The 112,769-nt window shown below is 65.8% G+C and carries 106 protein-coding genes, 4 tRNA genes and 1 pseudogene (2 of these 111 only partly in view); 50 read left to right on the top strand and 61 right to left on the bottom strand.

The features are described from left to right. Positions 1–1,335: the 3' portion of an amidase gene (locus WFI54_RS06770; protein WP_336652029.1), read on the top strand. It extends 69 nt beyond the left edge of the window; the window shows 1,335 of its 1,404 coding nt (coding positions 70–1,404); its start codon lies off the left edge, out of view; it ends in the stop codon at positions 1,333–1,335. 107 nt (positions 1,336–1,442) lie between these two features. On the opposite strand, the gene WFI54_RS06775 is transcribed toward WFI54_RS06770, so the two are convergent. After that, the gene (locus WFI54_RS06775) at positions 1,443–2,234 is read right to left on the bottom strand and encodes an SDR family NAD(P)-dependent oxidoreductase (RefSeq protein WP_442918507.1); all 792 of its coding nucleotides are present in this window, start codon (positions 2,232–2,234) and stop codon (positions 1,443–1,445) included. Between the two features lie 83 nt (positions 2,235–2,317). Then, the gene (locus WFI54_RS06780) at positions 2,318–3,811 is read right to left on the bottom strand and encodes an aldehyde dehydrogenase family protein (protein ID WP_336652030.1); all 1,494 of its coding nucleotides are present in this window, start codon (positions 3,809–3,811) and stop codon (positions 2,318–2,320) included. A gap of 175 nt (positions 3,812–3,986) precedes the next feature. Between WFI54_RS06780 and WFI54_RS06785 the strand changes: the two genes are divergently transcribed. Further along, entirely contained in the window at positions 3,987–5,117 is a 1,131-nt protein-coding gene (locus WFI54_RS06785) for a 3-isopropylmalate dehydrogenase (protein WP_336652031.1), read from the top strand. 59 nt (positions 5,118–5,176) lie between these two features. Here WFI54_RS06785 and WFI54_RS06790 read toward each other — a convergent pair whose 3' ends face one another. The 5 genes from WFI54_RS06790 to WFI54_RS06810 all read right to left on the bottom strand — a co-directional run bounded on the left by WFI54_RS06790 (position 5,177) and on the right by WFI54_RS06810 (position 9,123). Continuing rightward, positions 5,177–6,121, bottom strand: a complete 945-nt coding sequence (locus tag WFI54_RS06790) for a DUF808 domain-containing protein (protein WP_336652032.1) — start codon at positions 6,119–6,121, stop codon at positions 5,177–5,179. Between the two features lie 93 nt (positions 6,122–6,214). Further along, entirely contained in the window at positions 6,215–6,457 is a 243-nt protein-coding gene (locus tag WFI54_RS06795) for a hypothetical protein (protein ID WP_336652033.1), read from the bottom strand. A 129-nt stretch (positions 6,458–6,586) separates the two neighbouring features. Continuing rightward, a complete protein-coding gene (locus tag WFI54_RS06800; protein WP_336652034.1) occupies positions 6,587–7,705 on the bottom strand; it encodes a fatty acid desaturase family protein in 1,119 nt (372 codons plus the stop codon). 145 nt (positions 7,706–7,850) lie between these two features. Further along, complete coding sequence (locus WFI54_RS06805) at positions 7,851–8,393, bottom strand: YaeQ family protein (protein WP_336652035.1); 543 nt, start codon at positions 8,391–8,393, stop codon at positions 7,851–7,853. A gap of 61 nt (positions 8,394–8,454) precedes the next feature. Next, positions 8,455–9,123 carry a fasciclin domain-containing protein gene (locus WFI54_RS06810; RefSeq protein WP_336652036.1) on the bottom strand — a complete coding sequence of 223 codons (669 nt, stop codon included), beginning with the start codon at positions 9,121–9,123 and terminating at the stop codon, positions 8,455–8,457. 181 nt (positions 9,124–9,304) lie between these two features. Here WFI54_RS06810 and WFI54_RS06815 point away from each other — a divergent pair, with 181 nt between their 5' ends. The 5 genes from WFI54_RS06815 (at position 9,305) to WFI54_RS06835 (ending at position 13,525) form a co-directional block, all read left to right on the top strand. Further along, positions 9,305–11,044, top strand: coding sequence for a cytochrome c biogenesis protein DipZ (locus tag WFI54_RS06815; protein ID WP_336652037.1), 1,740 nt, complete (start codon positions 9,305–9,307; stop codon positions 11,042–11,044). Positions 11,045–11,101: 57 nt separating this feature from the next. After that, positions 11,102–11,701 carry an ECF RNA polymerase sigma factor SigK gene (gene sigK, locus WFI54_RS06820; protein WP_336652038.1) on the top strand — a complete coding sequence of 200 codons (600 nt, stop codon included), beginning with the start codon at positions 11,102–11,104 and terminating at the stop codon, positions 11,699–11,701. Then, positions 11,698–12,462: an anti-sigma factor gene (locus WFI54_RS06825; RefSeq protein WP_336652039.1), complete on the top strand. Its 765-nt coding sequence runs from the start codon at positions 11,698–11,700 to the stop codon at positions 12,460–12,462. The genes sigK and WFI54_RS06825 overlap by 4 nt, the downstream gene beginning before the upstream one ends. Before the next feature lie 146 nt (positions 12,463–12,608). After that, a complete protein-coding gene (locus tag WFI54_RS06830; protein ID WP_336652040.1) occupies positions 12,609–13,022 on the top strand; it encodes a DUF4383 domain-containing protein in 414 nt (137 codons plus the stop codon). Continuing rightward, positions 13,022–13,525, top strand: coding sequence for a hypothetical protein (locus WFI54_RS06835; RefSeq protein WP_336652041.1), 504 nt, complete (start codon positions 13,022–13,024; stop codon positions 13,523–13,525). Before WFI54_RS06830 ends, WFI54_RS06835 begins: the two co-directional genes overlap by 1 nt. Positions 13,526–13,555: 30 nt before the next feature. Here WFI54_RS06835 and WFI54_RS06840 read toward each other — a convergent pair whose 3' ends face one another. Beyond that, complete coding sequence (locus WFI54_RS06840; protein ID WP_336652042.1) at positions 13,556–13,786, bottom strand: hypothetical protein; 231 nt, start codon at positions 13,784–13,786, stop codon at positions 13,556–13,558. A 99-nt stretch (positions 13,787–13,885) separates the two neighbouring features. On the opposite strand from WFI54_RS06840, the gene WFI54_RS06845 reads away from it, so the two are divergent. From WFI54_RS06845 to WFI54_RS06855, 3 genes are all read left to right on the top strand, one after another. Next, positions 13,886–14,626, top strand: coding sequence for an SDR family oxidoreductase (locus tag WFI54_RS06845; protein ID WP_336652043.1), 741 nt, complete (start codon positions 13,886–13,888; stop codon positions 14,624–14,626). A gap of 87 nt (positions 14,627–14,713) precedes the next feature. Next, positions 14,714–15,247, top strand: a complete 534-nt coding sequence (locus WFI54_RS06850; RefSeq protein WP_336652044.1) for a cysteine hydrolase family protein — start codon at positions 14,714–14,716, stop codon at positions 15,245–15,247. Beyond that, the gene (locus WFI54_RS06855) at positions 15,244–15,672 is read left to right on the top strand and encodes a GNAT family N-acetyltransferase (protein WP_336652045.1); all 429 of its coding nucleotides are present in this window, start codon (positions 15,244–15,246) and stop codon (positions 15,670–15,672) included. Before WFI54_RS06850 ends, WFI54_RS06855 begins: the two co-directional genes overlap by 4 nt. Before the next feature lie 59 nt (positions 15,673–15,731). Here the strand turns inward: WFI54_RS06855 and WFI54_RS06860 are convergent, their stop codons facing one another. Together WFI54_RS06860 and WFI54_RS06865 are read right to left on the bottom strand one after the other, a co-directional pair. Beyond that, positions 15,732–16,247: a potassium channel family protein gene (locus WFI54_RS06860; RefSeq protein ID WP_336652046.1), complete on the bottom strand. Its 516-nt coding sequence runs from the start codon at positions 16,245–16,247 to the stop codon at positions 15,732–15,734. 130 nt (positions 16,248–16,377) lie between these two features. Continuing rightward, entirely contained in the window at positions 16,378–16,674 is a 297-nt protein-coding gene (locus WFI54_RS06865; protein ID WP_336652047.1) for a hypothetical protein, read from the bottom strand. Positions 16,675–16,889: 215 nt separating this feature from the next. On the opposite strand from WFI54_RS06865, the gene WFI54_RS06870 reads away from it, so the two are divergent. Then, on the top strand, positions 16,890–17,762 hold the full coding sequence (locus tag WFI54_RS06870) for an oxygenase MpaB family protein (RefSeq protein ID WP_336652048.1): 873 nt from the start codon (positions 16,890–16,892) through the stop codon (positions 17,760–17,762). Between the two features lie 171 nt (positions 17,763–17,933). Further along, positions 17,934–19,826, top strand: a complete 1,893-nt coding sequence (locus WFI54_RS06875) for a heavy metal translocating P-type ATPase (protein ID WP_336652049.1) — start codon at positions 17,934–17,936, stop codon at positions 19,824–19,826. 160 nt (positions 19,827–19,986) lie between these two features. On the opposite strand, the gene WFI54_RS06880 is transcribed toward WFI54_RS06875, so the two are convergent. The 9 genes from WFI54_RS06880 to WFI54_RS06920 all read right to left on the bottom strand — a co-directional run bounded on the left by WFI54_RS06880 (position 19,987) and on the right by WFI54_RS06920 (position 27,771). Further along, positions 19,987–21,645 (bottom strand): hypothetical protein, encoded by a 1,659-nt coding sequence (locus WFI54_RS06880; protein ID WP_336652050.1) that lies wholly within the window; start codon positions 21,643–21,645, stop codon positions 19,987–19,989. Positions 21,646–21,873: 228 nt separating this feature from the next. Next, positions 21,874–21,946, bottom strand: a tRNA-Phe gene (locus WFI54_RS06885). A gap of 64 nt (positions 21,947–22,010) precedes the next feature. After that, positions 22,011–22,087: transfer RNA gene (locus WFI54_RS06890), tRNA-Asp, on the bottom strand. Positions 22,088–22,117: 30 nt separating this feature from the next. Then, a tRNA-Glu gene (locus tag WFI54_RS06895) sits at positions 22,118–22,190 on the bottom strand. A 117-nt stretch (positions 22,191–22,307) separates the two neighbouring features. Beyond that, positions 22,308–22,592, bottom strand: a complete 285-nt coding sequence (locus WFI54_RS06900) for a hypothetical protein (RefSeq protein ID WP_336652051.1) — start codon at positions 22,590–22,592, stop codon at positions 22,308–22,310. A gap of 28 nt (positions 22,593–22,620) precedes the next feature. After that, entirely contained in the window at positions 22,621–23,991 is a 1,371-nt protein-coding gene (locus tag WFI54_RS06905; RefSeq protein WP_336652052.1) for a M18 family aminopeptidase, read from the bottom strand. Then, entirely contained in the window at positions 23,984–25,549 is a 1,566-nt protein-coding gene (locus tag WFI54_RS06910) for a leucyl aminopeptidase family protein (RefSeq protein WP_336652053.1), read from the bottom strand. Before WFI54_RS06910 ends, WFI54_RS06905 begins: the two co-directional genes overlap by 8 nt. A 60-nt stretch (positions 25,550–25,609) precedes the next feature. Continuing rightward, on the bottom strand, positions 25,610–26,989 hold the full coding sequence (locus tag WFI54_RS06915) for an ABC transporter permease (protein WP_336652205.1): 1,380 nt from the start codon (positions 26,987–26,989) through the stop codon (positions 25,610–25,612). 5 nt (positions 26,990–26,994) lie between these two features. Then, positions 26,995–27,771: an ABC transporter ATP-binding protein gene (locus tag WFI54_RS06920; RefSeq protein ID WP_336652054.1), complete on the bottom strand. Its 777-nt coding sequence runs from the start codon at positions 27,769–27,771 to the stop codon at positions 26,995–26,997. Between the two features lie 131 nt (positions 27,772–27,902). On the opposite strand from WFI54_RS06920, the gene WFI54_RS06925 reads away from it, so the two are divergent. Then, entirely contained in the window at positions 27,903–28,952 is a 1,050-nt protein-coding gene (locus WFI54_RS06925) for an LLM class flavin-dependent oxidoreductase (RefSeq protein ID WP_336652055.1), read from the top strand. Positions 28,953–29,158: 206 nt separating this feature from the next. Here WFI54_RS06925 and WFI54_RS06930 read toward each other — a convergent pair whose 3' ends face one another. After that, entirely contained in the window at positions 29,159–29,653 is a 495-nt protein-coding gene (locus tag WFI54_RS06930; protein ID WP_336652056.1) for an SRPBCC family protein, read from the bottom strand. 518 nt (positions 29,654–30,171) lie between these two features. On the opposite strand from WFI54_RS06930, the gene WFI54_RS06935 reads away from it, so the two are divergent. The 4 genes from WFI54_RS06935 to WFI54_RS06950 all read left to right on the top strand — a co-directional run bounded on the left by WFI54_RS06935 (position 30,172) and on the right by WFI54_RS06950 (position 34,506). Then, positions 30,172–32,247 (top strand): ATP-binding cassette domain-containing protein, encoded by a 2,076-nt coding sequence (locus WFI54_RS06935; protein ID WP_336652057.1) that lies wholly within the window; start codon positions 30,172–30,174, stop codon positions 32,245–32,247. A gap of 182 nt (positions 32,248–32,429) precedes the next feature. Continuing rightward, positions 32,430–33,161, top strand: a complete 732-nt coding sequence (locus WFI54_RS06940) for a VIT1/CCC1 transporter family protein (protein WP_336652058.1) — start codon at positions 32,430–32,432, stop codon at positions 33,159–33,161. Between the two features lie 116 nt (positions 33,162–33,277). Beyond that, positions 33,278–33,667: an MGMT family protein gene (locus WFI54_RS06945; RefSeq protein WP_336652059.1), complete on the top strand. Its 390-nt coding sequence runs from the start codon at positions 33,278–33,280 to the stop codon at positions 33,665–33,667. Then, positions 33,664–34,506 carry a LysR substrate-binding domain-containing protein gene (locus WFI54_RS06950; RefSeq protein WP_336652060.1) on the top strand — a complete coding sequence of 281 codons (843 nt, stop codon included), beginning with the start codon at positions 33,664–33,666 and terminating at the stop codon, positions 34,504–34,506. Before WFI54_RS06945 ends, WFI54_RS06950 begins: the two co-directional genes overlap by 4 nt. Before the next feature lie 171 nt (positions 34,507–34,677). On the opposite strand, the gene ypfJ is transcribed toward WFI54_RS06950, so the two are convergent. The 4 genes from ypfJ to WFI54_RS06970 all read right to left on the bottom strand — a co-directional run bounded on the left by ypfJ (position 34,678) and on the right by WFI54_RS06970 (position 43,635). After that, positions 34,678–35,568: a KPN_02809 family neutral zinc metallopeptidase gene (ypfJ, locus tag WFI54_RS06955; protein WP_336652061.1), complete on the bottom strand. Its 891-nt coding sequence runs from the start codon at positions 35,566–35,568 to the stop codon at positions 34,678–34,680. A gap of 82 nt (positions 35,569–35,650) precedes the next feature. Continuing rightward, positions 35,651–37,714, bottom strand: coding sequence for an acyl-CoA dehydrogenase family protein (locus tag WFI54_RS06960; RefSeq protein ID WP_336652062.1), 2,064 nt, complete (start codon positions 37,712–37,714; stop codon positions 35,651–35,653). 300 nt (positions 37,715–38,014) lie between these two features. Next, on the bottom strand, positions 38,015–39,670 hold the full coding sequence (locus WFI54_RS06965; protein ID WP_336652063.1) for a DEAD/DEAH box helicase: 1,656 nt from the start codon (positions 39,668–39,670) through the stop codon (positions 38,015–38,017). A gap of 2 nt (positions 39,671–39,672) precedes the next feature. Next, complete coding sequence (locus tag WFI54_RS06970) at positions 39,673–43,635, bottom strand: efflux RND transporter permease subunit (protein WP_336652064.1); 3,963 nt, start codon at positions 43,633–43,635, stop codon at positions 39,673–39,675. Positions 43,636–43,690: 55 nt separating this feature from the next. On the opposite strand from WFI54_RS06970, the gene WFI54_RS06975 reads away from it, so the two are divergent. Then, entirely contained in the window at positions 43,691–44,986 is a 1,296-nt protein-coding gene (locus tag WFI54_RS06975) for a DUF445 domain-containing protein (RefSeq protein WP_336652065.1), read from the top strand. Positions 44,987–44,992: 6 nt separating this feature from the next. Here the strand turns inward: WFI54_RS06975 and WFI54_RS06980 are convergent, their stop codons facing one another. Next, the gene (locus WFI54_RS06980; RefSeq protein WP_336652066.1) at positions 44,993–45,628 is read right to left on the bottom strand and encodes a hypothetical protein; all 636 of its coding nucleotides are present in this window, start codon (positions 45,626–45,628) and stop codon (positions 44,993–44,995) included. Positions 45,629–45,757: 129 nt separating this feature from the next. Here WFI54_RS06980 and WFI54_RS06985 point away from each other — a divergent pair, with 129 nt between their 5' ends. Beyond that, positions 45,758–45,964 carry a DUF3073 domain-containing protein gene (locus WFI54_RS06985; protein WP_336652067.1) on the top strand — a complete coding sequence of 69 codons (207 nt, stop codon included), beginning with the start codon at positions 45,758–45,760 and terminating at the stop codon, positions 45,962–45,964. A gap of 75 nt (positions 45,965–46,039) precedes the next feature. Here the strand turns inward: WFI54_RS06985 and WFI54_RS06990 are convergent, their stop codons facing one another. From WFI54_RS06990 to WFI54_RS07000, 3 genes are all read right to left on the bottom strand, one after another. Then, on the bottom strand, positions 46,040–46,783 hold the full coding sequence (locus WFI54_RS06990; RefSeq protein WP_336652068.1) for a phosphoglyceromutase: 744 nt from the start codon (positions 46,781–46,783) through the stop codon (positions 46,040–46,042). A 44-nt stretch (positions 46,784–46,827) separates the two neighbouring features. Continuing rightward, positions 46,828–47,949: a CAF17-like 4Fe-4S cluster assembly/insertion protein YgfZ gene (gene ygfZ, locus WFI54_RS06995; RefSeq protein WP_336652069.1), complete on the bottom strand. Its 1,122-nt coding sequence runs from the start codon at positions 47,947–47,949 to the stop codon at positions 46,828–46,830. A 207-nt stretch (positions 47,950–48,156) separates the two neighbouring features. Beyond that, a complete protein-coding gene (locus tag WFI54_RS07000; RefSeq protein WP_336652070.1) occupies positions 48,157–48,459 on the bottom strand; it encodes a hypothetical protein in 303 nt (100 codons plus the stop codon). Between the two features lie 148 nt (positions 48,460–48,607). Here WFI54_RS07000 and WFI54_RS07005 point away from each other — a divergent pair, with 148 nt between their 5' ends. Genes WFI54_RS07005 through WFI54_RS07020 form a run of 4 tightly spaced genes read left to right on the top strand, consistent with a single transcriptional unit; the run spans position 48,608 to position 53,381 of the window. After that, a complete protein-coding gene (locus WFI54_RS07005) occupies positions 48,608–49,282 on the top strand; it encodes a winged helix-turn-helix domain-containing protein (protein ID WP_336652071.1) in 675 nt (224 codons plus the stop codon). Continuing rightward, entirely contained in the window at positions 49,283–50,245 is a 963-nt protein-coding gene (mshD, locus tag WFI54_RS07010) for a mycothiol synthase (RefSeq protein ID WP_336652072.1), read from the top strand. Continuing rightward, positions 50,242–52,368 carry an RNA degradosome polyphosphate kinase gene (locus WFI54_RS07015; RefSeq protein WP_336652073.1) on the top strand — a complete coding sequence of 709 codons (2,127 nt, stop codon included), beginning with the start codon at positions 50,242–50,244 and terminating at the stop codon, positions 52,366–52,368. Before mshD ends, WFI54_RS07015 begins: the two co-directional genes overlap by 4 nt. Next, positions 52,365–53,381: an NUDIX hydrolase gene (locus WFI54_RS07020; RefSeq protein WP_336652074.1), complete on the top strand. Its 1,017-nt coding sequence runs from the start codon at positions 52,365–52,367 to the stop codon at positions 53,379–53,381. The genes WFI54_RS07015 and WFI54_RS07020 overlap by 4 nt, the downstream gene beginning before the upstream one ends. A gap of 7 nt (positions 53,382–53,388) precedes the next feature. Here the strand turns inward: WFI54_RS07020 and WFI54_RS07025 are convergent, their stop codons facing one another. Continuing rightward, the gene (locus tag WFI54_RS07025) at positions 53,389–54,375 is read right to left on the bottom strand and encodes a LacI family DNA-binding transcriptional regulator (RefSeq protein ID WP_336652075.1); all 987 of its coding nucleotides are present in this window, start codon (positions 54,373–54,375) and stop codon (positions 53,389–53,391) included. Between the two features lie 155 nt (positions 54,376–54,530). Between WFI54_RS07025 and WFI54_RS07030 the strand changes: the two genes are divergently transcribed. Genes WFI54_RS07030 through WFI54_RS07055 form a run of 6 tightly spaced genes read left to right on the top strand, consistent with a single transcriptional unit; the run spans position 54,531 to position 60,161 of the window. Beyond that, positions 54,531–55,403: an ABC transporter substrate-binding protein gene (locus WFI54_RS07030; RefSeq protein WP_336652076.1), complete on the top strand. Its 873-nt coding sequence runs from the start codon at positions 54,531–54,533 to the stop codon at positions 55,401–55,403. Beyond that, positions 55,400–56,503 (top strand): amino acid ABC transporter permease, encoded by a 1,104-nt coding sequence (locus WFI54_RS07035; protein WP_336652077.1) that lies wholly within the window; start codon positions 55,400–55,402, stop codon positions 56,501–56,503. The genes WFI54_RS07030 and WFI54_RS07035 overlap by 4 nt, the downstream gene beginning before the upstream one ends. A gap of 4 nt (positions 56,504–56,507) precedes the next feature. Further along, entirely contained in the window at positions 56,508–57,251 is a 744-nt protein-coding gene (locus WFI54_RS07040; protein ID WP_336652078.1) for an amino acid ABC transporter ATP-binding protein, read from the top strand. 35 nt (positions 57,252–57,286) lie between these two features. Next, on the top strand, positions 57,287–58,063 hold the full coding sequence (locus tag WFI54_RS07045) for a type 1 glutamine amidotransferase (protein ID WP_336652079.1): 777 nt from the start codon (positions 57,287–57,289) through the stop codon (positions 58,061–58,063). Beyond that, positions 58,060–59,442 (top strand): diaminopimelate decarboxylase, encoded by a 1,383-nt coding sequence (locus WFI54_RS07050; protein ID WP_336652080.1) that lies wholly within the window; start codon positions 58,060–58,062, stop codon positions 59,440–59,442. The genes WFI54_RS07045 and WFI54_RS07050 overlap by 4 nt, the downstream gene beginning before the upstream one ends. Beyond that, on the top strand, positions 59,439–60,161 hold the full coding sequence (locus tag WFI54_RS07055) for a type 1 glutamine amidotransferase (RefSeq protein ID WP_336652081.1): 723 nt from the start codon (positions 59,439–59,441) through the stop codon (positions 60,159–60,161). Before WFI54_RS07050 ends, WFI54_RS07055 begins: the two co-directional genes overlap by 4 nt. On the opposite strand, the gene WFI54_RS07060 is transcribed toward WFI54_RS07055, so the two are convergent. Beyond that, on the bottom strand, positions 60,148–61,392 hold the full coding sequence (locus tag WFI54_RS07060) for a CapA family protein (protein WP_442918649.1): 1,245 nt from the start codon (positions 61,390–61,392) through the stop codon (positions 60,148–60,150). The genes WFI54_RS07055 and WFI54_RS07060 overlap by 14 nt on opposite strands. A gap of 153 nt (positions 61,393–61,545) precedes the next feature. Between WFI54_RS07060 and pstS the strand changes: the two genes are divergently transcribed. From pstS to WFI54_RS07085, 5 genes are all read left to right on the top strand, one after another. Next, a complete protein-coding gene (gene pstS / locus WFI54_RS07065) occupies positions 61,546–62,640 on the top strand; it encodes a phosphate ABC transporter substrate-binding protein PstS (RefSeq protein ID WP_336652083.1) in 1,095 nt (364 codons plus the stop codon). A gap of 149 nt (positions 62,641–62,789) precedes the next feature. Beyond that, positions 62,790–63,728, top strand: a complete 939-nt coding sequence (gene pstC, locus WFI54_RS07070) for a phosphate ABC transporter permease subunit PstC (protein WP_336652084.1) — start codon at positions 62,790–62,792, stop codon at positions 63,726–63,728. A 2-nt stretch (positions 63,729–63,730) separates the two neighbouring features. Beyond that, a complete protein-coding gene (pstA, locus tag WFI54_RS07075) occupies positions 63,731–64,810 on the top strand; it encodes a phosphate ABC transporter permease PstA (protein WP_336652085.1) in 1,080 nt (359 codons plus the stop codon). A 51-nt stretch (positions 64,811–64,861) separates the two neighbouring features. Continuing rightward, positions 64,862–65,641, top strand: a complete 780-nt coding sequence (gene pstB, locus WFI54_RS07080; protein WP_336652086.1) for a phosphate ABC transporter ATP-binding protein PstB — start codon at positions 64,862–64,864, stop codon at positions 65,639–65,641. A gap of 187 nt (positions 65,642–65,828) precedes the next feature. Next, positions 65,829–65,903, top strand: a tRNA-Lys gene (locus WFI54_RS07085). A gap of 5 nt (positions 65,904–65,908) precedes the next feature. On the opposite strand, the gene WFI54_RS07090 is transcribed toward WFI54_RS07085, so the two are convergent. Further along, complete coding sequence (locus WFI54_RS07090) at positions 65,909–67,987, bottom strand: Ig-like domain-containing protein (protein WP_336652087.1); 2,079 nt, start codon at positions 67,985–67,987, stop codon at positions 65,909–65,911. Positions 67,988–68,214: 227 nt separating this feature from the next. On the opposite strand from WFI54_RS07090, the gene WFI54_RS07095 reads away from it, so the two are divergent. Both WFI54_RS07095 and WFI54_RS07100 read left to right on the top strand, forming a co-directional pair. Continuing rightward, entirely contained in the window at positions 68,215–68,847 is a 633-nt protein-coding gene (locus WFI54_RS07095; protein ID WP_336652088.1) for a hypothetical protein, read from the top strand. A gap of 332 nt (positions 68,848–69,179) precedes the next feature. Continuing rightward, positions 69,180–70,019: an SDR family oxidoreductase gene (locus WFI54_RS07100; protein WP_336652089.1), complete on the top strand. Its 840-nt coding sequence runs from the start codon at positions 69,180–69,182 to the stop codon at positions 70,017–70,019. A gap of 32 nt (positions 70,020–70,051) precedes the next feature. On the opposite strand, the gene WFI54_RS07105 is transcribed toward WFI54_RS07100, so the two are convergent. Beyond that, the gene (locus tag WFI54_RS07105) at positions 70,052–71,113 is read right to left on the bottom strand and encodes an NYN domain-containing protein (protein ID WP_336652090.1); all 1,062 of its coding nucleotides are present in this window, start codon (positions 71,111–71,113) and stop codon (positions 70,052–70,054) included. A 188-nt stretch (positions 71,114–71,301) separates the two neighbouring features. Here WFI54_RS07105 and WFI54_RS07110 point away from each other — a divergent pair, with 188 nt between their 5' ends. From WFI54_RS07110 to WFI54_RS07120, 3 genes are read left to right on the top strand one after another with little or no spacing between them, the layout of a single operon-like run. Next, positions 71,302–72,738: a ferredoxin reductase family protein gene (locus tag WFI54_RS07110; RefSeq protein WP_336652091.1), complete on the top strand. Its 1,437-nt coding sequence runs from the start codon at positions 71,302–71,304 to the stop codon at positions 72,736–72,738. Continuing rightward, positions 72,735–73,253, top strand: a complete 519-nt coding sequence (locus WFI54_RS07115) for an FMN-binding protein (protein ID WP_336652092.1) — start codon at positions 72,735–72,737, stop codon at positions 73,251–73,253. Before WFI54_RS07110 ends, WFI54_RS07115 begins: the two co-directional genes overlap by 4 nt. Next, the gene (locus WFI54_RS07120) at positions 73,250–74,110 is read left to right on the top strand and encodes an FAD:protein FMN transferase (protein WP_336652093.1); all 861 of its coding nucleotides are present in this window, start codon (positions 73,250–73,252) and stop codon (positions 74,108–74,110) included. The genes WFI54_RS07115 and WFI54_RS07120 overlap by 4 nt, the downstream gene beginning before the upstream one ends. Positions 74,111–74,122: 12 nt before the next feature. On the opposite strand, the gene WFI54_RS07125 is transcribed toward WFI54_RS07120, so the two are convergent. The 5 genes from WFI54_RS07125 to WFI54_RS07145 all read right to left on the bottom strand — a co-directional run bounded on the left by WFI54_RS07125 (position 74,123) and on the right by WFI54_RS07145 (position 79,173). Continuing rightward, positions 74,123–75,115 (bottom strand): sensor histidine kinase, encoded by a 993-nt coding sequence (locus WFI54_RS07125; RefSeq protein ID WP_336652094.1) that lies wholly within the window; start codon positions 75,113–75,115, stop codon positions 74,123–74,125. Further along, positions 75,112–75,783 (bottom strand): response regulator transcription factor, encoded by a 672-nt coding sequence (locus WFI54_RS07130; protein WP_336652095.1) that lies wholly within the window; start codon positions 75,781–75,783, stop codon positions 75,112–75,114. Before WFI54_RS07130 ends, WFI54_RS07125 begins: the two co-directional genes overlap by 4 nt. Positions 75,784–75,812: 29 nt before the next feature. Beyond that, on the bottom strand, positions 75,813–76,709 hold the full coding sequence (locus WFI54_RS07135) for a hypothetical protein (protein WP_442918646.1): 897 nt from the start codon (positions 76,707–76,709) through the stop codon (positions 75,813–75,815). 89 nt (positions 76,710–76,798) lie between these two features. Continuing rightward, entirely contained in the window at positions 76,799–78,406 is a 1,608-nt protein-coding gene (locus WFI54_RS07140) for an ABC transporter permease (protein ID WP_336652096.1), read from the bottom strand. Further along, positions 78,403–79,173, bottom strand: coding sequence for an ABC transporter ATP-binding protein (locus WFI54_RS07145; protein ID WP_336652097.1), 771 nt, complete (start codon positions 79,171–79,173; stop codon positions 78,403–78,405). Before WFI54_RS07145 ends, WFI54_RS07140 begins: the two co-directional genes overlap by 4 nt. Before the next feature lie 295 nt (positions 79,174–79,468). Here WFI54_RS07145 and WFI54_RS07150 point away from each other — a divergent pair, with 295 nt between their 5' ends. The 5 genes from WFI54_RS07150 to WFI54_RS07170 all read left to right on the top strand — a co-directional run bounded on the left by WFI54_RS07150 (position 79,469) and on the right by WFI54_RS07170 (position 83,131). Beyond that, on the top strand, positions 79,469–79,696 hold the full coding sequence (locus WFI54_RS07150) for a hypothetical protein (protein WP_336652098.1): 228 nt from the start codon (positions 79,469–79,471) through the stop codon (positions 79,694–79,696). Between the two features lie 79 nt (positions 79,697–79,775). Beyond that, complete coding sequence (locus tag WFI54_RS07155) at positions 79,776–80,204, top strand: hypothetical protein (RefSeq protein WP_336652099.1); 429 nt, start codon at positions 79,776–79,778, stop codon at positions 80,202–80,204. A 1-nt stretch (position 80,205) separates the two neighbouring features. Then, entirely contained in the window at positions 80,206–80,439 is a 234-nt protein-coding gene (locus WFI54_RS07160) for a helix-turn-helix transcriptional regulator (RefSeq protein WP_336652100.1), read from the top strand. A 5-nt stretch (positions 80,440–80,444) separates the two neighbouring features. Next, a complete protein-coding gene (locus WFI54_RS07165) occupies positions 80,445–81,392 on the top strand; it encodes an NAD(P)-dependent alcohol dehydrogenase (RefSeq protein ID WP_336652101.1) in 948 nt (315 codons plus the stop codon). A 119-nt stretch (positions 81,393–81,511) separates the two neighbouring features. After that, positions 81,512–83,131, top strand: a complete 1,620-nt coding sequence (locus tag WFI54_RS07170) for an MFS transporter (RefSeq protein WP_336652102.1) — start codon at positions 81,512–81,514, stop codon at positions 83,129–83,131. A gap of 52 nt (positions 83,132–83,183) precedes the next feature. Here WFI54_RS07170 and WFI54_RS07175 read toward each other — a convergent pair whose 3' ends face one another. The 6 genes from WFI54_RS07175 to WFI54_RS07200 form a co-directional block, all read right to left on the bottom strand. After that, a complete protein-coding gene (locus WFI54_RS07175; protein WP_336652103.1) occupies positions 83,184–83,564 on the bottom strand; it encodes a rhodanese-like domain-containing protein in 381 nt (126 codons plus the stop codon). A gap of 11 nt (positions 83,565–83,575) precedes the next feature. Then, positions 83,576–84,172, bottom strand: a complete 597-nt coding sequence (locus WFI54_RS07180; protein WP_336652104.1) for a DUF4395 domain-containing protein — start codon at positions 84,170–84,172, stop codon at positions 83,576–83,578. 169 nt (positions 84,173–84,341) lie between these two features. Next, positions 84,342–85,772, bottom strand: a complete 1,431-nt coding sequence (locus WFI54_RS07185) for an MBL fold metallo-hydrolase (protein ID WP_336652105.1) — start codon at positions 85,770–85,772, stop codon at positions 84,342–84,344. 164 nt (positions 85,773–85,936) lie between these two features. Beyond that, complete coding sequence (gene trxA / locus WFI54_RS07190) at positions 85,937–86,338, bottom strand: thioredoxin (protein WP_336652106.1); 402 nt, start codon at positions 86,336–86,338, stop codon at positions 85,937–85,939. Between the two features lie 21 nt (positions 86,339–86,359). Further along, positions 86,360–86,545: a hypothetical protein gene (locus WFI54_RS07195; RefSeq protein ID WP_336652107.1), complete on the bottom strand. Its 186-nt coding sequence runs from the start codon at positions 86,543–86,545 to the stop codon at positions 86,360–86,362. Positions 86,546–86,755: 210 nt separating this feature from the next. Beyond that, positions 86,756–87,379, bottom strand: coding sequence for a metal ABC transporter ATP-binding protein (locus WFI54_RS07200; protein WP_336652108.1), 624 nt, complete (start codon positions 87,377–87,379; stop codon positions 86,756–86,758). A gap of 55 nt (positions 87,380–87,434) precedes the next feature. Here WFI54_RS07200 and aztB point away from each other — a divergent pair, with 55 nt between their 5' ends. Genes aztB through aztD form a run of 4 tightly spaced genes read left to right on the top strand, consistent with a single transcriptional unit; the run spans position 87,435 to position 91,698 of the window. Beyond that, positions 87,435–88,346: a zinc ABC transporter permease AztB gene (gene aztB / locus WFI54_RS07205; protein ID WP_336652109.1), complete on the top strand. Its 912-nt coding sequence runs from the start codon at positions 87,435–87,437 to the stop codon at positions 88,344–88,346. Next, positions 88,343–89,542, top strand: a complete 1,200-nt coding sequence (locus WFI54_RS07210; protein ID WP_336652110.1) for an ABC transporter — start codon at positions 88,343–88,345, stop codon at positions 89,540–89,542. Before aztB ends, WFI54_RS07210 begins: the two co-directional genes overlap by 4 nt. A 5-nt stretch (positions 89,543–89,547) precedes the next feature. Continuing rightward, entirely contained in the window at positions 89,548–90,459 is a 912-nt protein-coding gene (gene aztC, locus WFI54_RS07215) for a zinc ABC transporter substrate-binding protein AztC (protein ID WP_442918650.1), read from the top strand. Positions 90,460–90,498: 39 nt separating this feature from the next. Further along, positions 90,499–91,698: a zinc metallochaperone AztD gene (gene aztD / locus WFI54_RS07220; RefSeq protein WP_336652112.1), complete on the top strand. Its 1,200-nt coding sequence runs from the start codon at positions 90,499–90,501 to the stop codon at positions 91,696–91,698. Positions 91,699–91,782: 84 nt separating this feature from the next. Here aztD and WFI54_RS07225 read toward each other — a convergent pair whose 3' ends face one another. The 11 genes from WFI54_RS07225 to WFI54_RS07275 form a co-directional block, all read right to left on the bottom strand. Then, a complete protein-coding gene (locus WFI54_RS07225; protein WP_336652113.1) occupies positions 91,783–91,983 on the bottom strand; it encodes a hypothetical protein in 201 nt (66 codons plus the stop codon). Between the two features lie 614 nt (positions 91,984–92,597). Continuing rightward, positions 92,598–93,263, bottom strand: a complete 666-nt coding sequence (locus WFI54_RS07230) for a hypothetical protein (RefSeq protein WP_336652114.1) — start codon at positions 93,261–93,263, stop codon at positions 92,598–92,600. A gap of 219 nt (positions 93,264–93,482) precedes the next feature. Then, the gene (locus WFI54_RS07235) at positions 93,483–94,925 is read right to left on the bottom strand and encodes a hypothetical protein (protein ID WP_336652115.1); all 1,443 of its coding nucleotides are present in this window, start codon (positions 94,923–94,925) and stop codon (positions 93,483–93,485) included. Positions 94,926–95,107: 182 nt separating this feature from the next. Next, positions 95,108–96,787, bottom strand: coding sequence for an ADP-ribosylglycohydrolase family protein (locus WFI54_RS07240; RefSeq protein ID WP_336652116.1), 1,680 nt, complete (start codon positions 96,785–96,787; stop codon positions 95,108–95,110). After that, positions 96,784–97,491 carry a DarT ssDNA thymidine ADP-ribosyltransferase family protein gene (locus WFI54_RS07245; RefSeq protein ID WP_336652117.1) on the bottom strand — a complete coding sequence of 236 codons (708 nt, stop codon included), beginning with the start codon at positions 97,489–97,491 and terminating at the stop codon, positions 96,784–96,786. The genes WFI54_RS07240 and WFI54_RS07245 overlap by 4 nt, the downstream gene beginning before the upstream one ends. After that, the gene (locus WFI54_RS07250; RefSeq protein ID WP_336652118.1) at positions 97,488–98,849 is read right to left on the bottom strand and encodes a 3'-5' exonuclease; all 1,362 of its coding nucleotides are present in this window, start codon (positions 98,847–98,849) and stop codon (positions 97,488–97,490) included. The genes WFI54_RS07245 and WFI54_RS07250 overlap by 4 nt, the downstream gene beginning before the upstream one ends. 117 nt (positions 98,850–98,966) lie before the next feature. Next, a complete protein-coding gene (locus tag WFI54_RS07255; protein ID WP_336652119.1) occupies positions 98,967–99,239 on the bottom strand; it encodes a hypothetical protein in 273 nt (90 codons plus the stop codon). Between the two features lie 87 nt (positions 99,240–99,326). After that, positions 99,327–99,482: a hypothetical protein gene (locus WFI54_RS07260; protein WP_336652120.1), complete on the bottom strand. Its 156-nt coding sequence runs from the start codon at positions 99,480–99,482 to the stop codon at positions 99,327–99,329. An 88-nt stretch (positions 99,483–99,570) separates the two neighbouring features. Then, a complete protein-coding gene (locus WFI54_RS07265) occupies positions 99,571–100,599 on the bottom strand; it encodes an ImmA/IrrE family metallo-endopeptidase (protein WP_336652121.1) in 1,029 nt (342 codons plus the stop codon). Next, on the bottom strand, positions 100,592–101,257 hold the full coding sequence (locus WFI54_RS07270) for a hypothetical protein (protein WP_336652122.1): 666 nt from the start codon (positions 101,255–101,257) through the stop codon (positions 100,592–100,594). Before WFI54_RS07270 ends, WFI54_RS07265 begins: the two co-directional genes overlap by 8 nt. Continuing rightward, complete coding sequence (locus WFI54_RS07275) at positions 101,254–101,802, bottom strand: sigma-70 family RNA polymerase sigma factor (RefSeq protein ID WP_336652123.1); 549 nt, start codon at positions 101,800–101,802, stop codon at positions 101,254–101,256. Before WFI54_RS07275 ends, WFI54_RS07270 begins: the two co-directional genes overlap by 4 nt. 192 nt (positions 101,803–101,994) lie before the next feature. On the opposite strand from WFI54_RS07275, the pseudogene WFI54_RS12745 reads away from it, so the two are divergent. Next, a pseudogene (locus WFI54_RS12745) lies at positions 101,995–102,429 on the top strand (very short patch repair endonuclease). Positions 102,430–102,519: 90 nt separating this feature from the next. Here the strand turns inward: WFI54_RS12745 and WFI54_RS07280 are convergent. The 7 genes from WFI54_RS07280 to mobF form a co-directional block, all read right to left on the bottom strand. Further along, positions 102,520–103,869: a hypothetical protein gene (locus WFI54_RS07280; protein ID WP_336652124.1), complete on the bottom strand. Its 1,350-nt coding sequence runs from the start codon at positions 103,867–103,869 to the stop codon at positions 102,520–102,522. After that, a complete protein-coding gene (locus WFI54_RS07285; protein WP_336652125.1) occupies positions 103,866–104,927 on the bottom strand; it encodes a DNA cytosine methyltransferase in 1,062 nt (353 codons plus the stop codon). Before WFI54_RS07285 ends, WFI54_RS07280 begins: the two co-directional genes overlap by 4 nt. Before the next feature lie 94 nt (positions 104,928–105,021). Further along, the gene (locus tag WFI54_RS07290; protein WP_336652126.1) at positions 105,022–105,225 is read right to left on the bottom strand and encodes a hypothetical protein; all 204 of its coding nucleotides are present in this window, start codon (positions 105,223–105,225) and stop codon (positions 105,022–105,024) included. 83 nt (positions 105,226–105,308) lie between these two features. Further along, entirely contained in the window at positions 105,309–106,484 is a 1,176-nt protein-coding gene (locus WFI54_RS07295) for a tyrosine-type recombinase/integrase (RefSeq protein ID WP_336652127.1), read from the bottom strand. A gap of 212 nt (positions 106,485–106,696) precedes the next feature. Further along, positions 106,697–108,376, bottom strand: coding sequence for a hypothetical protein (locus WFI54_RS07300; protein ID WP_336652128.1), 1,680 nt, complete (start codon positions 108,374–108,376; stop codon positions 106,697–106,699). A gap of 12 nt (positions 108,377–108,388) precedes the next feature. Further along, positions 108,389–108,766 carry a hypothetical protein gene (locus WFI54_RS07305; protein WP_336652129.1) on the bottom strand — a complete coding sequence of 126 codons (378 nt, stop codon included), beginning with the start codon at positions 108,764–108,766 and terminating at the stop codon, positions 108,389–108,391. Between the two features lie 149 nt (positions 108,767–108,915). Then, entirely contained in the window at positions 108,916–112,476 is a 3,561-nt protein-coding gene (gene mobF / locus WFI54_RS07310; protein WP_336652130.1) for a MobF family relaxase, read from the bottom strand. A 232-nt stretch (positions 112,477–112,708) separates the two neighbouring features. Between mobF and chrA the strand changes: the two genes are divergently transcribed. After that, positions 112,709–112,769: the 5' portion of a chromate efflux transporter gene (gene chrA, locus WFI54_RS07315; RefSeq protein WP_442918647.1), read on the top strand. 1,154 nt of this gene lie beyond the right edge of the window; the window shows 61 of its 1,215 coding nt (coding positions 1–61); its start codon is at positions 112,709–112,711; its stop codon lies off the right edge, out of view.

Here is a 112,769-nt window from a genome sequence, read left to right on the forward strand (position 1 = left end):
CTCACCCCCGACGAGGTCGCTGAGGCGGTCATTGCCCGCGTCGAGGCGCGCGAGCCCGAGCTGGGAGCCCTCTATCTGTTCGATCCCGAGCAGTTGCGCACCGATGCCGCGGCATCGGCGGCTCGTTGGCGTGCCGGCGAGCAGCGAAGCCCCTTCGACGGCGTGCCCGTGACGGTCAAGGAGAACATCGCTCGGGCCGGGCAGCCGAAGCCCTCCGGCACCGCGATTCCGAACCCGCCGATCGCCGAGCGCAACGCCCCCACCACCGACCGGTTGCTCGAAGCCGGTGCCGTGATCGTGGGCTCGACCACGATGCCCGACTGGGGCATGCTGTCATCCGGCGTCTCCAGCCTGCACGGCATCACCCGCAACGGCCTCGATCCGGCGCTCACCGCGGGCGGCTCCAGCTCGGGCGCGGGCACCGCGGCTGCCGCAGGCTACGGTCCCCTGCACGTCGGCACCGACATCGGAGGCTCCATCCGCCTGCCTGGCTCCTGGCAGGGCCTCACCGCGCTCAAACCGAGCGAGGGCCTCATCCCCCTTGACGTGCCCTACACCGGCCGCGCGGCCGGCCCCCTTACGCGCACGAGCGCCGACGCGATCCGCCTCATGTCGATCATTGCGCGGCCCGACCCCCGCGACTATCTCACGCGCCCGTACCCGCCGATGGACTGGTCGACCGAGCCGCTCTCCCCCGCCGGCATGCGCGTCGCACTGCAGCTCGACGCCGGTTCCGGCCTACCGGTAGAGGCCGAGACTCGCGCCGCAGTTGAGCGCGCCGCGCAGCTCTTCGCCGACGCAGGCGCCACCGTTGTGCCGCTCGACCCCTTCGTGCCCGCGGACGTGCTCGACGGGCTCGTTGATTTCTGGCGCAGCCGCTCCTACGCAGACTACGAGGCGCTGAGCGAGACGGATCGCACTCATGTGCTCCCGTTCATCGCCGAGTGGTGCGGTGCCGGCGCCGGCTTCAGCGCGGCCCAGACGGTGCGCAACCGCGGCTGCGCCGACACCATGGCGCAGCTCACGCGCGCCGCGACCGAGCCGTTCGACCTGGTGCTCTCACCCGTGACCCCGGTGGCCGCATTCGCCGCCGAGGATCCGATGCCGGTCACCGACCCGCTGCAGACCATGGGTCACATTTCGTTCACTGTGCCCTACAACATGTCGGGTCAGCCCGCCGTCTCGGTGAATGCGGCGGTGCAGGCCGACGGTCGCACCGTGGGCTTGCAGATTGCGTCGCGGATCGGCAGCGACGATCGTCTGCTGCGCGTCGCCCGCTGGTTCGAGACCGTGCGCGGCGACGCGGCCGCTGTCGATTGGGACTCGATCATGTAGTGCCGGGTTCCATCCCCAGGATGCGTCCGAGCCCCGTATGTCAGCTTTCCGAGGGAAGCTGACATACGGGGCTCGGCTACTGCGGTGCGGGCTGCGCCGGCGCTGCGTTACGCCGTGGGCGGCGTGAAGCGGCCGTCAATCGCTGTCCAGCCGCCGTCGACGAACAACGTGGATCCGGTGACGAAGCTCGACGCGTCGGAGGCCAGGTAGACGACGGCGCCGGCGAGCTCGTCGGGGCGCGACCAGCGACCCAGCGCGCTCTTCGTGGCGTAGGCGCGGTCCCACGCCTCGTCCTGCTTGATCTGCACGGTGAGCGGGGTTTCCACGATGCCGGGGGCGACGACGTTGACGCGCACGCCCTGCGCGCCGAACTCGGCCGCCGCGGTCTTCGCGAGCTGCACGAGGCCGGCCTTGGTGGCGGCGTAGACGCCCTGCCCGGGCTCGACGACCTGGGCGCGGATCGATGCGAAGCCCACGATCGATCCGCCGCCGTTCGCGGCGAAGGCCTTGCCGAAGTGGCGGATCAGCTGGAACGACGAACGCAGGTTGAGATTCACGACGCGGTCGTACTCGTCCATGGTGTAGTCCGCCATGCGCTTGCGCACGTTCATGGCGGCGGTGAACACGAGCGCCGAGGCCGTGCCGAAGCGCTCGGCGGCGGCTTCCACCTCGGCGTCGTCGAGCACATTGAGGCGGAAGGCCTCGGCCGCACCGCCGCGCTCGGCGATCGCGGCGGCGGTGGCCTGGGCCGCATCGAGCGAGAGGTCGGCGACGACCACGTGCGCCCCGTGGGCGGCGAGCGCCAGGGCGGCTTCGCGGCCGATGCCCCCGGCGCCCACGACCACGGCGGTGCGGCCGTCGAGGCGGAAGAGCTGAGAGTAGTCGGGGGTGCTGGTCATGCGGTGCTGCTTTCTGTCGGTGGGGGCGGCGCGGCGGGACAGGCCTGAGCCGCGGGCGGCCGTGGCTGCGCGCGGCGGGGTGGTCAGCGGCGGGCGACGGGCCGGATCATCGCCATGCGTGTCACGGTGAACTCCTCGATGGCATAGCGGGGGCCTTCCCGGCCCACCCCCGAGTCCTTGACGCCGCCGTAGGGCATGATGTCGGATCGGAAGCCGGGGATCTCGTTGACGACCACACCGCCCACTTCGAGCCGGTCGAGCGCCGCGAAGGCGCTCTCGAGCGAAGTGGTGAAGATCGCGGCCTGCAGGCCGTAGCGGGAGTCGTTGACGACGTCGATCGCCTCGTCGACCGAGTCGACCACGGTGAGGCAGACGACGGGACCAAAGATCTCCTCGCGCCACACCTCGACGTCGCGGGGTACGGAGCCGAGCACGATGGGCGGCACCGCCGCAGCGCGGTCGGCCTGCGCGAGGGCCTCGGCCGAGGGGGCGAGCAGTTCGGCGCCGGCGTCGAGGGCTCGCGCGACTGTGGCGCGGATCCGGTCGCCGGATGCGTCGTTGATGACGGGGGCGACGTTGGTCTCGGGATCGCGGGGGTCGCCGACCACCAGTTCGCCAAGCCGCTCGGTGAGCCGCGCAGCGAAGCGGTCGGCGATGCGGCGCTGCAGCACGATGCGCTGTACCGAGATGCAGGCCTGCCCGTTAGCGTAGAAGCCGCCCGCCAGCACGGCGCTGACGGCCGCTTCGACATCGGCATCGTCGGCGACGATGAAGCCCGTGTTCGAGCCAAGTTCGAGCAGCGCCTTGCGGGGGGCCGCTTGCTGGGCGATGAGGTGGCCGATCTTCGCGGATCCGGTGAACGAGACCACCTGGGCGCGGGGGTCGCGCACCAGCAGTTCGCCCACTTCGGGGCCGCCGTTGACGAGCTGAGCCGCGGCACCGGTCACGCCGTGCGCGGTGAGCACGTCGCGCACGATCACGAATAGCTCGATGGTGGCGAGGGGCGTGTTGGGGGCGGGCTTCACGATGATCGGGCAGCCCGCGGCGATCGCGGGGGCTAGCTTGTGGGTGGCGAGCAGCACGGGGTAGTTGAAGCCGGCGATGCCGACGACCACGCCGGCGGGCTTGCGGGTGTAGTAGCCGACCATGCCGCGGCCGAGCTCCTGCAGATCGAGGGGCACGGTTTCGCCGGTGACGTGGGAGGTCTCTTCGGCGGTGGCCTCGAAGGTGACGATGGTGCGGGCCATCTCGACGCGGCAGTCGCGCAGCGGCTTGCCGGTCTCCAGCACGAGCAGCTGCTCGAAGCGCTCGCGGTCGGCGCGCAGGCGGGCACCGATGTCGGTGAGGATCGCCTTGCGCTGAGCGGTGGTCAAGGCGGCGACTTCGGCCCGCGCGGCCTCGGCGGCGTCGAGGGCGTCTGCGGAGTCGGCGGTCGTGCTCTGCGGCGCCTCGGCGACGAGGCTGCCGTCGAAGGGGAACACGATCCGGGCGCGGTCCGCGACCTCGCGCCAGGCAGTGCCGATGGGCAGACTGCCGGCGGGCGCGCGCAGCTCGATGGGGTGCGGGGAGGGGTGCATGGGGGATCCTTCACAGCCGGAGAGCCGCACGGGTCGCGTCATCGCGAGCGCCCCCTGCGACGGGGATCGGTGCCGCCGCTCTTGGCGAGGGCACCCGGGAGGGCATCCTCGCCATCGAGTGGCCTTACCATTAATATAGGTGAAAAGATCCGCTGCAACAAGGAACGAGACCCCGATGACGCGCTCCCACTCCATTGCTGTCCTCCCCGGCGACGGGATCGGCCCCGAGGTCATCGCCTGCGCACTCGAGGTGCTCGACGCCGCCGAGCAGCGCTTCGACTTCACCACCGAGCGCAACGAATTCGCCGCCGGCGCCAATCACTACCTCGCCACCGGTGAACTTTTCGATGCGATCGAACCGCTGCTGCGCGACAAGGATGCGATTCTCTTCGGCTCCATGGGCGACCCTCGCGTCACCCCCGGCATCCTCGAGCGCGGGTTCATCCTCGAGATGCGCCAGCGCTTCCAGCAAGCCGCGAACGTGCGCCCCGTGCGCCTCTACCCCGGGGTCCCCACGCCTATCGCGGGCCTCACCCCCGAGCGCTGCGAGATGGTGATCGTGCGAGAGAACACCGAGGGCGCCTACGTCGGCCGCGGCTCCACCGTGCACGCCGGCACCCCCCACGCAGTCGCGATGCAGGAGTCGCTCAACACCCGCGCCGGCATCGAGCGCGTCGTCGACTTCTCGTTCAGGCTTGCCCTCGGACGCCGCCGCCGCCTCACGCTCTGCCACAAGACGAATATCCTCGTCGCCGCCGGTCAGCTCTGGCAGCAGGTCGTCGCCGAAGTTGGCGAGCGCTACCCCGAGGTCGAGGTCGACTACGTGCACGTCGACGCAATGTGCTTCCACCTCCCGCTCACTCCCGAGCGTTTCGACGTGGTGGTCACCGACAACCTCTTCGGCGACATCATCACCGACCTCGGCGCGGTGATCCAGGGCGGCCTCGGCGTGGCTACGAGCGCCAACCTCAACCTCGACGGCAGCGCCCCCAGCATGTTCGAGGCGATCCACGGCTCCGCACCCGACATCGCGGGCACCGGCTGGGCCAACCCTGCCGGCGCGATCCTCTCGCTCGCCCTCATGCTGGGACACCTGGGCGAGGGCGAAGCGGCGCGCGCCGTCGAGGCCGCCACGGTCGAGGTGCTCGGCGGGCTGCCCGCACTGGCCGGTGCCGAGATGGGCCTCAGCACGCCGCAGATCGGGTCGCGGATCGCGGAGATCGTACGTGAGGGGCGAGCCGACGCCGCGCTCGTGCCAAACTCTCTGCTCGGCGTGCTCGCCGCCGTCGCACCGTCACGACTCTAAAACGTTCGCGGATCCTCACCCGCGCTCACCCATTCGAAGAGCCGCGGCGCGGATCCGCGCTACCGCAGCTCGGGCTTCGAGAAACGCAGCCGGGCTACCAGCGCGAGCACCGCCACCACAACCGCACCCCACACAAGACCGAAGACCGCAGACAGCCCGCTCTCGATCAGCCAGACCACAATGCCTGGACCGTGCACGGCGTGCATGATGTCGTGCACCATGCCGTAGAGCGCTGCCACACCCACCTCCGCGAGGTTGACCAGCAGAATATGGCCGCCCACCCAGAGCATCGCGACCACACCCACAATGCTCAGCAGGCGGAACACCACCGGCATCGCTTTCACGAGCCAGCTGCCGAGCACTTTCAGCGCCCGCGGGCGGCGACGACGCAGCCAGAACCCGGCATCGTCCATTTTCACCAACAGCGCTACGCTTCCGTAGACGATCACCGTCATGAGCAGACCGACCACGATAAGGATCGCGAGCCGCATCAGCCACGATTCGGAGTCGATGTTGGCGAGCGAGATCAGCATGATCTCGATGGAGAGCACGAGGTCGGTGCGCACTGCGCTGCCCACAATCTGCTTCTCGTCGGTCTCGGTGCGCTCCACCACTTCGTCGACGGTGTGCTCGTCGCCGTGCCCGCGCAGCGCTCCGATCCAGTGCCACACCTTCTCGGCACCCTCGTACGCGAGGTAGGTGCCGCCCACGAGCAGCAGCCAGGGAAACACCCACGGCGCCCAGATGCTGAGCAGCATGATGCCGACGATGATGCCCGCCTTGTTGAGCAGCGAGCCGCGCGCGATCCGCCACACCACGGGCAGCTCCCGGCTGGGGCTGATGCCGCGCACGTACTGCGGGGTGACCGCGGCGTCGTCGATCACCACACCCGCAGACTTCGCCGAGGCTTTCGCAGCGCCTGCCACGACGTCGTCGATCGAGGCGGCCGCCGCTCGCGCCAGCACGGCGATGTCGTCGAGAAGGGCAAAGAAGCTACCGCTCACTGGGATTCCTTAACGGGTCGGGCCTGCGCAGGCGAGGGGCGGATCACCTCACGCGATCCGCCCCTCAACTCTACGGTGTGTGCCGCCGCGAGCTCAGCTCTCCTCGTCGGGAGTGGGGGTCTTCTCACCCGTTTCGGGGTGACGCACCAGCCCCGGATCGTGCATCCCGTAGCGCGGGTTGTCGATTCGGCCCTCACGGCCGTAATCGACTGTGGATCCGTCAAGGATCGGGCGGTTCTGCGTGCCACCCTTCGGCGGTGACGACGCGGTACCTTCGCCGTTGGCGGCCTCGGTCGCGGTCGCCTGGTGCACTTCGTTCTTATCTGACTCGGACATCTCTTCCTCCGTCTCTCCGGCTTCAGCTGCGATGCCAACGCTACGCGCGGCATCGCACACCAAAACACCCCGTTGACTCCGAGAGTTGAAAGCGTTAGAGCACCCGATTCAGGCGGATCGGCACTTTGCCTACGCGCGGCGATACTGCGCCGTGATGGGGCAGTCGAAGGGGTCGCGGGCGGCGAGGCCCACACGGTTGAGATAGTCGATGACGATCGCGTATGAGCGCCACAGCGACGTCTCCGTGTAGGGCACGTCGAGTGTGCGGCAATGCTCGCGCACAATCTCGCGCGCCTTCGCGAGGTGCGGCCTGGACATGCTCGGGAAGAGGTGGTGCTCGACCTGGTAGTTGAGGCCGCCCATGAGAATCGTCGCCCACCAGCCGCCGCGAATATTGCGGGAGGTGCGCACCTGCTTCGTGAAGAAGTCGAGCTTCGCGTCGTGGGCGATCACGGGCATGCCCTTGTGGTTCGGGGCGAAGGAGGCACCCATGTACACCCCGAAGACGGCGAGCTGCACACCCATAAACGCGAACGCCATCCCCAGCGGCAGCAGCAAGAACACCGGCACCAGCAAGATCGCGAAGCGAGCCGCGATGATCCCGATCTCGATCCAGCGACCCTTCACCGGGCCCCGACCGAACAGATGCTTGAAGCTGTGGAAGTGCAGATTGAGGCCCTCGAGCGTGAGCAGCGGGAAGAAGAACCAACCCTGGCGCTTCGTGATCGCGCGACGCAGGCCGCGCGCTTCCACAGCATCCTCTTCGATGAACGAGATCGTGTCGACCTCGATGTCTGGATCTTTGCCCACGCGGTTGGGGTTGGAGTGGTGGCGGGTGTGCTTTGAATCCCACCAGGAGTAGCTCATGCCGATAGCCCCAGCGAGAATACGCGCGAGACGATCGTTCGCCGGGCCGAGCGAGAGGATTTGCCGATGCGCGGCCTCGTGCGCAAGAAACGCGATCTGCGTGAAGATAATGCCGAGCGCGGCGGCGATGAGCAGCTGGAACCAGCTGTCGCCCAGCAGAATGAAGCCGGTGACGGCGCCTCCGAATGCGAGCGCGACTGCGGCACCTACCGAGCCGTAGAACCAGGGCGCGCGGCGCAGTAGCCCGGACTCGCGCACCACCTCGGAAACCCTGGTGTAGGCCTTCGCGATCGGAGGAAAGTCTTCACGGCGAGCCCTCGTGGGGCGCAACGGCCCGAGGCCGTCGAGCCCGGAGACTTGCTGGGTACTGGCAGACGACATACGCGGCACCTTGTTTCTGTCAGAACCGCGCGGGAGGCGATTCGGGAAAGCCAAGGGCGGGCGCCGATCGCTGTCCTCACGCTATCGGCAACACCATACGGCAGGCTGCATAGGAGGCGAAGACGCGCAAACGCTCAGATGATGCTCAGGCGATGCGGTGCTCGTGAATGGCGGTATTCAGGGACACCACACCCAGTTCGAGGTAGAGCTGCTGCTCGGTCACCGACACCGTCATCGTGTTGCGTCGCGCGAGCCCCGCGACCGCCGCGTCGATGAACCCAGGGTCGAACGAGCGCAACGGAATGTGCTCGGCGCGATGGATCGTCTTGCCCTCCCACGACGCAAGCAGCTTTGCTGGGTCGCGGTGCGTGTAGACGGCTGCCCGGTCGGCGAGCTTGCTGCCGAAGTGCAGCCGCTGCGCGTCAGGCGCACCGATCTCGATCCACCCCGTGATCCGCCCGGTGAGATCACGCACCAGCACCGCAGGCTCCTCCGTCGACGACACCCCACCGGCGCCGAAGGCGATGCCCTCCTCGTATTCGAGGCAGTATGCGAGCACTCGGGTCATCATGAATGCGTCCGTCTCCGACGGGTGCCTCGCAACGCGCAGCGACCATTCCTCGTACACGCCGCTGTCAACATTCGCCAGCTGCACCTCGAAGGTGTGAATCGTCGCGCCAATCGCCATGACTCCCGAGCCTAGCGGTGCAACAGTGGCCGCCCCACTCGCGGGGCGGCCACTGAGTGTGTCACTGCTGAGGTTCGGCGGGCGGCATCAGCACGCCGTCGACCAGGTACACCACCGCGTTGGCGGTCTGCACGCCGCCGCAGATCACGTTGACCCCGTTCACCTGCAGTGCGTCGCCCGAACCCGTCACCGTGAGATCGTCGCCCTCGACGGTGGTGTGGTCGCCCGCGATATCGGCCGGCTCGATCTGGCCGGGCACCACATGGTAGGTGAGGATGCTGGTGAGCAACGCGCTGTCGGTCTTCAAAATGTCGATCGTTGCGGGGTCGATCTTGCCGAAGGCGTCATCGACGGGGGCGAAGACCGTGAACTCGCCGCCGTTGAGCGTGTCGACGAGGTCGACTGCGGGGTTGAGCTGACCGCTCACCGCCGACACGAGCGTGGTGAGCATCGGGTTGTTCGACGCCGCGACCGCAACCGGATCCTGCGACATGCCCTGGATCGAGCCTGCCCCATCAGGCACTGCCTCGGCGTAGGCGGCGCAGCCGGGCCCCACGAGGTTCGCTGCCGGATCCATCGTCTCCATCGACGGCGATTCGGTCTGGCTCGACTCCTGCTTCGTATCCGACGACATGTCGTTGGATGCTCCCATCGAACATCCGGTCAGCGTCGCAGCTCCGACGAGCGTGAGCGCGAACGCGGTGCCGAGGGTCTTCTTCGTGGTGAACATGATTCCTCCTCAGATTGCCAACCGCGGAAACTCGCGGATTGTTGAGGTGTTCGGAGCCGAACGGCACCCGGATGGGAAATTCGTGAAAAAAATTCGAACACCGTCGCGAGGTGGCGTTCTCGGCCGCGAACCCATCCGATTCGCCGCCCGCACCGAACTACTCGGCAACGAAGGGAATCTCATGGATATCGTGCTCATCGGTCTGCTCGGCGGACTCATCACCGGCATCTCGCCGTGCATTCTGCCGGTGCTGCCCGTTATCTTTCTCACCGCTGGGGCTCGGCCCGCAGCGCCAGGCCGCGCCCCCGAGGTGATTCCCGCGAAGCGCAGCCGACCGTTCTGGATCATTGCGGGCCTGGTACTCAGCTTCTCGGTGGTCACGCTCATCGGATCGCTACTGCTCGGACTGCTGTCGATTCCGCAGAGCGCAATCAGGTGGGCTGGCGTGGGCGTGCTACTCATCATCGGTGTCGGGATGCTATTTCCCGGCTTCGAGCAGCTGCTCGAAAAGCCATTCCAGCGACTACCTCGACGCCGCGTGGGCGACGGCGGCAACGGCTTCGGGATGGGGCTCGCGCTCGGCACGGTGTTCGTGCCCTGCGCAGGCCCCGTGCTCGCCGCCATCATCGTCGCAGGTGCCACGGGATCCCTCGGCCCGGAAACGGTGCTGCTGACGCTATCGTTCGCCATCGGTGTGGCTCTTCCACTACTGCTCTTCGCGCTCGCCGGCAACGGGGTCGCGCAGCGGATCCGCGGCTTCCGCAAACGGGAACGGGCGATCAGGATCACCGGCGGCGTCGCGCTCATTGCGCTCGCGATCGGGCTCGCATTCAATGTGCCGCAAGCCCTGCAGCGGCTGCTCCCCGACTACACCTCCGGCCTGCAGCGCGAACTCGCCGACAGTGACGCGGCGCAGAGCGCACTAAACCTCGGCGGCCTCGTCACCGATGAAAACCGCGACCTCGACCGCTGCGCCAATAACGACCCCGAACTCCGCTCCTGCGGCACCGCCCCCTCGATCCGCGGTATCGAAGCCTGGCTGAACACTCCCGACGGCCAAGCCCTCGACCTCGAGCAGTTGCGCGGCAGGGTGGTGCTCATCGACTTCTGGGCGTACTCGTGCATCAACTGCCAGCGCTCGATCCCCCACGTCGTCGCGTGGGATCGCGCCTATCGCGACAGCGGGCTCACCGTGATCGGTGTGCACTCCCCCGAGTACGCCTTCGAAAAGGATCGGGCCAACGTTGAGGCCGGGGTGCGCGACTTCGGCATCGAATACCCGGTGGCGCTCGACAACTCCCTGTCGACCTGGACGAACTACCGCAACCGCTACTGGCCCGCGCACTATCTCATCGACGCCGAGGGCACCGTACGACATATCTCCTTCGGTGAAGGCGACTACGCGACCACCGAGCGATTGATGCGCCAGCTGCTCGCCGACGCGAATCCGCAGCTGCAGCTGCCCCCAAAGACCGCCACCGACGACCGCACCCCGGATATCGGCAGCACCACCCCTGAAACCTTCCTGGGCTCATCCAAGGAACGCAACTTCGCGGGGCCCGGCGACTACCGCGCCGGCACGCGCACCTTCGAGTTCCCGAAGCAGCTTCCAGCAGACACCTTCGCCCTTGAAGGCGACTGGCGGGCCGAAACGCAGTACGCAACGCCCGCCGGCAGCGAAGAGGGGCGGATCCGCCTCGCCTATCGCGGGCAGGAGGTGCGGGCCGTCGTCTCGGGTGAGGGGGCTATCGGGGTCTCCTTCGACGGAGCCACGGCCGGCAAGGCCGCGACTGGTCGCGAGATCGAGGTCGGAGGCACCCCGAAATCGGTGCGGATTGTGCGACCAGAGGATCCAGCCTCTGGCACGCTCGAACTGCGTGTGCCCCCGGGTGTGCAGATCTACTCATTCACCTTCGGATGAGCGCCCCGCAGAACCGAACACGACGAGCACAGGAAGCGAAAGCGGGGTGTATGCGCCATGATGGAGGAAATGGTCATCGACGGCATCGACATTCCGGAGGACGGCGCCACCGCCGATCCTGCCGACGCGGCCCTCGCCCGGGCAGCGAGCGGTGACAGGCGCGCCTTCGCAGAACTCTACGATTTGCTGTCGGCGCGGGTGTTCGGACTCATCACCCGCGTGCTCGTCGACCACGCCCAGAGCGAGGAGGTGCTGCAGGAGGTGTTTCTCGAAGCCTGGCAATCGGCGAACGCCTTCGACGCCCGCCGGGGCACGGCACGCACGTGGCTCCTCACCATCGCTCACCGCCGTGCAGTCGACAGGGTGCGCGCGTCTCAGGCCGCTCACCGCCGCGACCTCACCGCCGGCGCTCGCGAGCTCGCGGTGCAGTCTCCCGGCGTCGACGATGAGGTCGCCGTGCTCATCGATGGCGGTCGCGCGGTGCGTGGCCTCGATCTCCTGCCAGAACCTCAGCGTCGCGCCATCGTGCTGGCCTACTTCGGCGGCTACAGCCACCGAGAGATCGCCGTGCTGCTCGATACGCCCCTCGGCACTGTCAAAACGAGAATCCGAGATGGGCTCACCAGACTCCGCACCGTAGTGGAGGGGACACGATGAACGAGCAAGATTTCCGGGCGCTGTCTGCGCTCCACGCGCTCCACGCGCTCTCCCCCGATGAAGAGCGCGACTTCTCAGCGGCCCTCGCCGCCCACCCGCAGTGGCAGGCCATCGTCGATGAGGATCTGGCCACCGCGGCTGCGCTCGGCACCGGTATTCCGGCGGTGGCACCGCCGGCCACGGCGCGCCGCTCGATCCTGGATGCGATCGAGCAGCTGCCCCAGTTTGACGCCCCAGCATTCGGTGCGAGTGCGGTGCCAGCGGAATTGGATCAGAACGACGACGACTCCACGCCCGCGATCGCCGGACGGCGGCGGGGGTGGCTGGCGCTCGCAGCCTCGGTTGCAGTGCTGCTCGCCGTCTCGCTGTCGTTCCCCCTGGCAAGCCTGCTCACCCCGCAAGACCCGGTGACCGTTGCGCTCGCCCAGCTCGAATCAGCGCCGGACGCACACTCGTCGACAGCCGACATCGTCGGCGCCGGGGAGGCCACACTGCACTGGTCGCCGTCGCTGGGACAGGCCGTGCTCGTCGCAGACGGCCTGCCGGAGATCCACCAGGATCAGGACTACGAACTCTGGGTGATTCGCAACGGAGAGCCGTCGTCTCTCGGCGTGCTGCACGCCGACAGCAATAGAAACGCCCAGACACTCACCGAAATGCCGGGTGCGGGCGAGGCACTCGCCGTCACGATTGAACAGCACGGCGGCTCCCCGAGCGGGGCTCCCACGAGCGACCCCATTCTCGTGGTGTCAGCAGCCTGACGGGCGAGCAAACAGATAGCACACGCGAAAGCGACACACAAGTACCTGTTGCGGTTGACTACCGCGTTGAAGACTGGACGGGAAGAGACGACCGAAGCCCACCCGGCGATCACGGTCGTTACGAGCGATCCCAAAGGAGCAGTATCGTGAACAACTCAGCCAACCGACTTGTCGGTGTCATCTTTGGAGCGGTCTACGTGCTTGTGGGCCTGCTCGGCTTCACGGCGACGAGCGGCGTCGGTTTCGTCGCCTCCGAGGGCGGTCTGCTGCTCGGCATCTTCGAGGTGAACCCGCTGCACAATGTGGCCCACCTGCTCATCGGCGCAGCCCTACTCATCGGCGGCCTCGCGGGAGTGCGCGCGGCGAAGGGCGTGAACGGGATTGTAGGTGCCGCCTATCTGCTGCTCGGCATTGTCGGCTTCTTCATCGCCGACACTGGTGCGAACATCCTCGCACTGAACACCGCCGATCACATCCTGCACCTGGGCAGCGCGCTCATCCTGCTGGGTGTGAGCCTCGGAGCAGAGCGGGCGGGGGTCACCGCCCGGCCAGCAGTGTGATGATCGGGCAGCTCTGGTCCGCTCTCGCCGCGCTCGGCTCGGGGCTCATCCTCCTGGCCGTCGCGGCGGGGGCGAGCCCGTGGCTCGCACTCCCCCTCATCACTGTTGCTGCAGGAGAGATCATCTGGGCGGTTGTCACGATGCGGGCGGGGCGGATCATCGCTCCCCGCACCACGGCGATCTTCTGCACCGCCATGATTGGTGTCGCCGCCACGCTGCTCTTCACCCGCAGCATCGGGATTCTCCCATTTCTCGCCCTCGTGTCGCTGCACTGGGTCACCGCTGTGTGCGCGGCCCTCCAACTGCGGCTCGCACGGCGCCGCGATCCGCCATCGACACCCGCTCAGGCCGCGGATGCCTCCGCGCCGGGAGCCGCGAAGTTTCTCATCGTACTGACCGCGCAGGCGATGCTCGTCGCCGCGATCACGACACCCGCACTCGCCGACACCGAAGCCGGTGCGGCCGCCGTTCCGCACGGCACCTCGATCCACGGGCACCATTAACGGGCAGGCTTCGAGCTGCCGGGGTGCGGATCAGATGATCAGCAGCAGCCCCACGATACTCAGCACCAGCCCCGCCACGGCGAGGCCGGAACCTGCCGCGATCCGCCCCGCGCGCACCAGACCGCCGATGGACAGCCCCAGACCAACGCCGGCCATCACGAAGCCGATCACCAGCGGCATGAACACCGACACCAATCCCACCACAAAACCAGCGACCGCAAGGCCGTTACTCTGGGGGCGGTGGGGCACCTGGGCATACATCGGTGCCGCATACACCGGCTGCGCTCAACCTTATCCGCGAGCCGGCCGCACGTTCACCCCAGATCGCGGGGAGCACCACAACCTGGAATGATGATCGCTATGAGAATCGCGATCGCAGGCGGCACCGGCACGGTAGGCCGCCACACCGTCACCGCGGCGCAGGAGGCCGGCCACGAAACAGTCGTGCTGAGTCGCTCGCACGGGGTGAATCTTGTGGCCGGGGAGGGCCTGGAGGCGGCGCTGCGGGGCGTCGACGCTGTGATCGACGTGACGAGCATCGCCACGCTCAACGAGGCGAAGGCAGTCGAGTTCTTCACCGCCACCACAAAACAACTGCTCGCGACCGCGGAGTCCGCGGGAGTGGGGCACGTCGTGGTGCTCTCGATCGTGGGCATCGACCGGGTGCCGCACGACTACTACGCAGGCAAGCTCGCTCAGGAGCGCATCGTGGCCGCTTCGTCCGCGCCGTGGACGATCCTCCGGGCGACGCAGTTCCACGAGTTCGCGGCACAGATGTTCGAGCAGGCGAAGATGGGGCCGCTGCACCTGGCGCCGATCGCGCGGGTGCAGCCCGTCGCGGCGCAGGAGGTCGCCGAGCGGCTGGTTGCCCTCGCGGCGGGGTCCCCGCAGGGTCGCGCCCGGGACCTGGCCGGGCCGCGGGAGGAACGACTCTCCGAGATGGTGCGGGCCTTTGCGCGGGCGAGCGGGCATCGCGGGTGGATCCCCGCGATGCGCGTGCCCACCCGGCAGATGCGAGGAATGCAGGCCGGCGGGGTGTTGCCCGGCCCGGATGCGGATCGCGGCCGCCAGACCTTCTCGGAGTGGATCGCGCAGCTCTGAGCGGGGCTGCGGCGCTCGCGGTCACGGTCACGAGCACGAGCACGAGCACGAGCACGAGCACGAGCACGAGCACGAAAGAATAGAGCCATGTCTACGAACACCGCTCTGCTGATCATCGACCTCCAAGTGGGCGTGGTCTCCGACTGCGTCGACGTGCCCGGCGTCTTGGCACGCACCGCTGCACTCGTTGATCGAGCCCGAAGTGAGAACGTCCCGGTGATCTGGGTGCACGATCACGGCGGCCTCGAAATCGGCAGCGACGGATGGCAGCTCGCCGCTCCCCTGGTGCGCCGCAGCGACGAGCCGATCGTGCAGAAGACCTACCGCGACTCGTTCGCAGAGACCGACCTCGCCGAGGTGCTTGCTGCCTGGGACACCACCCGTCTAGTCGTCGCAGGAGCACAGAGCGACTACTGCATTCGCACCACCACGCAGGCCGCTGCCGTGCGCGGATTCGACGTCACTTTGGTCTCCGACGCGCACACCACAACCGATGCCGAATTCTCTGGGTCTCGTATGACCGGCGAGCAGATCGTGGCACACACCAACATGTATTTCAGGGGTCTGCGCTATCCCGGCTTGCGGTTAGGTATCGCCACGCACACCGAGGTCGAACTGTGACGAGGACCCTCGCCGCTGGATACACGCTCCGCGGCGACGCACCTCCTCTCACCGACTATCTCGAACTCCGACGGGTGAGCGGTCTCTCCGAGAAAACCCCCGAGCAAGGGGTTGCAGCGCTAGAGGGGTCCTGGGCGTTCCGCCACGTCGTCGACCCGAACGGAACGGTGGTGGGCATGGGCCGAATCATCGGCGACGGAGGATGGTACTTCCTCATCGCCGACATGGCCACGCTGCCCGAGCATCAAGGACGCGGTATCGCCTCGGCAATCCTTGACGCCCTGCTCAACCACATCCGCGCCTCGGCACCCGCGGGCGCCTACGTCACACTCACCGCAGACCCCCCAGGACGCAGACTCTATGAATCCCGGGGATTCACCGATGTCGCACCGGCCGCCACCGGCATGCACCTCCGACTCAGCTAGCGACCCCTGGACCAGACCCCCTCCTGTGCGGAGCGCCAGCGCTCCGATAGTGCAGCGGCCTACTTTCGGGTGCGACGCCCCTGAGCGACGGCTGACGTGATCACCCGGATCGTGACGGCCACCAGCACCAGATTCGCGAGCATCTGGGCCGTAACCGCGATCCGCGCAATGCTCGACACCGGAACAATGTCGCCAAAACCTACCGTTGTGAGCACTGTCGCAGAGAGATACACCGAATCGACCTTGTTCAGCGGCTCACTGAACGCCGTCGGATCCACCGCCGAAAAGATGAGGTACACCCCAGCCGACACGAAAACGGCCATCGGCACCAGCAGCGCAATCGCCTCTATCGCTTGAAACACGGGAGTGGGCGACTTCACAATGGCCCGCGACTGCCACGCCACACAGACCAAGAACGCGCACATGCCGACCACGAAGAACACCAGCGGCGCGAAGCCACGAGGACCAACAGGCAGCAGCACATAGACCAAAAGCAGCGTGGCAACTGTGCCGGCGCTGCGAGCAAGTGCGTGCAAGAGCGCTTTGCGCCCGGGAGGCGAAGCCGCTGCGCTCATGGAGTCCTCTCACACATTCGTGGTCATCTCACGATATGCGAAAAGGGTACCCTGCCGACCCCGGCCTGCCACAGCGCGGCCTCGCGGGCCAGTGCGACCAGGCACGCCGGGCGCCGCGGGCCGCCCAGGCTCAGACCCCGATGGCGCCGATGAACAGCAGGGCGAAGACGATGATCGCTGCAGAGAAGAGGAAGCCGATCCCTCCAGTCACCATGCCCGCGATAGCAGCACCCTTCGAAACGCGAGCCTTCACAGCCACAATTCCAAAGACGACAGCGAGCACCCCGGCGATCATGCTCACCACGAGCACCGCCATACCCGACAACGCAACAAAGTTCAGGATCAGCAGCAGCACACTGGCAATTCCCGCGACAAGAGCGGCAGGCGCAGCCCAGGTGGGCGCTGCGGTTTCGGACGACTGCGACACGGATGTTCCTCCAAGTTGCGAACAGGCAATGAGCCACCAAGCTACAGCGTACGAGGCACGCGCAACAGAGCTCTGCCCACTTTCCCGCGCACGGCTCGCAACTTGCATCAAATTTGCGCGATCTGAACCCAAAAGCACCCGATGGCCGGTCTTATTCACCAATAGGCTGCCAACAGCACCACGAAGCGTCATCGCTTACCACGGGAGGGAACACTGTGACAGAAGAACATCTGAGCCGGAAGCTCGCAGACGCGCCGAGGGCCGACGAGGGGTACTACGGCCCGGACAGCGTCTCCTGGAGGGTCTTCTCCGACCCCGGCTCGATGCTCGGCGCAAAGAACGCCGTCTTCCTGCAGATGCTCGAACCCGGCATGATGACCCACTTCGAGCGCGTGTCGCTCACCACCGAAGGGCCCGAGCAACTCGCGGCGCGCTTCGACCGCACCTCGGCCTACCTGCGCGACGCGATCTTCGCCGACCGCGCCCACGCCGACGCGGCGGCCGCCCACGTCGACCGCCTGCACGAGCGGGCTTCATGGACAAACCCCGAGACCGGTGAGGTCGTCAGCGCCAAGCAGCCCGACTGGCAGCGTTGGACCTGGTGGACGTACATTTGGTCGGCGGTGCGCGGATACCAGGAGTTTGGCCCCGGACTGTCGCCCGCCGACTCCAACAAACTCGTGCAGGAATCCCGCCACGGTGCCGAGAGCCTGCACGTGCCCGGGCCGTACTTCCAGACCTTCGACGAACTCGACGCCTACATCCGCAAAGAGCTCGAAACGAAAGCGCTCACCCTGTTCGCCGCTCTCGCCGGACACACGCTGCGCCACCCCGACGTCAAAGGCCCCATCGCCAAGTTCGTCACGCGCCGGGTGCTCGACGGCGTGCTCTCACTGCTGCCCGAAACCGCGCTCTACTTCTACGCCGTGGAGGACCGCGGCCCCAAGGCGTTTGCACGGGGCGCGCGATTCACCAAGTGGATCGCAAAGCTCGCCCGCAAGAACCGCTCCGCGGAGCAACTCATCGCCGAGGCAATCGGCGACTCCATCGCCAAGCCCTACCAGCGAGTGCGCCCCGCACGGGCATAGTCCTCGCACCGGCCGGTGATGGGCCGGTGCCGCACACGCCTGCGATCCGCCGTCCTGCACGAGCACACGCTCAGCAGGGCGGCGGTGTGCGTGTTCAGGCGCGCTCTCGTCGATATGGCATCGCATTGAGAAACCTGCACGCGCGATCCACCCAGCTGAGATGATGTACAGGTGAGTCGTATCGCGAACCTCCTCAGGTCCTATCCGCTCGTATTCGGCACGCTCCTCGTCGCAGCGGTCGGGCTGATCATGCTCGCCACGCCCGCCGCCAGGATCGCACCCTGGATTGTGGGCGCATACGCTCTAGGGATCGCCGCATGGTCGGCCATCGACATGATCCGCCAACTGCTCCGCGGGCACGCCGGACTGGACATTCTCGCCGTCACAGCGATCACCGCAGCAGTCGCCGTCGGAGAGGTGTGGGCAGCACTCATCGTGGTGTTGATGCTCACCGGCGGCGCAGCGCTCGAAGACTACGCCGAGCACCGCTCCAAGCGCGAACTGACCGCACTCCTGCGCAAAGCACCGCAGCTGGCCACCCGCATTGTCGAACACGCCCAGAACGCTCCTGAGAACGCCGTCACAGAAGACGTGCCCGTAGACGAGATCGCAGTCGGTGAACTGCTGCTCGTGCGGCCCGGTGCGCTGGTGCCCGTGGACGCCATCCTCGTTTCTGAGCACGCCGTCTTCGACGAGTCTTCTTTGACGGGCGAAAGCCTCCCCGTCGAACGCACTGCCGGCGAACGTGTCGCGAGCGGTGCCGTGAACGGCCAGGCCGCCGTGACGATGCGGGCAACAGCGCTCGCCTCCGATAGCGAGTACCAGCAGATCGTTCGGCTCGTTGAACAGGCCACGAAGAGCAAAGCCTCAGTCGTGCGACTGGCCGACCGATATGCGCTGCCCTTCACGCTGCTCGCGTTGATCATCGCCGGTGCCGCCTGGGCACTGAGCGGCGATGCCGTCAGGTTCGCCGAGGTGCTGGTCGTGGCAACGCCATGCCCGCTGCTGATCGCCGCCCCAGTCGCCTTCCTCGGAGGCATGAGCCGTGCCGCGAGGTTCGGCTTGATCGTGAAGGGCGGAGGGACTCTCGAACAGCTCTCACGCGCGCGCTCCGCAGCATTCGACAAGACCGGCACCATCACCAAGGGAAAGCCCGCGCTGGAACGTCTGCTACCCGCAGCCGGCTTCGACGCAGACGAACTGCTCCGGCTTGCCGCATCCGCAGAGGTCTACTCATCGCATGTGCTCGCAGGGTCTGTGATCGACGTAGCAAAACACCGTGAGCTGCGCCTCCTCGATGCGGAGAGGGCCGAAGAGATCGCAACACACGGGGTGGCCGCAACCCTTCGGCTGCCCCACGCCACCGACCCGGTGGTCGTGCGTGTCGGCAAGCCTGCATGGATTGGCGAGCACGCGGCAGACCTGAGCCGTGCGGAGCTGGCTCCCGGCGAGCTCGCGATCTATGTGGCTGCCGACGACCGCTTCGCTGGCGCGATCGTCATGCGCGACCAGGTGCGGCAGGAGGCTGCTCAGGCTCTGAGCGAACTCGACGCCCTCGGAGTCTCGCGCACACTCATGGTGACCGGAGATGTCGCCGCCACCGCGAACCCGATCGCCGAACGCCTCGGCATCGACGAAGTGCATGCCGAGTGCCGGCCAAGTGACAAGGTGCGGATCGTGCAGGAGGTGCAACCGCGACCGCTGATCATGGTCGGCGATGGCCTCAACGATGCGCCCGTGCTCGCCGCGGCAGACATCGGCTTCGCGATGGGCGCGCGCGGAGCCACCGCCGCCAGCGAATCCGCAGACGTCGTGAACCGATATGACACCCTCGCATCGCTGCCGCGCGCGGTGATGATCGGGAAGGACACGGTGAGGATCGCACTGCAGAGCATCTGGTTGGGCATCATCATCAGCATCGGGCTCATGCTCATCGCCGCCTTCGGCTTCCTGCCCGCCATCCTCGGAGCTTGGCTGCAGGAGCTTGTGGATCTCATCGCGATCCTCGGAGCGCTGCGCGCCGTCGGCCCCCGATCTGAACGTACCGCGCGTCGGCTAGGCTGACTGCGACCGAGCCGGCATCACGCGCCGGCCAGGCACGACTGTGCGGAGGAAGGGCGGTCAACCACCGACCAGAACGCCTGCGATCACAGGCCGCATCCTGGCCTCAGAAAGAGTTCGGGGAGGGGCGGCAGGTGCCACCCCTCCCCGAAGCTCTGAGCAGCTACGCTGCGGTGTTCGCGCGACGACGTGACCGGGAGAGCACCAGGACACCCCCGACGGCCATGAGCGACACCACACCAAGTGCGGGGAGCACCGTCTCGTCGGCACCGGTGCGAGCGAGTGCGGGCTCGGATTGCTGCCCCGTCTCACGCACAACCTCGATCTTGACCGAACCGACTTCCTGACCGTTCAGGAGCATCACGAGACGGTGCGTGCCGCTGGGCACGCTCGCGGGAATCGCAAACGTCGTATCGAGCGTGCCTGCTGCGCTCGATGTGCGCGCACCGAGCGCGATCGGCTGCGAGTGCAACTCGAAGGTGTACTCGGTATCGAAGAGCAGGCCCCAGGCTTTGAAGGGAACCGACGATCCCGCAGTCACGCTCTTCACACCCGAGACCGACAGCGTGGGTGCGGCAATTCGGCCGCTCGGCGGCGTGGCAATGACGTAGTCGACAGTGTTGGCCGCGCGGAGGGTGGCGACAGCATAGACAGATTTCCCGACGAGGTCCGCCGTCATGGCGAGGCTCGCCTGATCCGCACCCGCAATCGGGGTGCCGTCAGAGAGATACCAAGCCCAGCTCACCGAGGTTGGCGTAGGCGCCCACGTCGTCGTGTCGATGTCTGCGGTCAATTGGCCGAAGAGACTGTGAAGACCGTGCAGGGTCGGCGCATCGCCAGGCGTGAACCCGCCTTTGTGCACGGTGTTCGAGAACGGAGAGTTCGGGGTCACATAGTTCTGCGTATTTGGCGCTTCGAGCGTGGCGATCACATAGACGCCGGTGCCCTCCAGGCTGCTGCTCGCGGCGAGGGTGGTCGCGGTGCCGGACTGCAACAGCGCATGCGTATCCGCGCGATACCACGCGTACGTCACCGTGGCCGGCACCGGAGTCGTGCCCGTGAGATCGAGGGAGGCGGTGAAGTTGGTGCCGATCACACCGGACCCGCTCACCACCGGGGTGTTCACGTTCTCAAACCCACCCTCATGGACAGTGTTCGAAAACGGAGAGTTGAGCGTCACGTAGTTGTGCGTATTTGGCGCTTCAAGCGTCGCGATCACATAGACGCCGGTGCCCTCCAGGCTGCTGCTCGCGGCGAGGGTGGTCGCGGTGCCGGACTGCAACAGCGCATGCGTATCCGCGCGATACCACGCGTACGTCACCGTGGCCGGCACCGGAGACGTGCCCGTGAGATCGAGGGAGGCCGTGAAGTCAGTGCCGATCACACCCGACCCGCTCACCAACGGGGTGTTCACGTTCTCGAACCCACCCTTGTGGACAGTGTTCGAAAACGGAGAGTTCAAGGTCACGTAGCTCGGCGTCCCCGGAGCATCCAGCTGCGCGATCACATAGACACCTGTGCCTTCCAGGCTACTGCTCGCAGGAAGCGTCGCGCTCGGGCCGGACTGCAACTGCGCTCCGGTATCCACGCGGTGCCAGGAGTATGTCACGCTCGTCGGCACCGGAGTCGTGCCGGTGAGATCGAGAGACGCGGTGAAGTCGGTGCCGATGACGCCGGATCCGCTCACCACAGGGGCGTTCACATTCTCGAAACCTGGGGCCGCTGAAGCGGCTGCCGGAACGAGGTTGAAGGACAGCAGGCCGAGCAGGGCTGCGAGCAAGAATGACCATCGACGAAAACGGCGAGAAGCAGGAGGTTGCATGTGTGGACCCGGATTCTATAGAGGCTGCCATAGCCACTCAACGGAGAAAGAAATACCGCATGCAAGAATAGCCCGAAGTTGGCCACTATCCAAGATTGTTCTTGAGTCACCGGAGCCGAAACTGCCGCGCAGGGAGCCACCAGCCGGGAAAACTGGAGAGAAAACATAAAAGAACCCCCGCAAGTAGAAGCCTTGCGAGGGTTCAGCAACGGTGTAATAGCCGTTACGTGGCTCCGACCGGCATCGATCCGGTGACCTTTCGATTTTCAGTCGAACGCTCTACCAACTGAGCTACAGAGCCGGGCAATCACTTTCATGGCGACCGCCAGAGACGAAGAAACCCTTCCGGAGAAGGGTTCTTCGTCTGGCGACCCTGACGGGACTTGAACCCGCGACCTCCGCCGTGACAGGGCGGCGCGCTAACCAACTGCGCCACAGGGCCATGATGTATTCAATTGTATTCGGTAAACGGTGACCCCAACGGGATTCGAACCCGTGCTGCCGCCGTGAAAGGGCGGTGTCCTAGGCCGCTAAACGATGGGGCCGTTGCGATTTATTTCTAACTCGCTGGCTACCGAGATATGATCATATGCGGCTTATCCAATGGAGCGCAAATCGGGGGCCAAGAAACGTGCATCCCTGGCGTGTCGCGAGGCAGGGCCTCAGCCGCCGAGCGCCCGCTGTACCCGATTCAGCGAGATGTTTTCGTGCAGCATGACGCCCGAGCTGGTGCGCTGCTCGAAGTGGTAGCCCATCTTGCCGCGGGACAGCATCCCGATCAGATAGGGCTCGCTCGCGTTCCACATGATCCACGTCGGTTGCCCGAGCGCATTCGTTCCTAGGTAGGTGATCTCGATGTCGCGCTCCCCGATACGCTGCACGCTCGGCGTCAGCGCGTTGTGCGAGAGGGCGACTCCGGTGTGTCCCGTCTGCTGCATCTCACTCATGGCACGATCCTAGCGAACGGGACACCGTTTAAGACAGGCCCGAGAAAAAGGCGCCCGTGGCGCGCGCAAGGCCGTGGAGGTCATCGACGTGGGCAAGTTCGCGCGCCGAGTGCATCGATAGCAGCGGCACACCGACATCGACAGTGCGAATACCGAGGCGCGTTGCGGTGAGCGGGCCGATCGTAGATCCGCAGGGGGAAGTGTTGTTCGACACGAACTCCTGAGTCTGTACCTCGGCGGCATCGCACACTCGCTGCCACAGCGCCGCACCGTGCGCGTCGCTGGCGTAGCGCTGGTTGGCGTTCACCTTCAGCATCGGCCCCCGGCCCGCGAGCGGCTGCACCCGCGGGTCGTGCCGCTCGGGATAGTTGGGGTGCACCGAGTGCCCCGCATCGGCCGAGAGGCACCATGAGCGGGCCAGCGCACGCGCGGAATCTTCCACAGAGGCTTTGAGACCAGCCCGGAGACGGCCCAGCACCTCTTCAAGGAACGGCCCACACGCACCTGAGCGGGTCTCCGAACCGAGCTCCTCGTGATCGAAGGCGGCAAGCACAGCAATCGTGCCGGGGGCCGGCTCGCTGGCGAGCAGCGCCGCGAGACCCGCAACAGTCGAGCTGAGATTGTCGAGCCTCGGCGAAGCGTAAAGCTCGCCGTGCACGCCGATGCGCGCGGGCGGCTGCGTATCGTGCAAGCGAACGTCGGTGCCGGCGATCTCATCGGTGGTGACGCCTGCGGCATCGGCGAGCAAGCCGAGCACCGACGGGGCGGCGGAGGCATCTCCAGCAGCGGGCATAAGCCCGATCACCGGCTGGGTGTGACGCTGCCTGTCGAGGGTGAGGCCAGAGTTCACCTCACGGTCGAGGTGGATCGCGAGCTGCGGGATGCGGGCCACAGCGCCAGTGCGCACGAGATACTCGACCCCGTCACGGGTGACAACACGCCCGGCGAACTCAAGATCGCGGTCGAGCCACGAGTTGAGCAGCGGGCCGCCGTACACCTCGACGCCAACCTGGCTCCAGCCGTGCGCCGAAAAATCGGGCTGCGGCTTGACTGCGAAACCGGGCGAATCAGTGTGGCAGCCCAGCACTCGCACAGGGCTGTCTGGCGCAACCTTCTTGCCTGCACGCCAGGCGATCAGCGCACCGTCGCGGCGCACGAAGCCCCGCGAGCCGTCGGTGATCGGCTGCCACGCCTCGGTCTCGTCGTGGGCGACGAAGTCGGCCGCGTCGAGCGCCTTCTCAAGGGCAACCGCCGCGTGGTACGACGACGGCGCCTCGGCGATGAACTCCGAGAGGAAGTCGATGTAGGCGTCGCGATCTTTCAGCAGGTGCTGCGGCGCACGAGCGGAGCGGCCGCCGCGCCTGGCGCGGCGGGACGCCGGGGAGACCGCATCACTCATGGTCGGCAACCGTCTCAGCGGTATCGGTCTCATCCGCGGGTGCCTCGAACGCAGTTGCGAACTCAGCGAGGAGACGCGCGCCGAACCCTGTCGAACCGACCGAGCGCCACAGCTCGTCGCTCTCGGCCTGCATCGTGCCGGCGATGTCGAGGTGCCCCCAGGGCAGACCATCGACGAACTCGTTGAGGAACAGTGCCGCGAGGATCACACCGGCGTACTGGCCGCCGATATTGGAGAGATCTGCCACGTTCGACTTCAGCTGATCGCGGTAGCGGTGATCCAGCGGGAAGCGCCAGATGTTCTCGTCGGTGGCGTCAGCCGCTGCCTGCAGCTGCTCGGCGACCGAATCGTTGTTGGCGAGCATTGCGGCGGTGCGCGTGCCGAGCGCCATCATCGCCGCGCCGGTGAGCGTGGCGATATCGACGATCGCGTCAGGTCGGCGCTGCTCTTCGGTGGCGAGCACCAGGCCATCGGCCATCACGAGACGCCCCTCGGCGTCGGTGTTTTTCACCTCGACGGTCTTGCCGCCGCGGATCGTGAGCACGTCACCCAGCTTGGTGGCGCTACCCGAGGGCATGTTGTCGGTGCACATGAGCCAACCGGTGACCGCGGTCGTTGCCCCGAGATCGCGCAGAGCCGTCATCGACGCGAACACCGCGGCCGCACCCATCATGTCGAACTTCATGGCCGCGTGCATCGCATTCGACGGCTTCAGGCTGATGCCGCCCGAGTCGTACATGATGCCCTTGCCGATGAGAGCGAGGTACGCCTCGGCATCTGCGAGCGCGGTGCCCTCGGGGCGGTACGAGACCTTGATCATGCGGGGCTCTTCGATACTGCCGGCGTTGACGCCGAGCAGGCCGCCCGCGCCGAGCTGCATCAGCGCCTCACGGTCGAACACCTCGACCTCAAGCCCGAAGTCGGGCGCAAGTCGTTCGATAACCTCAGCGAATTTGACAGCGCTGAGGTGGCGGGGCGGAGTGTTCGCGAGATCGCGCGAGATGGCCGCGGTGCGGGCGAGCACGAGGCCGCGCTCTACACCGTACTCGGCATCTGCAGCATGCTCTTCGCCGATCTGCAACATGAGCTCTTCGAGGGCGACGGTTTTAGGGTCGCTCTTCAGTGCCTCATAGCGGTAGCGCGCAAGCACTGCGCCCTCGATCGCGGCCTGCACGGCCACCTCGGCGTCCCACTCGCCCGTGGCCAGCAGCCCGGTCAGGTCTACCGCGATCCGCGATTCTTCCCGCGCAGCACGCGTGAATGCGGCGACAGCGTCGCGCAGGCGCGCATCGCTGTCGATGCCTGCCTTGCCGGTGCCCACGAGCACCCGCAGCGGAGTGCCGGGCAGCAGCAGAGTCTGGTTCTCACCGGCGGTGAAACCGGCTGCGGCGAGCGCGTCACGGCCGATCTCGGCGATGCCATCGGGCAGCTCGCCCTCGGCAGACACGAACACCGCCAGCGCACCGGGGTTGGCAGGCGGCTGCGAAGAAACGCTCACGCTTGTGGCGTGTGCGAGAGAAGGGACAGGATCGAAGGCAGGATCAATCACAACGGTCATGGCTTCAGCCTACTCGCGCCCTCTGACATTCCCGCGGGGCGTTCGCTCCCAGCCGTGCCATCACTGCGCCGCGAGTGCGGCCACAGGAGAGACCCTGATCGCGCGCCGCGCCGGCGCCGCAGCGGCGACGAGCGCCAGCACCAGGCCGAACACTGCGACCCCGCCGATGATGGGCCACGGCACCGTGGGCACCATGAGCCCGGCCTGCGACCCGAGCAGGGATTGCGCTGCGGCCCACCCGTAGAACACCCCGAGCAGCAGCCCGAAGCCGAGGGCGGTGAGCGTCATCTGCGCGCTCTCCACGAGCACCATGCGGCGCACCTGCGCCCCTGTGAAGCCGAGCACCCGCAGCAGGCCGAGCTCGCGGGTGCGCTGCAGCACGCTCAGCGAGAGGGTATTCACGAGGCCGACCGCGGCGATCACCGCCGAGAAGCCGACCAGGCCGGTGAACACTGCGGTGGTGACCGCGAGCGTCTCGCTGAGGCCGGCCCTGAGCGCAGGGGAATGTGCGAAAGCCTGCAGCGTCATTGTCTCGTAGCTCGCGAGCGCCACCGCGAACATCGTGACGAGGGTGACCCCAATCACCAGCCCGATTGTGGAGCGCGCACTGCGCTCCGGAAAGCGCCCAGCGTTCGCCACCGCCAACCGCCCCGACGGCCCACGCCCGAACGCACGCCCAGAGAGCCGCAGCAGCGGCGGCATGATGAGATGCGCCCCGAGCGCGATCCCCGTGAACGAGAGGATGCCGCCAACGAACGAAATCAGTAGCGCGAGCGGCGTCGCGAGGCCGAGCACGATCCCGATTGCGAGCAGTGCGGCACCCGAGACGAGCAGAATCGTCGCCCACACCGTGCGGGCGGGGCGGCGGCGCGACTGCTCGGCGGGCAGCTCGACGGCGGCACCCGTCGCCGCGATCGGCGAAACGCGGCCGACGCGCCGCGATCCCGTCCACGCAGCCGCCCACGTCGTAAGCGCCACGATCCCCACCGCCACCAGGGCAAGTGGATCGAACAGCGGGTAGTCGCGACCTTCGGGGAGCCAACCGAGCTGCGGCCCCCACACGGTGACTGCCGCACACAGCGCCACGGCGATCCCGAACCCCGCGACCCCGCCGAGGAGACCCGCGACGAGCCCCTCCCCCGCAACCCGCGACCGCACGCGCGCCGAGCTCGCCCCGACCAGACGCAGCAGCGCGATGGTGCGCGTGCGGCCCGCAATGATGGTCGAGAAGGTGTTGGCGGTGACGATCGCGCCCACATAGAGCGCGATCACAATGAAGATGAGCGCGACCATCATCAGCACGGCACGGAAGGTGCCGCTCTCTTCAATGACGGCGGGGTCGATCGCGGCAGTGAGGATGCCCGTGAACAGGATCAATGTCACCGCGAACAGCGCCGACAGCGCCGACACGATCAGCGTGGAGGCGTGCTCGCGCAGCATGGCGATCACGCGGCGGCCCCGGCAGCGACCGATTCAAGGTTCAGCATCGTCTCGGAGATTTCCTCCGCGGTCATCGCCTCGCGATCCGAGACAATGCGGCCGTCTGCGAGGAACAAGATGCGGTCGGCGTGGCTCGCCGCACCAGGATCATGGGTGACCATCGCGATGGTCTGGCCGCCGGTGCGGGTGGCGGATCGCAGCAGGCCGAGCACTTCACGCCCGGTGCGGGAGTCAAGCGCACCCGTCGGCTCGTCTGCGAAGATCACATCGGGTTGCGTGGCCAGAGCGCGCGCGATCGCAACCCGCTGCTGCTGGCCGCCCGACAGCTCGTGCGGGCGATGCTTCAGGCGGTTCGCGAGGCCGAGCGATTCGACGAGTGCCCCGATGCGGTGCTGCTCCTCGGGGTTGGGGCGGCGCCCATCGAGCTCGAACGGCAGCCGCAGATTGCCCATCACATCGAGGGTGGGCACCAGGTTGAACGACTGGAACACGAAGCCGATACGGCGCCTGCGCAGCTTCGTGAGCGCCGCATCACCAAGGTGGGTGATCTCGTCATCACCCAACCAAACCCGCCCTTCGCTGGGGGTGTCAAGGCCCGCCATCACGTGCATGAGGGTCGACTTGCCCGATCCAGAAGGCCCCATGATCGCGGTGAACTGGCCGCGCCGAATCCCGATCGAAACGTCGTCGAGGGCGGTGACCCGCTGCGGCCCCGTTCCGTAGTGCTTGCCAAGGTGGGCGACACGCGCCACCAATCCCATATCGCTCGAGTGAATCTCCATACTCACGAAGCTACGGTTGAGGTGGCGGATCGGGGATCGCCCCGCAGTACCGCCTGCATGGTCCCCGGGTACCGTTCGCCAGCCTGCAGCGCAGTGGGGAATAGTGCGGCGATGCGCACGTTGCATCACCCATGAGAGCTTTCGGATTCCTGTCCTTCGGGCACTACGGGCCGGTACCGGGGTCGCGCGTGCGCACCGCGGGCGACATGCTGCGGCAGACGATCGAGCTGGCGGAGGGCGCCGACGAGATCGGCGTGAACGGCGCTTATGTGCGCGTGCACCACTTCGCGAGGCAGGCGGCATCGCCGATGCCGCTGCTCACCGCGATGGCGGCCCGCACGAAGCGCATCGAGGTGGGCACCGGTGTGATCGACATGCGCTACGAGAACCCGCTGTATCTCGCCGAGGAGGCGGCCGCGCTCGATCTCATCGCCGACGGGCGGATCGCGCTAGGCGTGAGTCGGGGATCCCCCGAGACCGCGCTGCGCGGCTACGAGGCCTTCGGCTACACGGGCTCGGCGGATCCGCGCGGAGCCGACCTGGCACGCGACAAATTCGATCGCTTCATCCAGGCGATCGACGGGGAAGCGCTCGTCGACAGCGATCCGCAAATGGCGCCTCCCGGCCGCCTCGCCATCGAACCGCGCTCACCCGGGCTGCGCGACCGCATCTGGTGGGGCGCCGGCTCACGCGACACCGCCGAATGGGTGGGCCGGCAAGGCCTCAACCTGATGAGCTCCACCCTGCTCACCGAGGCGACTGGCCAGCCGTTCCACGAGTTGCAGCGCGAGCAAATCGAACGGTTCCGCGACGCCTACCGTGAGGCCGGGCACACGGGCGCACCGCGCGTCTCGGTGAGCCGAAGCGTGTTCCCGCTCGTGAGCGAGCAAGACGAAATGTTTTTCGGTGCGCGCGGCCGCGACGGGCAAGACCAGGTGGGGATCATCGACGGCCTGCGCTCGACGTTCGGCAAGACCTACGCCGACACCCCCGACCGCCTCATCGACCAGCTGCGTGCCGACGAAGCGGTGATGGCGGCCGACACCCTCATGCTCACCATCCCCAACCAGCTCGGCCCCGAATACAACCTGCACGTGCTGCAGGCCTTCGCCGAGCACGTCGCCCCCGCGCTCGGCTGGAAGCCCAACACGGAGGGACCGGTGGTGGGCGACGCGGCGTGAGCTGAGGCCGTAGTGCCGAGTGGCGGATTTCGCGGGATCTGAGCAGGTTCGGGGCGCGAAATTCGCCTTTACCCGCTGCTGTGCCTGAGCCGGTCGCTCGCCTGATCCACCCAGGTTTGACCGCCGCGCCCGCGCCCGCGCAGGTTCTCTGGCGGTGCCCGCTTCGGGAGGGCGGGGCGGATCGCGGGGCCTAGCCGCGGGGCCCGCTACGGGCGCATGTCGAGGTATGCCTCGCGCATCGACGGGTAGTAGCTGTCGAAGCTGGGGCGTTCGGTGCCCTCCGTGGCGGCGACGAGCAGATCGAGGTAGTACTCCCAACCCGGGCCGATCTCGCCGACCTCATCGACACTGTCGAGGTGGTGCACGAGGGTGAGCAGCGAGTCGTCGCCGTCGCGCTCCACGAGCAGTTCCAGATGCCACCCGCCAACCTCATCCTCGGCTTTGAGCACCAGGCGCTCGAAGGCATCGCACGCGATGATGCGGATGCTGATCGCCGGCTCGTGATCCTCGAAGCGCATCCGCACCCGCACCGCACCGCCGGCTCGCCCGTCGCCTTCCCACGGCCCGAACCACTGCTCGGTGAGCTCCGATTCGGTGAGGTACGCCCACGTCTCCTCCGGCGGCAGGGCGAGGGAACGCACGAGCGAGAGATCCGCACCCCGCGTCGTTGCCACGATCCGTCCGCTGGTATCCATCGTCATGCTGCTCTCCTGTCTCCGGGTCTCCAGAGTACGCCGCCCACAAGTCAGCTGCCCGCCCGCCGCTGCCCCCACTGCCTGCCTGCCAACCGCTACCCCGCCAGCCGCTACCCGCCCACCGCCCGCGCACCGATCCAGGTTCACGCACCAGATCCGCTCGGATCGAGGTGCATACAGCTCGATCGGTGCGTTTGCGTGCACTGGGCGGAGGCGGAGAGCGAAGGCGGGCGGGCGAGCGGGCGGGAAGTCGCACTTGCGCTGGGGGCCCGGGTCTGGCGTACACTCGTGGGCGTGAAGAACTAACGCAGCCTCAAATCCCCGTTCCGGTTCCGCCGCGCTGATCGCGCCAGGGTCGATGCCACGGGATGCTGCGTGATCACTTCGGGCCCGCCTCGCGCGGTTGACGCCTGATTCTCGTGCTCCGAGCCGCCGCATACGCGCCTCGCGACACGGGCTCGGCACCCCGTTTCACGCCCACCTCGGCCGCCCCGCGGAACACCAGATTCCGAGAGGCGGCCATCATGCCCGCATCGAACACCACCCCACATCTCAGCGCCGCGGCCCGTGCGGCCGCGGACCCCGCAGCAGCAGGCATCGGATCCGCATCCGGCCCGACCCACCTCATCGTCGACGGCGTCTCACACGCCTACGGTGACCGCCGGGTGCTCAGCGACATCTCGTTCACCGCCAGGCCGGGCGACCGCATCGGTCTGATCGGCGAGAACGGCACCGGCAAGTCGACGCTGCTCGGCATTATTGCCGCGGCGGGCGCAGATGCGAGATCGGCGGATCCGGCAGCGGATCCGCGCCACGCCGCCGCTCGCAACGCCGGGAGCGATGCGGAGCGCAACGCAGGGCGCGCCGCCGCTCGCGACGCCGGGTGCCCCACAAGACGCGGCACCGCCCTGCACCCAGACGCCGGCGCGGTCGCACTGCCCGGTTCGGTCGGCCTGCTCGCCCAGCAGCTCCCCTACCCGGATACGACACCCCTTGCTGTCGTGCTCGACGACGCCCAGCGCGGTGCGCTCGACGCTCTCTCCCTGCTGGAGCACTGCGGCAAGCGCATGGCGGCGCAGCCGAACGACCCCGGCACGGCGGAGGCTTTCGCTCGCGCTCTCGAGGATGCCGAGCGCTCCCAGGCATGGTCGGCGGCGGCGCGGCGGGGTGAGATGCTCGCGGGGCTCGGCCTGGGTGGGATCCCTGAACAGCGGCCGATCGGGGAGCTGTCGGGCGGGCAGCGCCTGCGGCTCTCGCTCGCGGCGCTGCTGCTGGAGGCCCCGCAGACGCTGCTGCTTGACGAGCCATCGAACCACCTCGACGATGCCTCGGCGGCCTACCTCGAACGGGTGCTCATCGACTGGCCGGGCATCGTGATCGTGGCGAGTCATGACCGTGCGCTGCTGGACGCCGTGAGCACGCGGATCCTCGATCTCGACGCGCTGCCGTTGCCCGCCCGCGTGCTCGCCGACGCGAAGGACGCAAACACCGAGCATGCAGCGGGACCGACAGCCGGGGGCAGCCGAACGGACCCACGCCGCGATCCCGGGTCGCTTCCGACCGACCCTGCGACCGATGATCCAGGCGCAGGTTTCGGGGTGCGACTGTGGGGGGTCGGCTATTCGGCGGCGCGTGCCGCTCGAGGGGCCGAGATGGAGCGGTGGCGGGCGCGGTACGCTGCCGAGACCGCCGAGCGGGAGGCGCTGGTCCACGAGATCGAGGTGGGGTCGCGCGAGGTCAATCGCAAGCACGAGTCGAAGTCGGAGGCGAAGATCACGCGCAAGTTCTACGCCGATAAAGACGCACGGGTCACCGCCCGCCGCGCTCGCAACGCTCGGGTGCGGCTCGACGCGCTCGAACGCGAGCGGGTGCGGCGGCCGCCTGCCCCGCTGCGCTTCGAGGGGTTCGGGGCGCCTCGCGATACGGGGCCGCTCGAGCCCGGTCGCAGGGGCGCGCTCACCGGCAGGGGCGCTCCGGCCGGCGCGAGCGCACCCGGGGAAGCCACGGCCGCTCCGCCGTCGCTCATCCGGGCTGAGCGGCTCTCGCTGGCGGGGCGGCTCCGGGCGACTTCGCTCGAACTCGCGCCGGGCGGGCGCCTCATGCTCTCTGGCCCGAACGGCTCGGGCAAGTCGACGCTGCTGGCGATCCTCGCCCGCCGTCTCACTCCCGACCGCGGCGAGCTCGAGATCGCGCCCCGCGCCCGCGTCGGGTACCTGCCGCAGGAGGTGGAGTTCGCGGATCCGGATCGCCCGGCCGAGCGCGCGTACCGCGACGCCGTCGGCGCCGAGATCGCCGAGGCGGTGCCGCTGCCCGACACGGGTCTGCTGGCTCGGCGAGACCTGCGCCGCCCGGTGGGGGCGCTCAGCGTGGGACAACGGCGCCGGCTCGCCCTCGCCGCGCTGGTCGCCGATCCGCCAGAGGTACTGCTACTGGACGAGCCCACCAATCACCTCTCGCTCACGCTCGTGGAGGAGCTGGAGACGGCGCTGCGCGATTTCACAGCCGCGCCGGAAGCCTGCACCGGGCTGGTGATCGCGACGCACGATCGCTGGCTGCGCTCGCGGTGGGAGGGGGCGGTTCTGGAGCTCGATGCGGTGTGATCCGGTGCCGCCCGGGTGCGCGCGCCGGGGAGGCCGCACCGGTGCACGAGTTCGCCCCGTCGAACTCGTTCCCTCGCCGAATCGACCTTGGATCAGGGCTTCTCCCTCGCCCGAGAAACTTGTTACGGTTGCTGCCGGCGCGCCGCACCCGGCGCGGCACCACACTCCGAACCGGGGAGATCATGAACGACGGGCCCATCAACATCGCGAACCCGCACGAGTACGATCACACGCACTCGTCATCAGCAGGGTCGGGTTGGCTGCGCGCCTCGGTGTTCGGGGCGATGGACGGCCTGGTATCGAACATCGGCCTCATCTCGGGTATCGCCGCCGCTGGTGCGAGCCCGGGCATCATCGCAATCACTGGCGTCTCAGGCCTGATCTCTGGCGCGATCTCGATGGCGCTCGGCGAGTACACCTCGGTGCGCACGCAGAACGAGCAGCTCGCCGTTGAGGTGCAGACCGAGCGGGATGCCCTCGACCGTAACCCCGTCGGCGAGCAGGCCGAGCTGACCGTGATGTTCGAGCACCTGGGCATGTCGCCGCAGACCGCGCACGACGCGGCCACGCAGGTGCACGCGAACACCGAGCAGGCCCTGAAGGTGCACCTGGCGCACGAGCTGGGGCTGAGCCCCGATGATCGGCCCTCGCCGATGGTGGCCGCGGGGTCGTCATTCGTGGCCTTCAGCGTGGGTGCGATCATCCCGGTGCTGCCCTTCCTGCTGGGCTTCGGCACCCTCTGGTGGGGGCTCATCTTCGGCGGGGTGGGGCTGCTCGCAGCGGGATACGCTGCGGCACGCTTCACCGACCGCAACCCGTTCTCTGGCGCGGCACGGCAGCTGCTGTTCGGCGGCGTGGCCGTGGCCGCGACCTACCTGATCGGCTTGCTGCTGGGGGTCTCCGCGCTCGGATAGCTCGAGCCTTCATTCGGGCGCCCCAACCCCGAGCACATATTTCGGTGAGGCACATGACCGGACGCGCCCGTTCTCGCCGCAGCCACCGAATTAGCCCGCCGCCCTATGCTTATGGGATGGTGTCGGATGAGTTCGCCGAGCGAGTGCTCGCGGTCGTCGCGCGCATCCCCGCCGGACGAGTGATGACCTACGGCGACATCGCCACAGCGCTCGCTTCGTCTGCGCCTCGCGCCGTCGGCCGCGTGCTGGCCCACTACGGCCACGCCGTTCCCTGGTGGCGGGTGGTACCGTCGAGCGGCCGACCCCCGCAGGGGCACTCACGAGAAGCACTGCCCCACTACCTCGCTGAAGGCACACCACTGCGCGCCCTCGCGCCCGACGGCCACGCGCAACGCCACCACTCTCACCAGACCGCTTCGGAGTTCCGTCCCGACGAGTACCGCATCGCGCTCTCCGCCGCCCGACTCCCCTACACCCACGAGATCTACGCGGAGGTCGCCCTGTGACGCACACGCCTCAGACAGAAACCGGCAGCGACTCGCGGCCCGCACCCGACAAGCCCCCGATGCGCCTCGGTTTCGCCCGCGGCATCGCGCCGAGCAAGTGGGAACGTCGCTGGCAGGAAGCCGTGGGACGCCCCCTCGAACTGCACCCCGTCGAGGTCGCCTTCGGCCGCACACCGGGCGCAGCGGTCGACGTAATGCTCGAACGTGCGGCACCGGGAGCCCACCCAGAGGGGATCGAAGGATCGGCGCCCTCGCGTCACGCCCTGCGCCTCTACACCGAGGCGATCGCACTCGTGGTGCCCATCGACCACGAGCTCGCGCAGTCGGAAGGCCTCGACCCGGCAGAGCTCGCACTCGTGCGCCTGCTCGACCACCCCGACCACGCACCCGAGTGGCCCGCAGCAGAACCGTGGGCCGACCCCGCGTGGCGCCCCGCCGATGCCTATGCCGCGCTCGATCTCGTAGCGACCGGCGCCGGCGCGATCCTGCTGCCGCGCCCCCTCGCCCGCCACCTCGCCCGCAAACGCGAGCACGCGGTAATCACCCTCACGGGCGCACCGCTCGCCGGCACCACGGTGTGGGCGAGCTGGGAGCGCGACCGCGATGCCCCCGATGTGCAACAGCTCATCGGCATTTTGCGCGGGCGCACCGCCCGCAGCTCGCGCCCAGGCGCCGACGGCCCGAGCAGCGAAGCCAAGGCCCAGCCCGCCCGTGCCCGCAAACCCAAGCCCGCTGCGAAGCAGGGCCTCAAGCCGAACTCGCGCGGTGCTCAGCTCGCCGCCGCGAAGGAGAAGGCCGAGCGCGAGAAGGCGGCTCGGCGACGCGCCAAGCGTCGCTGACCGCCCCTCGATGCGCTGCTCGGCTGCGACTCCCCAGCAGCTTCGGCAGCCGTCACGAAAATCGCCGCGCAAGCGCGCAACCGTGCCTCGGAGTGCACCGCCGATAGCGGCACGCGAATCGTCGTCGTCAGCGCCGATATGGAGACCGGTGCTGGACCTAGTGGCTGTCTCCTAGAGATCCGAGGCCGGCACGTCAAAGGTGCCGCAAGCACCGGGCCCGCCGCGGTAGCCTTCCTGGAACCAGCGCTGCCGCTGCTTCGAGGTGCCGTGCGTGAAACGCTCGGGGTTTACCTGCGCACCCGCAGACTCCATGATGTGGTCGTCGCCGACCGCTGCCGCGGCGCTCATGGCATCGGCGATCTGCTCGGAGGTGACCGGCTTCAGAAAGGGCACCCCCGCACTGTCGGTCACCGTGGAAGCGTTCTGCACCCAGGCACCGGCAAAGCAGTCGGCCTGCAGTTCGAGCCGCACCGAGCCCGAAGCCGGCCCCGATTCGCGGCCGGTCTGCTCCAGCGTGCCGATGAGGTTCGAGATGTGGTGGCCCCACTCGTGGGCGAGCACGTACATCTGCGCGAGTGATCCTTCGGATGCCCCGTAGTCGCGGCTCAGAGTGTCGAAGAAGGCAACATCGAGGTAGATCTTTTCGTCTGGCGGGCAGTAGAACGGCCCCGTTGCCGCGGTGGCAAGGCCGCAGCCCGACTGCGTCTGCGCATCGAAGAGCACCACTTCGGCAGGTGCCCGGTACCCGTCGACCTCGCCCGCCCAGTACTTGTCGAGGGAATCGGCGGTGGCCGCCATGCGGCACTCCGCATCGGCATTCGCGTCGGCCCCGGTCTCGCAGCCGGGCAGCGCCTCAGAGCGCTCGCCAGACAGCGAGCTGCCACCGATGAGTTCTTCGACCACGGGAGCGAATGGCAGCAGGTTCACACCAAACAGCTGGGATCCGAGCGCGAGCAGCAGCGCGATACCCACGCCGCCTCCGGCGATCATCCCGCCCCGCTTGGCACCGCTGCGCTTCGACACGCGCCCCGTGTCGATTCGTGCGTTGTCGTTGAAGGTCATGTCCCCACCTGCCCCTGCGTCGGGCCGATCCGCCGCGCTTGCAACTCTACGCCGCGAACCGGCCCCGAACGAGCCTCAGCCGCTACCGCGCCTGCTTCTTCGCCTTGTACAGGTCTTTCTCGTGGGTGGGCCAGGTGCCCGCGGCACGCTGCGCCTCGACGTAGGCGTGCGCTTCTTCCTGGCGCTCAGCCTCGATGCCCGTGGCGATCTCGGCCCGCAGCAGCTCGGGGCCGAGCCCGAAGGCCGCGACGAGATCGAGCGCGTGCGGCCGCAACCGAGCGATGAGACGGTCGATGTAGGCCGTCACTGCTTCGGCGCGCTGCCCGGAGATGCGACCGTTCACGAGATACCAGGCGGCGTTGCTCTCGATGAGCCCGAAACCGAAGAGGTCGCGCAGCCAGGTGAGCACCTGGCGCGACCCCTCGTCGTCGATCTGAGCGAGCGCCTCGGTGAAGGCCTCCCACTGCAGCAGCTCGGCGTGCGCACGGGCTGCGGAGATGAGCTTGTGCTGCTGCGTGTTGAAGGCGTCTTCTGCTGCGATCGCCTTGGCCCGCTTGTCGCTCTTCGGCACGTCCTTGGTGGCCTCGCGCAGCGCCAGCGCGATCTCCGAGATCATGGTCTGCACGCGATCGGCAAGCAGCTCGCGCTGCGCCTCGGGGCTGCGCAGACTCTCGACCGAGCGGGCGACTTGGCCCAGATCGGCGATGCTCTGGCCCACCTGGCGCAGGCCGAAGCGGCTCACCCGGCCGCCCAGCTGGCTCGCCGCCGCCTTGATGAGGGCGGCGCGATCGGCGCCCTTGAACTGCTCGGCGTAGTCGGTGAGCAGTCGCTTGCCCACGAGCTGCAGCAGCACGTTGTTGTCGCCTTCGAAGGTGACGTAGATATCGAGGTCAGCGCGCAGCCCGGTCACCCGATTCTTCGCCATGAAACCGGCGCCGCCGCATGCTTCGCGTGCTTCTTGGAGCGTGTCGAGCGCCGCCCAGGTCGAGAGCGGCTTCAGGGCCGCAGCGAGGGTTTCGAGGTCTTCTCGGTTTTCGGGGGTGTCGCCCGCACCCGAGAACACCTCGTCGAAGATGGTGAGCAGGCGCTCGTCGGCAAAGGCCATTGCATAGCTCTGCGCAATTCGGGGAATGAGCCGGCGCTGGTGCAGGCCGTAGTCGAGCAGCACCGTCTCACGCCCTGAGGCGCCCGGGAACTGGCGCCGCTCACTGCCGTAGCGCACGGCGATGGTGAGCGCGGCCTGCATGGCGCGCACCGCAGAGCCGTCGAGCGATACGCGACCTTGCACGAGGGTGCCGATCATGGTGAAGAAGCGACGGCCGGGGCTCTCGATCGGCGAGGTGTAGCTGCCGTCGGGGGCGACATCGCCGTAGCGGTTGAGCAGATTGGTGCGGGGCACCCGCACGTGGGTGAAGTGGAGGCGGCCGTTGTCGATGCCGTTGAGGCCACCCTTCACGCCGTCGTCTTCGCTGCCAACGCCAGGCAGCAGATCACCCTCGGGGGTGCGGATGGGCACGAAGAAGGCGTGCACGCCGTGGTTGACGCCGCCGGTGATGAGCTGCGCGAACACCACAGCGGCGCGGCCGTGCAGGGCCGCATTGCCGAGGTAATCTTTCCAGGCGCCGGTGAAGGGGGTGTGGATCTCGAACTCTTCGGTCTCGGGATCGTAGGTGGCGGTGGTGCCGATCGAGGCAACATCGGAACCGTGGCCGATCTCGGTCATAGCGAAGGCACCGGGCAGCGCGAGGCTGATCACGTCGGGCAGCCACTTCTCGTGGTGTTCGCGAGTGCCGAGGTGCAAGATCGCTGCGCCGAAGAGGCCCCACTGTACGCCGCTCTTGATCTGCATCGAGGGATCGGCGAGCACGAGTTCTTGGAACGCGGCGATGTTGCCGCCGTGGTTGTCGCCGCCGCCGAGATCGCTGGGGAAGGCGCGCTGGATCGCCCCTTCTTCGACCAGAATGCCGAGCTGTTCGAGCACGCGGGCGCGGTGCTCGGGCATCGACTGCCCAGGAATGGTGTGCAGGCGGGGATCGGCCGCGAGACGGCGTGATTCGAGGCGTTCTTGCTTCCAGCGGCCGAGCAGGGCGTCGCCCACTCGGTCAATGTCAATGCGTGCGGTTGACTGCGCGTTGGTGTCGCTCATCGATGCTCCTTCGACGTGATGCGCGGATCCGCCGCGCTGCGCGCCGGCGATCCACTGACCTGCTCACAGGCTAGGGGGCACCACTGACACCGACAACCGCGCGCCGCGCTCCCCACAATCAAGGCCGCAGTCGCCCCCGGATCGCATTGTGCAAGATCTCCAAATCGAGACCCAAGAAGCTAGAGAACACCTCCACCGCATTCGCCCCAGCCTGCTCCGCAGCCGACCTCTCGCTTCGCCCCGAAGCCCCTCCCCCCGCGTCTCACCGAGGCCCCTCCCCCGCGCCCGACGACGACCCGTCTACGCGGCGGTCGGGTCGTCGCCGGGTGCGTGGTCGCCGAACGATGCTGGCACGATCTCGGCCTGCTCGAGGAGTTCGCGGGTGCGCTGCTGCCTCGTGCGCGGGATCACGGTGAGCACGAGCCCGCCTCGGCCCGCGCGGGCGGTGCGGCCGGCGCGGTGCAGGTAGGTCTTGTACTCGTCGGGCGGATCGGCCTGCACGACGAGGTCGACATCGTCGATGTGGAGTCCGCGCGCGGCCACATCGGTCGCCACGAGCACTGAGGCTTTGCCCGAGGCGAAGCGTTCGAGGTTGCGCTCGCGCCGGGCCTGGCTGAGGTTGCCGTGCAGCGCGGTCACCCGGAGCCCGGCTTCTTCGAACAGCTCGGCGAGTCGTTCGGCGTAGGCGCGGGTGCGGGTGAACACCATGGTGCGGCCCGAACGTGATGCAAGTTCGACAAGCACGCGATCCTTGTGCTCGCGCAGCACCACGAGCACCCGATGCTCGGCTTCGCTGACGGCCTCACCCGCCACCTCGTGCACGGCGGGGTTGCGCAGAAACTCGGCAACGAGATCGGAGACTCCGCTGTCGAGGGTTGCCGAGAACAGCAGCCGCTGCCCGCCGCGCACCGTGTCGCGCAGCACCCGCTGCACGGGTTCGAGGAAGCCGAGTTCGCACATGTGGTCGGCCTCGTCGATCACTGAGACGAGCACCTCGCGCAGGTCGAGTTTGCGGCGGTTGATGAGGTCGCGCACGCGGCCGGGGGTGCCGATCACGATGTCAACGCCGCGTTCGAGCGCGTGCACCTGCGGGTCGAGTGGCACGCCGCCCACGAGCTGTGCGGTGAAGAATCCGACGGAGCGCGCGATCGGCTGCACGGTGCGGTCGATCTGCAGGGCGAGTTCGCGGGTGGGGGCGAGGATCAGCGCCTTCGGGTTGCGTGCCGCCCGCTTCGGGGCGCGCTCACCTCGCCGGGGCCTGTCGCGGGCGGGCTTGGCGTCGCCTGCGAAGGCTCCTTCGGCTTTCAACTGCAGCAGGCGTTCGACGAGCGCGGCACCGAAGGCGATGGTTTTCCCTGATCCGGTGCGGGCCCTGCCGAGCACGTCGCGGCCGGCGATCGCGTCCGGGATCGTCGCGGCTTGGATGGGGAACGGCTGATCTGCTCCGAGCTCGCTGAGCACTCGCACAATGTTCGCACCAAGCCCGAGGTCGCTGAAGGCGACGCCCTGCACCTCGGCGGCGGTGGTGATGCGGGCGTCGAGGCGCTGCAGCACGACAGGTTCGGAGGGGGCGGATCGGGCCGTGACCGGCGTCTGCTCGGCGCGCGCCGGTGCAGGCCGACGCTGCGAACGGACCGCCCCGGCGGATCGCTGCGGCCTGGCAGCCTCAGCCGAGCGCTCAGCACCGGCAGAACGATTCGAAGGTGTTGAGCGGCCGGAGCGATCTGCGCGATCCTGCCGCGCCGGGCGCCCCTCCGCCTGCCGCTTCCCGTCGTGGGCGCTGCGCGGGTGACCGGCTCCGCTGTCGCGGCCGGTACCACGGGCGCCTCGCGTCGGCTTGCCGTCTTCGGCAGCCGAATCGCGGCCCCCGGCCCAGCGTTTGCCAGCCCGCGCGGGTTTGCGCCCCGGCTCGTAGTTCGAAGGCGGTTTGAATCCGCGACGACCCTTCTGCGCCACGGCTATCGCCCGCTCTCGTCTTCGGGTCGTTCCTCAGCAGTGTCGGCCTGATCCGCGATCTCGGCTTCGGCGCGTGCAGCATCAGCATCGGCGCCAGCCCCTTGCGCAGCTGCTTCGACTTCTTGGGTGGCCTCCCACATGAGCTGCTCCCAGTTCAGCTCGCCGGTCACCGGAGGTGCCGCGGCGGGTGCACCAGCACCCGTCTCGTCCTCGCGAGAGGCATCGTCAACGGAGCCCCCTGCGGAGTCATCCGCCACACCACCCTCGGAGTCGAGCGTGGGGTCGTCGTCGGCGAAGCCAAGCTCGGAGAGCGCCAGCGACATCTGCGCGGTCGCGGGGCTCCCCGCCTCGTCGGTGTCGGTCGCAAGATCCACGCCCGTCGCGTCTGCAGCCGGGAGTGCGTCGGCTGCGCCGACGGCGTCGGCACCAGGCTCGACGCTCGCGTGCTCGGCCTCTTCTAATCCGCCGCGCTCAGCCACCTCGGGTGCTGACAGCCCCACCCGCATCAGTTCGCTGAGAATCGCGCGCTGCGTGTCTGCGTCGGCAGGGGTCGGTACCGGGGCCGGCACCGGCGCAGGCGTCTCGAGCTCGTCACCCTCAACTGGGCTCTCGGCAGCCTCCCCACCGGGATGCTCCGGTTCGGGTGCCGCTTCAGCAGCGTCGCCCTCGGCGAACAGCTCGATCAGCTCCTCAGGCGACTCGGCGGGGTAGCCCGTCGTGGCCTCGCGCGTGGCCTCGGCTCCGAGCACGCCCACGGTTCCCACCGATCCGACAGCCCCGGCGAACGCGAGCGCATCAGCTCCCCCGGCCGCAGCTGCCCCAGGGGTGCGCTGCGGGCCACGCCGCTTCGGGCCGCGACCTGAACCGCGGCGAGGCCCACCGCGACCCTCCCGCCGCCGCTCCACCGCGTAGTACAGCGTGGGCAGCACGATGAGCGTGAGCACCGTCGACGACAGCAGGCCACCGATCACCACAACCGCGAGCGGCTGCGAGATGAACCCGCCCTTACCGGTGATGCCGAGCGCCATGGGGGTGAGCGCCAGAATCGTCGCGAGCGCGGTCATCACAATGGGGCGCAGACGCTGCAGAGCGCCGTGTTCAACGGCGTCGAGCAGGGCATCCCCGCGGGCCCGATACTGGTTGACGAGGTCGATCAGCACGATCGCGTTCGTCACCACGATGCCGATCAGCATGAGCACGCCGATCAGCGAGGCGACGCCGAGCGGGATGCCCGTCGCGATGAGCAGCAGGATCGCGCCGGTAGCTGCGAACGGCACCGAGATGAGCAGCAGCAGGGGCTGCAGCAGGCTGCGGAAGGTCGCGACCATCACCACGTACACGATGAGGATCGCGGCGAGCAGGGCCAAGCCGAGCTGTTTGAAGGCCTCAGATTGCTGCGCCATCACACCGCCGATGGAGGCGGTGGCCCCCGCAGGCAGCTCCACGGTGTCGAGGGCGGTGTTCACCGCGGCACTTGCCACGCTCAGGTTGTCGCCCTCGGGCAGCGCCGACACGGTGACCATGCGCACACCGTCTTCGGTGCGAACGGTCACGGGGCCGTCGGCGATCTCGATGGTGGCGAGGGAGTCGAGTTGTGCTGGCCCGACTGCCGTCATGATCGGCAGGGCGGCGACGCCAGCCTGATCGGTGGGGGCGGTGCCCTCAGCAAGGTAGATCGACACACTGTCGGCGTCCATCGTGATCTGGCCGACGGGGCGCGGCTGCATCTGCTGCGCAACCTGGCCAGCGACCGCGGCCTCGGTGAGGCCCGCAGCGGCAGCGGCATCGCGATCCACGGCGACGCGCAGGAAGGGGCGCGAGGCACCCAGATCGCTCTCGACCTGGCGCAGGCCGGACTGCTTCTTGAGCTCGGCGAGCACGACGTCGCTCGCCTGGGCGAGGGTCTGCTGGTCTGGCGCTGAGACGTTGACCTCGATAGCGCTCGACGTGGTCGCCCCGCCGCCCGACTGCCCCAGTGAGAACTCACCCGCGTCATCGAGGCCGTCGACAGCCGTGAGGATATCGTCCTGGGCCTTCGACTGATTGGCGTCGGGGTCGGTGGTGATCGAGTAGCTCACCGAACCGTCGCCGCCGCCTCCAAAGAGCGCGCTCATCCCGCTGCCGCCGCCGATGGTCACCTGCACGGTCTGCACGGCGTCGACATCTGCGAGCGCACCCTCGACGCGTTCTGCCTGCGCGAGCTGCGCGTCGAGGCTGGTGCCGGGGGCGAGGGTCTGCACGAGCCCGATCGAGTTCTGCTCATCTTCGCCCATGAAGTTCGTCTTCATCAATGGGCTCAGCGCGACGGTCAACCCGAACACTAGTACCGCGGTGAGCAGGGTGACCGCCGGGCGCTTCAGCGTCCAGTCGATCACGGGGCGGTACCAGCGTTGCAGCGCGGTGAGGGGCGCAGTGGCAGGCTGCGGATCGCGGCTCGTCGAGAGCTCGGCACTGCGAGGCCGCCGATCCGCTCGCAAGAACCAGTACGCGAGCACCGGCACGATCGTGAGCGAGACGAGCAGCGAGGCGACAAGCGCGATGGTCACCGTGAACGCGAAGGGGCGGAACAGTTCGCCCACCATGCCGTCGACGAACGCCATCGGCAAGAACACGGCAACTGTGGTGACTGTCGACGCGGTGATCGCCCCAGCAACCTCCCGCACGGCCTCGATGATCGACTTCGCCTTGTCGGCGCCGGGCACGAGGTGCCGCTTGATGTTCTCGATCACCACGATCGAATCGTCGACCACGCGACCGATCGAGATGGTGAGCGCACCCAGCGTGAGCATGTTGAGCGTGTACTCGGCGAAGTTAAGGCCCACGAAAGTGAGCAGCACCGAGGTGGGGATGGAGATCGCGGTCACCAGGGTCGCTCGCACCGACATCAAGAAGACGAGGATGACGAGCACCGCGAACACGAGACCGAGCAGACCCTCGGTGGTGAGGGTGTGGATCGACTGCTCCACGTAGGGCGCCTGGTCGAACACGACGGTGAGCTGCGCTCCGCCGAGCTGATCCTGCAGCTCATCGAGCTTCTGCTGCACCGCGTGCGAGACGTCGACGGTGTTCGCGGCCGACATCTTGGTGACGGCGATGGTGAGGGCCGGCTCCCCGTTGATGCGGGAAATGCTCTGCTCGGGGCCAGGTTCGAGGCGCACCTCTGCGACGTCGCCGATAGTGAGGGGCGCCCGCTGATCGGTGTCGGGGTCGTAGCTGCTCGTGCCGGGAAGCGGGATCGCGGCGATGTCTTCGACAGAGCCGAGTGCCGTGCCCGCCTGCACGGCGAGCGTGCGATCACCCTCGGTGATAGTGCCGGCCGCCATGAGCACGCCGCTCTGCTGCAGCGTGTCGGCGATGGCCTGCGAGCTGAGGCCGTTCTCGGCGAGTGCTCCCGCGTAAGGGGCAATCGTGATCCGCTCCTCGCGGGCACCGGTGAGCTGCGCGTCGCGCACTCCGTCGAGATCACTGATCTCGGGGATCGCCACGCGGTCGATCAGCTGCGCGGCTTCTTCCGGCGTCTGCCCTGCCGCCGGCGTGACCGCGATCTGGATCACGGGGAAGTCGTCGATACTGCCCGACATCACCTGCGTGTCGGCGGTTTCGGGAAGGATCTTCGAGATGCGGCTGATGGCACGCTCGACCTTTTGCTCCGTCACGGTGAGGTCGACGCCGTAGGTGAACTGGGCGACGACCATCGACGAACCCGTGCTCGATGTCGCCGTCGAGCTTTCAAGCTGCGGCACCGCGCGCAGCGCCGTTTCGATGGGGCCGGAGACGTCGTTGTTGACGACCTCTGGCGACGCCCCGGGGTAGCTGGTGACCACCGCAATCGCCGGGAACTGCACGGACGGCATCAGCTCCTGTTTGAGGGAGCCAACGCCGATGAGCCCGAAAACCGCGGCGACAATAGTGACAAGCGCGATCAACGCGCGGTTCTTCAGGCTGAGCGCCGTGAGAAGGTGCATGAAGTCTATTCTTTCATGCGGCGTCGCAGTTCCCACCGTGGAGGATAATACTGAGATGCCGTCGTCTCGCACCCGCCGCACCCTGGGGGCCGTCTCCCCCGCAGACTTCGAACGGCTCGCCGAGCTGCGTCGCATGCAGCGCCTCGCCGTCGCACTGCTCATCGGCATGGCTGTCGTGTTCGTCATCTCGTTCGCGCTGCAGACCCACTACCCGTGGCTCGGTTACGTTCGGGCGGCGAGCGAGGGCGGTATGGTCGGTGCGCTCGCCGACTGGTTTGCCGTTACCGCGCTCTTCAGGCATCCGCTCGGGCTGAAAATTCCGCACACCAACCTCATTTCAAGCAAGAAAGACGACATCGGCGCTGGGCTGGGTGCGTTCGTCGAAGAGAATTTCCTCGCCGATGACGTCGTGCACGACAAGCTCGCGGGCATCAGCGGTGCACGGCACGCCGGCGAGTGGCTGTCGCAACGCCCCAACGCCGAGCGCGTGGGCGACATGGTGACGAGCGCCAGCCTCGGCGCTTTGACGGTGCTCGACGACAACGATGTGCGAGAACTCATCGAACTGCTCGTGCGACGGCACGTCGTCGAGCCGGAGTGGGGGCCGCTGCTCGGGCGCACAGCGGAGTCGTTCGTGGCCGGCGGGCACCAGCAGGCGCTCATCGACATCGCAGCCTCGCGGGTCGAGGAGTGGCTGGTCTCGCACCCGGAGGCCTTCGACCGTGTGATCTCCTCGCGGCTTCCCTCCTGGGTGCCGAGCATCGTCGATCGCTTCGTCGATGACCGCCTGCACGCCGAAACGGTGAAGTTCGCGCAGCGGGTCGGTGCCGATCCTGAGCATCCGTTCCGTCTCGCAATTGCGCGGTTCCTGGCGGATCTCGCACGCGATCTGCAGCAGCAACCGCGTCTGCAGCAGCAGTTGGAGGCCTTCAAGCACGAAATTTTCGACAGCCCGCGCATCAGGGCTGTCGCGGCGAGCACTTGGGATACCGCTCGCGCAGCGCTCGTGTCGATGCTGGAAGACCCGCAGAGCGAACTGCGCACGCGGATCATTTCAGCGTTGCAGGATTTCGGCAACAAGCTGCTCGACGATCCGACACTGCAGTACAAGATCGACGTGTGGGTGATGGGCGTCGTCGAGCACCTGGTGCGCAATTACCGCGGAGATATTGCGGGCGTCATCACCGAGACCGTGCAGCGCTGGGATGCCCAGGAAGCTGCCGAGAAGATCGAGCTACAGGTGGGCAAGGATCTGCAGTTCATCCGCATCAACGGAACCGTCGTGGGCGCGCTCGCCGGTCTTGCGATCTACACGGTGGCGACGCTGGTGATCGCGCCGCTCGCGCACTGAGGCGGGCTACTTCGCGAAGGCCACCGGCAGCAGCATGTCCTGCACCCGGTCTCTTGCAGCGGTGTGGTCGGCTCGGGTGGCGATCGCGCAGCGCGTCTCGCGGCAGTCGAGGCCGTCGACCGACGCCTCAGGAACGGTGAGCTTCGTGGTGAAGGCACCCTTCTGGGGGTCATTGTAGCGCTGAGTAGCGAAGGCCTGCCACGCCCAGTCGTCAGTGATCCACACGCTCGACAGCGCTGAAGTATCGGCAGTGCCCTCCTTCGCGCCCTCGGGAATACCGCCGAGGCACGGCCCGGGCTTGCCGCCTTCCTGCTGCGGAATCGCGCAGATCCCCACGTATATGCCGATTCCGGTATCAAAGCCGCTGCCGCGCACCACGAGTTGTTTGCCCGGGCGCAGCTCATCGAGAGCGACGGGAGTTCCGTCTGCCGCTTCGACACTCAGTTCGCGCAGGCGCCCATCCGCACCTTCCGCGGTCGTCTGCGAGACGAAGGTGTCGGGCACCTGCTGTCCCGATCCGCCTGCGCTCTGATGGGTAAGAATCGGCAGCAGCACGGCGAGCGCACCTGCCAGAACGAGCACTGCAATCACCAAAATGATGATGAGCAGAATCCTGGTGGCACGGGGGCGACGGGAGGTCATGCCTTCATCGTAATGGGCGCGCTTCGAAGCGCGTGCAATCTGCTAGAATCTGCTCCATACGTCTATTTGTATAAGTACCTGCCTCGCGGAAGATTGCCCGCGAGGCCTGAATGTGTAAGGGGGTCACGCATGGGGCGCGGCCGTCAGAAGGCAAAGCACACCAAGGTCGCCAGGGAGCTGAAGTATTTCAGCCCCAACACCGACCTTTCACAGCTTCAACGTGAACTCGCTCAGAGTTCGCACCACGGCTCCGATGAGGATGCCTGGGAAGAGTACGCCAGCAAGTACAACGCTGACGACGAGGACGACTCCTCCGACGAGCGCACCGAACGCTGATCCGACTCGCACTCGGAATACACGAAAGGGCCCCTCTCGCGAGGGGCCCTTTCGTGTACGAGCCGAGTCTCTCCGTCAGTGCTTGCCCTGCGCGGCTACCGCAGCAGCACCGGCCGCAGCGGCCTCGGGATCAAGGTAGCGACCAGCGCCGGCGGGCGTGCCATCCTCGGCGATGTCGTAGACGAGCGGCATCCCCGTGGGAATGTTGAGGCCCGCAATATCGGCGTCCGAGATGCCCTCGAGATGCTTCACGAGGGCGCGCAGCGAGTTGCCGTGAGCGGTCACCAGCACGGTCTTACCCGCGTTGAGATCGGGCAGGATCTCACCCTCCCAGTAGGGCACCAGACGCTCGACCACATCTTTCAGGCACTCCGTGCGCGGCTGCTCACCGTCGATGCCGGCGTAGCGCGGATCGTTCGCCTGCGACCACTCGCTCGAATCATCGAGCGCGGGCGGCGGCGTATCGAAGGAGCGACGCCACTCCATGAACTGCTGCTCACCGTACTTCTGCAGCGTTTCGCTCTTGTCGAGCCCCTGAAGCGCACCGTAGTGACGTTCGTTCAGGCGCCATGAGCGACGCACCGGAATCCACAGCCGATCGGCGCTGTCGAGCGCCAGGTTGGCCGTCTGGATAGCCCGGCTCAGCACCGAGGTGTGCAACACGTCGGGCAGCACGCCCGACTCGGCGAGCAGCTCACCAGCGCGAGCAGCCTCGCCGCGCCCCTGCTCAGTCAGTCGCACATCCACCCAACCGGTGAACAGGTTCTTCTGGTTCCAGTCGCTCTGCCCGTGACGGAGCAGGATCAGCTTGTTCGTCATGCTTCCAGTCTATGAGGTAACCGGTGGCCGCCGTGGCGGCCGCATCAGAGCCGCTTGAGCCTTGGAATTTCGCGCGTGGCCCCGGCATCGGATGGCACGATCGCCTCCTGGGCTGCGGCGATCCGCTCCTCAGAATCAGCAAGTGCCACCTCAAGGGCGGCATCCTCCGGCAGCGCGCGCTTCAGCAGGGCGAGTGCGATGCCGCCCCACTCGTGGTGCAGCGCTGCCCGAGTGACCCGCCCCACCGGGCGTGCTTCAGGATCGCGCGCTTCGCCGGGCTCGGGCGCACGGTAGACGTGCGCGCCCGCGATAGGCAGCTCACCGCCGGAGCCGTCGAGATGCAGCATTGCGAGACGCCGGGGCGGATGCCCCAGGTTGTGCACCTTCGCCACGGTCTCCTGCCCGCGATAGCAGCCCTTCGTGAGGTGCACTGCCGTGCGCAGCCAGTCGAACTCGTGCGGAATCGCACGCTCGTCAACATCGGCGTGCTGCGCCGGGCGCCAGGCCCGCACTTCCAGCGCTTCAAGTGCGAGCAGGCCCGCGGGGCGCAGCGCACCCTCGCGCAACAGCGCGGCAACGGCGGGCAGATCCTCGCGAGCGAACACGAACTGCGACACCGCCCAGCCCTCGGCCGCGTGCCCCGCAGCCCTCGCATACTGCACACCGCCCGCGGTCACAGCTGCCCACGGATCCTGCCACTCGGCCGAGGGAGACAGTGCGCGCAGCGCAGCCGCCGCCGGCCCGCCACCGGTGAAGGCGAGCACCGTCGCATACTCGGCAGAGACGTCGTGCACCTCGACGCGCAGCGCGAAGCGCATGCGCTGCAAGAACGCCGCGAGCGGCTCAGCTGACCCCTCATCGACGAGCAGCCAGCTGCGCTCTCCATCATCGACGATGCGGATCGCGCGCTCGATGCGCCCGTTCGGGTCGAGCAGCAGGGTTTCAGTGCTCTCGCCAGGGCGCAGACCCAGCAACTGCTGACTCGTCATCGAGTTCAGCCAGCTCAGGCGATCGGGGCCCGAAACCGTGATGACTCCGCGGTGCGACACATCTACGACAGCGGTGCCCGCTTCGAGGGCGCGCTGCTCGGGCAGCGGCTCGCCGTAGTGGGCCGCCACGCCAGCCGGATCCGCAACGGCACCCGGAAGATCCAAGAACGACGACATCAGCACCTCCTGCTCACGCATCGAGCAGCGAGCAGGTGATTAGCGCTGCCCCTTGAAGAGCTTGTAGACGACAGTGCCCGAGATCCACGCGATCGCGACACCTGCGAGACCGAGGAGACCGAGAAAGAAGAGTTCGAGAGCAAGAAGCATGCCGCCAGTCTATTACACCCTGCCGGCATGCCCGCCTCCGCGACAACAACCGGGGCGTTAGGCGAGCAGCAGCCCGATCACATCGATCACCGCGATCAGTACCACTGAGCCAGCCACACTGAACGAGACGCGAGTGATGAACCCCTCGCGCTGCGCCGTGCCCAGTTGCAGTGCGAAAGTGACGAGCGTGCTCGCCCCCACAGCGAATGCGAGCCACGCGAAGCGATCATCGTGCGGCACCAGCAGCGTCACGAGCGCGCCGATGAGCGCCGCCACAGCCCACGCGATGATCATGCGCGGAAAGTGCCACGACTGCACATCGGGCATCTCCGGGGCGTCAGACTGCACGGGCTCACTCACGCCCCCTATTCTTTCACAGCGCCCGCCACCACGGGCCGATGCGAGGCCACGCCGGCATAGGACAGCCGAAATCACCCCGAAACTGCGACGAAACAGTGCCCGCAGTACTATGGCCTCGGGTCGAACGAACAGCGGAGGGAGGCGGTCCATGCAGCTGCTCTGCCTCGCCGATCGCGATCCCGCCGATTCCCTGCCGGCCCTCGACCTGCTGCCCCACGAGGTGCGCACCTCGCCGCTGTCGCTGCGGGTGCCCGAGACGATGGCGGCCCGCTTTGACGCGATCCTCGTCGACGGCACGCTCGATGCGCGCCGCGCCCGCGCGGCCTGCCTGGCACTCGCGGAGGGCGTGGAGACGCCGCGCGTGGTGATCCTCCCCGAACTCGCGCTCACCGCGCTCACCCCCGAGTGGGGCGTGAGCGAACTGCTGCTGCCCACAGCCAGCCCCGCCGAGACCGAGTTGCGCCTGCGACTCCTCGGCCGTCCGGCTTCGGCCGCTGCCGCTCCCCCGCCCGCGGTCCAGGCCGCGGGCGTTGTCATTGACGAGTTCAACTTCACTGCGCGGCTGTTCGGCCGCCCGCTCGATCTGACCTACAAGGAGTTCGAGCTGCTGCACTTCCTCGCGGGGCACCCCGGGCGGGTGTTCACCCGTGAGCAGTTGCTCGGCGAAGTGTGGGGAACCGACTACTTCGGCGGCACGCGCACCGTCGACGTGCACGTGCGGCGCCTGCGGGCGAAGCTGGGCGAGCACGAGGGGCTCATCAGCACGGTGCGGGGTGTGGGGTACGGCTTTGCGCGAGCCCGTGTCTCAGCAGAGGAGGAGTAGATGTCTGCACGTCTCACAGTTGCGGAGGGTGCCTCCGATGCGGCACTCGCCGAGGCTCGTGCGCTGATCGCCGAGGCTGAGGCCCACGACGGCGCATCGCCGGTATCGGATCAGGCAATGCTGGCAGCGGCGCAGGGCCAGCGCGTGCTGCTGCGGTTCTCGGAGGCTGCAGGTGAGGCGGGCGAAGCTGTCGCAGCTGTCGCGCCTGTGGCGGTTGGGATCGTCGGGCAGGGCGAGGTCGATCTCGCGGTGCGGCCCGACGCGCGGGGGCGCGGCGTCGGATCGGCCGCGCTCGCGCAGACGCTCGCGCGCACGAACGGCGAACTGCGCGCCTGGGCTCACGGCGAGAATCCTGCTGCGGAAGCGCTGCTCGCGCGAGCAGGCTTCGCGCCGGTGCGCACGCTGCTGCGCATGGCGCTCGATCCGGCGCTGCTGCCCTCCGATGGGCGCGATCCGCTCGCCCTGCAGGCGCCAGCCGGTCTGCGGTTGCGCGCTTTCGATCCCGAGCAGCCAGCCGATGCCGCGGCGTGGGTGCGAAGCAATGCGGCCGCATTCGCATCGCATCCCGAGCAGGGGCGGATCACGGAGGCTGATTTCGCGCTCATGCGTCAGGAGCCGTGGTTCGAGCCGGACGACCTGATCCTGCTCGCCGAGGAGCCGGGGCCTGAGCTTGCTGGATCCGTCTGGATCAAGACGGTGCGCGGTGAAGAGGGCGTCGAATGCGAGCTCTACGCCGTGGGGGTGCGGCCTGAGCAGGCCGGCCGCGGGCTCGGGCGGCTGCTGCTCGATGTGGCGCTCGTCCGTATGGCGCAGCACGCGCCCACACGGGTCACGCTGTACGTCGATGGCGAGAACGAGCGCGCGGTGCGCCTCTATGAGCACGCTTCGTTCACCGTCGATTCACGCAGCCGTCAGTGGGCGAGAGCGGCTTCGTCAGGGGTCGATGACACAATGGACGCATGACCGAAGACACCCGAGAGATCACCGTCGATCGAGCAGAGCTGCCCGCCGACAGGTACATCGATCGCGAGCTGAGCTGGCTCGCCTTCAACCAGCGCGTGCTCGAACTCGCTGAAGATCCCGGGGTGCCGCTGCTGGAGCGCGCCAATTTCCTCGCCATCTTCGCTTCCAACCTCGACGAGTTCTTCATGGTGCGCGTCGCGGGCCTCAAGCGACGCATCGTGACGGGGCTCGCGCTGCCCACCAACGTGGGCCGCTCCCCCAACGATGTGCTCTCCGACATCAACCGCACCGCCTACGAGCTGCAGCTGCGCCACGCCCGCTGCTTCCGCGATCAGGTGCAGCCGGCGCTCGCCGAGGCCGGCGTGCGCGTGGTCGACTGGGAACAGCTCGACGCCGCAGACCGCGCCCACCTCACCGACTACTACGAGCAGCGCATCTACCCGATCCTCATGCCGCTCGCGGTCGATCCCGCGCACCCGTTCCCGTACATTTCGGGCCGCGCCCTCAACCTCTCGATCCGGGTGCGCAACCCGCGCACCGAAAAGGTCGAGTTCGCGAGGCTCAAGGTGCCGCAGATGATTCCCCGCTATGTGCGGGTGGATCAGCGCGAAAGCATCGACGATGTGCGTTTCATCGCGCTCGAAGAGCTGATCGCTAACCAGCTCGACGGCCTGTTCCCGGGCATGGAGGTGCTCGACCACCACGTCTTCCGCGTCACCCGCAACGAAGACATGGAGATCGAGGAAGATGAGACCGAGAACCTCATCCAAGCGCTCGAGAAGGAGCTGCTGCGCCGTCGCTTCGGCCCGCCGATCCGCCTCGAGATCTCCGACGACATGGACGAAGCCACCCTGGGGCTGCTCGTCACCGAGTTCGACATCGACGAAGAGCAGGTCTACACGCTGCCCGCACCGCTCGACCTCAGCGGGCTCTTCGCACTGTCAGGCATCCGCCGCCCCGATCTCAAGTTCAAGCCGCACATTCCGGTGACGCATCCGCAGTTCCGCACGAACTCGCCCAGCGAGAAGCCTGACGTGTTCGGCGCGATCGCCCGCCGCGAGGTGCTGGTGCACCACCCCTACGAGTCGTTCTCCACGAGCGTGCAGGCCTTCGTCGAGCAGGCCGCAACCGACCCTGATGTGCTCGCCATCAAGCAGACCCTCTACCGCACCTCCGGCGACAGCCCCATCGTCGCCTCGCTCATCAAAGCGGCCGAGGCCGGCAAGCAGGTGCTCGCGCTCGTCGAGGTGAAGGCTCGCTTCGACGAAGAAGCCAACATCACGTGGGCCCGCAAGCTCGAGCAGGCGGGCGTGCACGTCGTTTACGGCCTCGTAGGTTTCAAGACCCACTGCAAGCTCGTGCACGTGATCCGCCAGGAGCAGGACCGTCTCGCCCACTACTGCCATATCGGCACCGGCAACTACAACCCGAAGACCAGCCGCATCTACGAAGACTTCGGCCTGTTCACCTCGTCGCCCGAGGTAGGCCGCGACGTCACCAAGCTGTTCAACGTGCTGTCGGGGTATGCCATCGAAACCGACTACGACAGGCTGCTCGTCGCACCACTGCAGCTGCGCAGCGGTCTGCTCGAACGCATCGAACGCGAGGCTGAGCACGCGCGCGCCGGCCGCCCCAGCGGTATCAAGCTGAAAGCCAACTCGATGGTCGATGAGGCCATCATCGACGCGCTCTATCGCGCTGGCCAGGATGGCGTGCCCATCGAGATCTGGGTGCGCGGCATCTGCTCGATCCGCGCCGGTGTGCCGGGGCTCTCCGAAAACATCAGGGTGCGCTCGGTGCTGGGCCGTTACCTCGAGCACTCCCGCATCTACGCCTTCGAGAACGCCGGCGAGCGCGAAGTGTTCATCGGCAGTGCCGACCTTATGCACCGCAACCTCGACCGTCGCATCGAGGTGCTCGTGCGCATCGAAGATCGCGAGCACCTGGCCCGCATCGACCGTTTCTTCGCCTTCGCGTTCAGCGACGATGTATCCTCCTGGCGCATGCTGCCAGACGGCAGCTGGCAGCGCCGTGTCGTGAGCGAGGAAGGCGAGCCGCTGCCCGATCTGCAAGACCTCGTCATGCTCGACCGCACGGAGGCCCGCTCCCGGAGAAGCCGTTGAGCCCCACCGCCACGAAGAAGCGCCCCAAGAAACGCGAGGCGCCCGTCAGCACAGTTGCCAAGCCGAGCGAGGTGCTGGCAGCGGGCACCGTCTGTTGGCGGCGGGTGTACGACGAGCACGGCGATCCGCGCGTCCTGGTGCTGCTCATCCACCGCGCCAAGCAACGCGACGTGTCCTTCCCGAAGGGCAAGCTCGACCCCGGCGAGAGCATGCCGCAGGCGGCAGTGCGCGAGACCTGGGAAGAAACCGGCTATCTGGTGCGTCTCGGCGTCAACCTCGGCACGATCCACTACGCGCTCAGCGGCGGCCGCTCGAAGACGGTGCAGTACTGGGCGGCGAAGGTCACCGCAAAGGCCGAGGCGAGCGCCAAGTTCGTGCCCGGCGACGAGGTGCAGGCCATCGAGTGGGTGCCCGCAGAAGAGGCGCGCGAGCGCCTCAGCTACGCAGCCGACCGCGAGCTGTACGACGTGTTCCTGCAGCTCGCCGAGCACGACCTGGTCGACACCTTTTCGGTGACGCTGCTGCGGCACGCGAAGGCCGAACCCCGCAGTGCAGCCTTCCCCGTCGATCACCTGCGCCCGCTCGCCGATGACGGCGAAGCGCAGGCCGAGACCCTGGTGCCCATGCTGCAAGCCTTCGGCCCGCGCCGTATCTACTCCTCAACGGCGACGCGCTGCCTGTCGACAGTGGCACCGCTCGCCGAACGCCTCGGAAAGCGAGTGCGGGCGAAGCGCTCGCTCAGCCAAGACAACTGGGACGAAGGCGACCTCAGCTCGCTGCGCAAACTCGTCGCGAAGGTTGTGGGGCGCGGTCGCAACACGATCCTCTGCAGCCACCGACCCGTGCTGCCTGATCTCGCGCGCGAACTGGCACTCGCCACCGGCAGCCCGCAGGGCCGCTACCTCGCTGAGGCGGCCGCGCTGCCCCCCGCCGGATTCTCAGTGCTGCACTTCTCGCGCAGCCGCCCCGAGGCTGGCATCGTGGCAGTCGAGACCTACCCCATCAAGCACTGAATAGAGTTCAGCCTCGCAACGACATGGGGAGGAGGACGTCCTCCGCGTCGCGGCCTTCGAGCATTTGTACGAGGGTGCGCACGCACTGTCGACCCGATTCGAGCGGATCGAGCGCGAGTGAGATCAGGCGGGGGTCGACTGCGGCATCGAGTTCCTCGCTCGCTACGGCGATGGCCAGCTCATCGGGCACCGTGATACGCAACTCTGAGGCAGCTGCCAGCGCCGCTCTTGAATACGTACCGTTGACGCAGTAGAGACTGTCGAAGCTCTCTCCCGCCCCGTTCAAGAGAACACGAGCGCCGTGAATCGGCGATTCTCCCTCCCCGAGCACATACTGCACTGGGGTATGTCCATGTGCCGCGCACCATTCCTGATACACCTGCTCGGAGAGATCCGTATACAGGTCGCGCGAACACCCGCGAAAGAACGCTGGGCGTCCCGCACCACGGCGCTTGAGCTCATCAAGGGCCAACGGGAGCCCCGTCACTATGTCGGTACGCACCGAGCGCAGGCGACCCGGCGGTGGCGTTCCGAGATAGCCTCCCTCGGCGATCACCGCGATGCCTTCGGCAAGCGCCTGAGCGACTGTGGGATCGCCAGGTTGCGGGTCCACCACGATAATCCCGTCGAGGGAGAGCCTGTCAACAAATGATCCATCAGCTTCGACTTTCAACGCCGTGACGGTGTAACCGTGCTCGAGCCCTTCCATCGCTGCACCAGCAATGATGCCGTGATAGTAGGGCAGGTAGGTACGCTCCCAGATCGGCGTATCTCCGTGCAACACTGCTACCCCAATAATGTTGGTTCTGCCAGATCGAAATACTTTGCTGATCCATCCGGGCTTATAGCCGAGCCGCTCCCCTTCCCGTAGCACTCTTTCTCGGGTGGCCTGAGCAACCTCTCCCTTGTCGTTGTAGACCAGGGATACCGTCGCTGGGGATACGCCAGCAGCCAGTGCCACCTCTCGGATAGTGACTTTCCGGGGTGCGCTCATGTGATCGATACTCCGGGGTCGTGGGACAACTTTCCGATGGCCGGTCGGCAGTCGGCATCCGATGTAGCTCAGCGAATTGACAACGCGGCGATGACCTGAATACTATCAGGGCGAACCTAAACCGGTTTAAGTACCGTACATCTGAGAGGTATTCAATGAAGAATCACGTCCTGACGAGCCTTGCCCTCACCGCGACCGCCGCCGCACTCCTTACCGGTTGCAGCGCCGCATCCGACACCGCCGAAAGTGAAGCCAAGCCTTACGGTGACTGCGAAGTCACGGGAACCGCAGGCGAGTTCAGCCTCGACACGCTCACCGAAGGCACGCTGACCGTGAAGGCTGATCTGCCGAGCAAAGGTTGGTACAACGGCGACACTGTAGAGTCCATCACCGACGGTGTCGACTACTGCATCCTCGCGAACATCGCTTACCGTTCAGGCATCAAGAACATCGATCTGAAGAACGCATCTTTCGATGGCCTGATCGCGGGCAAGGCCGGCGACATGGATCTCACCCTCAACCAAATCACCATCACTGACGAACGACGGAAGATCTTCGACTTCTCCGAACCATACTTCTCGTCGACCGCTGGCATCGTCGTCCCCCAGGGCTCAACCATCACTGAAGACACCATCGCCGAAGCGAAAATCGGAGTCAAGCAGGGCACGACCGAGCAGATTTTCGTGGACGAAGTACTCAAGCCGACACAGCAGGTTTCAGTCTTCCCCGGCGACGCTGAGCTCGATGCGGCCGTCGCGGCCGGTCAGATCGATGCCGCAGTGCAGGATCTCAGTGTCGCTCTCGGTGCAGCCAATGCTTCAAACGGACGGATCGAAGTAATCGGACAGTTCGATAGTGGCCAGCAAATGGGGGTACTCCTCCCGAAGGACTCACCCAACACGGCAGTCATCAGCGACATCATCATGCAGATGCGCGAGGACGGCACCATCGACGCACTCGCCTCGAAATATCTCAGCGCCGCATACGGCACCGATCCGACCGACATCCCCGTGTGGAGCACCAAGTGACTCTAAGCTCGGCAACCCGCCCAATCCGCATCCGCGAACGGATCACCTCCGATCGCGACTCCTCTGGCACTGCGCTTCTCGTCGGCGCACTCTGCTGCCTCCTCGCCACGGCGTCCGCAATTCTCTCTGCCCTCACTCTTCCCGGCGCAGCCGAGGGAATCTGGCGCGTCACCATTGGCCTCGCACTGTGGGGACTCGTCGGCCTGGCCGTGCTCGCTGGGCTCCCGGTGCTCCGCGGCCTCGCGCATCGGCGCGCGGCCAGCGAGGCCGCATCAGCAGGCCGGAGCACCCAGGCACGTGCGTTCCGCTTCCGCGCGACTCAGTCTGGTTGGATCGCGGCCGGTTATGCTCTGCCACTCCTCGTGATCGTCGGATTCGCCCAGTTCCTCGGAGCGAATAACCATGCTGTGCAGACGACCTTTTTCGACGTGCCGTTCATGCTCCAGAGCATCGGTGACGTTGCCGTTGGATTCTGGCAGAACGTGCAGATCGCCGTGCTCGCTGAGATCCTCGTGCTCATCTGGGCAATGGTCATTGCCCTCGCCCGTATCATGCCGGGGCGCGCCGGGCGCCCGATCCGCTGGCTCGCGACCGCGTATATCGACGCGTTCCGTGCAGTACCGTCGATCATCGTTATCTACCTCGTCGGTTTCGGTTTGCCGCTCGCCGGTATCCCATTCTTCAGCGAACTCGGCCCGCTCTGGTCTTCTGTGCTCGCGCTCACACTCACCTACGGTGCCTACGTCGCCGAGGTGTACCGCTCAGGCATCGACGGGGTGCATTGGTCACAGGTCGCTGCGGCTCGTTCGCTCGGCCTGAGCTACGGGAAGACCATGCGCTTTGTCGTAGTCCCCCAGGCCGTGCGAAGAGTGATGCCGCCACTACTTAACGATTTCATCGGGCTTCAGAAGGACACAGCGCTCGTCACCATCATCGGTACGGTCGATGCCTTCACACAAGCAAAGATCCTCGCAAACAACTACTTCAATCTCTCGTCCGTGACGGTCGTAGCCATCCTGTTCATCATCATCACCATTCCGCAGACCCGGTTCGTCGACCGGCTGATCGAGCGCGACAACCGCGCCAAGACGAGGGGATAAGCGCATGGCGTTTCTCGAACTCAATGACGTCCAGAAGTCCTACGGCGAGCATGCAGTGCTCCGCGGCATTGATCTCCACGTCGAGGAGCACGAAGTGGTCTGCCTCATCGGAGCCTCTGGCTGCGGCAAATCCACTCTGCTCCGCACCATCAATGGCCTCGAAGAGATTCAAGGAGGGGACATCGTACTCGACGGGGAGTGCATCTCCGGCGAAGGCGTTGACCTGGACCGACTCCGCACCCGCATCGGCATCGTGTTCCAGAGCTTTAACCTGTTTCCACACATGACCGTACTCGAAAATGTCACGCTCGGCCCTCGGCGCGTACTGGGCGTAAAGCCAGTGGAAGCCGACGAGTACGCACGGAAGCTCCTCGACCGTGTCGGACTCGCGCACAAGGCGGACGCCTATCCAGATCAGCTCTCCGGCGGGCAGCAGCAGCGCGTCGCTATTGTGCGAGCCGTGGCAATGAACACCGATGTCCTCCTGCTTGATGAAATCACCTCTGCCCTCGACCCCGAGCTCGTCGCCGAGGTGCTGAGCATCGTGAAGTCACTCGCCGCCGACGGCCTCACCATCCTCATGGCGACCCACGAGATGAACTTCGCCCGCGAAGTCGCCGACTCGATCGCGTTCCTTCATGAGGGCCGTGTGCTCGAACAGGGCCCTCCCGAGCAAATCTTCGGCGAACCCCAGGAAGCCCGCACCCGCGAATTCCTCGGCCAGATCATTGCGGCAGGACGGCTGTGAGCGCCCCGCAAGACACAGCGACGAGGTCTCCGAATATGTTCGCGTCCGCTGCCCGATCATCATCATCATCATCAGCTGCAAAGGTACTCGTCGTGGAGCATGAGCACGATGCCGGGGCCCAACGTCTTGGCGCCGTACTCATTGAATCGGGTGCCGAACTCACTGTGGTTGGACCGGACGCGGGGGCCGCCATACCGGAAACACTCGACGACTTCGATGCTCTTGTCGTACTCGGCGGAACCCCTGGCCCGAATGACGATGCGGTCGCTCCCTGGCTGCCAGCGACCCGCGCACTCGTATCCGAGGCGCTTCGGCATGAAATCCCTTACCTTGGCGTGTGTCTCGGCGCACAAATCCTCGCTGTCGTGGCCGGTGGAACAGTGTCTACGGCAGCGCAACCGGAGGTCGGCCTTGCTGCATTCGCCCTCACTGATGCCGCGGCGGGCGACCCTCTCCTCGACGGACTCGATCGACTCGAATGTGCCAACACCGCCTCGCCCCTTCGTGCGCTCCAGTGGCATTTTCTCGAAGTAACCCAGCTCCCCACGGGGAGTACCGCCCTAGCGAGCAACCAGGCCTGCCGTAACCAGGCCTTCCGCGTAGGGTCATGCGCGTGGGGCGTTCAGTTCCATCTCGAGGCAAACTCGGAAACCGCGAGCGCCTGGGCCACTCCCGAGCGTTCACGCCCTGAGCTCGCGGCGCATGGGCTCACTGCAGACGGCATCATCTCCGAGATGCTCGCGCATGAAAGCCACCTTTCGAGGACCTGGGGCACGCTCACTCGACGTTGGCTGGCACTGGTGCAGAAATGAACGAAACTGAAACCGGGCCGACCTTTAGAGGACGCGCCATATCTGCCGCGATCCGCACCGGACGGCTCTCATCGGAGAGCGCACCGCTCGCAGCATTCGTGGACCTCGATGGGCTCGAAGCGAACGTGCAAGCACTTGGCAGAGCCTTTTCCCGCGCACTTCCTCCTGGCACCCCAGTGCTCCATGCCTTCGCCGTAAAGGCACACAGCGAAATACCAATGCTCAGGGAGCTCCACGACATGGGCATGGGTTGCGAGGTGGCGAGTGAAGGCGAGTTGGCTCAGGCGCTCGCCGCCGGGGTGCCTCCGCACATGATCGTCTTCGACTCGCCGGCGAAATCACGGAGCGAGCTGGTGTGGGCGATCTCTACCGGGGTATCCGTGAACGCCGATAGCTTCCAGGAGCTCGACAGGATAACCGAGATTCTCAGCTCCGCCGAGGAGCGAACCTCGGACAGCTGCAATCCAGCGGTCCCCGGCGAAGCGCGCGGATCGGTGTTCGGAGTGCGTATCAACCCGCAAAGCGGGCTCGGAGCGATCGCCGCGATGAGCACCGCAGGCACACACTCGAAGTTTGGTATCCCGTTGCGCGACTCAGGCAACCGCGAACGCCTCGTCAGTGCATTCCTCAACCGACCGTGGCTCAGTCGGGTTCACGCTCACGTAGGATCACAGGGGGTGCCCGTCGCTCTGGCGGCAGACGGCATCGCAGCGATCGTTGAGTTCGCGGATGAGGTGAACCGGCGCGCCAAGCGGTCTCAGGTCACTTCGATAGACATCGGCGGCGGCATCTCTGTCGATTTTTCGCGAGAGGACCCGTTCACCGACTGGGACGGCTATGTGAAAGAACTTCGCGAACGAGTGCCACGGCTTTTCAGCGGAGAATTCGGGATCATCACAGAGTTCGGCCGCGGTGTACTAGCGAAGTTCGGCTGGATCGCCGCGTTCGTGGAGTACACGAAGGTAGCGGACGGCCGCGCTATTGCGATTACACACGCCGGCGCCCAAGTCGCTACACGGACCACGTTCATGCCAGAAGCCTGGCCGATTCGCGTGGAAGCACGAGACCCTCAAGGGGCACTCCTCACTGGAGCACCGGTAATGAGCGACATCGCCGGACCGTGCTGCTTCGCTGGCGACCTCGTGGCGAGCGAGCGCCCGCTCCCGCCCATCACACCTGGGGACATCGTCACGCTCCTGGACACCGGTGCCTATTACGCCTCAACCGGGTTCCGGTATAACTCGCTGCTCGAACCCGGCATCTACGGAATCCGCCGCTGCGGCGACGAGCTTAGTTTCTCAACAATCCGCGCACCTGAGACACTCGAAACGCTGCTCACTCGCACACCACTCTCCTCGCAAGAAAAGGGTCAGTCATGAACTGTGTGCTTGTCATTCAGAATGAGGCCGATGCGGGTCTCGGCCAGTTTTGCGGACGCCTCGAAGCCGCCGGATTCGAGGTGCGGCTGGTGGGTGCCGGAGTCGCAGACGCCATGCCTGCTGGGCTCAACGGAGTGTGCGGATTGATCATGCTCGGTGGCTCACCCGCACCCGATGACGACGCGCGAGCTCCATGGCTGCCCCAGGCGCGTCGACTCGTCGCCGAAAGCGTCGAGCGCAGAATCCCCTATTTCGGCGTGTGTCTCGGCGCTCAAGTGCTTGCGGTGGTCGCCGGCGGTCGCGTTGCTCCCGCCGACACGCCCGAACTCGGACTCGTCACGCTCTCCCGAACCGATGCAGCATTGAATGATCCCGTATTCTCGGCACTCCCACTCAGCTTTTCCGCCGTGGAGTGGCACTTCGACGAGATCACGAGGCTCCCTCCCAACGCGCAATCAGCCGCAACAAGCCCGGCCTGCTCCAATCAAGCCTTCCGAGTCGGAGAATACGCCTGGGGAGTCCAGTTCCACCCCGAACTGCTTGCTAACGGCTTCGCTGCATGGGCAGATGCGGCGCCCCACGCATTCGCCCGGACGCGCTCAGAACCAATCGTGCTGGGCCGACACATCAGCGACGCAGAGGCCGAACTGCAACGCACCGGGGGGTCCCTGTTCGACCGCTGGATCGCAATCGTCAAGCAACAGCTCACTCCTGTGTGATGAGCCACTCCCGGGCGCCCGAGTCGGCTGCTCCCATCGCGTTGGCCGTGGCGCGGGTGCGCTCCAGAACGCCCGCATCGATCTCGGGTGACTGGCAGACGCCCTGCGGCTGATCCGGCATCACCGAGCACCACTTGTAGCGGCCGTCCTGCATGTTCGTCGCGGCGTTCCACGCGAGATCGTTCGTGACCCATGTGCCGTCGGGCTGCTTCGCGAACTGCACGCGCGCCATCAGAAACTCGTTGTTCACCCGCTGCGCAGGCGGCGCAGACTCGCTGATGGTGTTGCCCGTGCCGTACAGGATCCACTTCCCGTTGTAGCTCTCGAAGGGCTGCACTGCGTGTGCATGATGCTGATAGACGAAGTCGAATTGGCCGCTGTCGTGCAACTGGTGGGCGAGCTCGATCTGACCACCGGTGGGCTCCGACCAGTACTCCTCACCGATGTGCTGCAGCCCGATCACGATCTCGGCACCCATCTCGCGGGCCTTCTGCGCTTTCGCGATAGCCCGCTCAGGATCCACCCGCGGCTCCTGTTCCCGGTAGTCGACCTGCCAGTCGTAGTCGGCGTAAAGCCCGTTGAGCGAGAACGTCGAGGTGATGACCGCGACCTTCACGCCGTTCGCCTCGACAATGAGGGGCACGTCGCGCTCCCCTTCGGCACGGTACGAACCGGTGTGTGCGATACCCGCCTGGTCGAGCACGTCGAGGGTGCGCACCAAACCCTCCGTTCCCTGGTCGATCGTGTGGTTCGACGCAGTCGTGCACACGTCGTAGCCGACGTTCTTCACCGCGGCGGCGAGCTCAGGCGGCGTGCTGAACGCAGGGTAACCGGCGTAGGGGCCACCGACGGGAGCCAAAGGGGTTTCCATCTGGCAGATCGCCAGATCGGATCGGTTGAGATACGCGCGCTGCCCCTCAAGCAGCGGCACGAAGTCGAAGTTCTGCCCCGCCTCATTCGTGGGAATCGCGTACTGACTCCACAGCCCCTCGTGGAACAGCAGATCACCCGAGACTGCCACGCTCACGCAGTGGTCGGTGGGGCACGCCGGCCCCACGCCGGGCTTCGGCTCCGGGGTTGGCTCCGGGGTCGCGGTCGGCTTGGGGGCCGTCGTTGGTTTCGGATCCGCTTCCGGTTCTGGGGCGCAACCCACCAGGCCCACCCCGCCGGCGAGCACCGCGAGCGCCGCCCCAAACACCGCGATTCGTCTCTTCCCAGTCACCCGCCCCATGCTACCTGCCATGCCAGACCCCGCCGAGAGCACTGCGAGTTCACCCGCTGTTCACCTGCTGGCAGACCAGGGGACACGAAGGCTCCCTAGCGTGGAGGTGTGGCCGTTCGCGGTCATTCCCTCACCTCAGATCGAGATTGGAATCTACTCGCCGTGAAGCTTTCAGCATTCGCAAAGGTCGCCGCCATCGGCGGTATCGCCGCACTCACCCTCACCTCGTGCGCCGCGAACGAGGGCGCACCGGCCGAGGGCGACGCCCAGGCTTCGTCGCTCACCGGCACCCTTGTGGGCGGCGGCGCGTCGTCGCAGGGCTCGGCTCAGGAGGCTTGGGTTGCCGGCTTCCAGACCGCGCACGCCGATGTCACCGTGAACTACGATCCCGCCGGCTCGGGTGCGGGCCGCGAAACCTTCCAGCAGGGTGCCTCCGCCTTCGCCGGCAGCGACCGCGCGTTCAAGACCGATGAGATCACCGCCGGCCCCTTCGACAGCTGCGCCACCGACGCCGTCGTCGAGTTCCCCGCGTACATCTCCCCCATCGCCGTCATCTTCAACGTCGACGGTGTCGATTCTCTGAACCTCGACGCGGCCACCATCGCAAAGATCTTCAACGGCACGATCACCAATTGGAACGATCCCGCGATCGCCGGCCAGAACCCCGACGCCACGCTGCCGGACCAGAACATCACCGCCGTGCACCGCTCCGACGAGTCGGGCACGACCGGCAACTTCACCGACTACCTCTCCGCAGCAGCACCCTCCGACTGGACCGTGGGCTCGATCGAGAGCTGGCCGACCGAGTTCGGCGGCGAGGGCGCCCAGGGCACCTCGGGCGTCGTTGAGGCAGTCACCAACGGTGTCGGCACCATCGGCTACGCCGATGCTTCGCGCGCCGAGGGCCTCGGCACCGTCGCGATCAAGGTCGGCGAGGAGTACGTCGAGTACTCGCCCGAGGCCGCAGCCGCGATCGTCGACGCCTCCTCTGTCGAGGAAGGCCGTGGCGAGCACGACATCGCGATCAAGCTCGACCGCACCAGCACCGAGGCGGGCGTCTACCCGATCGTGCTCGTCAGCTACCTCATCGGCTGCGAGGAGTACAAGGACTCGGCCAACACCGAGCTCGTCAAGGAGTACTTCGGCTACATCGTGAGCGAAGAGGGCCAGAAGCTCGCGGCCGAGGCCGCCGGCAGCGCCCCCATCTCGGCCGATCTGCGCAGCAAGATCGAGCCCGCGATCGCGGCCATCAAGTAACGCCTTCCTGTGTCAGGCTGGAGGGAGTCGTCAGCCTGCGCGAACATGAGCGAGTCGCAGGGTCCGAGTGATCCTGCGACTCGCTCCTCGCGCGGCCGACGCTCCCCCAGCCCGCACCTCCTCCCGCACACCCCAACCCAGGAGCCCGAGTGACCTCCACCTCCGCCACGTCCAAGCCCGTGCTGAGCCTCGGCGACCGCATCTTCTCGCGCTCCGCGGTGTTCGCGGGCAGCATGATCCTCGTCACCCTGGCGGCGGTCGCGATCTTCCTGATCGCGCAGAGCCTGCCCGCCTTCGTCGCGACGAACGAGTCGGCCTCGCTGCTGACCGACAATTTCTGGTCGTATGTGTGGCCGCTCGTGTTCGGCACGGTGTGGGCCGCGGTGCTGGCGCTGGTGATCTCGCTGCCGCTGGCGATCGGGATCGCGCTCTTCATCTCCCACTACGCGCCCCGCAAGGTCTCCGCAGTGCTCGGCTACGTCGTCGATCTGCTCGCCGCTGTGCCGAGCGTCGTCTTCGGCCTGTGGGGCATCGGGGTGCTCGCCCCCGCAGCACAGCCCGTGTTCGTCTGGCTCAACACCTACCTGGGCTGGATCCCCTTCTTCAGCGGCACCGTCTCGGGCACGGGCCGCACCATCCTCACCGCGGCGATCGTGCTGGGCGTCATGGTGCTGCCGATCATGACCGCGATCTGCCGTGAGATCTTCCTGCAGGCCCCCGTGCTGCACGAGGAGGCGGCGCTCGCGCTCGGCGCGACGCGCTGGGAGATGATCCGCCTCGCCGTGCTGCCCTTCGGTCGACCCGGCATCGTGTCGGCTGCGATGCTCGGCCTGGGTCGCGCCCTCGGCGAGACGATGGCCGTCGCGATGGTGCTCTCGGCGACGGGACTCGTGAGCTTCCGTCTGCTCACCAGCGAAAACCCGTCGACAATCGCCGCGAACATCGCCCTCTCCTTCCCTGAGGCCTACGGAGAGAACGTCAACGTGCTCATCGCCACCGGTCTCATCCTCTTCATCGTCACCTTCCTCGTCAACGCTGTCGCCCGCTGGATTGTGAGCCGCCGCGCCGAGTTCTCTGGAGCCAACTGATCATGGCACTCACCGTTCGCCCCGTCTCCTCAGGTTCCGTGCTCACCGGCAATCGGCTGCCGAAGGCCGCGCCGTGGATCATCCTCGCGGCGAGTCTCGTCGTGTCGCTCGCCCTCTTCGGCCTGCTCTCGTCCGCGAACGGCAGCGAGTTCAATCTCGTCGGTGCGGTGCTCGTCGGCCTGATCCTGCATCTCGTGACCACGACCATCATCTCCGCCGCTGTCGAGGGCCGCCGTCAGGCCACCGACCGTTTCATCACGAACCTCGTCACGGGCGCGTTCCTGCTCGCAATGGTGCCGCTCATCTCCGTGGCGATCACGGTGGTGAGCAACGGCGTCGCACGCCTCGACCCCGAGTTTTTCAACTCTTCGATGCGCAACGTCACGGGTGAGGGCGGCGGCGCGCTGCACGCGATGGTTGGCACGCTGTTGATCACGCTCGCAGCGACGATCATCTCGGTGCCGCTGGGCCTGATGACCTCCATCTACCTGGTCGAGTACGGTCGTGGCCGGCTCGCGAAGACGATCACCTTCCTCGTTGATGTGATGACGGGTATCCCGTCGATTGTCGCCGGCCTCTTCGCCTACGCCGCGTTCGCGCTCTTCCTGGGGCCGGGGGTGCGCATGGGCATCATCGGCGCTGTGGCGCTGTCGGTGCTGATGATCCCCGTCGTGGTGCGATCGAGTGAGGAGATGCTGCGCCTCGTGCCCAACGAACTGCGCGAGGCGTCGTACGCGCTGGGTGTCTCGAAGTGGCTGACGATCATGAAGGTGGTGCTGCCCACCTCTATCGCGGGTATCACCACGGGCATTATGCTGTCGATCTCCCGCGTCATCGGCGAGACCGCACCGCTGCTCATCACCGCCGGCTTCACCGCAAGCATGAACTACAACCTCTTCAACGACCGCATGCAGTCGCTGCCGGTGTACGTGTACACGCAGTTCGCCAACCAGGGCAACCCCGCGTGGGCCTTCCTGGAGCGCGCCTGGGCTGCAGCGCTTGTGCTCATCCTCATCGTTATGGCGCTCAACCTCGTAGCCCGCTTCGTCGCGAAGAAGTTCTCGCCCAGCACCGGGCGCTGACCCGCAGCCCGCCTCAGTCTTACTCCACCGTCTCAGAACCAAGGGAACGCAATGTCCAAGCGCATCGAAGTCAACGATCTCAACGTCTACTACGGCAGCTTCCTCGCTGTCGAGGGCGTCTCCATCAACATCGAGCCGCGCAGCGTCACCGCCTTCATCGGCCCTTCGGGCTGTGGCAAGTCGACCTTCCTGCGCACCCTCAACCGCATGCACGAGGTGATTCCCGGCGCTCGTGTCGAGGGCGAGGTGCTGCTCGACGGTGACGACCTGTATGGCCCGGGTGTAGACCCGGTGCTGGTGCGCCGCCAGGTGGGTATGGTGTTCCAGCGCCCCAACCCGTTCCCCACGATGTCGATCCGTGAGAACGTGCTCGCCGGCGTGAACCTCAACAACCGCCGCATTTCGAAGAGCGACGCCGATGAGCTTGTGGAACGTTCGCTGCAGGGCGCGAATCTCTGGAACGAGGTGAAGGATCGCCTCGACAAGCCCGGCTCAGGCCTCTCGGGCGGCCAGCAGCAGCGTCTCTGCATCGCCCGCGCTATTGCGGTCTCCCCCGAGGTGCTGCTCATGGATGAGCCCTGCTCGGCGCTCGACCCGATCTCGACGCTCGCCATCGAAGACCTCATCGATGAGCTGAAGCAGGAGTACACGATCGTGATCGTGACCCACAACATGCAGCAGGCCTCGCGTGTCTCGGATCGCACCGCGTTCTTCAACATCGCGGGCACCGGTAAGCCGGGCAAGCTGATCGAGTACGACGACACCTCGAAGATCTTCTCCACCCCGTCGGTGAAGGCTACCGAAGACTACGTCTCGGGCCGATTCGGGTAAACCCTCGCGGCTGTTCACGAACACCGAAGCCCCGTTCCGCAGCTCATCTCAGATGAGCATGGAACGGGGCTTTTGCGATGGTGGCGGATCGCGGATCAGCCTGCGGTGTTCTTCTGTTGGCGCGAACACGGTGTCGGCGCGCCTCCGCAACGGCACCCCGCACGAATCCGGTAAGCTAGCTGAGTTGGCCCCTATAGCTCAGCGGTAGAGCTACGGACTTTTAATCCGCAGGTCGTAGGTTCGATCCCTACTGGGGGCACCACAGTGTCAGACGCTTCGCCGGGTTCGGCGACGCACCATCAGCATGCCTCCGAGGAGCAGCGCCCCTGCCGCGAGCAGCAGCCCCGACGAGTCAGCTCCGGTATTCGCAAGCTGCGCACTGGCGGGGCGAGTCCCGGTGCCGGCGGGCGCATTCGTGCCCGTCGTGGGCACGGTCAGGTTGATCCTGAAGGCCTGATCGGCAAACTGACCGACCCTGTCGGTGGCGCGCACAATGAGTTCGTACTGCGTGTTCACCGCCATGCCTCGCGTGTCGACGGTGACGAGACCGGCGTCGTCTACCGTCGCGGGGCCTGTTGGGAGCTGCATCGAGAACATCGAGAATACCGAGAGCTGCGGGGCAGGGGCGAAGTTCGCCGGGCCCGGCTTCGGCAGCGCGGTCGGCTGCTGCAGCACGATGAATGCCCCGGTCTCGGGCAGGTTGCCTGGCAGCAGTGCCCCAGCGTCGAACTGCACCAGATCGCCAATTTTGACAGTCTTGGTGACAAGGCTGGGCTCGGTGTGCGCGAAGATCGGCTTCGGCAGCACACCAATCGTGACTGTTCCGGTATCGGCACCGCCCTTGACATCGGTGATGGTGTAGTTGAGCGAGATCTGATGCACGGCCTCGCCTGCGTTCCAAGCGTGGCTCGGCACGATCTCGACTGTGCCTGCGGCCAAATTGGGTGCAACGGCCGCATCTCCCGAGACAAGGGTGACGGCGGTGAGGGTCTTGCCGTCTCCGCTAGCGCCGTCGAGCAGGTCGAGCACGAACGACTCGTCGGGCTGCTCCATCGCCAGGTCGGGGGCGACCGCACCGTTGAATGCCTCGAAGCGCACCTCGGCGGTCTCCGACTGCCCGACGATGTCGGTGACCTTCACCGTGACACTGTCGATTGCGCCCCACGGCATCGAGGTCGGCGCCGAATAGGTGACCACACCGGCATCATTCACTGTCGCAGTGCCCGTGTTGGGCGGTGTGACGATGGTGTAGCCCCCGGTTGCGGGGATCGCCGACTCGTTCAAGACCTCGATCGCCGAGGTCGCGCTGCCGCCGATGGGCACGCCACGCAGCTGCGTCGGTGCGGTGATCACCGGCGGACGCAACACCCGCACGTTGATCTGCGCCGTTGCGGGGCCGTTGTCGTCGGTGACGGTGTACGGAGCGGCAAAGGTGTAGCCGTTCTGCAGCGGGTTCCAGACAACGGCGGGAGGCGTGAAGTTCGCGCCTGTTGCGTCGAAGGTCACGGAGGCGTTGCCCGGGTTGGCCATCACGCTCGTGAGACGCGCGTTCACGCCTCGGGCATGGTTGGGCAGCACATCCACGCGGGTGCTCGTGTTGCCGCCGCCGTAGGGGATGTTGACGTTGAAGGTGTCGGCTTCAGCGGTGCCTTTGATTCTGAAGGTCAGCGGCTGGTAGGTTTCGCCCGACTGTCCGTACTTGTCGGTGGCGAGGATCCGCACCGATGCAGTGCTGTTAGGCGCGGCGTTCGCGGGGGCCGTATAGGTGACGATTCCGTTGCTCGCCACAGTGGCGGATCCCATTGTCGGCTGCGCTTTGACCGAGTAGCTACTCCCGCCGGTCGCCACGCCGGACACGAACTCTTCGCCGCGAGCCTCGACCCGCAGCTGCACCGTCTCGCCGGCGGCGACAACGGCATCGGCCGGCCCGGAGGCGAACACCCACGGCTTGTGCACGAAGGTGAGGTTGAGCTGCCCACTGGCGTTCTCGCCGGTGCGCTCGACCGTGTACCCCACCGTCGCCTGGGTGCGGTGTTGAGGGAAAGCCGGCGTCTGCGTCGGCGAGACCCCGATCTGGGTGGGACCGAGAAAGCCCGCACTCACCCCCGCCGACGGACTCAATGCGACGATCGTACTTCCAGCCTCGAGGTGGCTCTGGAGATCGATATTTCCGTTGTTCGCGGGAATCGTGAGATCGATGGTCGGGGCCGCAGGCGGCGCAGCCTGAGCCGGCACGGCGACACCGACGAGGGCACCAGTCGCGACGAGGAACGCCAGCGCACCCGACACGAAACGAGCAGCTCCAGAACGGTGTTCCGCACGCTGGGAATGCGATTGCAGCGTCATCTGTGATCCCCCAAAACAGATCGCCGCGCCCACTTTCTCAGCGAACTTGGACGGCGTCCACTCGAGGAGTGTATCAGCGCAGGTTCTCGCGCAAGAACCCAGCTAGCAACAATTTTACCGGGCGTTCCCGAGCGCACGGTCCACATACAGGCCACCCCCGCGGCGTAGACTCGCGAGGCGCGCGGGATCCGCCGCCCGAATGCCGCCACCCCAAACTGAGGAGACCCGTGACCCGAGAGCACCAACGCCCCGTGCTCCAGCCGACCGCCGATTTCGACTGGATCATCGGCTCCGACGAGCCTGGCGCTGCGCACCGCCTCGCCCAGCAGACCTCCTGGGCGCTGCTCGACCGGGTGCGTTCAGGCGCCGACCCGGAGGTTGTCGAGCGCGTGGTGGGGTTGGCTTCCTCAGGCCCGGGCATCGATGACATCGCCGAGCTGTGGGCACAGGAGGGCACGCACTCGCTCGCGGGCGTGCTGTGGCGGCTCTACCTGCTGCGGCGGGTGGTGGCCGGCGATGCGGAGGGCTCGGCAGATCTCTTTCGGCGCGGATCAACCGTAGCCACAACCATCGACCCTGTTGTTGCGGGGGCGGCCGAGCCCGTCACTCCGGGGTCGATCGGCGAGCTGTGCGACACGATTCTGCGCGGGGCGTTCGTGGGAGATCTCGGTGCCGCGCTCGACCGGGCCGCGAGTTACTGCCGGGTGATGGCGCTCGGCGCAGCCGACCTCGCCGACACGCGCGACACGCATGACGACGCCCACGCCGGGCAGCTCACCACTCGTGCGCTGCGCTATTCGAAGATGGCGCAGGAGCTCCACGCCGGCGCCCGCCGCTGGCGCGACGGCTCCCTCGCCTGAGCGAATCCGCTGCGTTAGACTGGTGCCGCCGGGCCGCAGTAACCCCGGGCTCCAATTTTTGCCGCTTCGAGCGGCCTTCCGCCGAGAGGCGTTTCTGCGGTCCGGTTCTTCATGCCCGGCGCATGAAACCCGGCTTCTCGCTGTACGCCCGCTGCCCAGCCCAGCTGGTCTGCGCCCACGCCCTCCCATTGTCAGATCCGTCGGCTGGCACGATACTGGAGCCGTGGACGGCGTCGACGTGCACCCGGGCCAGGCCGTTCCACCGGCGCGCCAAAGCATGCCGGAATGGCTCGGCGCCCCGTGCGCGGGGCGATTCCCCGAAAGGAACCACCATGTCACGCACCTATGTCATCACCGGCGCCGCCTCGGGCATCGGCAAGACCACAGCCGAACTGCTGCGAGCCGAAGGGCACACCGTGATCGGCGTCGACCTCGCGGGCGCGGAGGTCGATGGAGACCTCTCGACTCCTGCGGGGCGTCACGCCGCAGCGGAGGCAGCCACCCAGCAGGCCGGCGGCACCGTGGATGCGGTGATCGCCTGTGCCGGTCTCTCCCTGCCGAAGGCCATCACCGCGTCGGTCAACTACTTCGGCATGACCGAGTTTCTGGAGGCGATGCGCCCCGCGCTCGCGCAGTCCACTGCGCCGCGGGCGGCCCTGGTGTCATCGTTGTCATCGGTGCAGCCGGTGTACCCGCCGCTTGTCGACGCGTTCCTGCGTGACGACGAGGCAGCCGCGGTTGGCATCGCCGAGGAGCTCGCCCAGAACGAGCAGACCGGCGGGCTCATCTACGCGTCATCGAAGCAGGCGATCTCGCGCTGGGTGCATCGGGAGGCGGTAACCGAGCGCTGGGCCGGGGCGGGTATCCCGCTGAACGCGGTTGCTCCGGGTGTGGTGAACACCCCGATGACGGCCGAGCTACGCGCAACCCCGGGCGGCACGGCCCTGATCGACACCGTGGTGCCGATGCCGCTGGGCTACCACCAGGAGCCGGAGAGCATCGCGAAGCTGCTGATCTGGCTCACCTCGGTCGACAACACGCACTGCTGCGGCCAGACGATCTACTGCGACGGCGGCGCGGAAGCTGTGCTGCGCGGCGAGGACGTGTGGTCGTGGAACAACGATGCGATCGCCCAGAAGTTCACCGAACTGTTCTCGCAGCTCGGTCGCTGAACCTCCCGAGGTGCCGGGCGCGGGGCGGGCCGCTACGGGTGCTGCTCACGCAGGCGCACGAGACGCTCGTGCCCGGTCTCCTCGAGTTCGGCGATATCGGATCGCGATTTCAGGAAGTCCGAGAACGAGCGGAAGCCGAGCGCTTTCTCGTTGAATGACGGATCCATCCGGCGCATCTGCTGCTTCACGGCCGAGCTGTGCAGCCACCCGGAGTCGTCCTTCTCCTGCCCCAGCCAGAGCGCCCGAATGAGGAGCCCCGTCACGGCGATGTCGAGATCGTCATCGCTCTCATCGGTGAGGTCATCGCTGAGATCATCGGCGATGTCATCCTGTACTGCAGGATCCGCTTCGATCACCGCGCCACGGCCGCGGCGCCGCGAGCCGCGCCCGCCACCTCCCGCGGTTTCAGCGCTCTGCTCTGCCACGGTCTCAGCCTCGGTGACTTCGATCCCGACCGGCTCGCGGGAGGCAGTCACGGCTTTTCCGCGCCGCTGGCGTTTGGCGGGCTGCTCCTGCTCGCGGCGGGGCAGTTCGACGCCGGGCAGCGCGTCGTAGGAAGCGAACTCATCGCAGGCCGCAGTGAGGGCCTTCGCGGTAGAGCCTGCAACCCCAATGCCCACGACGTAGCGGCCGAGCCGCTTGCAGCGCTGCGCGAGCGGCACGTAGTCGGAGTCGCCTGCGACGATCACCACGTGGGTGAGGTCATCGAGGCGGAACATGTCTTCAACGGCGTCGACCGCGAGCCGGATATCGGCACCGTTCTTGGCGTAGGCCGCGGCGGGGAAGAGCTGCACGAGATCGACAGCGCGCGCAACGAGCTGCGCGCGGTAGTCGGCGTTGATGGGTGACGACCAGTCGGCGTATGCGCGGGTCAGTACGAGCGTGCCGAAGGAGGAGGCGTAGTCGATGACGGCGCCCACGTCGACGACTGCCGCGCGCAGGCGGGCGGCGATCTCAGTGTCGGAGGGATCTTCGGCGATGCGCTGCCTGTCTCGGGCATAGGAGTTGCGTCCGTGCACCCGGTCGTACCAGGAGAGCACGATGTTGTCGAAGTCGAGGTAGACGGCCACACGGCCGTTCTGAGTATTCGCCACGGTCTCAGTCTGACAGGCAACGGGGCGTCGCGCGGGCGCAGCCACGATTCACAGCACACGCGGAGGCCACGGAAACACGCATCGCGCTCAGCCCTCGCCTTTTTGTGTTCACCTAGAGACAGCTGCAAAATTGCTGAGCGCGCCGCTTTCTGAGACTCGTCTGGGATGGTGGGGCGCACGCTGAGCGCATGACCACTCTCGCATCAACCCAGCAGTCTCCGGCAGCCCTCCGCCGCTCAGGCCCGCAGGCGTGGCGCGCCGCCGCAACGGCGACGGTCTGGCTCACCAGCCTGGCGACCCTCGCCCTCTGGGTCGGGGGCGGCGGCCTGCAGGCGATCGCCGCGCTGACCCCGGAAAGCCTCGCGAGTGTCGCACGCATCGCGGGGCTCGTCTCCGCCAATCTCCTGCTGCTGCAGGTGCTGCTCATGGCGCGCGTGCCCCTGTTCGAGCGGGGCTTCGGACGCTCGGGCATCACACGGATGCATCGCCTGACGGGGATCTGGTCGGTCTCACTGCTCGCGGTGCACATCGTGCTCATCGTTGCGGCGTATGCGCTGCAGGACGGCGTGAATCTGATCGCTGAAGCCTGGGACGTGATCTGGGGATCCCCCGGGGTGTTCGCGGCGAGCCTCGGGGTGATCGCGCTGATCGGAGTGATGGCGACCTCGGCGCGTCGGGCCAGGCAGCGGCTTCGCTACGAGACCTGGCACCTGCTGCACCTCTACGCCTACTTCGGTGTCGCCATCTCAGTGCCCCACATGCTGCTCACCGGGCACGAGTTCGTCGGCAATCCAGTGGCGAGCTGGTATTGGTGGACGCTCTGGGCCGTCGCGGCAGGCTGCGTGCTCGTGTTCCGTGTGGCGGTGCCCCTGTGGCGGTCGGCACGGAGCCGGATCCGAGTTGCCGAGGTGGTCTCGGAGGGCAGCCGCGGGGTAACGGTGCGCCTGCACGGACGAGGCTTGCACAGGCTCGGGGCCCGCGCCGGTCAGCACTTCGTGTGGCGTTTTCTCGACGGGCCGGGGTGGAGCCGCGGCCACCCGTTCTCGCTCTCCGCGGCTCCCACCGCCGATCGCCTGCAGCTGTCGGCTCGGGTCGTAGGTGATGGCACCCGCCGTTTGGCCGATCTCGCCCCGGGCACCCCGGTGATGATCGAGGGGCCCTACGGCAGCATGACCGGCGCTGCACGCACCCAGCCGGGGCTGCTGATGATCGGCGCAGGGGCTGGGGTCGCGCCGCTTGTCGCGATTCTCGAGGATGAGCCCTTCGCGCCGGGTGAAGCGGTGCTCGTCACCCGCGAACGCGCGGCAGAGCAGACGATGCTCGGCGAGTCGATCCGCCGTCTCATCACCGACCGCGGCCTGGTGCACTACACGCTGCTCGGGCCCCGGGCCCAGGGCGGGTCGTCGTGGCTGCCCGCGCAGTATGCGCATCACGACGGCGCTGAGCTGCTACAGAGTCTCGCACCGGGCGGGGGCGACGGGCTGGCCCGCTGCGACGTCTATCTCTGCGGGCCACCGGCGTGGATGACAGCCGTGCAGCACGATCTCCTCGCCGCTGGCGTCGCTCCAGCCCACCTGCACACCGAACACTTCACCCAAGAACGATTGACAGGAGGCGCATCATGAAGCGCATCATCTACGCACTGCTCAGCACGCTCAGCGCCGCGGTGCTCGTCGGCAGCTATTACTTCTCACTGCACGACGCCGGAGCCCCCGCGAGCACGGCCACAACCACTAGCGTCGGCAGCACGCCAATCACCGCCGATACCGGCGCCACGCCCAGCACCGGCAGCAGCACCTCAGGCGCGCTGTCAGGCAGCGGCGACAGCACCAGCTCGACCGCGGTCGGGCAGGCGACGTTCACCGATGGCAACTACACCGGGACTGCGGTGCAGACCCGCTATGGTCCGGTGCAGGTGGCAATCACGGTGTCAGGGGGGCGGATCGCGGATGTGCAGGTGCCCCAGTACCCGAGCGGCGGCGGGCGGGAGCAGCGCATCAACTCCGATGCGGTGCCGCAGCTCGTCGACGAGACGCTCGCTGCGCAGTCTGCGCACATCGATATGGTGTCCGGTGCGACCTACACGATGAGCGGGTACCTGTCCTCGCTGCAGAACGCACTCGATCAGGCCCGATCATGAACGAGCGCTCCCGCCTCAGCCGCACCGCCGAAATAATGGGCACCGTGGTCAGCGTGCACGCCATCGCCGCCGGTTCCGCCGACCTACAGGATGAGGCGCGGTTCGTAGCCGCCGCCGACGCCGCATTCGAGGATCTGCGGGACGCCGAGCGCGTCTTCTCGACGTTTCGACCCGACTCGGAAATCTTGCGGTTGCGCGATGGCTCCCTCGACGCCGCGCTCGCTGACCCGCGCATCGAGGAGGTGCGTCGGGCGTGCTTGCGGGCTGAGACCGAAACAGGCCATCGCTTCTCCGCGGCATGGCGAGGGTGGTTCGACCCCACCGGCTATGTGAAAGGCTGGGCCGCAGCCGACGCGTTCGACAGACACCTCCGTTCCCTGCTCGACGAACCCGCAATTGCGGCCGTAGGCATCAACGCTGGCGGAGACATGCAGCTGGCAACTGCTGCGAGCGCCGACTGGGAGTGGCGGGTGGGCATCGCTGATCCGCTGCGCCCTGGTGCGCTGCTCGCCACGGTGCAGCTGCGCAACGGCGCGGTGGCCACCTCGGGCAGCGCCGAGCGCGGCGCCCATATCCTCGACCCGCGCACGGGTCTCGCTGCGCACGGCGCGGTCAGCGCCACCGTCGTTGCAGAGCGGCTCGTTGACGCGGATGTGTGGGCTACTGCGGCCGTAGTGGCCGGCATCGAGGATCTGGGGTGGATCGGGGCAGCGGCGCACACGCGCGGTGTCATCGTGGGTGCCGACGGGCGCACCAGGCGGTGGGCTTCCGGTGTCGAGTGGGCAGCAGCCGACAGTGCAGCTCTCGACAGTGCAGTTCTCGGCGGCGTGGGGATCGACGGCGCCAGGCACCGCTGATTCAGCGGCCGGTCACACGCTCGGCATGCGCAGCAGAAATACGGTGCCCTCTGGCGAACTCGTCTCAACACCGACGCTGCCACCGGCCCGCCGAGCGAGATCCTTGGCGAGCGCGAGCCCTAACCCGAAGCCGCGCCGCTGCCCGGTCTCGGAGCCGCGCGCGAAGCGTTCAAAGATGCGATCGCGATCCGCTGCTGCAACCCCCGGCCCGTGATCGATGACGCGAATCTCTACCGCGGGGCCGCTCCGTCGGCACGCGACCGCAACCGTCGCGCCGACGGGGCTGTGCCCGATCGCATTGTCGATGAGCACCATGCAGGCCCGCGCCAGCTCGGAGGTAGCCAGCCCGACATGCACCTGCGCTGCGTTGCCCAGATCGCAGGAGAGCCGCACCCCGCGCGCTTCGGCGAGCGGTGCCAGCCGTTCAGCCGCCGTCGTCACACCCTCACCCACCGCGCCGCTGCGGTGCCGCCCTGCAGCGGCCGCATCGGCCTCGCCGGACGCGGCGACCAGCAACTCGTCTAGGGTTTCGCCCATCGACGCAGCATCATCGCCGAGCTTCGCGACCACCTCATCGATCGGATCGCCGCGCTCGCGACGGCGCTCAAGAATCTGAATACGACTCACGAGCGCCGTCAAGGGGGTGCGCAGCTCGTGGCTCGCATCGGCGACGAACTCGCGTTGCAAACGCAGCGCGTCGGCGAGCGGTCGCACCGCGCGCGCCGCGGACACCCAGGCGATCACACCGAGGAGCGCCACAGCCACCACGCCGAAGCCGATCACCCACGGCACCACCTGGTCCGCATCGACGACCACGTGATCCGCATCCCCCCGCTCACCTGCAGGGCCGCGCTCAGGCCGCGCCGTCGCGACAATCACGAGCACGAGCACCGTAATCCCCACCGCGATGATCAGCGCTGACGATACCCCCACGAGCAGCGCGATGCGCCGCGCAGCCGCCCGCACCCGCGCATTGTCTGCAGACCCGCGACGTTCCTGGCTCACTCGGGCACCCCCAGCCGGTAGCCTCTGCCGCGCACCGTCTCGATCAGGCTGTGGCCAGCTTTGCTGCGCACATAGTGCACGTAGGTCTCCACCGATCCGGGGCTGACCGGGGCCTCGCCAGAGGCGAAGACGGCCGCAAGCAACTCGTCACGGGTAAACACGTGCTCAGGGCTTGCGGCGAGCGCGGCGAGCAGTCGGGTCTCTGTATCGGTGAGGGTGATCCTCGCCCCGCTCTCCGTGTAGAGCGCTTGCGTTTCGGGCACGAGAGTCCACGATCCGATCTCGCAGCGTCGCCCCGCAGTCGTCGCTGAGCGCGTGAGGGCGCGCAGGCGGGCGAGCAGTTCTTCGAAGGCGAAGGGTTTCACCAGGTAGTCGTTGGCGCCGGCGTCGAGGCCGGTGACACGGTCATCGATGGCCCCGAGCGCTGTCAGCAGCAGGATCGGCGTGGCAATGCGGGCTGTGCGGATCGCCCGCACCAGTTCGACCCCGTCCATGCCGGGGAGGCGCCTGTCGAGCACCATCACCGCGTAGGGGCGGCGGAGTGCCTGCGCCAGGGCCGCGTTGCCGTCGCTTTCGTGGTCGACATCGTACTGCTCAGAGAGCACCTCGATCGTCATCTCGGCGATCTCGAGGTCGTCCTCCGCATAGAGCAGAGCAGGAAGGTGCATGTGCCCAGAGTACGACCCCGGCACTGAAATCACACGGGCGTGTCGTCCGAGTCGGCTCGTGCTTTCCCCGATCCGCGTGTCACCGCAGTAGCGGCCCGTTTCGCGGAGCGCCCCACCGCACCGGCACCCGCCGCGATCGACCCGCCGGCGCTGCGGGCTCCCCGCAGCATGCGGCGCTCGATCCGTTCCGCCCCCTCGCGCGGTGCCAGCTCAGGGGCGAAGCCCACTGGGGCCGGGCCGAAGGATCGGCGCGACGCCGCAACCACGCGGCGTCCCAGAATGTGGTTGCCGGCGCCACCCACCGCGGCGCCGATCCCGAACGGCAGCGCCTTGCCCACGATCGAGCCGCCACCAATCTTCGCGAAGTGTTGCACGAAGGAGCGCTGCAGCTTGTCGAGCACCGGGCGCACCGCGCCGCGGGGCAACGACTTCGTCACCACCTCACCCCAGAACCCGGAACGCCCGATGCCGCCGCCCGCGACCTGCTGTGTGAACTGCCCCAGGAGCTCCCCTGCCTCCTGCCCAAGCATGAGCGTCATCACGAGCATCCTGGCACGGTCGGGGTTTTCGACGGGGATGCCGTGCACCTCCGCCACCGACTGCGCGAACAGGGCCGTGCTCTCCAAGAACCCCACGGTCTCTACCCCTGAGAGCGCGAGTGTCGCCGGGGTGCTGATCGCGGGGATAACTGCGGTTGCACCGACCGCGGCACCGCCGCTCGTGATCGCGAGCAGGTAGCGGCGCTCCAGAATGCGGATCACCTGATTGGGGGTGGCGTGCGGGGAGCGCAGGCGCACACTGCGGATGTGGGCCAGCACCACCGGGCGCTGCACCGCCAGCGCGCGGTCGAGCGCCCTCGCAAAGGCGGGGCGCGGCGCTGAGGGCTCTGGGGCCGTGACGACGACGGGGTGCTGCTGTTCATTCACGCCGCGATTGTACGGAGCCGGTATGGGAGCGGTCGGCATGTTTCGCCGTGGGCGGAGGGGGTTGCCAGGCGGATACGGGTGGAGGCGGTCTATGCGCTCACAAGGTCTCGGTTGCGGAAGCGCACCAGGGCGAGCGCCGCGAAAGCGACGGCCGCCGCCGCCATCAGCCACACCGGCCACCACGACGGATCCTGGCTGCCGGGCTGCGGCACTGCCCAGAACGGGGTCGCCTGCACCACATCGTGCGGGATGCCGAGCACATCACCGAGCGCGGCGAGCAGCACCAGCACCCCGTACACCGACCACGCAGTTGCTGCGGCAACCCGGGGCAACCAGGCAGCGAGCAGCGCGGTCACCCCGATAACGAGTGCCACGGTCGGCCAGTAGGCGAGGGCACCGACGGCGTAGCGCCACGCCTGCCCCGGATCGCCCGTCTGTGCGCCGTAGGCGGCACCCTGCAGCAGCCCGCCGATGCCCAGCATCAACGCCGAGGCGACCGCAGGAATCGCGATCCGCACCCCCGTCCACGACCACCGAGACACCGCAGCCGACCATTCGAGCTCGCCGTGTGCGGCTTCGTCGCCGCGGAGCGCAAGCGTCGATTCGACCGCGAAGCCCGCGACAAGCACGGCGAGAAACACGAGCAGAAACCCGAGGAGCCCATCAACCGGGGTGTCGGTGCCGCTCGTGAGCGCCGCGCCGATCGGCGAGGAGCCAAGATCGGTGATGAGCTGCTCCATGAGCTTCGCGATACCGCCGAAGAACAAGCCGCAGACGGCGACCCCGAGCGTCCAGGCGATGAGCGAGGTGCGCTGCAAACGGAGAGGCACCCCCAGAACCGTGCTCAGTAACGGCGAGGCGCGACTTGGCCCCGGCCGGGCGGGAATGACGCCCTCGCCGAGGTCGCGACGGTTCTCAAGCGCGAGCGCCCCGGCTGCGCAGGCCAGCGCAAAGCCGAACGGCAGTAGCAGCACCCACCAGGTGTTCTCACCGAAGGATCGTGTCTGCTGCCCCCAGCCGATCGGTGACACCCAGCTCAGCCAGAGCGGGGTCTCCCCTGTCGCGTTCACATCGGCGAGGGCGCGTACGAGGTAGGCGGCGGCGAGCGCGAGACCCGCCCACGCGTTTGCCGCGCGCGCGGTCGAGGCGAGCTGTCCGGTGATCGCCGCGATACCGACGAAAGCGATCGCAACACCGGAGTAGGAGAGCCCCATGAGCATCGAGCCATCGGCTGGGAGACCCGTGAGGATCGCGGCGATGCCGGAGAGGAGACCGGTGACCAGCGCGAAGCCTGCGGCGAGGAGCCATCCTGCCACGGTGGGGGCGTGCCTGCCGAGCGCGGTGGCGCGCAGGAGTTCAGTGCGGCCGGCTTCTTCTTCGGCCCGGCCGTTGCGGGTGACGAGAAAGATGCTCACGAGCGAGAGCGCGATGGCGTTCGACATCCAGAGCTTGATGTTGAGGATGCCGCCGGCGGTGGCCGCGGCGTAAGGTAGCCCGGTGAGCGCGGCAACCGATGGGGTGTTCGCGATCGCCGCGTAAGCGTCACGGTCTGCCTGGGTGGGGAAGAGCGACTGCTGATACGCGACGACGAACATCACCAGCGCGGGGATGACGAGCGCCCAGATGAGAATGCGCAGCCAGGAACGACGCAGCTGAAAGGCCAGCATCTTGCCGAGACCGGCGAAGTTGCCGTTCATGCCTCGCCTCCGCGCTGTCGGTGTCGCCCCACCGCGGTGTCGGTAGATCCCGCGGCGGATCCGCCGGCGAGTTCCGCAGTGCCGTAGTGTGCGAGGAAGCGAGCTTCCAGGTCTTGCTCCCCCTGCACTGGAGATACTTCGACCGTGCGTCCCTTGCGGATGATCGTCACATCGTCGCAGAGCCGCTGCACCTCGGAGATGAAGTGGCTCGAGAGCAGCAAGGTGCGGCCATCGGCGCGGATCTCCTCGACGCACTCACGGAACACCTGTTCCATGAGCGGATCGAGGCCGCTTGTGGGTTCGTCGAAGATGAAGAGCTCGGCGCGCGATGCGAGTGCGGCGATAAGCGCCACCTTTTGCCGGTTGCCTTTCGAGTAGCTGCGAGCCTTCTTCGAGGGGTCGAGGTCGAAGCGTTCGACGAAGTGGGCGATGCGGGCCGGGTCGTGGTCGCCGCGGAGCGAACTCACGATATCGATGGCCTGCCCGCCGGTGAGATTCGGCCAGAGCGTGGTCTCGCCCGGCACGTAGGCGATGCGCCGGTGCAGTGCGACCGCGTCGCGCCAGGGGTCTGCGCCGAGCACGCTCGCACGGCCAGCGTTCGCGCGGATGAGCCCGAGGAGCACGCGAATCGTCGTCGATTTGCCCGAGCCATTCGGGCCGAGGAAGCCGTGCACCGTGCCCGTCGGCACGGTGAGGTCGAGCCCGTCGAGCGCGAGCGTTTTGCCGAATCGTTTGCTGAGGCCTGTAGCCTCGATCGCGCTGCCCATCTGACTTCCTTCTCTCACAGAACGGCGGGGCGTCCGGCGCGGAGGCCTCACTATCGCGAGTGTACGCCCGCGATGGAATGCTGGGTACCCATCCCTGCGCGTCCATCGCGCGTCTCGCCTGACTCCGGGAGCCTCGCAGCGGTCGCCACATACACCGAGCGTGCTGGTGCGTCAAGCACTAGTTGTGGTGGCGGCGCTGACCGTACGGTGAGATTCCCGGATTCTCGCGGAAGACGGCGGTGCTTCCCGGATCCCGGATCCCCTTCGCGCTGCATGGACGATCGAGGAGACCGCAATGACTCTGGATAGCTCTCAGCGGCAGACGTGTCTGGGGCAGGGCGCTGCGTCCGCGCCAATGCCGCCGCCCGCTCGCGCGGGGTTCGCCGCCAGGCTTGGTGCCTCTGTTCGTGAGGCGGCGGGTGCGATGGGGCTGATCCGCCGCCGCCGCAGGCGCACCGAAATCGCGCTGCTGCCCGATGATCCATACGCGCGCTATCTCGAGTGGTCACGGAAAGGCGAGTAAAACTTTCTTGACATGATGTGCAGAACGCTTTACCTTTGACGTGTCAAAGATATTTGACGCACTCGGTGAAGGAGGAAGCGTGTCTCACGAGGAGAAGAACACCTGGGCGTTCGGCATCATCGCCCCGCTCGGTTTCGTGGCGTATCTGACGCTCAGCTACATCAACGGCGACGGCCCACTCGACCCGAAGGGGTACCTGTGGCCGATGATCTGGTCGATCATCGGCGCGATCGTTGCGGGCATTCTTGCCGGCATCGTGATCGGCATCGTTGACGGCACCTCAGGCCTGCGGGGTGCCGGCCGGGTGGATCGCCGCGACAAGGAGATCGGCTGGCTCGGCGATCGGGTGGGCAACTCGTTCATCACCATCGGCGGCTCAGGCGCGATCGTGCTCTGCTTCATTGAGGCGCCGCACGTGTACATTGCGAACGCCTTGTACCTCTGCTTCATTCTCGCGGCGATCCTGCAGACGATCACGAAGCTCATCGCCTACCGCAGGGGGTTCTGACATGGCGAAGCCAACGCGCGTTACCAACAAGATCCGCTCCCTGCGCTTCTCGGCAGGAGAGATGACGCAGGCCGATCTCGCCGACCGCATCGGGGTCACCCGGCAGACGGTTATCGCGATCGAACAGGGCAAGTATTCGCCGTCGCTTGAGATGGCGTTCCAGATCGCTCACGTCTTCGGGGTGGGCCTCGATGACGTGTTCAGCTACGAACAGGAAGCAGGTGAGCCACGATGAAAGCTGTGGTGAGGCACACGTATGGAAGCCCGTCGACGCTGCGCGTGGAGGAGGTGGCCGAGCCGTCGCTCGAGCCGGGGCACGTCATCGTCAAGGTGGCAGCCGCGGGCGTCAACATGGCGGAGTGGCATTTGACGACTGGTGAGCCGCGGATCGCGAGACTCGCCCTGGGCTTTCCGCGCCCGAAACGGATCACGCTCGGCGAGGATGTCGCCGGCGTGGTGGCGGCCGTGGGCCCGGGGGTCACGCGCGTTCGGGTGGGCGACGCGGTGTTCGGTTCGGCGCGCGGATCCTGGGCTGAGCTTGTGAGCGCAACAGAGGAGCTCCTGCAGCCATTGCCCGAGGGTGTCACCTTCGAGCAGGCGGCGGGACTGCCGATGTCGGGCTACACGGCCTTGCAGGCTCTGCGCGCTTGCGGGCCGGTTCAGGGGAAGCGGATCGCGGTGACGGGCGCTGGGGGCGGCGTGGGTTCCGCGCTCGTGCAGTTGGCGTCGGCACGCGGGGCGCGGGTGACGGCGGTGTGCAGCACCGCGAAGGTAGGTTTTGTGCGCGAGCTGGGGGCGCACGAGGTGATCGACTACACGGTGGCAGATCCCACCGCGGTCGGACAACGGTTCGACGTGGTGCTCGACTTCGCTGGCAACCTGCCGATCCGCCAGTGGAAGCCGGCCATCGTGGCCGGCGGCGTGCTCGTGCTAGGCGGCGGCGAGGGCGGCGGGAAGATGCTTGGGGCGGTGTCGCGGTCACTGCAGGCGCCATTCACCCGCGGTATCAAGGTCGTCACCCTCATGGCGATGCCGAAGGGCGAAGACCTCGCTGCGCTCGCGCAGGTGGTCGCCGCAGGCGAGATCCGCCCCACCTTCGCGCGCAGCTACACCTTCGCGGAGGCCACGCAGGCCGTGGATGCCGTGCGCTCCGCTGCATACGCGGGGAAGGTGGCACTCACCCCCTAGTTGCCGACAGGGCGTCGATAAGATATTTTGCTGTCATCATCTTCGCGACGCCCTACACTGCTGCTACTCCCGGCACGAGGGCGGGAGCCGCGAGAACCCCCACAGAAAACAGGTATCTGATGAACTCGACGCGCAAAAAGTGGTTCGGTCTCCTCTTCATCAGTCTTGCCGTCGCGATGATCATCGTCGATGCAACGATTGTGAACGTTGCGATTCCGAGCATCATCGACGACATCGGCATCACCTCAACTCAGGTGCAGTGGGTGCAGGAGAGCTACACGCTGGTGTTCGCTGCGCTGCTGCTCGTCTTCGGCTCACTCGCCGACCGGCACGGGCGCAAGCGACTCCTCATACTCGGTATTGCAGTATTCGGTGCGGCTTCGATATTCGCGGCGCTCGCACCCAACGGAGAGTTGCTGATCCTCGCACGCGTGCTGCAAGGGGTGGGCGGTGCCATGGTGCTCCCCACCACCCTTTCGATCATCAACACCGGATTCACCGGCCGCGAGCGCGGAATCGCGTTTGCCGTCTGGGGCGCGACAATCGGCGGCACCGTAGCTTTGGGCCCGCTGCTCGGAGGCTGGCTGACCGAGTACTACTCATGGCGGTGGGCGTTCGGCATAAACATTCCGCTGGGATTGATCATTATCATCGGCCTCCTCGCGACCGTGTCCGATCGTCGAGACCCCAGCGCACAGGGACGCATCGATTTCGGCGGCGCCATCATCTCCGTATTCGCCAGCGCGTCACTCGTGTTCGGGCTCATCGAGGGGCGAACCTATGGCTGGTGGGCGGTGAATCCTGCCAACACCTTCACCATCGGCTCCTGGGAGTGGCCGTTTGCCGTATCAGTCGTCCCGCTATCTTTCACGGTGACGGTGATCTCGGTGGTGCTCTTCATCGTGCGTGCGCGGCGACGCGAACGGCTTGGCCAGGCGTCGTTTCTTTCGCTTTCACTGTTCGCCATCCCCTCGTTCCGCAACGGCAACGTGGCGGCGCTCATTGTGTCACTCGGCGAGTTCGGCATTCTCCTCGCGATCCCGCTCTGGCTCCAGAACGTCGCCGGGTACGGCGCGCTTGAAACCGGCTTCGTGCTCCTCGCCCTTGCGATCGGTTCGTTCGTCGCAAGCGGCCTCTCGAGCGGCCTGCTCAAAGTGATGTCCCCCCTCGCGATCGTTCGCATCGGGCTCTTGCTCGAGTTCGTGGGTGTCCTGGCCCTCGGCATCGGTCTTGCCGCCACCTCGACGTGGGTGCTCCTCGCGCCGTGCCTCTTCATCTATGGCTTGGGAGTGGGTCTCGCCACCGCCCAACTCACTGGGGTGATCCTTGTCGACGTGCCCAAGCAGCTCTCTGGACAGGCCTCGGGCACCCAGAGCACGGCCCGTCAGATCGGCTCCGCTCTCGGCATTGCTGTGCTCGGCACCGTGCTCTTCACCGTAAGCTCCAGCAGCTTCGCCACCACACTGGACCAACAGTTCAGCTCGATCCCGAGCAGCGCACGGTCCCAGCTCGTCACCACCCTCGACCGTTCAGCAGGGGCGGCGATCCCTGCGCTGAGGGCACAAGATCCGGCAGTCGGCGCCGCTGCCGCAGATGCATTCACCGCTGGCACACAGTGGTCGGCTTACATCGGATCCGCGTTTCTCATCTTTGGGTTTGCAGCGACTTTTCGCCTGCACCCGCAGCGGCCAGAAGGCTCTGACGCTGAGGTCGCGAAGGATCCCGCGACTGAGAGCTGACGCCTGCTCTGCACCCGTCGGATTCTGGGTGGAGACCGCGGGTCCACGGTGACTACCGCACGATGCTGACTCCTGTGGCATCCGCAGCTCGCTCAAGAGAACCCAGGTTGGTGAGGCTGGTGAATCCGGCCTGCTCCATGAGCGTGAGCGCTTGGCCTGCACGGTTCCCGGATCGGCAATAAATGAGGTAGGCCGCGTTGGGGTCGAGATCTGGGATGGCTTCCGCGACTTCACCAGCATTCAAGTCAAGCAGTTTCGCTCCTTCGAGGTGCCCTGTCGCGTACTCCGCGGGGGTGCGCACATCGAGAATAACCGCATTCTCTGGGATCTCGGGGGCACCCGCAGGGGCGGGTGCACTGGAGCAGGCTGCGAGGCCGAGCGCGAGCGCGCCAGCGGCTACCGGAAGAGCGATTTTCGTGAGTGTTCGAAGCATTGTGGGTCCTGTCAATCTAGGGAAGGGGTGATCTGTGAGCGAGTAGGGGGTTCGGGCATGGGCACAGTGGAGTCAGGCATCTCGCAGGTGCCGCCTGCGCAGTACTGCGGTGCGGTGCGCGAGAAGAGGGACTGAAGTCGGCATCCTACGCAGATGCCGAACGCTGTTTCCAAGAAGAGGAAGGTAAGACACACACCGCAGAGGATGAGCGTGACCCAGAGCGGCGCCTGGAGAATGCCGGTCGCGAGACAGGCCGCGAGCCCCATGCTGTAGCCAAGCCACCATGCGAACATCTTTTGGGATGCGCCGACCCATTCGGGCTGCTGCCGGGCGACAATCATGCGTGCGAGGGCGAGGGAGGGCGCGAATCTGTCGCCGGCGAGGACGCGGATCAGCATGTCGAGCACGAACACCGCACCGAAGGGCTTCAACGGGTCGGCGCTTCCCGTGTGAACGGCATTGAGATAGAGCACGATGCCGGGGAGGAAAAGGAGGCCTGCTGCGGCTCTTGCCTCACGTTCGTTGATCACCGGAACGGTGTAGCCCGGGACAATCCGGCCGATGCGCGGCCGAGCGGCTGCGGATGCGCGGTGAGTTGTGCGGGTCACGCGAAGCCTTTCATGAGGTTCGGGGCTTCCTGAGTGAGGACGAATGCACCCATGGCGAGCAGAGGAGCCCCAGCACGAAACCGACAAGCACCGCAAGCAGCGGGGCAATGATGAGCGTCAGTTCCATGCGGGGCCCCGAGCGGGGAAATACGGTCTCCCGTGAGACCGCTCAGACTGTGGCCAGTGCGCCCGTCTCGGGCACGTTGCCTGCTGCCTTCCAGGCCGCGTAGCTGCCATCGAGCTCGGCGACATCGTAGCCAGCGCGGCGCAGCGCGCTGGCCGCAACGCTATTCCGCACTCCGCTCTGGCAATACGTGACGATCGTGCCGGCTCCAGGGTCGGGGAGCAGGTCGAGGTTCCACATCACGCGCCCACCTGAGAGCTGCCGCGCACCGGGCAGGTGGCCCTCCGCAAACTCGGTCTTGTTGCGCACGTCGAGCAGCAAGACCCGCTCGACACTGTCGAGTTCCTCCGGTTGCACGAGCCTCGGAGTCACCAGATCGAGACCGCTGAGCGAGGTGACGTACCCACGCACCGTGTCGATGCCGACGCGAACCAGGTGATCCCGCACCGCCTCGGCCTCATTAAGGTCGGCGGCGAGAAGCACCAGGGGACGCTGCTCGACCAAGGGGTCAATCACCCAAGCTCCGTAGCTGGCAGCTTTGTCGACTCCGGGGATGTTGAGCGAACGCTCGACAGTGCCGCGGTGCACGTCACTGTTATGTCGGGTATCGACCAGGATGACCGTATCGGCGGCAAGTTCCGCTGATAGTTGCTCGGCTGTGTATTCGACGAGCTCGGGCTGCTCACCGATCACTGCGGGCCCGACCTTGTTCTCCATTTTCATCCGCCCGAAGTAGGCGTGCGCATCGGGCTGCCCGCTGAGGAGCTCATCGATGAAGCCTTGTTCATCATCGTTCTTCAGGTACCGACTCCACCAGGAGAAATTGCGTTCGTAGCCGACAGTCGTTGAGGGGGTCGCGCCGAGCGCTTTGCCGCAGGCGCTGCCCGAGCCGTGCGCCGGGAGCACCTGCACGTAGTCGGGCAGCGTGAGGAAGCGGTCGCGCAGGCTCGTGAAGAGATCCTTCGCGCCTTGAAAGCGGGTGTCGATGAAGCCCGCGGCTTCGTCGAGGAGGTCGGGACGGCCAAGATCACCCACGAACACGAAGTCTCCGGTGAGCATGAATCCCGGTTCGTCTGTCTGCGCGCCGTCCGTGATGAGGAAGGACATATGCTCGGGAGTGTGGCCAGGCGTGTGCACCGCCTCAAGGACGATGTTGCCGAGCCTGATCCGGTGGCCGTGCTTCATCCGCACTGCACTGTCGAAGTCGGAACCGTAGGTCCAGTCCGGGCCGCCCTCGTCGGATATGTACATCCGCGCGCCGGTCCTCGCGGCGAGCTCGCGGGTGCCCGAAAGGTAGTCGGCGTGGATGTGTGTCTCGGTGACAGCGACAATGCTCATGGCGTGCTTTGCAGCGAGCTCAAGGTATACGTCGAGGTCGCGGCGCGGGTCGACGACAATTGCCTCGCCCCTCGCTTGGCAGCCGATGAAGTAGCTCGCCTGCGCAAGATCCTCGTCGTAAATGCGTTCCAACAGCATGATCAGATCCTTCGATGTCGTAAACGGAGCAGCTTCACTGGCAGCTGCAGCGGTCGGCTTCGGGAACCCCTGCGAGGGCTTCGTCGATGTGCTGGCCGCAACCGGCCCAGGTGGGCTTTCCGCAAGTCGAGCAGGTGATTCGAGCGCACATAGTGGGGTCCTCTCTAACGATGTGCCTGTGGATGGGTGGGTGCTGAAGATGCGGGCTGACCGTTGCGTTCGGTGAGCTGCCTGCGGATGTCTTCCATATCGAGATCGCGAGCGCCTTGGATGAGCTGATCGAGCTGCGGGGCGCGGAGGGCGCCTGGTTGCGCGTAGACCATGATCCCGTCACGGAACACCATCAGCGTCGGAATCGACGTGATGCGGAACTCTGCGGCGAGCTGCTGCTCGGCCTCGGTATCGACTTTTGCGAACACGATGTCCGGATGCTGCGCCGAGGCCTGCTCGAATACGGGAGCGAACGCCCGGCATGGTCCGCACCACGCCGCCCAGAAGTCAACAAACACGATGCCCGAGGCAACTGTTTCAGCGAAGTCGGCCCGAGTCAGGTTCTTCGTCGTCATGGCTCTGTTCCTGTTCGTCGCTCAGCGCCCGAAGAGCCGGGAGAAGAACCCTCCCCGCTCGGCCTTCGCCGCGTCAATCTGCGCCTGCGAGTGCTTGCCGCCGCACCACTCCGACGCCGGCACGCTCGCTTTCACCATGGCCACGTGCTGACCACAGCCCGCCCAGGTCGTCTTTCCGCAGGTGCGGCACTTCGTCGCTCGACACATACCGTGCTCCTCATCTTTCGCGTAAGCCCCAATACCCTGGGGAGTATTTTCAACTACCCCAACTATACCCCCAGGGGTATCCAGCTTGTCAAGTCCCCTGCACCCCGGCACTCTCCCACCCGGAAAGCACACAGGACACCGCGGCAGCGATGGCGGTCGCACACCCATCGGCGCTGCTGCCGCTGTCACTGCCACCCAGACCGAGCGCACCTAGACCACGCGACCGCGCTCCAACCGGACGACACGGTCCGCCGCGGCGACCGCGGCGGCGGCGTGGGTGACGGTGCACACGGCGACGCCGCGCGCGGCCTCCTCGCGCAGGATCAGCTGCATGCGCGCCGCGCTCTCCCGGTCGAGACCCGCCGCCGCCTCGTCCAGCAGCAAGATGTCGGGCTCGCGCACGATTCCCTGCGCGAGGAAGACCCGCTGCCGCTGCCCACCCGACAGCTCGGCCAGCGGCCGGTCGCACAACTCGGACATGCCGACGCGCTCGAGGGCCTGCAGGACCGCTCGACGCGCGCCGGCACGGGAGGCCCTGGCGCCACGCTTCCAGGTCCCCATGCGTACCACATCTGACGCCGTGACGGGCAGTGCGTCGGGTACTGCGGGACGCTGCACGACGAGCGCGACATCTCCGACGCGACGCACGCCGCCGCGGCGAGGCGCCCTCACCCCGGCAAGGATCTCTATCAGGGTCGATTTGCCGGACCCGTTGTGACCAGCCAGAGCGACGACCTCGCCGGAGCGCAGGTCCAGATCGACGGCGTGCAGCACGTCGTCGGCAGCGTAGCCGAAGCAGATGCCTCGGGCGGTCAGTGCAGAAGAGGATTTCATGCGCCCACTCTAGCTAATTGATAATGATTCTTACTTTCATGTAGGATCGCTTCTCGTGCCCTCCCTCATCGAGCCGTTCACCGTCGAGTTCTTCCTCCGAGCCCTCAGCGGCGGCGTGCTCGTCGCCGTCGTATGCGGCGTGGTCGGCACCTGGGTCGTGATCCGCGGCATTGCGTTCCTCGGTGAGGCGATCGGCCATGGGATGCTGCCCGGCGTCGCGCTCGCCACCGTGCTCGGCGCGCCTGTGCTACTCGGAGCCGCACTGAGCGCCGCAGCGATGAGCGCGGCGATCGGTCTGCTGCAGCGTCGCGGCCGACTCTCTTACGACACGAGCATCGGCCTGCTCTTCGTCGCGATGCTCTCACTCGGCGTGATCATCGTCTCCCACTCGCGCAGCTTCGCCACCGACGCCACTGCTCTGCTCTTCGGCGACATCCTCGCCATCCGCCCCGACAGCATCGCGGTCCTGGCGATCGCCGCGGTCGTCACGATCGGCATGTCGGCCGTCTTCCATCGATCGTTCGTGGCCACCGCCTTCGACACGCGTATCGCCCGCACGCTCGGTCTCCGCCCCCAACTCGCGCACGTAGCGCTCGTCGCTCTCGTGACGCTCGCCGTCGTGGCGTCGTTCCAGGCGGTTGGAACCCTCCTGGTCGTGGGTCTACTGCTGGCCCCCGCCGTCGCAGCCCGCGCATGGACCACACGCATCGCCACCACCATGGTCGCAGCCACCGTCCTCGGCGCGGCGGCTGTGCTGCTCGGCCTGCTGGTGTCGTGGCACTTCGCCACGGCCGCCGGCGCTTCGATTGCGGCGGCGAGCGCCCTACTCGCGGGTGCCTCCGCGGCCACCCGCTCCGTGGTCACCCGCACCGCCCGGCGACGCCACCCCGTCGGCCGCTCCACCGACTTCCGCGACGTCGACTCCACCGAGCCGGCCCTCGTCGCGCTCCCCGAAAGGAACCGATGATCTCCCGAACCCTGCTCTTCCTCCCCGCGATCCTGACGATCGCCGCGCTCAGCGCCTGCACCCCCGCACCGGACACCGCACCATCGACGCTTCTGGAGTCCGGTGACGGTCACGGCCAGATCGCCGGTGCGGCAGAGGTCGCCGAGCCGCCGCTCGGACTGCTCTCGATCGACGCCGAGGGCAACGCCGCGGTGCTCGATCTGCTCAGCGAAGAGACCGTTGGCCTCGGCGCCGCCCCTGCGCCGTCAGCATTCACGAGCGACGGACGCTACGGATTCGCCACCACGGACGAAGGCTTGGAGATCATCGACTCGGGCCGGTGGAGCTGGGACCACGGAGACCACTTCCACTACTACCTCGCCGAGCCCAGCATGCTCGGCACAGTGACGGGCGACGGCCCGGTGGCCGTCACGTCCGGCGCGCTGTCGACTTCCGGAACCACGGGCGTGTTCTTCGGCGGCTCCGGCGAAGCCGTCCTGCTCGACAACAAGGCGCTCTCCGAGGGGCGGATCGACGAGCTGTTCCGCATCGACACGGGTGCGGATGCCGGACTCGTCGCTCCGGTCGGAGATGGTGCGCTCGTCACTGACGGCGATGAGCTCGTGTATCGCGATCGCGCCGGTGATCCAGCCAGCACTCCGGTCGAGTGCATCGATCCTGCAGGTGCGATCACGACCAAGGTGGGGCTCGTCGTCGGATGCGCCGATGGCGCGGTGCTCGCCACCTGGCACGACGGCGAGCTCGTCACCGAGCGCATCGCGTTCCCGGCGGGCGCATCCGACCGCGCACTCTCGTTCGACGGGCGCAAGGGCCGTCCGACCGTCGCATCCGTGGCCGGCGCCTTCGGATTCTGGCTGCTGGATTCGCGCGAGCGCACGTGGACGCTGGTGCCGACCGAGCGCCCGCTCACGCGCGTGGTCGCGGTGGACGACGCCGAGGGCCACGTCGTCGCGATCGACGTCGACGGCCGAATCGTCGTGCATCTCGCCGAAGGCGGAGCGGTGGTGGGCGCCACCGAGCCGGTGCTCGCCGACGGCGGCAGAGCGTCATCGCTCGTCGTCGATGAGCAGCGCGCATACGTCAGCGACCCGACGGCGGGAGTCGTGCACGAGATCGACTACGCCGACGGCGCCCGGATCTCACGCTCGCTCGAGACGCCAACGGCTCCGACGTTCGTCACCGAGGTCGGACGATGAGGATGCTGCGCACGGGCGCTCTGCTGGCCGCGACCGCCCTGATCGGCGTCGGCGTCACCGGCTGCTCCGCTGCGGCGGGCTCGGACCGACCGCAGGTCGTCGTCACGACGAACATCCTCGGCGATGTCGTCGAGCACATTGTCGGCGACGCCGCGGAGGTCACTACCCTCATGAAACCGAACGCCGATCCGCACTCGTTCGCGATATCCGCGCAGGAGGCAGCGCGGATGGACTCCGCCGACCTGCTCGTCACGAACGGCCTCGGACTCGAGGAGGGCCTGCAGCAGCACATCGATCGTGCGGCTGCTGCCGGCGTGCCGACTCTCGTCGCCGGTGACATGATCGACGTGCTCCCCTACTCCTCGGAGGATGCCGCGGGCGCCGACGATCCGCACTTCTGGACGGATCCCGCTCGTGTAGTCGACGTGGTCAACGCTCTCGAAGACGCCCTCACGGACGTCGAGGGGATCGACGTCGAGCAGATCCGCAACAACGTCGACGTCTACCGCGACGACCTCGCCGAGCTCGACGAGGAGATGTCCACGGCCTTAGCCGAGATCCCCGCGGATCGGCGGGCTCTCGTGACGAATCACCATGTCTTCGGCTACCTCGCCGACCGCTTCGACTTCCGGCTCGTCGGTGCCGTCATCCCCGGCGGCACGACGCTCGCAGCGCCGAGCGCCGCCGACCTGCGCGATCTCACCGACGCGATCGACGAGGCGGGGGTCCGCACGATCTTCGCCGAGTCGTCGCAGCCCGACCGACTCATCCAGGTGCTGGCCTCCGAGGCCGGAATGGAGGTCGATGTCGTCGAGCTGTTCACCGAGTCCCTCACCGAATCGGGCGGGGGCGCGGACACCTACCTGACGATGATGCGCGCCAATACGAAGCGCATCACCGACGGACTCAACCCATGACAGGACCCCGATCGGGGCCCGACACGAGAGGAAACACAGATGAAGCGACACATGAGGATGAGTGCCGCTGTAGCGGCGCTGGCAGGCGTCTCGCTGCTCGCCACCGCCTGCGCAGGCGGCGCCGGGAGCTCCGCGCCGGCCAATGAGGAGTCGCCGGCTGCGGCAACCCAGACGGGACGGGTCGCGATCTCGTACCCCGGCGGGGTCGCCGTGCTCGACCCGGAGACGCTCGAGGTCGTCGGCGAGTTCGAGACCGAGGAGTTCACGCGACTCAATGCCTTCGGCGACGGTCGCACGATCGCGGTCACGACCTCCGAGGGCTTCCAGATGCTCGACACCGCCGAGCCCGCTCTCACCGACGCGCTGTTCAAGGGGACCGCTCCCGGCCACGTCGTCATCCACGGCGAGAACACGGTGCTGTTCGACGACGGCACAGGCATCACCACGATCGTGCCGAGCAACGGTTTCGCCGACGGCTACGACTCGGTGCCTGAGACCACGACCTACACCGCCGACGCACCGCACCACGGGGTCTCGATCGTGCTGGAGGACGGCTCGCTGATCACCACCGTCGGCGATGAGACCGCTCGCACCGGCGCCAAGGCGCTGCACGCGCACGACGACCACTGGCATGAGGTCACGGCTAGCGCCGAATGCCCCGGGATCCACGGCGAAGGAACGGCAGCCGACGAGGCCGTGATCTTCGGCTGCGAGAACGGCGCCCTGCTGTTCAAGGACGAGGCATTCACGAAGCTCACGGCACCGGACAGCTACGGACGCATGGGCAACGCCTTCGTCTCGGAGACCAGCCCGATCGTCGTCGGCGACTACAAGAACGACCCCGACGCAGAGGGCTACCTGCTGAAGGCGGTGACGCTCATCGACACTGCTGCCGAGACCCTGGAGGTCGTGGAGCTCCCCGCCGAGGTGCGGTACACGTTCCGTGACATCGCCCGAGGCCCCGGCGACCTCGCGTACATCCTGTCGACCGACGGACAGATCCACGTGCTCGACCCCGAGACCGGCAAGCTGACCGATTCGCACCCGGTCATCGCCCCGTGGGAGGGACCGGCCGAGTGGCAGGACGCCCACCCCGCGATCAAGATCGTCGGCGACATCGCCTACGTGACCGAGCCCGCCGCGAACAGCGTGCACGCGGTCGACCTGACCACAGGTGAGGTCATCGCCTCGGTCGAGCTCGACCACACGCCGAACGAGCTGGCAGTCGCGATCGGCTGATCGCCGCTATCCGCCGACGGAGCGGGCCGGGCATCCTTCGGGAACTGCCCGTCCGCTCCGTTGCCGTCTTGAGTCCAGGCGCCGTCAGCTGAATGGCAGGGCCTGCGATGGCGGCATCCACGACGAAGCGACCTCGTACTGTGCAGCAGCCGCATCGCCTCCACCCACGAACAGGCCGATGAGGCTGCAGGCGAGACGCGCCTGATCGCCGAAGCCAGCGCGCAGGAGCGCGGCGTCCACACAGCCGGGCATCGGCAGCACCGCGGGGAACGTCGGACCATGCATGAACTGCCACTTTGCCACTCCAGTTAGACACCATGATCGGCTATGCCGTGAGCTGCAGGATCCGGAAACCCTCGTCCCACGACGGATCGGCCGAGGGAGCCCCGCCCCCGTCGATGCCACGCCCCACCACTCGCCGGGCGATCGCTCCGACGTGGTGATCGACAACGGACGCCGCGACACGGGACGCTACGCGATGTCACGCTTCCCTTCAGCGCCCAAATCGACGCCTTCCGCCGAATGTTGGCGGCGCCAGTTGCGGTGCCGACAGGTTTGGAATCAACGAAGCCCTGATCAGAAATTAGTTCTCATCAGTGCTGCACTGTCGGGCTGACAGGATTTGAACCTGCGACCCCTTGACCCCCAGGCAGACGGATCGGCCACTTTCCCCCACTTAACCGGGGTTTTGGTGTTCCATGCATTGCAGAGCGAGTCATGTTTTGCATGCTTTGCAGGACGTTGGCCACTAGATTGGCCCACTAGTCACAACATCACCAACGCCGGGGATCACTTACATCCTCAAGCCGTTTCAAAGCTCGCCGATCACCCAGGGTGCGTCGAGAGATTATTCGATTTGGAGGACTGTCAAATGCGTGTATTCGGCTAAGCGTTCCACTCTAGCCCGAGGTAATGAACTCATAGAACTTCATTCCGGATACGGTGCATTTGATATCCAGCGCCGAGTCACCATTGCCTTCGTCTGACTTCTCCGGCTCACCGAGTTGCAGGTAACCCTCCGACGCGAGCTGACCGCAAATCTGCTCAATAAAGCCAAGTGGCCGCTGGATCCCTCTCGCGCTGAGCTTGTTGCGCACGGCCAGAGTCCCCCCTTCGATCCAATGCGGTCTCCGGTCGGCGTCTTTATATATGGCCGAAAGGACCTCGGTCTGCATATTACTCATGCGAACAAGCGACTTGGTGTAGACCTCCGCGTAATCTCTGTTCTGCGGATTCACCCCGGACAGCAATGCTTGCTTCAAGCTCGCAATGAGTTCCTCGTTCGAGGTCTCTTGAATCGCCCGAACAACCATCGTTAGGTTTGCGATAAATTGTTCCGACTGCACGAACTCGTCCAGATCGATGCTAGGCAAATGATCCCGGAGTCGCGCAAGTTCTTCAGAGAGTTCACGAAGGATACGTGCATTGCGTTTGTGACCTGCCGCCTCAATTGAACCGGCAAGGATAACCGAAAGCGGTCCACCAACCACGGGGATGGCACTCAAGGCAGCCTGAGCAGCTACCCCTGTCACAAAATCTACTTTGTCGGCAGCCGATTCTTTCATGGTTTCCTTCCCCTAGGAGCTCATTCACTAGACGTTAGCTGAGACAAGTCCTCCGGAGACTCAATCTCTAAAAGACTCTACTCGCGCCCTCCGGCTGCTGTGTGCTTTGCAGAAGGTTGCCCGCTGGAGTGGCCCACCATGTTCTCGGCGTGGCTCAAGGCGGCCCAGGCTTGGAATTGTCCAAGTCGCCTCTCTGGCCGCTACTAGATAACGAAGGGCCTACTTTCGTCTCCAGAATCGACGCCAATCGCTCACAGAGGAAGCCTGCTGGATCTGGGGTGAGAAATTCTCATTGGATTCATCCTCCTGGCAGGCGCCGAATAGCAGTGTTCTGATTCCAGGCCAGTCTTCGTTGCGCCACCGGCTAAGGAGATCGAAGCTCGTGATGATCGGTTCGTTCTGAGCGAGCAAGAACTCCTTGCGCGTAAACGGCGTAGGGCTGCGCTGGCTAGGCGCAGTGCGCAACTGATGATTTACAACCAGCGCTCCACCGTCAATCGGCGTTGCGTCCGCGAGGAACGGCCATTCTCGCATGTGGCGGAGGAGATCCTCATAGATGCGTTCTGATGGGTTTCCAGTTGCTGACTTGACTTCTACCAAGCGCGAACGCCCATCGTAGGTGCACAGGAAATCAGCGTTCTTGGTATCTCCGAGCAATTCATCAACATCAGTGACTGTGATGCCTGCAAACTCGAACACGGTTCGTACCGCACCTGCGAGCTGATCTCCAGTGCCGTAAAGGAGACCTTCTCTGACAGGGCCAGCCGCAGCTTCTGCAGCCTCAAGAGTGACTTCCAATCTGCTCTTACGCTCCCGGTATTCCTCCTTAAGATCTTCGAGCGACCGGCGGATCTCTTTCTCTCGAAGGGTAATTAGATCTGGTGCCGTTGCAAGGTTGCGGCGAGCACGCTGCATCGCGCCGGGCACGAGTTCAGGCAGAGCCTGCTCAACAAGCCAGGCAAGCACAGGTCTCCAGGGAGTCTCAGCAGGAAGGATGTAACGCCGCTCAACCTGATCTGGCGAAAGCCAGGCAGCGACAACTGGCTCGCCGAGCCCTGTTTCAATGACAGTTAGAAGATCTCCCTGGGGCGGGATATCTAGACGCATCCCGTCTCTTTGAATCGTTCCTCCGACCAGGGCAAGACTGTGCCATTCGGGCGCGGGCCGGAGGCTCAGCAGCCGGAGCGCGAGCTGATGGTCACAGTCGCTGAGATTAGGAGACATACTGATCTTCGCCCCAATACCGAGCGGCTTCGCATGGATGGAAGATTCATACCTGCCCAGATGGATAGAGTCGCTCGGGCCGAAGAGAGAATCGTAGGCATTCTTCTTTTGCCTAGCGCTTTCGACCTGACTTACAACGAGAGCCGTCTCATTCCGGCTCGCCGCACCATCTCTGAAACGATAGAACTCGTCCGCTCCCTGATTGTGAAATATGCTCGGCTGCAGAGCTGCAGAGCAGTCCGCCGTATCATGCCCGATCCATCGAGGTTCGAGACCGAAGGTTGCCCAGTCAAGTTGAGTCTCTGCGATCCTCGGGCGACGCTGCTCTCTCAGGTATGGTGCAGCGCTGTCACCCAATTCACGTTGCTTAGCCTCAATCTCGCTCCACTCGGCTGCAGGCCGCGAACCGACTTGCACAGGTACAGGTAGCTGGATCATTTTCACCTCTATAGGCACCTGGCGCCGCCAGCGGGCCTGAGGTACACGGTTGCGTTCATATATTCACTATCGGACTTCGTGAAAGCTACCTGCAGACGCTTCCTCTCGTCGGTACGCAGATCAACTACTCCGCCACGTTAGAGCAGATCCAAGGAGAGTCGGTACAGGGGTTGCTTCTTACCTCAACGCACTTCCTTGCGCCGACGTATCCGTATTCTGCGGCCATCAGGATCTACACCCATAAACCACTCTGGACCAGAATCTGCATCTGGCTCGAGATCCAGCTGTTCGATAGCCCGACCAGACAGCTCAATCGCGAGATCAACTTCCTGGCCTTCGGTAGTAATGGGTTGAGCGCCCTCCCGGAAGGAGAGCTGCGGAGAGATGAGAGCCTCCCCTTCCTGGACAGGGACTTCACGCCCAAGAAGAATTGTGTAGTACCGCACCGTTGTGACGAGGTCTTGAACGAGCAGCCGCACTCTCACTTCAGACTGTGGCAAGACCGCGCTCTTCTTGCTCGGAGCCACCTCTCTTCTCGTTTCGCGAGGCAGTTTCTGATCGATGTACATGGACTGCCCGTCTTCGAACAGGAGGCGGCTCCTAACCACGTCACCAGGATCCAGCGTTATCCGTCCGTCAACGACGAACAGGCGACCGTCCGGGAAAGAGGTCGCTTGCCCTGCCTTGATGTTCAGTATGTCATCTCGGAGGCGCTGGGAATCGCGCGTTGAGCTTCTGTCAGCCCACAGGACAAATTGCGATTCACGCTTCAGGAGACCCCGAGCTAGCTTCCGTAAATAGTCGGAGTCTTGTACTAGCTGCAGTTCTCTTAGCCAGGCTGTTCCGTGAATTGCACCTAGTAACCCGCCGACCATCGCGCCGACGGTATCGGTATCAGATTCATCCAAGAATGCAGCCGAAAGCAGTCCGCTCAGAGGTCGCGCGGCTCCGCGGCTAGCCAAGTAGATCGCGGCCACCGCTGTCTTTGTGCCCGAGCCGCCTTCCGGCCCGGCAATGCCCAATTGATCCAGAATGAAATCGTCGTCAGCCATCGAGCTTCTATGAATGGCATCCTCAACGAAATCGAGCATCACCATCGTCTCGTGGGCAGCCCTCTCCCACTCCTGCTCGAAACCCTCCCGGCTTCGCGCTTCAAGCATGAAATTGCTGAGCAGATCGCCCGCCAGAGAAGGGCTCAGAATTCCTTCGCGTGCTGCCCGGATCAGCTGTCCGTACTCGACTGTTTCGCGTGCGTTGAATGCTTCTCGTAGCGCGGCCGCATAGATGAGCGCGCCGATGTGAGCCCGCGGGTGCCCGTGAGTGGTTGCAGCATCAAAGAGTACATTTCTCAGGAGTTCCTCGCGGGTCTCAGTCGCTAGAACATGAGGAGCTACGCGCATAGCTGCACCGTTGCCCCCAGCTTCTCGATAGCGTCGAGTCTGATCGCTTGAGCGTTTGGTGTCAGTAGCATGCCACGGGGGCCGGTGCTCGCTCCAGCTTCTTGCTGCTGCGAGCACGGCTCGGCCTCCACCGCGCTGGTACAGAAGCCACGTGGGGAGTTCGACTTCCACGAACCACTCCAACCACTCACTTCCCGTGAGGTAGGAGCGGGCGAGAGCACAGATCAGCTGAGTGTCATCACTGTACTCACCGGCTTCAACACGATCAGAGTAGTAGCCGCCAAACCGGCTTCCCCCTCTGCGAATCCAAGAGTCGTAGCGAGGGGCTGGCCGACGCGACCGCCGTGCTTGTTTCCCTCCGATATGTCCCCCTCGGAGCTCCTGTGGCCACCCCAGAGCATCACCAGCGGCACTGGCGAGGAAGATCCCTTCGGCCCGGTCAAGCCTGTTCTCTTGGATCATGCGAGACCTCCCCTTATGTACTCCTTGCCGGTGATGCGGCGGCCGTTCTGGGCTGCGAGGCGGACTGTCCCTACGTCGAACATGCCAGGTGCCACATACCACCGTAGTTGATCAGGGTCAGCATGAAGCAGTCGCAACCTCCCCTGCTCCTGGAGCGCATCTTCATCACTTGGTACGACAACGCCTTTTATGTATTCGATTGGAATTGGCGCAGGGACTAGAGCTTCAGCCTGAAGATCGGTTGGGCAGCGGGGGTCATGCTGAACGCCCCGGCAGAATGCCCGAGGCCCGCCGCTATCAATTGACTGCGCATAGCAGGCCTTGAGTCCTTCTCCGCCAGGTTGACGAGGCACCCCGGATTTTGCTGCGTTGTAGGGACAAAATAGAGTCCCTTCAAATGCCAGCACCTGGGGTTCCAGCACGAGCATGATCCAGTCTTCAAAGCCTTCGGCCCGGGGGCGTGCTTTGTTGAGGTAGTAGGCGTTTGGGTACTGAATGCTTACGCTCAATTTGTCAGGATGCCCATCTGCGCGGATAGAGTCAGACTCCGAGTAGGACTTGAATTTGTCATCAGCCAGGCTCGCAACGGACCGGAGCTCTCCGTCGTTGAGAATGCTCTTGAAGTTTCGAGATTGAGTGAAATGCACTATGTGGGAGATGCCACGTTTCTCGATTTCTTCGATGACTTCCATGTTCAGGTTCATTGCTTCACCTCAACCTGCCACAGGCCGCTTTCGGGCGCAGGAAGGAGCTGTGTCGGCGAACCGGTGCATGTCACAAGGAGCTCGGTTCGAGCCCGTGTCACCCCGACATAGAGAAGCCTCGACTCGCGCCCTTGGGCCTCAACTGAGCCGAATGCAGTCACTACATCTTGCCGGGGCATGCTATCTGCATTGGCAAACGGGACGATTACGATCTCGAACTCCAGGCCCTTTGCGGCGTGGAAAGTCCCGACGTAGATTCCCGGCTCGTCATCCCAACGCCGCATATTGCGGTCAATCTTGATTGCCCCCGGAAGCAGTCCAAGTAGGCTTCTCACGGTCGAGCTTTTGCGAACGAGTACTGCCACTCTCGCCGTTCGTCCCAGCGACGAAGCTCTCTGAACGACCGTTGCGGTTTCGTTCTCCAGGGATTTTGCGACGTAAAGAGTGGGCAGGGCCCCTGCAGCTCTTCGGGGAGTAATGGGCATCACTATGTCGGGAGTGTCCTTGAAATGCGGCATTTCAGCCATTGCAAGCGCGATTCGCGCGATCTCGGCGGTATTCCGGTAGTTGTCGGTGAACCGATGTACTTGTGCAGGCTTGACGCTGAGACCCCAGGTGCGCCATGTGGTTCGTTGGCCGTAGACCTGCTGGGACTCATCCATAAAGACAGTGAGCGAGCCGCCTGGCTGAATCGCGGCCGCCAGAGACCGTACGATCTCGGGCGAGAAGTCCTGTGCTTCGTCGATTACTATGTGGCGATATCTGCGGGGAGTGCTATCTTCTGCGAGCGCAGCAAGCACAGCTGTGGCGAGGTTCTCCCAGTAATAGCGTTTTCCCGACGCAGAGAGCTGATTTAGCGTCTCCTGATGGATTTGCCACATAACCTTCCGAAGGCTGGGAACGAGAGCTTCTTTGCGTCCCGCGCGTTCAACGGCGAGATATGACTGCTCGTCACCTATTCCCATCCCGCAGATCCACTTAATTTCATCGAGGAAGAACTCGACGGGGCGTTCGAAGAACGTGTGGGGCTTGTAGCGCTGGCGAACGAGACTGATTGCGACGCGCAGATCGTGCTCCATGTCGTCGGAGATGCAATTGTGACTCATGCGCCCGCGGTTGTTCAAGTACCCTCTGGCAAACTTGTGGTAGGTCTCGATGACGACGCCAGCAGCCTCGCCTTCTGCCATGTATCTCAGATACTTGACCAACGAGTTGTCATGGGTGAGCAGCAGTGTAGGGCCAAAGTTCTTAGTCGTAACTGCGGCAAGTGCGGCGCTACGGAGGATCGCCATGACGGTCTTTCCAGAGCCAGCGGTGCCGTGTATCAGGCTGTGGCCTGATGCTGCGAGGTAGACCACTTCGTGTTGCCGCCCGTCCAGCTGAGGTAGTGGCATTCGTGTCTCACTTCCCTTGTGCTGTTCCGTCGGGATAACCGCGTCTTGCCATTGTCTCAGGATCCGCTATGGACCACTTGCCTAGAGGTTCTTCTTGAGCCATTCGTTGATCTTTGCTGAGACCCCCGTCGTTGCCCAGGACGCGCCTGTGACGGTGACCACGACGACGGTGTCGTTGCTGTCGATGTGTTCCTTGATGCCATCTCGGAGCTGAGAGGCGGTCAGCGTGGTCTTCACGAAAAAGCTGCTCTGATGCGGCTTAGCCCACCCCTGGTGAGATTTCAGATAGGTGATGAGCCCGTCGTAGTTCTGTCCTGCTTTGTTGAGGTCGTAGTTGACCCAGTGCACTGCCATTTTGCGTCCTTCGTTGAGAAAGTTGGATTGTATGAAATTGGTCTGGAGAGGGGCGCCGCTCGGGCGGTTAGCCCCTCTCCAATGGGTCTACTTTTCGTTTCGGACCCCCTTGTGCTGGTTCGAGCTTCCGTTCAGGATGCGACCCGTCTTGGTGTCGCGCTTGAACCAGGTGTTCGCGTGCTTGAACTCGCTGCGGTTCTTCACCGCGCCAACGCGGTGCCCGCGTCCCGTGTTCTTCGCCATGTTCCTTCACCTCCATCCCGAGGGTCTAAGTTCTCGGTTTGGAGGACCCTCTACTAAGTAGTCGAGATAGGAGACGGAAGAGTTAGCGTCAGGATCTGCAATCGAGGCAGACCCCGTCCGTGACGAGATGTGCTTGGCGCTCGATGAAACAATTTGTGCAGACAATCGCCGCGGCAGATGCTCGATCACATGGGCAGTTCTTGCAGCTCGGGCAGTAGGGCTTGCGGCAGTTTGGGCAGGGATATCCCCGTGTTTCGAATTTTCGTCCGCAGCAGTAACCCCAGATTTTTGGTCGGGTATCAAAGTCTCGCTCGATAGGCACCTGAAATGATTCGATGTTCCAGAGATCAAAGCCGCTGAACAGGACATGAATCCAGTTGCCCTCTGCGACTGCGTCCACGAAATAGTCCTCCTGTGTACCCCACGGAGTCCGCCAGGAAAGGCGCCTTGTCATCCTCTGTCCGATCGGCAGAGCCAGAAGTGAATGCCCTGCGGGCACTTGCTGCCCTCGCCACGGAAAGACCTGGGGCCACCCTCTTTCCGGGTCCGGGTTCACGCTCGCGTGCGCCACGGTGCGGTCCTTGCGGTTGATGATCGTGACCGCTCCAAGACCCGGCAGGTGCCGCGCCAGGGCAATGGCGCACACTGGCCGACTGGCGTGGGTAGCGGCATAGAGATCAAGTAGATTCTGCGCGACCGGCGGACCACCGCCGATGGCCTGCGTTACCGCTTCGTCTGTGAGAAGTAGTTCTTGAGCAATATGATCACACACCGTTTCAAGCATGCGGCCCGGGTCGTCGAGGTCGGCGAGCCAGTCGTAACATTCAGATGCCTGATCGACAAGCCAATGTCCGAGCTCGTGCGCGAGAGTGAAATTCTCCCGTCGACTGTTTGGCGTGGGCGCATAGAGAATGACTCCGTCCTCTAGAAAGGACATGCCGTCGCAGGCTCCGCCATCATTGCGCTGTTCCGTGAGGTGGTCTACCGGCGTGACAACCAGTCCGAGTTCTTCGCTGAGTACCGCCTTCGGTTCTCTGCTGAACCTGACCTTGGCCTCAGCCGGCAGGAACGAAAGAGCAGTCTTCACGCAGTTGCCTAAATTCATGGAACTACTCATTTTCCGCCCGGGTCTCCACTGAGGTCACCAGCGTCTCTAGAGATCTCAGAAGCTGTTCGGCGTCGGGCTGGTCACCGCGGTGGACGGTAGTGAGCATTCTACTTTCGAGCATTGCAGCCGCCACCGATCGAGAAACGTGCACAGCTTGCGACCAGCGAGCCACGAGATCTGCGAACAATGAGGACTCTCGAACTGACCGGAGATCTGCTGAGACTTCCTCGGCGGCTTGAACAGAGATAAGTTTCTCGGTCACGGTCTCTAAGATTTCAGACAGTGCTTGGATCACTGCTGGCGGAACATCCGCTGCGATACGAGTTTCCCATCTGAAGACGTCACTGGTCTTAAACTCCCACCCGCGCTGCCTCAAGCGCTCGGCTATCTGGCTAACACTCATCCGCGCATTCTTCCGCGCTCGGGACAAGGCGGCGGGATCCAACCGGCAATCGCTCTCAGGAACCAGGCCCAGCATCGCGGCGACAGGATCGGCTTCCAGCGCAGGAGCTTCCTGCGCTGAGAGCCAGGTCAAATCTGCAACCTGCAGGAGTCGAAGAATCTCTTCTCGGTCAGCATCGGAATCACAACTCTTCAGGATCTCTTCACGAGAATCAGGCTGCTCAATGAGCCGCATGAGGACTTCGTCGCGCTCTTCGTTATTCATAGTTCCACTCCTTCCTGCTTATATAGTTCATCGCGAAGTTGGGCAAGGGCCTTCGTCATCATCTGGCTGACCCTGGGAGGCGTAACTCCCAGCTCTTCAGCTACTTCACCTCTGGAACGCCCTCTGACCTGGATATCCCAGACCACTCGTCGGTGGCGGTCGTCCAAGATCCGTAAGCAATCCCGCAAGACTGCAGCTCTTCTCTCGTTCTCGAGGAGTTCCTGGACCTCTTCTTCAACGTCTACTGCAGGGTGGGCGAAGGAGAGTTCTCCTTCGTCGTCATCGTCTAACCCTGGCCCGGCATGCGCCACAAGCGCTGACTTCAGGAAGTCCAGTGCTTTTCGTTTTGCAGCCGTGACCAGGAAAGCTTCCCAGTTGCGCACTCCTGACGGCGGAGAGTTCATGATCGAGACGATTGCGTCCTGCACCACGTCTGCCGCTTCTGCCACACGACCGGCTCCGCGCAATACCGATGCAGCGACCCTGTACATGGCTTCTCTATTTTGAAGATAGAGAGCAGCCAGATCCGGTACTGATTCAGCCATCTGAGCGTCTACGGAGGCCTCAGCAGCTGGCGTTCTTCTGAACGTAACTTTGTGCCATGTCAATGTCCCTTTCTCACTATGTAGTCGAGACAGAGTCGTTGACAGTTAGGACGTCATTGGCCCGGCCTCCAGAAGATTATCCCGCATGCCTGCTCCTGCCCGGTCAAGGACCCAGTCTCGTATGCTGGCCGCATGGACGTACTGCTTGCTGTTCCGTTGGCCGCGAGTCCTGGCCGACGCAAGAACGTGCAAGCCAATCGGCGACGCGACACCAAGCCCGAGCTCGTCCTGCGCTCCGTTCTGCAGAGGCTTGGCTACCGTTACCGCTATGAACTGAGGATCGACCTTCCCAGAGGATGAGTTCGTCCGGACATTGTCTTCACACGGAAACGGATTGCCGTCTTCGTGGACGGCTGGTTCTGGCATTCTTGCCCCGAGCACTGCAATAGACCTTCGGTCAACCAGTCCTACTGGTCACCGAAACTCGCTCGGACCGTCGAACGAGATGCGCGGAACACGAAATCGCTTGAAGACTCGGGCTGGAAGGTCATTCGCATACAGAACGATGAGAGCACCGCCCAACGCATGATGGACACGCTGAGATCCGCGTCTACATATCCCGTCTGACATCCCGGGACACGATAAACAAACCGAGTAGCTATCGCTGATAGTTCAGCTAGACGCTTCTGACCTGTGGTCTAAATGTCAGCATCTCACTTAAGATTCAGTACCCAGGAAGTCATCAGTCGTCTTGGGATTTTCAAGTTTGTTGGCAATGTCCCGCAAGGTTCCTGACAAAGATTCTGATGACTTGCCAGCCAGTTCTGCTCGCACTAAATCAATCACGTCTTCGACGTCGCGAGAAGCAAGGTTAAGGCTATCGACTGCTTCTGAATCATCCGTTGCGGTAAGTCCAAGATCCTCGAGAGTCTGCACTAGTCTCACGGCGAGGGCGGGCTCTCGTGAATGAAAACGGACCAAGCTTTGGTAGACGAAATGAAATGCTGCGGCGCGACCGTGTGGTGTGATGCGAGAGGAGATCACGTCCATCAATGCAAAGAGATCGACCACGGCCGGGTCGATACCTAGACGGGATGCAGTGGGGTCAATTGCCTCAGCAAGCTCGTCCCCTGATGGTCCTCCTGCAACCCCTGCTGCAACAATCGTTACTTCTTTTAGGCCGGCAGAGGCAGCAACCTCGAGCTGTGGAACTTTGTTTGACCAGTTGGCAGCGGAGACCTCTATTGCGCCTCTCAAGGCTTGACGATAGCGGATTTCGATATCTCCGGCAGACTTTGTGGCCCGATCATTGGCGCCGACATTCTTTGTCTCGATACGCAGCCCGCTTGTTGACTGTGCCATCTCTTGTTCTAAGAGTCCGGCCAGAAGGTATTGCTCGAGAGCTCCACCGCTCCCAGTAGCGAGAAGGCGGTCACGCACCCTTCGATATGTTGTGAAGGTTAGCCGGGAGGCGATGAGGCTAGGCCAAGCTGGGAGGCTGGAAGCACTTGAAAGGAATGCATCAACAATGCTGACGGCTACTACACGAACTTCATTCAAAGTTCGGTCATTGGACGACTGCCAGATGACGAAGTCTCGGAATGCCGCTGATCGTGCGTGTGCGGCGAGGTAGCCACTTCGGAATGTAGAGGATTGAAGCGGCCCCTGAGTGGCAGGGATATTTCGAGGTGCTAGCAGCTCTTTGCATAGGTAGTCGCTCACTGAACGGTCAGACGCAAGACGTCCTTTTGCGGTGAGATCTCCCTTGCTCGGATCTATGACGTTCAAGACCCGTTCTTCGGTAAGCGCAAACTGGGCAATGGTTAGTGCGGCCTCGGCAGCTTGACTTGCTTCTGGTGGATCTCCCCTGAGTGGTAGAAGCAATCGATCAAGGATCTTTTCACCTTCGGGATCGAGTGTTGGGACAATCGGCGATGAGTCCGTGGATCTTGACTCCAGCAGAAGACGTAAATCTTGCTGTACCGCCTTGCTCCGCTCTGTAACGGTCTTGAAACGCGATCGCAGAAGCCAGTCAGTTTCGCCTACCGTTGATTCTGAGTCGTTCATGCCGCGAGCGACTCCAACTGCACAGTCTCAGCCGACGCCGCAGAAAGGTGGCGCACTACTGCCTCACCAACCGCCGATGCGAGCAAAACTGGAACGGCGTTTCCGATCTGTCGATACTGGGAGGAGGTCCGGCCGCTCCAAGGCATGTCCGCAGGAAACCCTTGGATCAATGCAGCTTCGGCGACCGTAATCCGCCGCGCACCAGGCACAATACCCGAACGAGGCGCGCCTCCATCCATCAGATGAGCATGGTATTTGGCAACGATATCCCCACCGTCAAGCCAAGGGGTCTTATTGCCCCCCATGGATGCGATCAGTGTCGGGGCAAGCCCGTCTGGATTAATGGGGCGTCCGCCACCGTTCCACAAGTGGCCATCCCATGGGGATGGTCGCAGATCTGGCGTTTTCGCGTAAGTGATCTTCGCAGTGTTCGGGGTTCCGATGGGGAGATTTGGATCCAGAAGGCTTTTTGCCTGGACCCAAGGCTTACTCGCAAGCGCGCCGTGCGTAGGAGAGGGCCATTCAAATCCGCCCCTGCGGGAACCAACAATCACCAGCCGTTGACGGCGTTGGGAGACTCCGTAATCAGCCGCGTGTATCAATTTCCAATCCACTAGATAACCGAGGTCTCTGAACGCCGCGAGAATGCCCTTTAAGACGGGCAGCTGACTGCCCTTGGCAAGACCAGGAACGTTTTCCATGATGAACGCGTCAGGGTTGACTTCTTTCACCACCCGAACGAACTGTGGAATTCCGTCCCGTTCGTCGAGGACGCCTCGCCTCGCGCCTCCTGTGGAGTATGGTTGGCAAGGCGGGCCGCCTGCAACCACCGCAACATTACCTTTTAAGTGTTTGAAAGCATGTTGTCCGACATCGCCCTCGAAAAGTTCTAGCGAGGTATCCGGGACATATTGTTCGTGTGCGTTCTGGTATGTCTCTAGCGCATCTTGATCCATTTCAGACGCAGCGATTGGCGTAAGGCCGGCTCTGCTCAGGCCAAGACTTAGCCCTCCGGCACCTGCAAACAGGTCGAGCATCGGGAGCGTCTCTTTTGCCATGTTGCAATCCTCTCATGCGGAACGGGTGCGATGCGGAAGGGCGCACGACATCTCATGTACTTGAAAGACTGTCGTAGACCACTGACATTGGTGTTCAGCGTTTGTCTTCGAACGGGTCGACCACGCTATTTACCCCGTGCTGAGGGCACACGAACATGATCCGAATCCCATGTCCTTCCGCACCGCTTTGTTCGGGCTCGCAGTCGCCGCCGCATACCGTGCAGGTACGGTAGCCGATGTCCGCGTCCCACACGCGGATTTCGAGATCCTCGGGGATCTCCACGCCGTCGTGTCCCATGCTTCGACTCTATGCGAAGTGCCCCCCAAAACGAGGGAGGCCGGGTTGTCTCTGGCGAGGGCAGGTATCTTTCTGCGGCACCGCTATCTACCGAAGCGCTGCTCGAGCAGGGCTGCCGTGGCGGGATCCACGAGATCGTCGCGCACGATGTAGTGCTGCTGAGTGATCCTCGGATCGGTGTGCCCGAGAAGGCCCGCAGCGAGGTCGAGCCCTCCGGCCTCGTAAATCGTCGTCGCGCCCGTCCTGCGGAAGCGGTGCGGGGTGACTCCTTCGAGCCCTGCCTGATCCATGATGGAGCGGAGCTGCCGACGCACGTTGTTCGTGGTCAGCGGGTCTCCGTTCCGGTTGCAGAACAACAGCGCGTCAGGGTCGATCGATAGTCGTCTCCTCATCCGTTCCCGGATCGCCTTGGCCGCGAACTGCGGCAGCACGATCCTTCTCACTGAGCGTGAGGTCTTTGGATGGTTCTGCCGGTGAGTGGGCTCGCCCTTTCGGCTGATGATCGTGCCGCAGATCCTCACCGTTGGGTACGCGCCGCGGAGATCGAGATCGCGAAGGCGGATTGCAAGCACTTCCCCGATCCGGACCGAGGTGCCCAGCAGCACTTCGACGATCTGGCCGAGCTGCCCGTCAGGTCCCGGCCCGGCCTTGATCGGCCGCTCCTCCCACGCTTGAATCGCATCCCTGATCAGCGACACCTCGGAATCCTCGAAGGCGTCTGGTGTCCTGGCGGGGCGGCGCAGGCGGGAGATATGGTCGATCGGGTTCCTGGGGATGATCTCGTGCCGGACCGCAAGGGTCAGCGCGAGTCGCAGCACGACTCGTGCCTGCCGGGCTCGGCTATAGCTCTGCCTCGCGAGCTGCTTGATGAAGTAGTCGCAGCGGGCGACGCCGATCTCCCTGAGCGTGAGTTCGGCGAACGCGGGCGCGACGAGAGTGAGCATGTTCCGTTCGTAGAGCAGCCGGGTCGTGCGGGAGAGCCGGTCCTCGATCTCCATGTCCTCAAGCCAGGAGTCGATCAGCGCGGAGAACCGGCTGTCTGCGCTGAGCTCGATGAAGCTGGGATGGAACAGGGAACGTTCAGAGAGCTTCCGCTTGAGTGCGAGCTCGGCCGCGGCCGCGGTCGGCCTTGTGCATTGCACGACGCGGAGCACGCCGTCCCAGTCTCGGTAGCGGGCGCGCGCTTCGCAGCGTCCTTTGCCTAAACGCCGGTAGCTGATCTTCCCGAAGGTGCCGATGGGAGTGCGGGGCCTAGCCAAGTCGAACTCCCGTCTGACTCGCTGAGCACGTCAGTTCGGGAGGGGAAGAGCATGTGCAGGATCGATTTGCGTTCATCCTGCTAGCCTGCCCGCCCCGACCTGTTCAATAGGGCGTCACAAGGAAGAGCCTCCGATGTTGCTAGGTCTTGCGAGCAGATGCAGCTGAGTAGCCGGAGTTCAATTCCTCCTTGTCGGCTCAGGGCGCTGAGGCCTCACAAGGTTTCCAGCTCTTGAGCGAGGAGAGTCAGAAGAAGGTCTCCTGGCCGGTCGTTGCCAGGTAGAGGTTCGTTGAGGTAGCGGGTTGTCTCGATCAATGCGGCGCTTGCCGCGTTCTCACCGATCCGGGAGACCAGCCGGTCGAAGCTCGCACCGAGTTGCCGCGCAAGTTCTGGCTGGCGGTCGTGTGCGCATCCAGGCGCGCAGGGCTCGAAGGAACGGCTTTCTATTTCTACCAGTGCTCGCCGGAACCTGTCACCGCTCCACGTCCCGGTTGAAGCGAGGAGGGCGTCTCTCGCTGCATCGCCATCTGGGATGCCTGCGCGGCAGAGCTCCCTCGCGCGCTGGTCACTGGGCTCCGGGAGCGTGTCGCGGATCTGCACGAGTGTGGAGGTCAGCGGGTCTGCGTGCATCACTTCGTAGTAGAGCGTGCGTGTGACCGCGGAGAGCTGGAGCCGAGTGTCCGCCCGGAACGAGTCAAGGAGCTGGTATTCAGGTGCAATGAACTCCTGGATTTTCTCTTCCAGCCGGTTCACCGTGTAGTCCGTGATCCGTTGTCGTGGCATATATGGTTTCGAGGCTTTCAGGTTGGTCGCTCCGCTGGTGACCGTCCAGATAGCGCGCATCAGATGCCCGAGCGAAAGCCGGTAGGCGGCGAAGGTGAGAAGCTCGAGTACACGCGGGCGGAGATCGTCAGAGATCTCAGGGAGCCGGTACTCGTCTTTGAGCTTGAAATTGAGATAGCGCAGGCCCTCACCGGCAATGAGATCGGCTGCAGTTTCCAACATGGTCTCTTGCTCGGACGCCGAAATCGCCGCAGGCTGGAGGGAACCTGCAATGTCCTCCCTTGCGTCTGCCCAGTTCTCGGGGCCCGGTTCTCCAAGTCCCAGATGCATGCGAATGCGGAGTGGATAGTAGCTGCCCCAGGTCGGTGCATCGTGCGCTTCCGCGGGAGTCCATTCAAAGGCTCTCGTCGGAGTGGAGGGGTGGATGACCAGCAGCTTGCCGTTTGCCTCGTGGATCAGATCCGAGGCGAACTGCGGAGAGGGAGCGAACACCAGATCCTGATGCGCCAGAGGTTCGACGATGCCCGCCTCTGCGGCATAGTCCATTAAGGCGAGGGTAGTGAGCCGGGTGGGGAAGCTCACCGATTGCGGGTGAGGAAGCTGCGGACGGAGGTCGAGCGGATACTGAGCCGCGAGGGCTTCCCGTCGTTCCTTTTCGACTTGGTCCAGTAGCCGTTGCTGGGCTGCCCGTGCTTCTTCCTCTGCTTTCGCCGCGGCCTGTTTTGCGACGGCTTTCTGCTGTTGGAGCTGACGCAGTTCCTCTGAGGGAGGACCGCCGGTGAGCATCACATTCTCTAAATAGTTTGGTGTGCAGGCGCAGCAGCGGGTGTCGACGTCGAGCCGGCCAGTTTCGTATGCGGTGCGGGAGCTCAGCGTCAGAGGCCCACCGCACTCTGCGCAGGTCTTTCCGGGGAGCAATGCGACAGCACCGGCGCCGGCGACATGATGGACGGCTCCTCTCCACCCGGTAACTGGCACGGATTTCGCGGGTCTGGACCAGGCAACCTTGCCATAGGCGTTGATGCCTGCATGCTCCCAGTAGAGGTGGGCGATCTCCCACAGTTCGTCTGGCGCGCCGTCGCGCCGGCTCAGTTCGAGTTCAGGCTCCATCTCTTCATTCTCCTACTTCCAGAGAGCCTGCCCGGGCTTCACCGCATGATGAGTGTCAGCGGGCCTTCGAGCTTTTCGCCGGGCTGCGGCCTCTCGTATCCGCGCTTTCGCGAGGATGATCAGGCTGGCCGGTCCCATCGCCAGGAAGACGAGGCCCACGACGAGGCACCAGAGCATCGGGATGCTGAGCCACGGTTCACCGCCACCCTCGATGAGTTCCTTGAAGATATTCACCACGAGGAAGTATTGAGCCGCGAGGAGCATGGCGGGCACGCCCCACTTGTGGCTGTCGCGGCGGTGGATGATCCGCATGATGAGCCGGAGGCTGGGCAGGTACCGGGCCAGGAAGCCGAAAGTGTTGATCACTCCCGCGATGATGCCGCTGAACATGATGGGTTCCTCTCGTTAGCGCAGAGCTATTCAGAAGCGGCGCTAGGAGAGTTGCCCGAAGGCCTGCCCGGAAGGCGGAAATGTTGATCACAGGGGTGACCGCTCTGCTTCTACTGTACGTCGGAGCGGCGCGAACGGGAACCCTCGCGTCAGAGAGTGCGTCCTCGTTCCCTCGCGGACGCTCGCCCACCCGCCTGCGGCCGAGCATGCTCGGCAGTTAGTGCACGGGCGCGCTGGAGTGCTTGCGCAGCGCGGGCGTGGTCGATCTTCTGCGCGACTCCATCCGGCACCGGCCCGAGCGCGTCGGCGCTGGTAATCCTGTAGCGGTCACGGTAGGCGGCGACCGTGCGGGCATACCGATTCCAGGCTTCCTGCTTCCGCGGTTCGCCAGGGCGAGCCCCGAGCGCCTGAGCCCACGCAGCGCCATCGGCGATCGCTTGCTCGGCGAGAGTGGCGGCGCGTTGCCCGATGAGCTGGTGCCGCTCCGCGAGCGCCCGCTTCATATCGGGGTCAGTGATCCCGGCCGCGACGGGGATGAGTCCGGCGATGAGTCGCGGTGCCCGGCGGGTGCGCCCCGCGCTCGCGGGCTGGGCGGTGGCGTTGGCGACGCGCCAGTGCAGCACGGAGGCAATGTCGTCGGCGTCATCGAAGCCGCGCGCGGCGACCAGGCGGGGCATGAGCTGGCCGACGTCGTGATGGTTCGCCTCGGCCCGGCGCAGCTCAGCGGCGAGTGCCCCGAACGCTTCCGACGCGAGCGCGGCCTCTGCATGCGTGTCGGTGAGGCCGGATTCGCGGATGAGGGTGGCCCAGCGGTCGTGCTGGGCTTCGGTGGCGATCGTCTCGTACTCGGCGGCGAGCTGCAGGATCGACCCCCAACGTTCCTGCTCCGCCTGGATCGTCTCGTGCACGGAGAGCTCCGCCCCGGAATGATGCAGCACCCCGGTGAGCACCCGCCGGGCTGCCTCTTCCACGTCTTCGACCTCGTGCGGGTGCGCGCGCGCATCGTCCGTGGTGTCGGTCGCGACGTAGGCGAGGTTCGCGTCCTTGCCGCGGGTCAAGGCGACGTACAGGTTCTCGCGCGTCATCGACGGATCGACCAGCACATGCGAGGTGTCCACCGTCACACCTTGCGCCCGGTATGCGGTGACGGCGTAGCCGAGGTCGAGGTGCTGGGCGACGTAGTCGGCGGGGAGCACTATCGACTCGCCCCGATCACGGCCGGCGGGGCGCACGGTCACTGAGCCGTCGCGGCGTATCTTCGTGATCGTCCACCGGTTCCCGTTCTGTACCCACGAGAACCGGGTGCGCAGCGTCCGCTCGTTCTTCCGAGTGATCACCGTGTCACCAACCGCGGCACGGGCGCCGCCGTCCAGGGTGACCTCACCCTTGAGTGGGTTCACGACATCGGCGAGGATGAGCTCGGTGCGGGCGCGCAGGTTCAGCGCCGCGACCGCGTCGCCGGAGTCGGAGACGAGGATCGACGCGATCCCGGCTTCGCGGTCTGCCCGCCATGCTTCGTAGGCGCGGGCGGTCATGTCGTCGGTGGTGCCGCCGATGATCCGGTCGGCGTCCTCGTAGACTCCGATCACGTCGGGTTCCCCGAGGCGGAGCCTGAGCGATGCTTTCTTCTCCCACTCGTGTGTGAAGCGGTGGATCGTGGAGAGCTCGGGGGTGTCGTGGCGGTCGCCGGCGAGGAGCCCGAACGCGCCGGCCGCTGCCGGGGATTGGAGCTGCCCGTAGTCGCCGACGAGCAGAATCTTCGCGCCGGCTTTCGCTGCGGCTCCGGTGATGCGGTCGAGTGCGAGGGTGCCGGCGAGGCTTGCCTCGTCCACGATCACGAGCTGACCGGCCTGGAAGGTTCGGCCGGTCATGATGTGCAGCGTCCACCAGCGTGCGGTGTTCTCGGTCTTGATCCCGAGATCCCCGGCGAGCACTTCGGCAGCGACTGCCGACGGGGCCAGCCCGACGACAGACCCGGCACCGTATTGCTGTTCCCATGCGGTGCGGAGCGCGAGCATCGCGGTCGTCTTCCCGGTACCGGCCGGGCCGACGAGGAGATCAAGCTGACGGCCGGAGACCGCGATCCGGGTGAGCGCGTCGGCCTGGTCGGGGCCGAGCATCCGCCCTTCCCGATCCGGGCGCCTCGTGACTTTCTCGATGAGGGCGAGCGGAAGCTCGGGGCCGGTCAGGGTGCGGGAGCGTTCGAGGAGCCGCTTCTCCGCATCGAGCAGCGTCTCGGAGGAATACAGGATGCCGTGTCGGGGCCGGAAGGTGCTCGACCCATCCGGCCGCTGAAACCTGGACGGCGTGGACGCGAGTTCCGGCGGCGTGAGGCGCAGCGAGGCGCGCTCGGCGGCATCGACGACCATGCCGGTGACGGCCTCCCGATCCCGTGCGGCCGCGAAGCGGTACTGCATGGTCTGCCGTGCGGCCTCGGCGGTCAGGTTCCAGCGGTGCCAGGTCGACCGCTTCTCACCCACGGCCTCCATCACGGCACGGCCGATCTTCTCGATCTCGTCTAAAGGAAGGTCATCGGCACGCAGCACCCATACGGGTGCTGCCGGGATCGCCTCACGCGCCCATTCCGATGCCTCCCGCCCCAGCCGCGTCGTGGCGCGCTTGCGCCATTCGGTGGTGAGATCGGCGAGGGATCGCACTTGCTTCTCGGGCCGGGTGGTCAGGGTGGCTTGGGCGCGGAGCTTGATGATCGTCGCCGCCGAAGGTTGCCGGCCGTGCTTCTCGACGTACTCGGCGATGAGGCGGTCTTTCTCGGCGTCGATCTGGCGGGCGCGGGTGGAGAACTCGAGCACGAGCTCTTCCGGCACCGTCCTGATCGCCCAGGCGGGGTTGCGGTCGCGGCCGCGATCCCGCGCCTCCCATTCCACGCCGAGCAGCCGGGTGAGGTGGTCGGCGATGATCGCCTCGTGCAGTTCGGAGAGCGCGACGGTCGCGGCGTGCATCGGCCGCCCGTCGAGTGATCGCCACCGCCCGTCGAGCGTGGTCTTCACTTTGTTTGACACGACGACATGCGTGTGAAGGTGCGGATCACTGCTGCGGGAGTCGTAGTGGTCGTAGGCGGTCGCAGCGAGCCCGAAAGTATCGACCTGCGCGACCGCGCCACCGTCGGCGCCGGTCATGCCGATGCGGGTCGCGGTGACTTCTCGTTCCATGAAGTCGATCACCTCGGCGATCGCCGCGTGATGCGCTTCGGCGATGAGCGCCTGGGTGCCGGCATCCGCGACCGCCCACAGCACCGACGCCGACTTCGGCAGTGAGAACGTGTAGTCGTATCCGGCGACGGCCTTCCTCGCGCCGCGTGCGTATTCTTCGGCCTCGATCTCCGCGATCACTTCCGCACGCGACGCCGGACCGAGGTCCGGGTCCAGGGCTTCGACCCGTTCGGCGATGCGCTCGGCCGGGGTCTTGTACACCGGGTAGGCGCGGCCGAGCGGGTCGCCTGTCACCGGGTCGCAGCCCATCCCGATGAGGAGCTGGAGCTGCTGCTCGGATACTTCCTCGCCGGGAGTGATGCGGCCTTCACCGAGTTGAGTGAGGCCGGAGCCGAGCCAGCGGCCGGGAGGGTTCCCTGCTTCGGCATAGTAGCGAGTCAGCGGCGTCGACAGGCTCCGGTCGCCGTCGCCCGCGACGACCGAGCGCAGGAGGTACTTGTAGCCGTCGCCGGCGCTCATCACCCGCATCGAGACAGTCATGCCAATAAGGTGAACCCGACGCCGTCAGCGTCTCCGAAGACATGTCATCAGTCCCAGTGTCTTCGTCGCTTGCCTCGTGTGCGTAATAAGGGCGATGCCAGAGATTCGACGCTTTGTGGATTTGGAGCATTCGACAGACTTTGAGTGTCTGACGGAAAGAAAGTGAACTTTCGGTAGCGGTGGTGAAGTCGTGGCCCATGGTGCACGAGCCATGCGTCATGCTGGGAGGGAAATGTCATCGCTCGAGCATCGGCCCCCATTGCCCTCAGGGTCATCCCTCGGTGTGTTCTTGG

The sequence above is a fragment of the Leucobacter sp. MMO-125 genome (assembly GCF_037148395.1).
In the GTDB taxonomy this organism is placed as follows: domain Bacteria; phylum Actinomycetota; class Actinomycetes; order Actinomycetales; family Microbacteriaceae; genus Leucobacter.

Excerpts from the sequence above, each read along its gene's own strand:
- WFI54_RS06775 (WP_442918507.1), bottom strand. The coding sequence starts at position 2,234 with ATGACCAGCACCCCCGACTACTCTCAGCTCTTCCGCCTCGACGGCCGC.
- WFI54_RS06780 (WP_336652030.1), bottom strand. The coding sequence starts at position 3,811 with ATGCACCCCTCCCCGCACCCCATCGAGCTGCGCGCGCCCGCCGGCAGT.
- WFI54_RS06785 (WP_336652031.1), top strand. The coding sequence starts at position 3,987 with ATGACGCGCTCCCACTCCATTGCTGTCCTCCCCGGCGACGGGATCGGC.
- WFI54_RS06795 (WP_336652033.1), bottom strand. The coding sequence starts at position 6,457 with ATGTCCGAGTCAGATAAGAACGAAGTGCACCAGGCGACCGCGACCGAG.
- WFI54_RS06800 (WP_336652034.1), bottom strand. The coding sequence starts at position 7,705 with ATGTCGTCTGCCAGTACCCAGCAAGTCTCCGGGCTCGACGGCCTCGGG.
- WFI54_RS06805 (WP_336652035.1), bottom strand. The coding sequence starts at position 8,393 with ATGGCGATTGGCGCGACGATTCACACCTTCGAGGTGCAGCTGGCGAAT.
- WFI54_RS06810 (WP_336652036.1), bottom strand. The coding sequence starts at position 9,123 with ATGTTCACCACGAAGAAGACCCTCGGCACCGCGTTCGCGCTCACGCTC.
- WFI54_RS06815 (WP_336652037.1), top strand. The coding sequence starts at position 9,305 with ATGGATATCGTGCTCATCGGTCTGCTCGGCGGACTCATCACCGGCATC.
- sigK (WP_336652038.1), top strand. The coding sequence starts at position 11,102 with ATGATGGAGGAAATGGTCATCGACGGCATCGACATTCCGGAGGACGGC.
- WFI54_RS06825 (WP_336652039.1), top strand. The coding sequence starts at position 11,698 with ATGAACGAGCAAGATTTCCGGGCGCTGTCTGCGCTCCACGCGCTCCAC.
- WFI54_RS06835 (WP_336652041.1), top strand. The coding sequence starts at position 13,022 with ATGATCGGGCAGCTCTGGTCCGCTCTCGCCGCGCTCGGCTCGGGGCTC.
- WFI54_RS06840 (WP_336652042.1), bottom strand. The coding sequence starts at position 13,786 with ATGTATGCCCAGGTGCCCCACCGCCCCCAGAGTAACGGCCTTGCGGTC.
- WFI54_RS06845 (WP_336652043.1), top strand. The coding sequence starts at position 13,886 with ATGAGAATCGCGATCGCAGGCGGCACCGGCACGGTAGGCCGCCACACC.
- WFI54_RS06850 (WP_336652044.1), top strand. The coding sequence starts at position 14,714 with ATGTCTACGAACACCGCTCTGCTGATCATCGACCTCCAAGTGGGCGTG.
- WFI54_RS06860 (WP_336652046.1), bottom strand. The coding sequence starts at position 16,247 with ATGAGCGCAGCGGCTTCGCCTCCCGGGCGCAAAGCGCTCTTGCACGCA.
- WFI54_RS06880 (WP_336652050.1), bottom strand. The coding sequence starts at position 21,645 with ATGCAACCTCCTGCTTCTCGCCGTTTTCGTCGATGGTCATTCTTGCTC.
- WFI54_RS06900 (WP_336652051.1), bottom strand. The coding sequence starts at position 22,592 with ATGAGTGAGATGCAGCAGACGGGACACACCGGAGTCGCCCTCTCGCAC.
- WFI54_RS06905 (WP_336652052.1), bottom strand. The coding sequence starts at position 23,991 with ATGAGTGATGCGGTCTCCCCGGCGTCCCGCCGCGCCAGGCGCGGCGGC.
- WFI54_RS06910 (WP_336652053.1), bottom strand. The coding sequence starts at position 25,549 with ATGACCGTTGTGATTGATCCTGCCTTCGATCCTGTCCCTTCTCTCGCA.
- WFI54_RS06915 (WP_336652205.1), bottom strand. The coding sequence starts at position 26,989 with ATGCTGCGCGAGCACGCCTCCACGCTGATCGTGTCGGCGCTGTCGGCG.
- WFI54_RS06920 (WP_336652054.1), bottom strand. The coding sequence starts at position 27,771 with ATGGAGATTCACTCGAGCGATATGGGATTGGTGGCGCGTGTCGCCCAC.
- WFI54_RS06925 (WP_336652055.1), top strand. The coding sequence starts at position 27,903 with ATGAGAGCTTTCGGATTCCTGTCCTTCGGGCACTACGGGCCGGTACCG.
- WFI54_RS06930 (WP_336652056.1), bottom strand. The coding sequence starts at position 29,653 with ATGACGATGGATACCAGCGGACGGATCGTGGCAACGACGCGGGGTGCG.
- WFI54_RS06935 (WP_336652057.1), top strand. The coding sequence starts at position 30,172 with ATGCCCGCATCGAACACCACCCCACATCTCAGCGCCGCGGCCCGTGCG.
- WFI54_RS06940 (WP_336652058.1), top strand. The coding sequence starts at position 32,430 with ATGAACGACGGGCCCATCAACATCGCGAACCCGCACGAGTACGATCAC.
- WFI54_RS06945 (WP_336652059.1), top strand. The coding sequence starts at position 33,278 with ATGGTGTCGGATGAGTTCGCCGAGCGAGTGCTCGCGGTCGTCGCGCGC.
- ypfJ (WP_336652061.1), bottom strand. The coding sequence starts at position 35,568 with ATGACCTTCAACGACAACGCACGAATCGACACGGGGCGCGTGTCGAAG.
- WFI54_RS06960 (WP_336652062.1), bottom strand. The coding sequence starts at position 37,714 with ATGAGCGACACCAACGCGCAGTCAACCGCACGCATTGACATTGACCGA.
- WFI54_RS06970 (WP_336652064.1), bottom strand. The coding sequence starts at position 43,635 with ATGCACCTTCTCACGGCGCTCAGCCTGAAGAACCGCGCGTTGATCGCG.
- WFI54_RS06975 (WP_336652065.1), top strand. The coding sequence starts at position 43,691 with ATGCCGTCGTCTCGCACCCGCCGCACCCTGGGGGCCGTCTCCCCCGCA.
- WFI54_RS06980 (WP_336652066.1), bottom strand. The coding sequence starts at position 45,628 with ATGACCTCCCGTCGCCCCCGTGCCACCAGGATTCTGCTCATCATCATT.
- WFI54_RS06985 (WP_336652067.1), top strand. The coding sequence starts at position 45,758 with ATGGGGCGCGGCCGTCAGAAGGCAAAGCACACCAAGGTCGCCAGGGAG.
- WFI54_RS06990 (WP_336652068.1), bottom strand. The coding sequence starts at position 46,783 with ATGACGAACAAGCTGATCCTGCTCCGTCACGGGCAGAGCGACTGGAAC.
- ygfZ (WP_336652069.1), bottom strand. The coding sequence starts at position 47,949 with ATGTCGTCGTTCTTGGATCTTCCGGGTGCCGTTGCGGATCCGGCTGGC.
- WFI54_RS07005 (WP_336652071.1), top strand. The coding sequence starts at position 48,608 with ATGCAGCTGCTCTGCCTCGCCGATCGCGATCCCGCCGATTCCCTGCCG.
- mshD (WP_336652072.1), top strand. The coding sequence starts at position 49,283 with ATGTCTGCACGTCTCACAGTTGCGGAGGGTGCCTCCGATGCGGCACTC.
- WFI54_RS07015 (WP_336652073.1), top strand. The coding sequence starts at position 50,242 with ATGACCGAAGACACCCGAGAGATCACCGTCGATCGAGCAGAGCTGCCC.
- WFI54_RS07025 (WP_336652075.1), bottom strand. The coding sequence starts at position 54,375 with ATGAGCGCACCCCGGAAAGTCACTATCCGAGAGGTGGCACTGGCTGCT.
- WFI54_RS07030 (WP_336652076.1), top strand. The coding sequence starts at position 54,531 with ATGAAGAATCACGTCCTGACGAGCCTTGCCCTCACCGCGACCGCCGCC.
- WFI54_RS07040 (WP_336652078.1), top strand. The coding sequence starts at position 56,508 with ATGGCGTTTCTCGAACTCAATGACGTCCAGAAGTCCTACGGCGAGCAT.
- WFI54_RS07045 (WP_336652079.1), top strand. The coding sequence starts at position 57,287 with ATGTTCGCGTCCGCTGCCCGATCATCATCATCATCATCAGCTGCAAAG.
- WFI54_RS07050 (WP_336652080.1), top strand. The coding sequence starts at position 58,060 with ATGAACGAAACTGAAACCGGGCCGACCTTTAGAGGACGCGCCATATCT.
- WFI54_RS07055 (WP_336652081.1), top strand. The coding sequence starts at position 59,439 with ATGAACTGTGTGCTTGTCATTCAGAATGAGGCCGATGCGGGTCTCGGC.
- WFI54_RS07060 (WP_442918649.1), bottom strand. The coding sequence starts at position 61,392 with ATGGGGCGGGTGACTGGGAAGAGACGAATCGCGGTGTTTGGGGCGGCG.
- pstA (WP_336652085.1), top strand. The coding sequence starts at position 63,731 with ATGGCACTCACCGTTCGCCCCGTCTCCTCAGGTTCCGTGCTCACCGGC.
- pstB (WP_336652086.1), top strand. The coding sequence starts at position 64,862 with ATGTCCAAGCGCATCGAAGTCAACGATCTCAACGTCTACTACGGCAGC.
- WFI54_RS07090 (WP_336652087.1), bottom strand. The coding sequence starts at position 67,987 with ATGACGCTGCAATCGCATTCCCAGCGTGCGGAACACCGTTCTGGAGCT.
- WFI54_RS07100 (WP_336652089.1), top strand. The coding sequence starts at position 69,180 with ATGTCACGCACCTATGTCATCACCGGCGCCGCCTCGGGCATCGGCAAG.
- WFI54_RS07110 (WP_336652091.1), top strand. The coding sequence starts at position 71,302 with ATGACCACTCTCGCATCAACCCAGCAGTCTCCGGCAGCCCTCCGCCGC.
- WFI54_RS07115 (WP_336652092.1), top strand. The coding sequence starts at position 72,735 with ATGAAGCGCATCATCTACGCACTGCTCAGCACGCTCAGCGCCGCGGTG.
- WFI54_RS07120 (WP_336652093.1), top strand. The coding sequence starts at position 73,250 with ATGAACGAGCGCTCCCGCCTCAGCCGCACCGCCGAAATAATGGGCACC.
- WFI54_RS07130 (WP_336652095.1), bottom strand. The coding sequence starts at position 75,783 with ATGCACCTTCCTGCTCTGCTCTATGCGGAGGACGACCTCGAGATCGCC.
- WFI54_RS07140 (WP_336652096.1), bottom strand. The coding sequence starts at position 78,406 with ATGAACGGCAACTTCGCCGGTCTCGGCAAGATGCTGGCCTTTCAGCTG.
- WFI54_RS07145 (WP_336652097.1), bottom strand. The coding sequence starts at position 79,173 with ATGGGCAGCGCGATCGAGGCTACAGGCCTCAGCAAACGATTCGGCAAA.
- WFI54_RS07150 (WP_336652098.1), top strand. The coding sequence starts at position 79,469 with ATGACTCTGGATAGCTCTCAGCGGCAGACGTGTCTGGGGCAGGGCGCT.
- WFI54_RS07160 (WP_336652100.1), top strand. The coding sequence starts at position 80,206 with ATGGCGAAGCCAACGCGCGTTACCAACAAGATCCGCTCCCTGCGCTTC.
- WFI54_RS07170 (WP_336652102.1), top strand. The coding sequence starts at position 81,512 with ATGAACTCGACGCGCAAAAAGTGGTTCGGTCTCCTCTTCATCAGTCTT.
- WFI54_RS07175 (WP_336652103.1), bottom strand. The coding sequence starts at position 83,564 with ATGCTTCGAACACTCACGAAAATCGCTCTTCCGGTAGCCGCTGGCGCG.
- WFI54_RS07185 (WP_336652105.1), bottom strand. The coding sequence starts at position 85,772 with ATGCTGTTGGAACGCATTTACGACGAGGATCTTGCGCAGGCGAGCTAC.
- trxA (WP_336652106.1), bottom strand. The coding sequence starts at position 86,338 with ATGACGACGAAGAACCTGACTCGGGCCGACTTCGCTGAAACAGTTGCC.
- WFI54_RS07195 (WP_336652107.1), bottom strand. The coding sequence starts at position 86,545 with ATGTGTCGAGCGACGAAGTGCCGCACCTGCGGAAAGACGACCTGGGCG.
- WFI54_RS07200 (WP_336652108.1), bottom strand. The coding sequence starts at position 87,379 with ATGAAATCCTCTTCTGCACTGACCGCCCGAGGCATCTGCTTCGGCTAC.
- WFI54_RS07210 (WP_336652110.1), top strand. The coding sequence starts at position 88,343 with ATGATCTCCCGAACCCTGCTCTTCCTCCCCGCGATCCTGACGATCGCC.
- aztD (WP_336652112.1), top strand. The coding sequence starts at position 90,499 with ATGAAGCGACACATGAGGATGAGTGCCGCTGTAGCGGCGCTGGCAGGC.
- WFI54_RS07225 (WP_336652113.1), bottom strand. The coding sequence starts at position 91,983 with ATGCATGGTCCGACGTTCCCCGCGGTGCTGCCGATGCCCGGCTGTGTG.
- WFI54_RS07230 (WP_336652114.1), bottom strand. The coding sequence starts at position 93,263 with ATGAAAGAATCGGCTGCCGACAAAGTAGATTTTGTGACAGGGGTAGCT.
- WFI54_RS07235 (WP_336652115.1), bottom strand. The coding sequence starts at position 94,925 with ATGATCCAGCTACCTGTACCTGTGCAAGTCGGTTCGCGGCCTGCAGCC.
- WFI54_RS07240 (WP_336652116.1), bottom strand. The coding sequence starts at position 96,787 with ATGATCCAAGAGAACAGGCTTGACCGGGCCGAAGGGATCTTCCTCGCC.
- WFI54_RS07245 (WP_336652117.1), bottom strand. The coding sequence starts at position 97,491 with ATGAACCTGAACATGGAAGTCATCGAAGAAATCGAGAAACGTGGCATC.
- WFI54_RS07255 (WP_336652119.1), bottom strand. The coding sequence starts at position 99,239 with ATGGCAGTGCACTGGGTCAACTACGACCTCAACAAAGCAGGACAGAAC.
- WFI54_RS07260 (WP_336652120.1), bottom strand. The coding sequence starts at position 99,482 with ATGGCGAAGAACACGGGACGCGGGCACCGCGTTGGCGCGGTGAAGAAC.
- WFI54_RS07265 (WP_336652121.1), bottom strand. The coding sequence starts at position 100,599 with ATGAGTAGTTCCATGAATTTAGGCAACTGCGTGAAGACTGCTCTTTCG.
- WFI54_RS07270 (WP_336652122.1), bottom strand. The coding sequence starts at position 101,257 with ATGAATAACGAAGAGCGCGACGAAGTCCTCATGCGGCTCATTGAGCAG.
- WFI54_RS07275 (WP_336652123.1), bottom strand. The coding sequence starts at position 101,802 with ATGGCTGAATCAGTACCGGATCTGGCTGCTCTCTATCTTCAAAATAGA.
- WFI54_RS07280 (WP_336652124.1), bottom strand. The coding sequence starts at position 103,869 with ATGAACGACTCAGAATCAACGGTAGGCGAAACTGACTGGCTTCTGCGA.
- WFI54_RS07285 (WP_336652125.1), bottom strand. The coding sequence starts at position 104,927 with ATGGCAAAAGAGACGCTCCCGATGCTCGACCTGTTTGCAGGTGCCGGA.
- WFI54_RS07290 (WP_336652126.1), bottom strand. The coding sequence starts at position 105,225 with ATGGGACACGACGGCGTGGAGATCCCCGAGGATCTCGAAATCCGCGTG.
- WFI54_RS07300 (WP_336652128.1), bottom strand. The coding sequence starts at position 108,376 with ATGGAGCCTGAACTCGAACTGAGCCGGCGCGACGGCGCGCCAGACGAA.
- WFI54_RS07305 (WP_336652129.1), bottom strand. The coding sequence starts at position 108,766 with ATGTTCAGCGGCATCATCGCGGGAGTGATCAACACTTTCGGCTTCCTG.
- mobF (WP_336652130.1), bottom strand. The coding sequence starts at position 112,476 with ATGACTGTCTCGATGCGGGTGATGAGCGCCGGCGACGGCTACAAGTAC.